General features: G+C 60.5%; 113 protein-coding genes, 2 tRNA genes, 1 pseudogene and 1 riboswitch. Of the genes and pseudogenes, 47 read left to right on the top strand and 69 right to left on the bottom strand.

Annotated elements, in window-relative coordinates; all coding sequences use genetic code 11:
- Positions 1–34: 34 nt before the first annotated feature.
- A riboswitch (cobalamin riboswitch) is annotated at positions 35–269 on the bottom strand.
- A gap of 47 nt (positions 270–316) precedes the next feature.
- The 3 genes from DA915_RS04430 to DA915_RS04420 form a co-directional block, all read right to left on the bottom strand.
- Entirely contained in the window at positions 317–1,237 is a 921-nt protein-coding gene (locus DA915_RS04430; RefSeq protein ID WP_107675251.1) for a cytochrome c, read from the bottom strand.
- A gap of 90 nt (positions 1,238–1,327) precedes the next feature.
- Positions 1,328–1,762 (bottom strand): cytochrome c, encoded by a 435-nt coding sequence (locus DA915_RS04425; RefSeq protein ID WP_003509310.1) that lies wholly within the window; start codon positions 1,760–1,762, stop codon positions 1,328–1,330.
- A 119-nt stretch (positions 1,763–1,881) separates the two neighbouring features.
- Complete coding sequence (locus DA915_RS04420) at positions 1,882–2,511, bottom strand: LysE family translocator (RefSeq protein ID WP_107675250.1); 630 nt, start codon at positions 2,509–2,511, stop codon at positions 1,882–1,884.
- Positions 2,512–2,643: 132 nt separating this feature from the next.
- Here DA915_RS04420 and DA915_RS04415 point away from each other — a divergent pair, with 132 nt between their 5' ends.
- Positions 2,644–3,363 carry a YafY family protein gene (locus DA915_RS04415; RefSeq protein WP_107675249.1) on the top strand — a complete coding sequence of 240 codons (720 nt, stop codon included), beginning with the start codon at positions 2,644–2,646 and terminating at the stop codon, positions 3,361–3,363.
- Positions 3,364–3,509: 146 nt separating this feature from the next.
- Here the strand turns inward: DA915_RS04415 and DA915_RS04410 are convergent, their stop codons facing one another.
- Together DA915_RS04410 and DA915_RS04405 are read right to left on the bottom strand one after the other, a co-directional pair.
- The gene (locus DA915_RS04410) at positions 3,510–4,379 is read right to left on the bottom strand and encodes a metallophosphoesterase (RefSeq protein WP_107675248.1); all 870 of its coding nucleotides are present in this window, start codon (positions 4,377–4,379) and stop codon (positions 3,510–3,512) included.
- 111 nt (positions 4,380–4,490) lie between these two features.
- Positions 4,491–5,093: a superoxide dismutase gene (locus tag DA915_RS04405; protein ID WP_003509319.1), complete on the bottom strand. Its 603-nt coding sequence runs from the start codon at positions 5,091–5,093 to the stop codon at positions 4,491–4,493.
- A gap of 220 nt (positions 5,094–5,313) precedes the next feature.
- Here DA915_RS04405 and DA915_RS04400 point away from each other — a divergent pair, with 220 nt between their 5' ends.
- Positions 5,314–5,670: a hypothetical protein gene (locus DA915_RS04400; RefSeq protein ID WP_020813072.1), complete on the top strand. Its 357-nt coding sequence runs from the start codon at positions 5,314–5,316 to the stop codon at positions 5,668–5,670.
- 126 nt (positions 5,671–5,796) lie between these two features.
- On the opposite strand, the gene DA915_RS04395 is transcribed toward DA915_RS04400, so the two are convergent.
- Entirely contained in the window at positions 5,797–6,339 is a 543-nt protein-coding gene (locus DA915_RS04395) for a GNAT family N-acetyltransferase (RefSeq protein ID WP_087743555.1), read from the bottom strand.
- Positions 6,340–6,434: 95 nt separating this feature from the next.
- Here DA915_RS04395 and DA915_RS04390 point away from each other — a divergent pair, with 95 nt between their 5' ends.
- Positions 6,435–7,322 carry a LysR family transcriptional regulator gene (locus tag DA915_RS04390; RefSeq protein WP_107675247.1) on the top strand — a complete coding sequence of 296 codons (888 nt, stop codon included), beginning with the start codon at positions 6,435–6,437 and terminating at the stop codon, positions 7,320–7,322.
- 213 nt (positions 7,323–7,535) lie between these two features.
- Here DA915_RS04390 and DA915_RS04385 read toward each other — a convergent pair whose 3' ends face one another.
- Both DA915_RS04385 and DA915_RS04380 read right to left on the bottom strand, forming a co-directional pair.
- Positions 7,536–9,896, bottom strand: coding sequence for a methyl-accepting chemotaxis protein (locus tag DA915_RS04385; protein WP_060723924.1), 2,361 nt, complete (start codon positions 9,894–9,896; stop codon positions 7,536–7,538).
- Between the two features lie 170 nt (positions 9,897–10,066).
- The gene (locus tag DA915_RS04380; RefSeq protein ID WP_003509326.1) at positions 10,067–10,948 is read right to left on the bottom strand and encodes a branched-chain amino acid aminotransferase; all 882 of its coding nucleotides are present in this window, start codon (positions 10,946–10,948) and stop codon (positions 10,067–10,069) included.
- A 337-nt stretch (positions 10,949–11,285) separates the two neighbouring features.
- Between DA915_RS04380 and tam the strand changes: the two genes are divergently transcribed.
- Entirely contained in the window at positions 11,286–12,056 is a 771-nt protein-coding gene (tam, locus tag DA915_RS04375; protein ID WP_107675246.1) for a trans-aconitate 2-methyltransferase, read from the top strand.
- A gap of 234 nt (positions 12,057–12,290) precedes the next feature.
- On the opposite strand, the gene DA915_RS04365 is transcribed toward tam, so the two are convergent.
- Both DA915_RS04365 and DA915_RS04360 read right to left on the bottom strand, forming a co-directional pair.
- Complete coding sequence (locus DA915_RS04365) at positions 12,291–12,659, bottom strand: VOC family protein (RefSeq protein WP_107675245.1); 369 nt, start codon at positions 12,657–12,659, stop codon at positions 12,291–12,293.
- A 48-nt stretch (positions 12,660–12,707) separates the two neighbouring features.
- Complete coding sequence (locus DA915_RS04360; protein ID WP_107675244.1) at positions 12,708–13,415, bottom strand: YafY family protein; 708 nt, start codon at positions 13,413–13,415, stop codon at positions 12,708–12,710.
- A gap of 187 nt (positions 13,416–13,602) precedes the next feature.
- Between DA915_RS04360 and DA915_RS04355 the strand changes: the two genes are divergently transcribed.
- A complete protein-coding gene (locus tag DA915_RS04355) occupies positions 13,603–14,529 on the top strand; it encodes a bestrophin family protein (RefSeq protein WP_107675243.1) in 927 nt (308 codons plus the stop codon).
- A gap of 110 nt (positions 14,530–14,639) precedes the next feature.
- On the top strand, positions 14,640–15,467 hold the full coding sequence (locus tag DA915_RS04350) for an aldo/keto reductase (protein ID WP_060723922.1): 828 nt from the start codon (positions 14,640–14,642) through the stop codon (positions 15,465–15,467).
- A gap of 25 nt (positions 15,468–15,492) precedes the next feature.
- On the opposite strand, the gene DA915_RS04345 is transcribed toward DA915_RS04350, so the two are convergent.
- The 3 genes from DA915_RS04345 to DA915_RS04335 form a co-directional block, all read right to left on the bottom strand.
- Complete coding sequence (locus tag DA915_RS04345; protein ID WP_107675242.1) at positions 15,493–16,104, bottom strand: LysE family translocator; 612 nt, start codon at positions 16,102–16,104, stop codon at positions 15,493–15,495.
- 180 nt (positions 16,105–16,284) lie between these two features.
- The gene (locus tag DA915_RS04340) at positions 16,285–17,091 is read right to left on the bottom strand and encodes an AraC family transcriptional regulator (RefSeq protein ID WP_107675241.1); all 807 of its coding nucleotides are present in this window, start codon (positions 17,089–17,091) and stop codon (positions 16,285–16,287) included.
- 70 nt (positions 17,092–17,161) lie between these two features.
- Positions 17,162–17,920 (bottom strand): SDR family oxidoreductase, encoded by a 759-nt coding sequence (locus DA915_RS04335; protein ID WP_003509336.1) that lies wholly within the window; start codon positions 17,918–17,920, stop codon positions 17,162–17,164.
- A gap of 103 nt (positions 17,921–18,023) precedes the next feature.
- On the opposite strand from DA915_RS04335, the gene DA915_RS04330 reads away from it, so the two are divergent.
- Positions 18,024–18,455: a helix-turn-helix domain-containing protein gene (locus tag DA915_RS04330; RefSeq protein WP_003509337.1), complete on the top strand. Its 432-nt coding sequence runs from the start codon at positions 18,024–18,026 to the stop codon at positions 18,453–18,455.
- Between the two features lie 7 nt (positions 18,456–18,462).
- Here the strand turns inward: DA915_RS04330 and DA915_RS04325 are convergent, their stop codons facing one another.
- Positions 18,463–18,855 carry a DUF937 domain-containing protein gene (locus DA915_RS04325; RefSeq protein ID WP_107675240.1) on the bottom strand — a complete coding sequence of 131 codons (393 nt, stop codon included), beginning with the start codon at positions 18,853–18,855 and terminating at the stop codon, positions 18,463–18,465.
- Between the two features lie 314 nt (positions 18,856–19,169).
- Between DA915_RS04325 and DA915_RS04315 the strand changes: the two genes are divergently transcribed.
- Complete coding sequence (locus tag DA915_RS04315; RefSeq protein WP_107675239.1) at positions 19,170–20,741, top strand: helicase HerA-like C-terminal domain-containing protein; 1,572 nt, start codon at positions 19,170–19,172, stop codon at positions 20,739–20,741.
- A 56-nt stretch (positions 20,742–20,797) separates the two neighbouring features.
- Here the strand turns inward: DA915_RS04315 and DA915_RS04310 are convergent, their stop codons facing one another.
- Genes DA915_RS04310 through DA915_RS04300 form a run of 3 tightly spaced genes read right to left on the bottom strand, consistent with a single transcriptional unit; the run spans position 20,798 to position 22,354 of the window.
- On the bottom strand, positions 20,798–21,148 hold the full coding sequence (locus DA915_RS04310) for an Atu4866 domain-containing protein (protein WP_003509341.1): 351 nt from the start codon (positions 21,146–21,148) through the stop codon (positions 20,798–20,800).
- A complete protein-coding gene (locus tag DA915_RS04305) occupies positions 21,145–21,621 on the bottom strand; it encodes a carboxymuconolactone decarboxylase family protein (protein WP_003509356.1) in 477 nt (158 codons plus the stop codon). Before DA915_RS04305 ends, DA915_RS04310 begins: the two co-directional genes overlap by 4 nt.
- A gap of 10 nt (positions 21,622–21,631) precedes the next feature.
- Positions 21,632–22,354 (bottom strand): SDR family oxidoreductase, encoded by a 723-nt coding sequence (locus DA915_RS04300; protein ID WP_003509357.1) that lies wholly within the window; start codon positions 22,352–22,354, stop codon positions 21,632–21,634.
- 122 nt (positions 22,355–22,476) lie between these two features.
- Here DA915_RS04300 and DA915_RS04295 point away from each other — a divergent pair, with 122 nt between their 5' ends.
- The gene (locus tag DA915_RS04295; RefSeq protein WP_107675238.1) at positions 22,477–23,373 is read left to right on the top strand and encodes a LysR family transcriptional regulator; all 897 of its coding nucleotides are present in this window, start codon (positions 22,477–22,479) and stop codon (positions 23,371–23,373) included.
- Positions 23,374–23,413: 40 nt separating this feature from the next.
- Here the strand turns inward: DA915_RS04295 and DA915_RS04290 are convergent, their stop codons facing one another.
- The 3 genes from DA915_RS04290 to DA915_RS04280 all read right to left on the bottom strand — a co-directional run bounded on the left by DA915_RS04290 (position 23,414) and on the right by DA915_RS04280 (position 25,540).
- Positions 23,414–24,193, bottom strand: a complete 780-nt coding sequence (locus DA915_RS04290; RefSeq protein ID WP_107675237.1) for a VOC family protein — start codon at positions 24,191–24,193, stop codon at positions 23,414–23,416.
- Positions 24,194–24,289: 96 nt separating this feature from the next.
- A complete protein-coding gene (locus DA915_RS04285; protein ID WP_020813088.1) occupies positions 24,290–24,784 on the bottom strand; it encodes a DUF1579 domain-containing protein in 495 nt (164 codons plus the stop codon).
- A 27-nt stretch (positions 24,785–24,811) separates the two neighbouring features.
- Positions 24,812–25,540, bottom strand: coding sequence for a thioredoxin family protein (locus tag DA915_RS04280; protein ID WP_003509366.1), 729 nt, complete (start codon positions 25,538–25,540; stop codon positions 24,812–24,814).
- A gap of 149 nt (positions 25,541–25,689) precedes the next feature.
- On the opposite strand from DA915_RS04280, the gene DA915_RS04275 reads away from it, so the two are divergent.
- The 3 genes from DA915_RS04275 to DA915_RS04265 all read left to right on the top strand — a co-directional run bounded on the left by DA915_RS04275 (position 25,690) and on the right by DA915_RS04265 (position 28,562).
- Positions 25,690–26,136 carry a MarR family winged helix-turn-helix transcriptional regulator gene (locus tag DA915_RS04275; RefSeq protein WP_107675236.1) on the top strand — a complete coding sequence of 149 codons (447 nt, stop codon included), beginning with the start codon at positions 25,690–25,692 and terminating at the stop codon, positions 26,134–26,136.
- Between the two features lie 101 nt (positions 26,137–26,237).
- Entirely contained in the window at positions 26,238–26,660 is a 423-nt protein-coding gene (locus DA915_RS04270) for a YciI family protein (RefSeq protein WP_107675235.1), read from the top strand.
- Positions 26,661–27,047: 387 nt separating this feature from the next.
- Positions 27,048–28,562, top strand: a complete 1,515-nt coding sequence (locus DA915_RS04265; RefSeq protein ID WP_107675234.1) for an ABC-F family ATP-binding cassette domain-containing protein — start codon at positions 27,048–27,050, stop codon at positions 28,560–28,562.
- A 42-nt stretch (positions 28,563–28,604) separates the two neighbouring features.
- Here the strand turns inward: DA915_RS04265 and DA915_RS04260 are convergent, their stop codons facing one another.
- The 3 genes from DA915_RS04260 to DA915_RS04250 all read right to left on the bottom strand — a co-directional run bounded on the left by DA915_RS04260 (position 28,605) and on the right by DA915_RS04250 (position 30,241).
- The gene (locus DA915_RS04260; protein WP_192886402.1) at positions 28,605–29,366 is read right to left on the bottom strand and encodes an RES family NAD+ phosphorylase; all 762 of its coding nucleotides are present in this window, start codon (positions 29,364–29,366) and stop codon (positions 28,605–28,607) included.
- On the bottom strand, positions 29,326–29,709 hold the full coding sequence (locus tag DA915_RS04255) for an MbcA/ParS/Xre antitoxin family protein (RefSeq protein WP_107675233.1): 384 nt from the start codon (positions 29,707–29,709) through the stop codon (positions 29,326–29,328). Before DA915_RS04255 ends, DA915_RS04260 begins: the two co-directional genes overlap by 41 nt.
- Before the next feature lie 109 nt (positions 29,710–29,818).
- Complete coding sequence (locus DA915_RS04250) at positions 29,819–30,241, bottom strand: organic hydroperoxide resistance protein (protein ID WP_003509379.1); 423 nt, start codon at positions 30,239–30,241, stop codon at positions 29,819–29,821.
- 191 nt (positions 30,242–30,432) lie between these two features.
- Between DA915_RS04250 and DA915_RS04245 the strand changes: the two genes are divergently transcribed.
- Positions 30,433–30,891 carry a MarR family winged helix-turn-helix transcriptional regulator gene (locus DA915_RS04245; RefSeq protein WP_003509380.1) on the top strand — a complete coding sequence of 153 codons (459 nt, stop codon included), beginning with the start codon at positions 30,433–30,435 and terminating at the stop codon, positions 30,889–30,891.
- A gap of 55 nt (positions 30,892–30,946) precedes the next feature.
- Here DA915_RS04245 and DA915_RS04240 read toward each other — a convergent pair whose 3' ends face one another.
- Both DA915_RS04240 and DA915_RS04235 read right to left on the bottom strand, forming a co-directional pair.
- Positions 30,947–31,672: a L,D-transpeptidase gene (locus DA915_RS04240; protein ID WP_003509381.1), complete on the bottom strand. Its 726-nt coding sequence runs from the start codon at positions 31,670–31,672 to the stop codon at positions 30,947–30,949.
- Between the two features lie 155 nt (positions 31,673–31,827).
- Complete coding sequence (locus DA915_RS04235) at positions 31,828–32,736, bottom strand: L,D-transpeptidase (RefSeq protein WP_107675232.1); 909 nt, start codon at positions 32,734–32,736, stop codon at positions 31,828–31,830.
- A gap of 166 nt (positions 32,737–32,902) precedes the next feature.
- Between DA915_RS04235 and DA915_RS04230 the strand changes: the two genes are divergently transcribed.
- Both DA915_RS04230 and DA915_RS04225 read left to right on the top strand, forming a co-directional pair.
- Positions 32,903–35,617, top strand: a complete 2,715-nt coding sequence (locus DA915_RS04230; RefSeq protein WP_107675231.1) for a heavy metal translocating P-type ATPase — start codon at positions 32,903–32,905, stop codon at positions 35,615–35,617.
- 154 nt (positions 35,618–35,771) lie between these two features.
- Positions 35,772–36,554, top strand: coding sequence for a glycosyltransferase family 32 protein (locus DA915_RS04225; RefSeq protein WP_162686151.1), 783 nt, complete (start codon positions 35,772–35,774; stop codon positions 36,552–36,554).
- A 38-nt stretch (positions 36,555–36,592) separates the two neighbouring features.
- Here the strand turns inward: DA915_RS04225 and DA915_RS04220 are convergent, their stop codons facing one another.
- The 3 genes from DA915_RS04220 to DA915_RS04210 form a co-directional block, all read right to left on the bottom strand.
- On the bottom strand, positions 36,593–37,558 hold the full coding sequence (locus DA915_RS04220) for a S9 family peptidase (RefSeq protein WP_107675229.1): 966 nt from the start codon (positions 37,556–37,558) through the stop codon (positions 36,593–36,595).
- A gap of 173 nt (positions 37,559–37,731) precedes the next feature.
- Entirely contained in the window at positions 37,732–39,357 is a 1,626-nt protein-coding gene (locus tag DA915_RS04215) for a cisplatin damage response ATP-dependent DNA ligase (protein ID WP_107675228.1), read from the bottom strand.
- Between the two features lies 1 nt (position 39,358).
- Positions 39,359–40,375, bottom strand: a complete 1,017-nt coding sequence (locus tag DA915_RS04210) for a ligase-associated DNA damage response exonuclease (RefSeq protein WP_162686152.1) — start codon at positions 40,373–40,375, stop codon at positions 39,359–39,361.
- Positions 40,376–40,605: 230 nt separating this feature from the next.
- On the opposite strand from DA915_RS04210, the gene DA915_RS04205 reads away from it, so the two are divergent.
- Together DA915_RS04205 and DA915_RS04200 are read left to right on the top strand one after the other, a co-directional pair.
- Positions 40,606–40,920 (top strand): type II toxin-antitoxin system RelE/ParE family toxin, encoded by a 315-nt coding sequence (locus DA915_RS04205; protein ID WP_080865974.1) that lies wholly within the window; start codon positions 40,606–40,608, stop codon positions 40,918–40,920.
- Positions 40,901–41,200, top strand: coding sequence for an addiction module antidote protein (locus DA915_RS04200; RefSeq protein ID WP_107675227.1), 300 nt, complete (start codon positions 40,901–40,903; stop codon positions 41,198–41,200). The genes DA915_RS04205 and DA915_RS04200 overlap by 20 nt, the downstream gene beginning before the upstream one ends.
- 35 nt (positions 41,201–41,235) lie before the next feature.
- On the opposite strand, the gene DA915_RS04195 is transcribed toward DA915_RS04200, so the two are convergent.
- Entirely contained in the window at positions 41,236–42,765 is a 1,530-nt protein-coding gene (locus tag DA915_RS04195) for an MDR family MFS transporter (RefSeq protein ID WP_031234516.1), read from the bottom strand.
- A 141-nt stretch (positions 42,766–42,906) separates the two neighbouring features.
- Here DA915_RS04195 and DA915_RS04190 point away from each other — a divergent pair, with 141 nt between their 5' ends.
- Both DA915_RS04190 and DA915_RS04185 read left to right on the top strand, forming a co-directional pair.
- Positions 42,907–43,422, top strand: coding sequence for a MarR family winged helix-turn-helix transcriptional regulator (locus DA915_RS04190; protein ID WP_099085580.1), 516 nt, complete (start codon positions 42,907–42,909; stop codon positions 43,420–43,422).
- Between the two features lie 82 nt (positions 43,423–43,504).
- Positions 43,505–44,164, top strand: coding sequence for a glutathione S-transferase family protein (locus DA915_RS04185; RefSeq protein ID WP_003508979.1), 660 nt, complete (start codon positions 43,505–43,507; stop codon positions 44,162–44,164).
- A gap of 93 nt (positions 44,165–44,257) precedes the next feature.
- Here the strand turns inward: DA915_RS04185 and DA915_RS04180 are convergent, their stop codons facing one another.
- Together DA915_RS04180 and DA915_RS04175 are read right to left on the bottom strand one after the other, a co-directional pair.
- The gene (locus DA915_RS04180; protein WP_078051121.1) at positions 44,258–44,878 is read right to left on the bottom strand and encodes a glutathione S-transferase family protein; all 621 of its coding nucleotides are present in this window, start codon (positions 44,876–44,878) and stop codon (positions 44,258–44,260) included.
- A 134-nt stretch (positions 44,879–45,012) separates the two neighbouring features.
- Positions 45,013–46,011, bottom strand: coding sequence for an asparaginase (locus DA915_RS04175; RefSeq protein WP_107675226.1), 999 nt, complete (start codon positions 46,009–46,011; stop codon positions 45,013–45,015).
- A gap of 73 nt (positions 46,012–46,084) precedes the next feature.
- Here DA915_RS04175 and DA915_RS04170 point away from each other — a divergent pair, with 73 nt between their 5' ends.
- From DA915_RS04170 to DA915_RS04160, 3 genes are all read left to right on the top strand, one after another.
- Positions 46,085–46,837, top strand: a complete 753-nt coding sequence (locus DA915_RS04170) for a DUF3750 domain-containing protein (RefSeq protein WP_192886401.1) — start codon at positions 46,085–46,087, stop codon at positions 46,835–46,837.
- Between the two features lie 98 nt (positions 46,838–46,935).
- Positions 46,936–47,208, top strand: coding sequence for a YlcI/YnfO family protein (locus DA915_RS04165; protein WP_107675224.1), 273 nt, complete (start codon positions 46,936–46,938; stop codon positions 47,206–47,208).
- Complete coding sequence (locus DA915_RS04160; protein ID WP_107675223.1) at positions 47,205–47,504, top strand: type II toxin-antitoxin system RelE/ParE family toxin; 300 nt, start codon at positions 47,205–47,207, stop codon at positions 47,502–47,504. The genes DA915_RS04165 and DA915_RS04160 overlap by 4 nt, the downstream gene beginning before the upstream one ends.
- Positions 47,505–47,507: 3 nt before the next feature.
- Here DA915_RS04160 and betA read toward each other — a convergent pair whose 3' ends face one another.
- The 3 genes from betA to betI form a co-directional block, all read right to left on the bottom strand.
- On the bottom strand, positions 47,508–49,157 hold the full coding sequence (gene betA / locus DA915_RS04155; RefSeq protein ID WP_107675222.1) for a choline dehydrogenase: 1,650 nt from the start codon (positions 49,155–49,157) through the stop codon (positions 47,508–47,510).
- A 315-nt stretch (positions 49,158–49,472) separates the two neighbouring features.
- Positions 49,473–50,954 (bottom strand): betaine-aldehyde dehydrogenase, encoded by a 1,482-nt coding sequence (gene betB, locus DA915_RS04150; RefSeq protein ID WP_107675221.1) that lies wholly within the window; start codon positions 50,952–50,954, stop codon positions 49,473–49,475.
- The gene (gene betI, locus DA915_RS04145; protein ID WP_107675220.1) at positions 50,951–51,586 is read right to left on the bottom strand and encodes a transcriptional regulator BetI; all 636 of its coding nucleotides are present in this window, start codon (positions 51,584–51,586) and stop codon (positions 50,951–50,953) included. The genes betB and betI overlap by 4 nt, the downstream gene beginning before the upstream one ends.
- 369 nt (positions 51,587–51,955) lie before the next feature.
- Here betI and DA915_RS04140 point away from each other — a divergent pair, with 369 nt between their 5' ends.
- The 3 genes from DA915_RS04140 (at position 51,956) to DA915_RS04130 (ending at position 55,296) form a co-directional block, all read left to right on the top strand.
- A complete protein-coding gene (locus DA915_RS04140) occupies positions 51,956–52,192 on the top strand; it encodes a type II toxin-antitoxin system ParD family antitoxin (protein ID WP_003508994.1) in 237 nt (78 codons plus the stop codon).
- Positions 52,193–52,391: 199 nt separating this feature from the next.
- On the top strand, positions 52,392–54,194 hold the full coding sequence (locus DA915_RS04135; RefSeq protein WP_107675219.1) for a GGDEF domain-containing protein: 1,803 nt from the start codon (positions 52,392–52,394) through the stop codon (positions 54,192–54,194).
- A gap of 88 nt (positions 54,195–54,282) precedes the next feature.
- Entirely contained in the window at positions 54,283–55,296 is a 1,014-nt protein-coding gene (locus tag DA915_RS04130) for an NAD(P)H-quinone oxidoreductase (protein WP_192886400.1), read from the top strand.
- A 517-nt stretch (positions 55,297–55,813) separates the two neighbouring features.
- Here the strand turns inward: DA915_RS04130 and DA915_RS04120 are convergent.
- The 5 genes from DA915_RS04120 to DA915_RS04100 form a co-directional block, all read right to left on the bottom strand.
- On the bottom strand, positions 55,814–56,854 hold the full coding sequence (locus tag DA915_RS04120; RefSeq protein ID WP_003508997.1) for a sulfate/molybdate ABC transporter ATP-binding protein: 1,041 nt from the start codon (positions 56,852–56,854) through the stop codon (positions 55,814–55,816).
- A gap of 11 nt (positions 56,855–56,865) precedes the next feature.
- On the bottom strand, positions 56,866–57,738 hold the full coding sequence (cysW, locus tag DA915_RS04115) for a sulfate ABC transporter permease subunit CysW (protein WP_020811680.1): 873 nt from the start codon (positions 57,736–57,738) through the stop codon (positions 56,866–56,868).
- Positions 57,731–58,588, bottom strand: a complete 858-nt coding sequence (gene cysT / locus DA915_RS04110; RefSeq protein ID WP_003509001.1) for a sulfate ABC transporter permease subunit CysT — start codon at positions 58,586–58,588, stop codon at positions 57,731–57,733. The genes cysW and cysT overlap by 8 nt, the downstream gene beginning before the upstream one ends.
- A gap of 198 nt (positions 58,589–58,786) precedes the next feature.
- Positions 58,787–59,812, bottom strand: a complete 1,026-nt coding sequence (locus tag DA915_RS04105) for a sulfate ABC transporter substrate-binding protein (protein ID WP_003509002.1) — start codon at positions 59,810–59,812, stop codon at positions 58,787–58,789.
- 498 nt (positions 59,813–60,310) lie between these two features.
- Complete coding sequence (locus DA915_RS04100) at positions 60,311–60,751, bottom strand: Rrf2 family transcriptional regulator (RefSeq protein ID WP_107675217.1); 441 nt, start codon at positions 60,749–60,751, stop codon at positions 60,311–60,313.
- Positions 60,752–60,955: 204 nt separating this feature from the next.
- Here DA915_RS04100 and DA915_RS04095 point away from each other — a divergent pair, with 204 nt between their 5' ends.
- The 3 genes from DA915_RS04095 to cysN are packed head-to-tail and all read left to right on the top strand — an operon-like array spanning position 60,956 to position 64,204.
- Entirely contained in the window at positions 60,956–61,738 is a 783-nt protein-coding gene (locus DA915_RS04095) for a phosphoadenylyl-sulfate reductase (RefSeq protein WP_162687214.1), read from the top strand.
- Positions 61,739–61,766: 28 nt separating this feature from the next.
- Positions 61,767–62,720: a sulfate adenylyltransferase subunit CysD gene (cysD, locus tag DA915_RS04090; RefSeq protein WP_107675216.1), complete on the top strand. Its 954-nt coding sequence runs from the start codon at positions 61,767–61,769 to the stop codon at positions 62,718–62,720.
- A complete protein-coding gene (gene cysN, locus DA915_RS04085) occupies positions 62,720–64,204 on the top strand; it encodes a sulfate adenylyltransferase subunit CysN (protein ID WP_020812869.1) in 1,485 nt (494 codons plus the stop codon). The genes cysD and cysN overlap by 1 nt, the downstream gene beginning before the upstream one ends.
- Before the next feature lie 823 nt (positions 64,205–65,027).
- On the opposite strand, the gene DA915_RS04075 is transcribed toward cysN, so the two are convergent.
- Positions 65,028–65,104: transfer RNA gene (locus DA915_RS04075), tRNA-Pro, on the bottom strand.
- A gap of 264 nt (positions 65,105–65,368) precedes the next feature.
- Between DA915_RS04075 and DA915_RS04070 the strand changes: the two genes are divergently transcribed.
- Both DA915_RS04070 and mqo read left to right on the top strand, forming a co-directional pair.
- On the top strand, positions 65,369–65,791 hold the full coding sequence (locus tag DA915_RS04070; RefSeq protein ID WP_003509022.1) for a hypothetical protein: 423 nt from the start codon (positions 65,369–65,371) through the stop codon (positions 65,789–65,791).
- Positions 65,792–66,178: 387 nt separating this feature from the next.
- Positions 66,179–67,894, top strand: a complete 1,716-nt coding sequence (gene mqo / locus DA915_RS04065) for a malate dehydrogenase (quinone) (RefSeq protein ID WP_162687110.1) — start codon at positions 66,179–66,181, stop codon at positions 67,892–67,894.
- Positions 67,895–68,006: 112 nt separating this feature from the next.
- Here mqo and DA915_RS04060 read toward each other — a convergent pair whose 3' ends face one another.
- Positions 68,007–68,204, bottom strand: coding sequence for a hypothetical protein (locus DA915_RS04060; RefSeq protein ID WP_107675214.1), 198 nt, complete (start codon positions 68,202–68,204; stop codon positions 68,007–68,009).
- A 145-nt stretch (positions 68,205–68,349) separates the two neighbouring features.
- Positions 68,350–68,424 (bottom strand) — tRNA-Gln (locus DA915_RS04055).
- A gap of 202 nt (positions 68,425–68,626) precedes the next feature.
- Between DA915_RS04055 and DA915_RS04050 the strand changes: the two genes are divergently transcribed.
- Complete coding sequence (locus DA915_RS04050) at positions 68,627–69,535, top strand: MBL fold metallo-hydrolase (RefSeq protein WP_107675213.1); 909 nt, start codon at positions 68,627–68,629, stop codon at positions 69,533–69,535.
- A gap of 135 nt (positions 69,536–69,670) precedes the next feature.
- Here DA915_RS04050 and DA915_RS04045 read toward each other — a convergent pair whose 3' ends face one another.
- Positions 69,671–70,591 (bottom strand): DUF1499 domain-containing protein, encoded by a 921-nt coding sequence (locus DA915_RS04045; RefSeq protein ID WP_107675212.1) that lies wholly within the window; start codon positions 70,589–70,591, stop codon positions 69,671–69,673.
- Positions 70,592–70,948: 357 nt separating this feature from the next.
- On the opposite strand from DA915_RS04045, the gene DA915_RS04040 reads away from it, so the two are divergent.
- The 3 genes from DA915_RS04040 (at position 70,949) to DA915_RS04030 (ending at position 73,330) form a co-directional block, all read left to right on the top strand.
- Positions 70,949–72,313 (top strand): dicarboxylate/amino acid:cation symporter, encoded by a 1,365-nt coding sequence (locus DA915_RS04040; protein WP_107675211.1) that lies wholly within the window; start codon positions 70,949–70,951, stop codon positions 72,311–72,313.
- A 161-nt stretch (positions 72,314–72,474) separates the two neighbouring features.
- Positions 72,475–72,873 (top strand): hypothetical protein, encoded by a 399-nt coding sequence (locus DA915_RS04035; RefSeq protein ID WP_003509073.1) that lies wholly within the window; start codon positions 72,475–72,477, stop codon positions 72,871–72,873.
- Between the two features lie 184 nt (positions 72,874–73,057).
- The gene (locus DA915_RS04030) at positions 73,058–73,330 is read left to right on the top strand and encodes a hypothetical protein (RefSeq protein WP_003509074.1); all 273 of its coding nucleotides are present in this window, start codon (positions 73,058–73,060) and stop codon (positions 73,328–73,330) included.
- On the opposite strand, the gene ppdK is transcribed toward DA915_RS04030, so the two are convergent.
- On the bottom strand, positions 73,308–76,034 hold the full coding sequence (gene ppdK / locus DA915_RS04025; RefSeq protein ID WP_107675210.1) for a pyruvate, phosphate dikinase: 2,727 nt from the start codon (positions 76,032–76,034) through the stop codon (positions 73,308–73,310). The two genes, DA915_RS04030 and ppdK, sit on opposite strands and share 23 nt — an antisense overlap.
- Before the next feature lie 228 nt (positions 76,035–76,262).
- Here ppdK and DA915_RS04020 point away from each other — a divergent pair, with 228 nt between their 5' ends.
- Complete coding sequence (locus DA915_RS04020; RefSeq protein WP_107675209.1) at positions 76,263–77,240, top strand: VOC family protein; 978 nt, start codon at positions 76,263–76,265, stop codon at positions 77,238–77,240.
- 487 nt (positions 77,241–77,727) lie between these two features.
- Here the strand turns inward: DA915_RS04020 and DA915_RS04015 are convergent, their stop codons facing one another.
- The 4 genes from DA915_RS04015 to DA915_RS04000 form a co-directional block, all read right to left on the bottom strand.
- Complete coding sequence (locus DA915_RS04015) at positions 77,728–81,195, bottom strand: chromosome segregation SMC family protein (RefSeq protein WP_107675208.1); 3,468 nt, start codon at positions 81,193–81,195, stop codon at positions 77,728–77,730.
- A gap of 84 nt (positions 81,196–81,279) precedes the next feature.
- On the bottom strand, positions 81,280–81,960 hold the full coding sequence (locus DA915_RS04010) for a DsbA family protein (protein ID WP_003509078.1): 681 nt from the start codon (positions 81,958–81,960) through the stop codon (positions 81,280–81,282).
- 128 nt (positions 81,961–82,088) lie between these two features.
- On the bottom strand, positions 82,089–82,610 hold the full coding sequence (locus tag DA915_RS04005; RefSeq protein WP_003509079.1) for a DUF721 domain-containing protein: 522 nt from the start codon (positions 82,608–82,610) through the stop codon (positions 82,089–82,091).
- Positions 82,611–82,637: 27 nt separating this feature from the next.
- Positions 82,638–83,102, bottom strand: a complete 465-nt coding sequence (locus DA915_RS04000) for a hypothetical protein (protein ID WP_020812858.1) — start codon at positions 83,100–83,102, stop codon at positions 82,638–82,640.
- A 128-nt stretch (positions 83,103–83,230) separates the two neighbouring features.
- On the opposite strand from DA915_RS04000, the gene mutY reads away from it, so the two are divergent.
- Complete coding sequence (gene mutY / locus DA915_RS03995) at positions 83,231–84,343, top strand: A/G-specific adenine glycosylase (RefSeq protein ID WP_107675207.1); 1,113 nt, start codon at positions 83,231–83,233, stop codon at positions 84,341–84,343.
- Positions 84,340–84,951, top strand: a complete 612-nt coding sequence (locus DA915_RS03990; RefSeq protein WP_107675206.1) for an HAD family phosphatase — start codon at positions 84,340–84,342, stop codon at positions 84,949–84,951. Before mutY ends, DA915_RS03990 begins: the two co-directional genes overlap by 4 nt.
- A gap of 41 nt (positions 84,952–84,992) precedes the next feature.
- Here the strand turns inward: DA915_RS03990 and DA915_RS03985 are convergent, their stop codons facing one another.
- The 4 genes from DA915_RS03985 to DA915_RS03965 all read right to left on the bottom strand — a co-directional run bounded on the left by DA915_RS03985 (position 84,993) and on the right by DA915_RS03965 (position 87,332).
- Positions 84,993–85,283, bottom strand: a complete 291-nt coding sequence (locus tag DA915_RS03985) for a type II toxin-antitoxin system RelE/ParE family toxin (RefSeq protein WP_026363704.1) — start codon at positions 85,281–85,283, stop codon at positions 84,993–84,995.
- A 2-nt stretch (positions 85,284–85,285) separates the two neighbouring features.
- Positions 85,286–85,537 carry a type II toxin-antitoxin system ParD family antitoxin gene (locus tag DA915_RS03980; protein ID WP_003509084.1) on the bottom strand — a complete coding sequence of 84 codons (252 nt, stop codon included), beginning with the start codon at positions 85,535–85,537 and terminating at the stop codon, positions 85,286–85,288.
- Positions 85,538–85,915: 378 nt separating this feature from the next.
- Complete coding sequence (locus tag DA915_RS03970; RefSeq protein WP_003509086.1) at positions 85,916–87,061, bottom strand: site-specific DNA-methyltransferase; 1,146 nt, start codon at positions 87,059–87,061, stop codon at positions 85,916–85,918.
- A 58-nt stretch (positions 87,062–87,119) separates the two neighbouring features.
- On the bottom strand, positions 87,120–87,332 hold the full coding sequence (locus DA915_RS03965) for a hypothetical protein (protein ID WP_107675205.1): 213 nt from the start codon (positions 87,330–87,332) through the stop codon (positions 87,120–87,122).
- Here DA915_RS03965 and DA915_RS03960 point away from each other — a divergent pair.
- The gene (locus tag DA915_RS03960) at positions 87,298–88,398 is read left to right on the top strand and encodes a hypothetical protein (protein ID WP_107675204.1); all 1,101 of its coding nucleotides are present in this window, start codon (positions 87,298–87,300) and stop codon (positions 88,396–88,398) included. The genes DA915_RS03965 and DA915_RS03960 overlap by 35 nt on opposite strands.
- Positions 88,399–88,573: 175 nt before the next feature.
- On the opposite strand, the gene DA915_RS03955 is transcribed toward DA915_RS03960, so the two are convergent.
- Positions 88,574–89,050 (bottom strand): DUF1284 domain-containing protein, encoded by a 477-nt coding sequence (locus tag DA915_RS03955; protein WP_107675263.1) that lies wholly within the window; start codon positions 89,048–89,050, stop codon positions 88,574–88,576.
- Between the two features lie 45 nt (positions 89,051–89,095).
- On the bottom strand, positions 89,096–89,776 hold the full coding sequence (locus DA915_RS03950) for a GntR family transcriptional regulator (protein ID WP_003509096.1): 681 nt from the start codon (positions 89,774–89,776) through the stop codon (positions 89,096–89,098).
- A 218-nt stretch (positions 89,777–89,994) separates the two neighbouring features.
- On the opposite strand from DA915_RS03950, the gene DA915_RS03945 reads away from it, so the two are divergent.
- From DA915_RS03945 to DA915_RS03935, 3 genes and pseudogenes are all read left to right on the top strand, one after another.
- Complete coding sequence (locus DA915_RS03945) at positions 89,995–90,684, top strand: HAD family hydrolase (protein WP_003509098.1); 690 nt, start codon at positions 89,995–89,997, stop codon at positions 90,682–90,684.
- Positions 90,685–90,755: 71 nt separating this feature from the next.
- A pseudogene (locus tag DA915_RS03940) lies at positions 90,756–91,039 on the top strand (BrnT family toxin).
- Positions 91,018–91,332 carry a BrnA antitoxin family protein gene (locus tag DA915_RS03935; RefSeq protein WP_107675203.1) on the top strand — a complete coding sequence of 105 codons (315 nt, stop codon included), beginning with the start codon at positions 91,018–91,020 and terminating at the stop codon, positions 91,330–91,332. Before DA915_RS03940 ends, DA915_RS03935 begins: the two are co-directional and overlap by 22 nt.
- Before the next feature lie 70 nt (positions 91,333–91,402).
- Here DA915_RS03935 and DA915_RS03930 read toward each other — a convergent pair whose 3' ends face one another.
- Complete coding sequence (locus tag DA915_RS03930; RefSeq protein ID WP_003509103.1) at positions 91,403–91,942, bottom strand: hypothetical protein; 540 nt, start codon at positions 91,940–91,942, stop codon at positions 91,403–91,405.
- Positions 91,943–92,205: 263 nt separating this feature from the next.
- Between DA915_RS03930 and thrC the strand changes: the two genes are divergently transcribed.
- The 4 genes from thrC (at position 92,206) to DA915_RS03910 (ending at position 98,528) form a co-directional block, all read left to right on the top strand.
- Positions 92,206–93,603 carry a threonine synthase gene (gene thrC, locus DA915_RS03925; protein WP_107675202.1) on the top strand — a complete coding sequence of 466 codons (1,398 nt, stop codon included), beginning with the start codon at positions 92,206–92,208 and terminating at the stop codon, positions 93,601–93,603.
- Between the two features lie 21 nt (positions 93,604–93,624).
- Positions 93,625–94,923, top strand: coding sequence for a pitrilysin family protein (locus DA915_RS03920; RefSeq protein WP_003509107.1), 1,299 nt, complete (start codon positions 93,625–93,627; stop codon positions 94,921–94,923).
- A 93-nt stretch (positions 94,924–95,016) separates the two neighbouring features.
- Positions 95,017–95,616, top strand: a complete 600-nt coding sequence (locus DA915_RS03915; RefSeq protein WP_003509108.1) for a GNAT family N-acetyltransferase — start codon at positions 95,017–95,019, stop codon at positions 95,614–95,616.
- On the top strand, positions 95,613–98,528 hold the full coding sequence (locus DA915_RS03910; protein ID WP_020010620.1) for an EAL domain-containing protein: 2,916 nt from the start codon (positions 95,613–95,615) through the stop codon (positions 98,526–98,528). Before DA915_RS03915 ends, DA915_RS03910 begins: the two co-directional genes overlap by 4 nt.
- A gap of 206 nt (positions 98,529–98,734) precedes the next feature.
- On the opposite strand, the gene DA915_RS03905 is transcribed toward DA915_RS03910, so the two are convergent.
- From DA915_RS03905 to DA915_RS03895, 3 genes are all read right to left on the bottom strand, one after another.
- Positions 98,735–99,841: a putative zinc-binding metallopeptidase gene (locus DA915_RS03905; RefSeq protein ID WP_107675201.1), complete on the bottom strand. Its 1,107-nt coding sequence runs from the start codon at positions 99,839–99,841 to the stop codon at positions 98,735–98,737.
- A gap of 168 nt (positions 99,842–100,009) precedes the next feature.
- On the bottom strand, positions 100,010–100,201 hold the full coding sequence (locus tag DA915_RS03900) for a CsbD family protein (RefSeq protein ID WP_080825714.1): 192 nt from the start codon (positions 100,199–100,201) through the stop codon (positions 100,010–100,012).
- A gap of 106 nt (positions 100,202–100,307) precedes the next feature.
- Positions 100,308–100,913 (bottom strand): YqgE/AlgH family protein, encoded by a 606-nt coding sequence (locus DA915_RS03895; RefSeq protein WP_004440387.1) that lies wholly within the window; start codon positions 100,911–100,913, stop codon positions 100,308–100,310.
- A gap of 161 nt (positions 100,914–101,074) precedes the next feature.
- Here DA915_RS03895 and DA915_RS03890 point away from each other — a divergent pair, with 161 nt between their 5' ends.
- Complete coding sequence (locus DA915_RS03890; RefSeq protein WP_003509118.1) at positions 101,075–101,923, top strand: protein-disulfide reductase DsbD domain-containing protein; 849 nt, start codon at positions 101,075–101,077, stop codon at positions 101,921–101,923.
- A gap of 98 nt (positions 101,924–102,021) precedes the next feature.
- On the top strand, positions 102,022–102,507 hold the full coding sequence (locus DA915_RS03885; RefSeq protein WP_003509120.1) for a peroxiredoxin: 486 nt from the start codon (positions 102,022–102,024) through the stop codon (positions 102,505–102,507).
- A gap of 227 nt (positions 102,508–102,734) precedes the next feature.
- On the opposite strand, the gene DA915_RS03880 is transcribed toward DA915_RS03885, so the two are convergent.
- From DA915_RS03880 to DA915_RS03825, 11 genes are all read right to left on the bottom strand, one after another.
- On the bottom strand, positions 102,735–103,043 hold the full coding sequence (locus DA915_RS03880) for a Dabb family protein (RefSeq protein ID WP_003494265.1): 309 nt from the start codon (positions 103,041–103,043) through the stop codon (positions 102,735–102,737).
- 145 nt (positions 103,044–103,188) lie between these two features.
- Entirely contained in the window at positions 103,189–103,629 is a 441-nt protein-coding gene (gene rnhA / locus DA915_RS03875) for a ribonuclease HI (RefSeq protein ID WP_003509122.1), read from the bottom strand.
- Complete coding sequence (locus DA915_RS03870) at positions 103,626–104,594, bottom strand: homoserine kinase (protein ID WP_060726395.1); 969 nt, start codon at positions 104,592–104,594, stop codon at positions 103,626–103,628. The genes rnhA and DA915_RS03870 overlap by 4 nt, the downstream gene beginning before the upstream one ends.
- Positions 104,595–104,683: 89 nt before the next feature.
- On the bottom strand, positions 104,684–105,730 hold the full coding sequence (gene ispH, locus DA915_RS03865; RefSeq protein ID WP_003509126.1) for a 4-hydroxy-3-methylbut-2-enyl diphosphate reductase: 1,047 nt from the start codon (positions 105,728–105,730) through the stop codon (positions 104,684–104,686).
- Between the two features lie 75 nt (positions 105,731–105,805).
- Positions 105,806–106,540, bottom strand: coding sequence for an SURF1 family protein (locus tag DA915_RS03860; protein WP_035213439.1), 735 nt, complete (start codon positions 106,538–106,540; stop codon positions 105,806–105,808).
- A 10-nt stretch (positions 106,541–106,550) separates the two neighbouring features.
- On the bottom strand, positions 106,551–106,937 hold the full coding sequence (locus tag DA915_RS03855; protein ID WP_003509129.1) for a DUF983 domain-containing protein: 387 nt from the start codon (positions 106,935–106,937) through the stop codon (positions 106,551–106,553).
- Between the two features lie 240 nt (positions 106,938–107,177).
- Positions 107,178–108,053, bottom strand: a complete 876-nt coding sequence (locus DA915_RS03850; protein WP_003509131.1) for a cytochrome c oxidase subunit 3 — start codon at positions 108,051–108,053, stop codon at positions 107,178–107,180.
- 61 nt (positions 108,054–108,114) lie between these two features.
- Positions 108,115–108,732, bottom strand: a complete 618-nt coding sequence (locus DA915_RS03845) for a cytochrome c oxidase assembly protein (RefSeq protein ID WP_003509133.1) — start codon at positions 108,730–108,732, stop codon at positions 108,115–108,117.
- Positions 108,733–108,761: 29 nt separating this feature from the next.
- Positions 108,762–108,893 carry a hypothetical protein gene (locus DA915_RS29375; RefSeq protein ID WP_003509137.1) on the bottom strand — a complete coding sequence of 44 codons (132 nt, stop codon included), beginning with the start codon at positions 108,891–108,893 and terminating at the stop codon, positions 108,762–108,764.
- The gene (gene cyoE / locus DA915_RS03835; RefSeq protein ID WP_003509139.1) at positions 108,893–109,846 is read right to left on the bottom strand and encodes a heme o synthase; all 954 of its coding nucleotides are present in this window, start codon (positions 109,844–109,846) and stop codon (positions 108,893–108,895) included. Before cyoE ends, DA915_RS29375 begins: the two co-directional genes overlap by 1 nt.
- Before the next feature lie 392 nt (positions 109,847–110,238).
- Positions 110,239–111,352, bottom strand: a 1,114-nt coding sequence (locus DA915_RS03825; protein WP_107675200.1) for a cbb3-type cytochrome c oxidase subunit I, incomplete at its 5' end; no start/stop codon positions are given.

The following is a 111,352-nucleotide window of genomic DNA, read 5'->3' as shown; positions in this document are numbered from 1 at the left end:
CCCTGAAATTCCGCTCTTCCGGACACCCCGCCGGCATGGACATTTCCGTGATGGCAGGTCTCCTGGCTTACGGGTCAAAACCTGAAACACCTTCCCGGCATCGCCCTCCCTGGAAACCTCGGTTCCCGGAAAATGGCTTGCCAGTGGCACTTCGTTTCAGGCTCTCCGCTCACAGTTGCGGGGGCAGCCACGAATGAGGATCGCTCCCTATCGTGTTCCCTTTTCACCTTCCGGAACGCCCGGAAGGAACCATCACGGGATTGTTATCCGATGGGTGGCGGCGGGAGTCAATGGGCGCGCATGCGCCCAGGGCACCCTACCGCGCCGGAATGGCCTTCAGATAGGCGGCGATCGCATCGCGGTCATCCGCCGTCAGATGCGCCATGTTCTGCTGCACCTTGACCATGGAACCGCCGACGCTGTCGAATTCCGGGGTGAAGCCGGTTTCCAGATAGCTGGCAATATCGGCCTTGGCCCAGCTTCCGATGCTTTGCGAGCCGGGGGTGATGTCAGGAATGCGGCCTTCGCCTTCCGGATTGGGGCCGCCGGCCAGCCACTTATCGGCAAGGAAGCCGCCGAGCGCATTGCGCGGCGTATGGCATTCGCCGCAATGGCCCGGCCCTTCCACCAGATATTGGCCGCGCAGCAATTCGGCATTGGCATCGGCAAGCTCGACGCGCGGCGGTGCGGAGGGGTCGAAATAAAGGAATTTCCAGCCGCCCAGCGCCATGCGCAGGTTGAAGGGGAACGGTAGCTCATGATCCGGCGCATCGTTCTGGCTGGCCGGCAGGGCTTTCAGATAACCGAAGAGATCGTTGATGTCCTTCTGCGTCATGCGGGCATAGGAGGCGTAGGGAAAGGACGGGTAAAGATGCTCACCGTTCCTGCCCACACCGCGCGTCATCGCATCGCCGAATTCCGCCAGCGTCCAGCCGCCGATACCATGCTGCGGATCGGAAGAAATATTGGGCACATGAAAGGTGCCGAAGGGGCTTTTCAGCGCCTGCCCGCCCGCAAGCGTCAACAGCGCCTCACCCTTCGCATCGGGTGCGGCATGACAGCTTGCACAGCCGCCCGCCCAGAACAGCGTTTCGCCATTGGCCAGATCCGGTTCGCCAAGGCTGACCCAATGGCTTGGCGCCTGACGTTCCGGCGCGGTGACCCAGGCGAATATGCCGTAGCCCGCAATCGCCGCGACCACAGCCCCGCCAGCGAGTTTCGTCCAGATGGAGGACATACCCCTCTCCCCATTCTCACCTGACCCGGTCAGATGCCTTTCGAGCGTGAGAAAACGCCGCCGGGAAGCGGCGTTTCCAGAATCATTCGATTATTTCTTCAGACGATAGGTCTGGTGGCAGGTGCCGCAATCGGCGCCGAGCGTCTTCATGGCGGTGGCAACACCCGCCTGATCGCCGGGGAGATTGGCGAGAACGATGTCCGCATCCGTGCCGAGCTTGGCGGCCTTGGCCTTGAAGTCCTCGAAATTTTCCCAGATGGCGGGAGCAGCCGCGCTGCCGGTTTCGGTGCCGGCGGGGAACTGCTCCGGGAAAGCCTTGGCATTGGTGCCGATGGTCGTCACGGCGGCCTTGACGGTATCAGCATCAAAGGGCTTTTCGCCCTTGGAGATGGCGGCGAGCGAACCCATGGCGCCGCCGATCTGCTTCATCATGCCTTCACGTTTTTCGACTTCGCCGGCAGCGTAGACCGCTCCGGCGCAAAGACAGCCGAAAAGCATGGCCGCCGTGATGGTTTTCAGTTTCATGCACACTCTCCTTGATTCCGGCTGGGACACCGGGCGCTAGATGGAACGGCGCGAGGATGCCCTTTCCGGATGGCGAAAAGAAGTCACATTGCGGTGAATTCCATCGTGAAAACAGAAGTCTAAGACAAGGCCTCCCAGAGCGTGAGAAGCGCTGCGGCAATCAGCATGAAACCGGCGGTGCGACCGATGAAGATCGTCGCGGCGGGCGAGGAAACAAGCCATGCCCGGCTTTTATCCGCCGTCAGCGCCAGCGCGCCATAGACGGTGAACTGCGTCACCGCCACCATCGCACCCATCACCAGCCCCTGCATCCAGATCGGGCCATAGGCCGGTTTGAGGAATTGCGGATAGATCGCCATCATGAACAGATAGGCCTTCGGATTGGAAAGGCAGGTCAGCACCGCTCGCCAGAAGGCTTTTCTGACCGAAGCGCTCGCCTGCGCCTCGTCGCCGTTCACGACAATCGCGCTGCGCATCAGGCCGATGCCGATCCAGATCATATAGGCGGCGCCAAAGACCAGAAGCGGCAGGAACAGCGACGGCATCCACGCGGCGAGCATGCCGACGCCCAACGCACCGTAAAGCGAATGCACGATGCCGCCGGCGCTCATGCCGCTTGCGGCGGAAAGGCCGGTTCTCTTGCCACCCGTCAGCGCACTTGCCAGCACAAACAGCATGTCCATGCCCGGCAGAATGATGATGCCGAACAGGACCAGAAAGAAAAGCCAGAGATTTTCGGCGTAACTCATGTCAGTATCTCCCAAAACGGTTCATGGCACATTCGGGAAAGCCGATGTTTCTCAATGTGTTTCTCCGTTTATAGGAAAGGCCAACTGACAGCGTTGTGTCAGTTGCGTCGTAATATCCCCGGGAAAACGGCAATGCGCAAGGCGTCGAGACTGTTCGAAATCATCCAGATCCTGCGGGTGGCGCGCAGGCCCGTCACCGCGCAGACCATTGCCGAGGCGCTGGAGGTGACGGTGCGCTCGGTCTATCGCGACATAGCCGCCCTTCAGACCATGCGCGTGCCGATCGAAGGGGAACGCGGCGTCGGTTATATCCTGCGTCCCGGCTTCAACCTGCCGCCGCTGATGTTTTCCATCGAAGAGACGGAAGCGATCGTGCTGGCGCTCGCCATGGTCGCCCGCACCGGCGATGCCGAATTGCGGCAGGCGGCCAGGCAGGTCAGCGACAAGATCGCCGCCTCCCTGCCCGAACCCCTGTCGAAAACCCTCTCCGCCAATGCCCTGCACGCCTGGGGCAGCATCGCGCCAGCACCAGCAGGCGTCGATCTTGCGACGGTCAGGCGGGCGGTGCGCGACGAGGAGAAACTGGAAATCACCTATCGCGATGAAGCCGGCGCGGAAACGCAACGACGAATTCGGCCGATTGCGGTGATCTATTATTCCGAAACGGTGAATATCGTCGCCTGGTGCGAACTACGGCAGGCGATCCGCAATTTCCGCTCGGACCGGGTGCTGAGTTGCGACACCACGGGCAGCTTCTTCAAGCTCGAAGGCGAGAAGCTGCGGCAATTGTGGATGAGCGGCTGGCAGAGCAACCAGCCGGGAAACAGAACTCCGGAACGCGCGACAGATTGAGCTGGCGTTGTGCGACGAGCACGAGATAGTGCAGCTCGCAGCCTTTGTTCTCTGTCGGAGCCGGAGCAGCCCCCTCCACCCTCATTCCTGTGCTCGTCACAGGAATCCAGTCGACGCGCGTTTGCGCGGCGGAGGGGAGTCTGGCCTCAAAGCACGGCGGCGTTTTGCAGCAAATACTCCAGCACCCGATCCTCCTCGCGCCCGAAACCGCGAATGGCGATTCGGTCGGCAAAGACATCGGCGATGGCAAAGGTGTTCTGGTCGAGCGTATCCACCATGCCCTTGAAATTCACGAAGTGGGTATGGCCCAGCACGCCGTAATTGCCCTCGTGATTATGGCCGTTGAACCACGCGACGACCGAAGGATGCGCGCCGAGAAGCTCGAGGATGCGCGGCGCGTCCCACATGTTGTGGGCGTTTTCCGGATAGACAGGGTAGTGGCAGAGAACGATCACTTTTTCGTCTGCTGCATCCGCCTTTTGCAGAACAATCTGCAGCCATTCGAACTGTTCATCGCTGAACGAGGCGTTCCAGTCCTGCGCATTGATTGCGCCCGCATCCGCCAGACGCTTCAGCCGCTCTGCAGCAAGCGCGCGACGCGGATCGCCGGGCGGCGGGGCGAAAAGGCTGACCTCGTTGCCGTCAAGCACGACGAAGCGGACGTCGCCGATGGAAAAATCATGCCAGGGGGCGGACATGCCGAGGCGGTTATGGATATCGGGCAAATGCTCAGCGGCGACGGCGAAATCGTGATTGCCCGGCAGCAGGACCGACCGGTGGCGAAGCTTGTCGTAAACGGCAAGGATCGCATCGAAATTTTCAAAGCCGCGGTCGATGATATCGCCCAGCGTCACCACGAAGGCCAGATCTTCGCGGTTGAAGGCGTCGATCGCGTCTGCGAGCTTTTTCGGGCTTTCAGCGTAATATCGGCCCATCTCGGGGCGCGGATCGGCATCGGCATATTGGGGATCGGCGACAATGCCGAAGGAGAAGAGAGGCGTGGTTTTTTCAGTCATGATGCGCCGCGATAAACCCGGCGGATGACAGGCTTGTGACAGCGGACGACATCCCAAAAGCAGAACACCCGGCGCGAGGGCCGGGTGTTCGAAAATTCCGTTCCGCAAGCCTTATTTGGCGGCGGCTTCGTAACGCTCGAGGACGTAGTCCCAGTTGATGAGGTTATCAACGAAGGCTTCGAGGTACTTCGGACGCAGGTTGCGGTAATCGATGTAGTAGGAGTGTTCCCATACGTCGACGCCGAGGATCGGCTCTGCGCCATGAACCAGCGGGTTTTCGCCGTTCGGGGTCTTGGAGATTTCGAGCTTGCCGTTCTTGACGGAAACCCATGCCCAGCCGGAGCCGAACTGCGTGGTGCCGGCAGCGATGAAATCAGCCTTGAACTTGTCGTAACCGCCGAGATCGGAGGCGAATGCCTGTTCCAGCTTGCCCGGCAGCTTGTTGCCGCCGCCGTCCTTCTTCAGCCACTTCCAGAAATGGACGTGGTTGTAATGCTGGGCAGCATTGTTGAAGAGACCGGCATTGGTGCCAAAGGACTTCTTCACGACTTCTTCGAGCGAAAGGTCGGAGAGACCGGCTTCTGCCGCCAGCTTGTTGCCGTTGTCGACATATGCCTTGTGGTGCTTGTCGTGATGGAACTCGAGCGTCTCGCGCGACATGTAAGGTGCAAGCGCGTCGTAGTCGTAGGGGAGTTCAGGAAGTTCAAAGGCCATGGTTTTTACTCCTTTTTGCAGCGGGTTACCGCTCCTAGAAACCGTGTGAGCGGACCATAGGAGCGAAGCTCCGTTTGGGCAACCTGTGAAATATCAAAATGTTCCGCCAAAAGAGAAAATTCGTCTCGCGCCGGCCACCACCACATTTGTTTCACAACCCTGGCGTACCGTTTTCCACCCTATCGGTTCGGTTTTGCCGAGATTGCAGGAAGGAAATTCCATGACCCGCCCCAACTCCCGCTCCTTGATCCGCTCCATCCTCCTCTTCACCGCCCTATCATCGCTGGCACTCCCCGCCGCCGCATCCTCGGACGATGCCTGGAAAGAATTCGTGGCGGATGTGCAGACGGCCTGCCTTGCCGGAGCCAAGGACATGATCGAGGACGCCAAGGCTGTGGTCGATCCCGTCGGCAGCGAAAATTACGGCCTCGCCATCCTGACCGGCAAGGCCAAGGGCGCGGATGCGACGGTCAGCCATATCTGCGTCTACGACAAGAAGACCAAGGCGGTGGAACTGGGCAGCGAGCTTGCCGGGGATACGCTGAAGGTGGAAATTCCCGGCTCCACCCAGCCCTAAATCATATAAAAACAGCGGGATGGCGAAAACCGCTCACAGTTTTCGCCATCCCGCTCAAACTTTTTGTTTTGTCGCATTTCCAGACGGAAAACCGGGCTCCAGATTTTCAGGAAATGCTCCAGCGGATCAAAAACGGGGCGTTGTGTCGCCCTCGCCCAGCGCGCGCTGCATCAGGACGGTATCCAGCCACTGGCCGTGTTTCCAGCCAATGGATTTGAACGTGCCGACATGCTCGAAACCGGCCGCACGGTGCAGGCCGATCGAGGCGGCGTTGCCGCTATCGCCGATGACGGCGAGCATCTGCCGGAAGCCGCGCGAGGTCGCATCCTCAATCAGCGCATCGAGTAGTTTGCGGCCAATCCCCATGCCCTTCATGGCCGGATCGACATAAACGGAATTCTCAACCGCCGCGCCATAGGCCGGGCGCGGACGATAGGCCCCGGCATAGGCATATCCGGCTATCTTTCCGTCGATTTCGGCGACGAGATAGGAATAATTGCCCTCCACCAACAGGCGACGGCGCTCAAGCATCATATCCACGCCCGGCGGATCGATCTCGAAGCTGGCGCGGCCGTTCAGCACGGCATCCCGGTAAATTTCGGTAATGGCTGGAATATCCGCTTCCTCGCAAGGGCGGATGGTGCAACTGGATACTGTGAGAAGGGTCATTATCTCGTCCTGTGGTCATTCACGGCCCCATTGTGCATTGCGGCGCAGCCAAAATAAAGATTATCTATCTTATACAAACGATAAGGTTTTCTTTGATGATGGACCTCGATCTGCGGCAGGTGCGCAGCTTCATGGATGTCGCCGATCTCGGCAGCTTTTCCGCCGCCGCCGACAAGGCGGGGATGACACAGCCGGCCATCAGCCTGCATATCAGGCTCTTGGAAAAGCAGCTCGGCGTGCGGCTGATCGAAAGGGTCGGCAGGCGCGCGCAGCCGACGGCGGCGGGGCGGGATTTTCTCATCCATGCAAGACGGATCGCGGAAGAAGTGGCGCATGCGATCGATACCGTAGCACCTCATCGCAGCGGGGCGACGGGACGCCTGCGCATCGGCACGGGCGCAACCGCCTGCATCTATCTGCTGCCGCCGGTGCTGGCCAAAATCCGCCAAGCCATGCCGGGTATCGAAATCGTCGTGCAGACCGGCAATACGCACGATATTTTGCGGCTTCTGGAGGCCAACACGATCGATGCGGCGGTGGTGGCCCTGCCCGCCAGTGGCCGCAGCCTCGATATCAGCGATATCCATCTCGATGAACTGGTTGCAGTTTTCCCGCATGGTGCCGTCACTGACAGAACGGTACTGAACGCCGAAACGCTTTCGACGCGGCCGCTGCTGCTTTACGAGGGCGGCAATACGCGCAGGCTGGTGGATCAATGGTTTTCGGCGAGCGGCCGCACCGTGCAGCCCGCCATGGAACTGGGCAGCGTCGAGGCCATCAAGAAGCTCGCGGGTGCGGGCCTTGGCCTTGCGATCGTGCCACGCATGGCGATGGAGCATGAAGGTGCGGTGTCAGAGCTTGAATGGCGCGCGCTCGAACCGCCGCTCGAACGGCGCATTGCCCTTGCTCTCAGACGCGACAAGCACATGACCGCGCCGCTGCGGGCGCTTGCCGCTGCGCTGCCGAGCTTGCAGAAACGATAAAGCCCGCGCCGGTTTCGGGCGCGGGCTCGGCTGTTAACGAAAAGGACCACACCTCTCCTCCGTCATGCCGGACTAGATCCGGCATCCAGCCACGGCGCGTCTGCGCCGTGAGAAGAGTCTTACGCGATCAAGGACTTGATCGCGCTGGACCCCGGATCAGGTCCGGGGTGACGGAACCCGGTAGCGCGGGTTTTGTCAAAGGCAATCTCTTCCTCAGAACTCCGTCCAGTCGTCGCCCTTCACGGCCAGCGCCGCATTGCCACGCGAGGCGGCAACCGGGCGGGCCCTTGAAGGCGCAGCGACGGGTGCGGCAGGCGCACGGGCGGGACTTGCGGCCCGCTGCATATGCCTTGCCGTCTCCCGCAATGCGGAGGTCTGCTGACCGAGCTGGAATTGCGCAAGCAGGGCGTGGAGGTTGGCGCATTCCTGCGCGAGACCCGCACCGGCCGCGTTCATTTCCTCGACCATGGCGGCGTTCTGCTGCGTGGCCTGATCCATGTGGTTGACGGCGGTGTTGACCTCGGAAAGGCCAGCCGACTGTTCCTGCGCCGCCGTTGCGATGGCATCCATATGGGTGTTGACGGAAAGCACCAGCTGCTCGATTTCGGAAAGCCCGACGCCGGTGTCGGCGACCAGCTTCACGCCCTCACCCACCGCAACGGCAGATGTGTTGATGAGCTGCTTGATTTCCTTGGCGGCATTGGCGGAGCGCTGCGCCAGTTCGCGCACTTCCTGTGCGACGACGGCAAAACCCTTGCCCGCATCGCCCGCCCGCGCCGCCTCGACGCCCGCATTCAGCGCCAGAAGGTTGGTCTGGAAGGCGATTTCGTCGATGACGCCGATGATCTGGCCGATCTGGCGCGAGGAATGTTCGATGCGCTCCATGGCGGAAACGGCATCGCGCACCACCTTGCCGGAAAGATCGGCCTTTGACCGTGCTTCACGCACCGTGTCGCGCGCCTCGCCTGCTCGCTTGGAGGTGGCGGAAACATTGGCGGTGATCTCTTCCAGCGCGGCGGCGGTCTCTTCCAGAGAAGCGGCCTGCTGCTCGGTGCGGCGGGAAAGATCGTCGGATGCCGATGACACCTCATGCGCGCCGCCGTTCACTGTCTGTACGGACTGGCCGACGCTTGTGAGCGCTTCGCGCAGCTGATGCACGGAGCTGTTGAAATCGTGGCGCAGCGCCTCGAATTGCGGAGCGAACGGCGTGGCGATCTCGCAGACCATGTCGCCGGAAGCAAGACGGCGAAGGCCGCCCGCTAGCGAACCCGTGGCCTGATTGAGCCGTTCTTCGGCCTCAGCCTCGGCACGCTGCTGCAGCTCGATACGGTCCCGCTCGGCCCGCTCGCGGTTGGCGACGGCTTCCGCCTCCAGCTGCTTGTTGCGGATTGCCGCCTCGCGGAAGATTTCCACGGCGCGGGCCATCTCGCCGATCTCGTCGGAACGCTTTGCACCGGCGACATCGATTGCAAGATTACCGCCCGAAAGCTCCATCATCGCGTTGGTCAGGCGGCTGATCGGCCGGGTGACGCGGCCGACGATGACAGCAAGCGAGAGAATACAGAGCGCCAGCGTGACGACGAAGACGGCGAGATAGATCATCGCATCGATAAAGGCACCCTGTTTTGCCTTTTCGGCATTGGCATCCAGAACATCCATGGCGGCGGACGCGATTTTCGCAATCGTGCCGAGATTTTCGGTGACGGTGGTGCGCCAGCTATCCATGGTGAAGGCAGGCGTGCGGCCGTTGTTCAGGTCGTCGATGAGCTTGGTGCGCTGGGTGCTGAAATCACCCTTGAAATAGGTCTTGTCCGCGGTGGCGTAGATGTCCTTGAGCGACTGCGGCGTCGATTCATGCGCGACCAGATCGCCGGTCGCTTTCCACGCGAAAGCCGCACCGGCATCGGCTGCGCCGAGCTGCTGCATTTCCTGCGCGGTGAGCGGCCGGTTCTGGGCGACGGCGCCGTTGAGAATGACGGTGGCGCTGCCGCCAAGTGCGCGGGCGGACCAGCCATAGGAGCGCAGCTGGATCAAACCGGTCTGACCCTGATCGAGGGAGCGGACAGTGCCTTCAAGTGCCGTCGAACCGGCTTCAAGCGAGGCGAGGAAATCGCCGCCGAGCGTCATGACCGTCTTGTCGAGCCCGCTTTCGCGCCGGTCGAGCGGCTGCGAAACATTGGCGTCAACCTTTTTTCTGAGCTCGACGAACTGCGCGTAAACATCTTTCACACGCTTGAGCGGCGCTTGCAGCTGCGTGTTTTCGAGCGATGAAGACTGTGTGAGGAATGCCGTCATGGCGGCATCCACCTTCTGGCGTGCCGCCTGCACGCTGGCGATGCTGCCGGCCGACTTTGACGGATCGAGTGTCAACGCCGTGGCGCTGTCGCCACGTTCACTGCGGAAATTCAAAAGCGCATTGAAAAGAAGCTTGTCGAGCGAGGCGAGTTGCGCGACCTCGGAAAAGGTGCCGGCGCGATTGACCGAGCGCCACAATTCGTTGCCGACCAAACCGGCCAGCGCAAGGCTGATGGTAAGGAAAAATCCCACAAGTATATTACGAATGCTGAAAGACATCTGGCGGCCCTCGTTAGCCGGAGGTGAAGATGCCGCAAACTACAGGTCGTTTGTCTAAAATTGGATTAAATTCCCCCCGTCTTTTTGGGGAAAATATTGCACCGCAGAAAAGCAATGGCCACGGCAGGCCGAATGCCTGCCGTGGCCTCTTTACGAGATGATTGCCGATCTCAGACGTCTGCGCCGAGACGCGCCCAGTCCATGTAAAGATCGAGCGCCTTGCGGGCGACCGGGCCTGCCTGCAACTCGCGATCATCCAGCTTCACGACAGGCGAAACCTTGGAATAATTGCCCGAGCAGAAGATTTCATCGGCCTCGCGGAAATCCTCGACCGACAGGGTCGCCTCACGGACATCGAAACCGGCCTGCCGCAGAAGGCCGATCACCCGCGAACGGGTGATGCCGGCCAGGAAGGTGCGGTTCGGAACCGGGGTGAAGACGACGCCGTCCTTGACCATGAAGATGTTGGCCGAAGCGGATTCGGCGACATTGCCGTTCATGTCGCGCATCAGGGCATTGTCGAAGCCGCGCGAGCGGGCTTCCAGAATGGCGCGGCCGCTATTGGGGTAAAGGCTGCCGGCCTTGGCGTCGGTCATCGCGGTTTCCGGCGAAGGACGGCGCAGCGGCGAGACGGTGAGCGTCAGCGGCTTGCCGGCATCCATCGGCGCTTCAAAAAGGCACAGCGCAAAACGGGTGGAACTGGCATCCGGCGCGACAACGCTGCCGGGCATGCCGTGTTCGGCCCAGTACATCGGTTTGATATAGATCGCCATCTTGCCGTCGAACCTGTTGACGCCTTCCAGCGCCAGCGCCTCGATCTCTTCCGCCGTCATCGTCGGCTTCATGCCCATATTAGCGGCAGAGCGGTTGACGCGCTGGCAGTGCAGATCGAGATCGGGAGCGACGCCATCAAACCAGCGCGCGCCGTCAAACACCGTCGACGCCAGCCACATGGCGTGCGAGGTCGGGCCGATGAGCGGCGGATTGCCGGGCAGCCATTGACCATCAACATAGGTCCAGGTGGTTGATCGGGGTGCGGTATCGACGCTCATGATGGTCTCCTGTCTCAAGCGTTTCCGTCAAACGAAAACGCTCCGTCTTTTTGTTCTGATGCATTTCCGGATGAGGAACGCTACGCGCGCTCAACTTGGGATGTGCTGGAAATCGGCCGGAGTGAATGCCTCTCCCCTGACGAGGTCAAGTTTTAATTGCCGCGATTTCTGATTTTGATGGAAAATAACAAAGCGACGGCCCGACAAAGATGTTTTATGAGGTGAAACAAAAGGTTGATGAATAGATTCATCACAATAATTCATCGATCCGATGATGGCGGGGCGATTTCACCCATGCGATGCTGACGATCTGACGGCAGTCCGCAGGAGGAAAACCATGGCATGGTCCGCCCACCAATATCTGAAATTCGAAGACGAACGGACACGCCCCGCCCGGGATCTCCTGGCCCATGTGCCGCTGGAGCGGGTGCTGAATGGCTATGACCTTGGCTGTGGCCCCGGCAATTCCACCGAGCTTCTGACTGACCGTTACGGCGTCAACGTCATTACCGGCATCGACAGTGACGACGACATGCTGGAAAAGGCGGCGGACCGACTGCCGACCACCCGCTTCGGCAAGGCCGACCTTGCAAAATGGAAGCCGGCGCAGAAGGCAGACCTGCTTTACGCCAATGCCGTTTTTCAGTGGGTGCCGGATCATCTCGTCGTTCTTTCGCAACTGATGGACCAGCTGGAAAGCGGCGGTGTTCTGGCCGTGCAGATGCCTGACAATCTGCAGGAGCCGACGCATCGCGCCATGGAGGAGACCGGCGCGAACGGTGCCTGGAAGGACAGCTTTGCAGATGGCAGGCTGCGCCGCAAACCCCTGCCCGCACCTTCTGACTATTTCGATGCGCTGACGCCGAAATCCGCGCGGGTGGATGTGTGGCACACCGTCTATAATCATCCCATGAAGGATGCGGAAAGCATCGTCGAATGGGTCAAGGGCACGGGCCTGCGCCCCTATCTCGCCGCCGCCGGCGATGAAAACCGCGAAGCCTTCCTCGCCGACTACACGCGGCGCATCAAGGAGGCCTATCCGCCGATGGCGGACGGCCGGTTGCTGCTGCGTTTTCCACGCCTCTTCGTGGTGGCGGTGAAGAAATAAGGCATAAAATGCGACGTGAGATTGTCGCACGTGGACGCATCCCCACCGCCCTCATTCCTGTGTTTGTCACAGGAATCCAGTCAGCCCAAGTCCTTGGGCTGACTGGACCCTTTCCGCCGCGCAGACGCGCGTCGGCTGGATCTCTGTGACAAGCACAGGGATGAGGAGAGCGCGGAATGCAGAAAGCGTGGACGGCCGCTGGCTTATCTTGCCAACCGGCCTAAACGCCAATGTTTAACCTGCAAAGGCATAGACCCGGAGGCGGTGGTTGTCGGGGTCGGCAGCGGTAAAGGTGTAGCCGAACTCCATTTTGGCGGGCTGCTGCAGCATGTCGACGCCTCTTGCCTTCCAGTTGGCGAAAGTCTCATCCACCTGTGCGTCGTTTTCGACACGGAAGGCGAGCTCGCCGCCGCCGCCCGCGACCGATGCCTTCGGCTCCACGGTATGCTGCGACCACAGGCCGAGCTTCATGCCGTTGGCAAGCACGAACAGCGAGAATGTCGGTGAGGATTCCACCGGTTCCGCACCCAGCAGGGCCTTGTAAAATTCGGTGCTGGCCGGCGGGTTATCGACGTAGAGGATGGTGAAGTCGGGGTGGGTCATGGCTGTTCTCCTGTGTTGCGGATGAACAGTTTCTAGACCCCGCTACTGTCAGTTTTTGTCAGCATGATGCCGCCGCCGCTGTTTTTCCCTTTCGCGCCATTCTTTCAACAGGGCCTGGCGGCGGCGCGGATAACGGCTGTCGAGGGGACGGAAATCTTCGATGCGGTCGGCCCGGAAACTGCGGTAGTCCTGCCGTGTCTCGCACCAGCCCAGCACCACCCGCACCAGATCGAAAAAAGCGAGTGCGAAGGGCCAGATCACCCGCTCCGTCACGTCTCCCTTTTCATCGCGATAGGTGATGACGACCTTGCTTTCCTTGCGGATCGTATCGCGAATGGCCGCCAGATCGACATGGATGGCGGCGAGGCCCTGCCCCGGCCCGACAAGCAGGGTGGAATTATCGAGTTCCTCGCGCAGGGCATCGGGAAGCACGGCGCCGATCTTGACGAGTGCGGCGCGGGCGGCCTCGGCCAAACCCGCATCGGCGCGGCCCGCCACCCAGCGGGAGCCGAGCACCAGCGCCTCGATCTCCTGCTGCGAAAACATCAGCGGCGGCAACAGGAAACCGGGTCGCAGCACATAACCCACCCCCGCTTCGCCCTCGATGTCAGCACCCTGCGCCTGAAGCGTTGCAATATCGCGGTAAAGCGTGCGCAGGCTGACGCCGGTCTGCGCGGCAAGAACCGTACCGCTGACCGGCATGCGGTGGGAGCGCAGGATCTGCAACAGATCAAGAAGCCGTTGTGAGCGCGACACGCGACATTTCCTTCCACCCGCATAGTTGGATCGTACCGTTGACGATCCCGGCGATAGACGCGTAACGCCGCCAGCCGCCTGGTGCAACCATGCAAAAAAGGGTGGACAAGGCCGCGCCGCCATCATGTAGATATGGTCAGGGATATTCACTCCCCCTCACCCGCCACAGGCATTTCGAGTTTCCGCCATGATCGTTCGTCCAAAACCGAACCTGCTGCAGCTTTTCCTCATCGTGCGCGGTTCCATCATCGTCCGCATCTTTCCGCAGGTGCTTGCGGTGTTCCTGCTGTCGACGCTGGTTGTCTGGGCGCACAAGGACCGGCCGGATCTGGTACAGGCGTTGAACGGCGCGCCCTTTTCGCTGCTCGGCATCGCGCTTTCGGTGTTCCTCGGCTTTCGCGCCAATGCCTGTTACGACCGCTGGTGGGAAGCCCGCAAGCAATGGGGCGCGCTGATCACCGTCGCCCGCACGCTTTCGCGCCAGACCACCATGCTGGAAAGCCGGCAGGATGTAGCCGATCCCGTAACCCGCAGGCGGATCACCGATCTTGTAATCGCCTTCTGCCACGCGCTGGTCTCGCACCTGCGCCCCGGGGATGCGACCGCCACTGCCGCCAACCTCATTCCGGATGACCTTTCGGAGATCTATGCCCGCAGCCGCAACAAACCGGACATGCTGCTGCGCGAAATATCCGGCGCTGTCGTCTCCGCTCATGGCAAGGGGCAGATCAGCGATATCCAGCTGCAGATGCTGGACGCCACCGTGCAGCAGATGGGGGCCTCGCAGGCTTCGTGCGAGCGCATCCGCCAGACGCCGGTTCCCTTCGGTTATTCGCTGCTGCTTCACCGCACCGCGCATCTCTTCTGCCTGTTGCTGCCGTTCGGTTTCACGGATCTGCTCGGCTGGGCCACGCCTTTTACCAGCACGCTGATCGCCTATACGTTTTTCGGTCTCGACGCGTTGTCCGACGAGCTGGAAGACCCATTCGGCACCGGCCTCAATGCCCTGCCGATCAATGCGCTTGCCACCACCATCGAGATCAATCTGCGCGAGGCGATGGGCGAGACCGATCTGCCGGCCGACCCGCGCCCGGTGGATTATGTACTGATGTGATATCGTCCCGCCGGGTTGAAACCGATCGCGCGGACACCAGTTAATGAAAGACGGCTTCCCCGCCCGGCATCTGCCGCCGACCATGTTTTCAGCAAACAGGAGAGACATCCATGTATCACGTCAACGCCAATGGCGCGAATATTCCCGCCCTCGGTTTCGGCACCTTCCGCATTCCGGAAGACGATGTCAGGCGCATTCTGCCGGAGGCGCTGAAACTCGGTTTCCGCCATGTCGATACCGCGCAGATCTACAAGAACGAGGGTGCCGTCGGCGAGGTCCTCGCTCAGTCAGGCATTTCCCGCCACGATATATTTCTCACCACCAAGGTCTGGGTGGATCGCTTTCGTCACGACGATTTTCTCGCCTCCGTCGATGAAAGCCTTGCAAAACTGAAGACTGACTATGTTGATCTGCTGCTGCTGCACTGGCCGAAGAGCGATGTGCCGCTTGCCGAGCGCATGGGCGCGCTGAACGCGGTGCGCAAGGCCGGAAAGGTGCGCAATATCGGCATTTCCAACTTCAACGTGGCGCTGACCGAAGAAGCAGTGAAACTTTCCGACACGCCGCTTGCCACCAACCAGATCGAATATCACCCCTATCTCGACCAGACGAAGGTGATTTCGGCCGCGCGCAAACACGGGATGTCGGTGACGGCCTATTATCTGATGGCCGATGGCAGGGTGCCGAACGATCCCCTGCTGCAGGACATCGGCGCAAAGCATGGCAAGACCGCCGCGCAGGTGACCCTGCGCTGGGCCGTGCAGCAGCCGGATATCGTGGCGCTTTCCAAGACGGCGACTGAAAGCCGCCTCAAGGAGAATTTCGACATTTTCGATTTCGCGCTGACGGAAGAGGAAATGCAGGCCATCCACGCGCTGGCCAAACCGAACGGCCGCATCGTCAGCCCCGGCCACCTCGCACCCGATTGGGACGACTAAGCCGGCGGGGCAGTCCGGTTCGGTTTCATCGCTCGGTCAGGGCCAGCTTCGCACCCAGCGCCACAAAGGCGGCGGCGAAGCTGCGCCGCAGCCAGGCGAGAACCGCCGGGCGTGACATCACCTGCCGCCGGACCGAGGCGGCAAAACAGCCGTAAAGCGCAAAGACCAGAAACGTCATGGCCATGAAGATCAGCCCGAGATCGATCATGCGCCATGTCGGCAAAGCCTCATCCGGCGCGATGAACTGCGGCAGGAAGGCGAAAAAGAAGATCGACAGTTTCGGGTTCAGGAGATTGATGAGGATCGCCTCGCCGATGACGCGGGCGGCCTTCTGCGGCTCCCCGGCATCATCGATCTTCAGCGCACCGTCTTCCCGCAGCGTATTCCACGCCATGTAGATGAGGTAGGCGACCCCCAGATATTTGACGATGCCGAAGGCCAGCGCGCTGGTGTGCAGAATGGCGGCAAGGCCGGTGATGGCGGCGAGCAGATGCGGCACGATGCCGAGCGTGCAGCCGAAGGCCGCAATCACGCTCGCCCTCGCCCCCTGCGAGAGACCGGCGGCCAGCGTGTAGACCACGCCGGTTCCCGGAGAAGCGGCGACGATGAAGGATGTGATGAGGAATTCGGGTGTCATGGTGCGGGTGTGTCCTGTGGGTGGAGGACAGGAGCATGATGGCGCGTGGGGTGGGTGTCTTGGACGAAATTGCAGAGCTGATGCTCGGAGGCTCGCGCGGTAATAGCAGGCTGAGGGGCTGGGCCAACCCACTCACCCTCATTCCTGTGCTTGTCACAGGAATGAGGGTGGAGAAAGCATCTACGAAAACGCCGCCCGATAAACCGCCGGCGTCACGCCGAATTGCCGCACAAAAAACCGGTTCAGATGGCTCTGGTCGGTAAAACCGGCGGCAAAGGCCGCCTCGGCAGGCGGCGTACCGCTGGCCAGCGCATGCCGGGCCAGATGCACGCGCCGCTGGAGAAGATAGCTGTGCGGCGTCAGGCCTGTCGCCTTGGCGAAAGCCCGCAGGAAACGGAACTGGCTCATGCCGGCCTCGCTCGCCAGATCGGCGAGGCGGAACGGCCGGGCGGGATCGTCATCGATGCTGCTTTTCGCCCGTTTTATGCTGTCGAGTGCGGTAGTTTCGCGCGGTTTGGCAGCCACCTCCATGGCACCCGCCAGAAGCATCAGCAGGGCCTCGTCGCCATGCAGGGTTTCGCCCGGCCGCTGCCTTGCGGTCATCGCAGAAAAGACAGCGCAGAACCGGGCTGCTAGCGGCCTTCCATCGACGGGATAGGCAAATTCGAAAGAACCTCGATCCTTCTCGCAGACATCGGCAATGGCGTCGCGGACGATATCGATGTCGAGATAAAGCATCCGCCAGGCGCGGCCGCCCTCTCCGAGCGGAATGCCGTCATGCACCTCGCCCGGATTGACGGTGATGACATGGCCGGCGCCGGCCTCCACCATGCCACGACCGGAGAGCGATTTCTGCGCGCCGCGTTCGATGAGGCCGATGCCGAACTGATCATGCATGTGGCGCGGGAAAGAACGATCGCTGTCCGCTACCACGGCGACGACGCCGGGCATGCTGGTTTTCGGCATCAGGAACTGGCCTTGGCCCATGAAAGCGCGCGCTCCGCAGAAAAGAGCGCGACGCTATCACAGGATGTCCCCATGCGACAGACGCTGCCGCTTACGGATGCATATGGTTGATCATCGCGAAGACCTGATCGAAATTGCCGTTCTGCGCGGCAAAACGCAGCGGCTTGCAGCGTTCCACCACCACTTCATTCTCATCCGGACGATTTTCAAGAATATCCATCACCTCGGAAATGAAGGCGTCGAGCGGCATCGCCCTTTCGTCGCTCGCCTGCCCCTCGCCCATCAGCGTCGTCTGCACATAGGGCGGTACGATTTCGATGACTTCCACCGGTGTCTCCTTCAGCTGCTCGCGCAGCGCAACCGAATAGGCATGGATGGCGGATTTGGTGGCGCTGTAGGTGGGGGTCAGCACCATGGGCACGAAGGCGAGGCCCGACGAGACAGTCAGCACCGTGGCGGCGGGCTGCTTTAGGAAATGCGGCAAAAGCGCAGCCGTCAGGCGGATGGGCGCGAGGAGATTGGTGGCGATGGTTTCTTCAGCCGTATCGAGATAATCCGGTGCGGCGGCAATGTCTTCCGGCCGCATGATGCCGGCATTGTTGATGACGGCGTTGAGGGTGGGATGGGCCTTCACCAGCGCGTCGGCAAATGCGCGAATGCCCGCGGCGTCCGCCGCATCCATCACCATCGAGGCCATGCCCGGGTTGGCGGCCGTCACCTCGTCGAGCACAGCCTGGCGGCGGCCGGAAATGATGACCCTGTTGCCTGCCTGATGAAACGCTTCCGCCAGCGCCCGGCCGATGCCCGAACCACCGCCGGTGATGAGAATGGTATTGCCCGTGATTTTCATTGGAACATCCTTTGCTTGTTGGCTGAAAGGAAGTTAGCTATGATACTCTCCAATCGAAAGTAGGCACCCAAAAGATTTATACTTACCCAATGGAGAGTGTTAGATGAAACGGCACGCGGCCGACCCGGCCATCGAGAACCGGCGCAAGGTTCCGCCGCCCACGGATACCGATCCGGCGATAGAGGCGCTGGTTCAGGACATCATTGCGAAAGTGGCCGACAAATGGACGATGCTCATTCTGGAAGTGCTGGAAGAGCACGGCACGCTGCGCTTCACGCAGATCGGCAGGCTGGTGGGCAACATCAGCCAGAAGATGTTGACGAAAACACTGCGGCAGATGGAAAGCGACGGGCTGGTGCGCCGCACCGTGCACCCCGTCATTCCGCCGCATGTGGATTATGCTCTGACGAACCTCGGCCGCACGCTGGGCAGCGCCTTTTGCGGCGTTTGGATATGGGCGGAAACGCACCATGCCGAAATAGAAGAGGCGCGCCGCCTGTTCAATGAACAGCCGCCGCGCCCCGCGATGGAGTAGCTTCGCCTCAGGCGAACTGGCTGAGACCCGGAACCGAGGCGATCACCTGATCGACAACCTCATCGCCCGCATGCTGGCGGGCAACGGAGATGGTTTCCTTGGCGAGCGTGGAAATCTCGCTCATGCCGAGGCCCTGACTCATCAGCTGCTGGCCGAGACCCATGATGCCGCCGCCGCCGATGGCGCTCATCAGGCCGCCGAGCAGACCGCCGCCGCCGGCACCCTCGCCATTATACTGCGCCACCAGATCGCTGGCGCCGGGAATGGCTTCGATCATCCGCGCGATCGGGCCGTCTGCGGCCTCGCGCTGCAGAAAACCGAGAATCATGCCAACGGCCTTTTCAGCCAGTTCAGGGTCGATCCCCGCCTTTACGGCGATCTGATCCACGACTTCGTTCATTCTTGCCTCCTGTTGAAAAACGACGCCAACATCGAATAACTGACGTTAACGTCAACGTAAAACAATCTCATGCTGCATTCAAGCGGCCACGAACAGGTGCGGCAACTTTCATCAAGCGGTTTTTCCTCATCGGCATCAAGCAGTTGTTGCGCCTTGAAACTGTCCTTATAAGATCATCACAACCAAACTATGAAAAGGCCGCTTTCGCGAGGAACGGTCACCGCATGCCAGCTACGCTTTTAATTCGGACATGACTTTTACAAAATCCGGCGCGATTTTAAGGGTCATGCATCAGCCGCAGGAGAAAATGGTCGATGTTGCAGGACGGACAGCTCTATATCGGGACCAGCCGCAATCCGGACGACAGCCTGAACAAGGGCGAATATCTGGAACTGAAATTCGGCAACCGCCACGGCCTGATCACCGGCGCGACGGGAACGGGCAAGACCGTGACGTTGCAGGTTCTTGCCGAAGGTTTCTCCAAGGCCGGCGTGCCGGTTTTCTGCGCCGATATCAAGGGCGACCTTTCCGGCATCGCGGCGGAAGGCGAAGCCAAGGACTGGGTGCAGAAACGCGTCGAGCAGATCGGCTTCACCGATTTTTCCTACGGTAAATCCTCCGTCATCTTCTGGGATCTCTACGGCGAAAAAGGCCATCGCGTGCGCGCCACCATCGCCGAAATGGGGCCGCTGCTGCTTGCCCGGCTGATGGATGCCTCGGAAGCGCAGGAAGGCGTGCTCAACATCGCCTTCAAGATCGCCGATCAGGGCGGGCTGCCGCTGCTCGATCTCAAAGACCTGCAATCGCTCCTGAACTATATGGGCGAAAACGCATCGGAGCTTTCCAATCAGTTCGGCCTGATTTCCAAGTCCTCGGTCGGTTCGCTGCAGCGCGGGCTGCTGGTTCTCGAACAGCAGGGCGCGGCCAATTTCTTTGGCGAACCGGCGCTGAAGATCGCCGACATCATGCGCGTGGGCACGGACGGGCGCGGCACCATTTCGGTTCTCGCCGCCGACCGGCTGATGATGAACCCGCGCCTTTACGCCACCTTCCTGCTCTGGATGCTCTCGGAACTCTTCGAAGAACTGCCTGAGGTGGGCGACCCGGAAAAGCCGCGCCTGGTGTTCTTCTTCGATGAGGCGCATCTGCTCTTCAACGATGCGCCACGGGTGCTGGTGGAACGCGTGGAACAGGTCGTGCGCCTTATCCGCTCCAAGGGCGTCGGCGTCTATTTCGTGACGCAGAACCCGCTCGACGTGCCGGAAACCGTTCTTGCCCAGCTCGGCAACCGCGTGCAGCATGCGCTTCGCGCCTATACGCCGCGCGAGCAGAAAGCGGTGCGCACCGCCGCCGACACCTTCCGCCAGAACCCGGCCTTCAACACCGCCGACACCATCACCACGCTCGGCACCGGTGAGGCGCTGATCTCGACCCTGCATGACAAGGGCGCACCCTCCATCGTCGAGCGCACCCTCGTGCGCCCGCCTTCCGGCCGTGTCGGACCGCTGACGGATGCTGAGCGCAGGTCGCTGATCGATGTTAGCCCCGTCGCCGGCCAATATGACAAGGATATCGACCGGGAATCGGCCTTCGAAATCCTCGCTGCCCGCGCCCAGAAGGCGGCGGACGCGGAAGCCGCCAAGCGCGCGGAGGAGGAAAACGCCTCCAGCCAGTCCGAAAGCGCTTCCGGCCGCTGGCGTCTGCCCGGCTTCGGCGATGAAGAACCCGCACCGGCATCCACCGGCTCGCGCAATGGCGGCGCCCGCCGCACGGGTTACCAGCGCGAAACGGTAATCGAAGCGGCGATGAAAAGTGCCGCCCGTTCGGTCGCCACATCCGTCGGCCGCGCCATCGTGCGCGGGATTTTGGGTAGTTTGAAGCGATAGAAACAAGCACGCCGCCCGCTCCCGATGGGGCGGGCGGCGCTTGATTGGCACAGCGGTTACTTCTGGCGATAGAAGATCATGCCGCCGTGATAGAGAATGTCGTCGACGAATTCGCCGTCGGCCGTAAAACCGGTATCGTCCCAATAGTCGATATGGTTTCCCCTCACCTCATATCGCCCCTGATAGGCGCTTTTGCGGTTGCCCCGCGCCTCGTCATAACGACCATCGGGCAAAAGCTCCTGACGAACATGGCCATCGCCGGTGACCCACATGCCGATATAAGGGTGGTTCTGGATTTGAGCCGTTTCGGTCATGTTCACGTCCATGGCGTTATTCGCTTTGCGGGAGCCCGTATCGGCGGAAGCCGTTGCAAGCAGAAGCGCAACCGATGTCGAAACAATGTTCATTGCCTTTGCCCTCCCGATGCGGCGTTGTCGCGGCGTTCCTCGAACAATTCAGCCAGCGTCCGGGATGCGGCGATGGCTTTGGGAAAACCTGCGGGAACCGTGATCAGATAGATCATTTCCTTCAGTTCCTCGTCGGTTGCGCCGACGTTGAGTGCATAACCGGCATGGACCTTCATCAGATCCCGCTCGCCAAGGGCCGCCATGACCGCAACGGCGGCCAGCTGGCGGGTCCGGTTGTCCAGTCCCGGCCGCGACCATACCTCCCCCAGAGCGTAACCTTCGGTCGCTTCGGCGAGGAAAGGAAACTCCTGCCGCAAACGCTCCAGATTGGCCTGGGGCCGACCATTGTTGAGGCTGCGGATGACGTCGTCACCACGCCGCAGCCTGTCATCCAGACGCTGCGGATTGGCGATGGCGGCGGCACTTCCCGCAAGCATGGTAATCGCAAGCACGGTTGGAAAAATCGCTTTCATGTCGGCCTCCTCAGGCAGCGATGGGTCGGATGACGATTTCATTGACGTCGACATCATCAGGCTGCTCGATGGCGTAGCGCACCGCGCGGCCGATGGCGTCGGGTTTCAAGGCGATGGCCCGATAGGTCTGCATCAGCTCCGCAGCGGCCGGATCGGTGATGGTGTGGGCAAGTTCGCTTTCCACCACGCCGGGGTGAATGCAGGTGACGCGCAGGTCGCGGTTTTCCTGCCGCAGCCCGTCCGAAATCGCCCGCACCGCAAATTTCGTCGCGCAATAAACGGCCGCCGTGGGTGAAACGGCGAGCGCACCGATGGAAGCGATGTTGATGATATGGCCGGATGCGCGGGCGGTCATCTCGGGCAGAACGGCGGCGACGCCATAAAGCACGCCCTTGATGTTGACGTCGATCATCCGGTCCCATTCATCGACCTTGAGCGACGACATCAGCGATAGCGGCATGATACCGGCATTGTTGACGATGACGTCGACCTGCCCGAAAGCCTTGCGTCCGGCCTCCGCAAAAGCCTCGACGCTCTGTCTGTCCGTAACATCAAGCGGATGGGCGACGACCTCGGCACCCTTCCCGCGCAATTCTTCGGCCAGCACCTGCAAGCGGTCCATGCGGCGCGCGCCCAGCACCAGCCTCGCCCCGGCGGCCGCCAGTTCCCTTGCGATACCCTCACCGATCCCGCTCGATGCACCTGTGATGAGAACGACTTTGTTCAATGTCATGGCTTTCTCCTTGGTGTTACGGCCCGCTTTTTCTGAAAGCGACCGTTGCGGACAAGATAAAGCTTGGGCATTGTCGTGATAACCGCCTCAATCATAACCTCAATGGATAGAATTTCTAACCAATGAACATCGATCTCAACGCGCTTTCCACATTCTGCATGGTTGCCGACGAGCGCAACTTCCGGGCTGTCGCGGACAGGCTCGGCATAACCCGGTCCGCCGTGAGCCAGACCATCCGCAAGCTTGAAGAGACAATGGGAATAGCGCTGGTACAGCGCACGACGCGCAGCGTCAGCCTGACGGAAGCGGGGCAGCAGCTTTATGCGGATGTGTCGCCATCCATCGGCAATCTCGTCCAGGCAGCCAATGCTGCATCTTCCCTGAGCGGCGCCGTGCGCGGGCAGTTGCGCCTTGCCGTTTCCTCGATTGCCGAGCGTTTTTTATCCGGGCCATTGCTTGCGGGCTTTGCGGACATGCACCCCGAGGTGCAGCTTGATATCGTCGTGACAGACGAGGAGTTCGATATCGTCGCCGAACATTACGATGCCGGCGTGCGTCTTGGAGAACTGATCGCGCAGGACATGATTGCCGTTCCGGTTTCCGCTCCGCAGCGGCAGCTCGCCGTCTGCTCCCCTGCCTATCGGGACCGCTTCGGCCTGCCAGTGCAGCCCCGCGAGTTGATCCAGCACAGGTGTATCGGCTGGCGCCCCCGTCCGGGTGTGGCGCCATACAGGTGGGAATTTGCCGAAAACGGCCGCGAATTTGCGGTGGCGGTGGAGCCTGATTTCACCACCAACGACATGCAGCTGATGATCAAGCTGGCCTGCGCCGGCGCGGGCATCACCTTCGGCATGGAAGAAACGTTCCGCCCCTATCTGGAGAGCGGGCAACTCGTTTCCATGCTGGAAGACCATTCCCCGACCTTTGCGGGATTTTATCTCTATTACCCCAGCCGCCGTAACCTTGCGCCGAAGCTGCGCGCCTTTATCGATCACGTCCGCCTGTCGAGAGAGCGGTAATCTGCCGGAGCGGGCTCCGGCAGATCGTCAGAAAACAGGACTATTTCTTCTGTGAAACCAGCGAGAAATAGGCGCCCTGCGGATCGACGCAATTGACGATCCAGCTTCCGCCGGGAACCTCCATCGGGCCGTTGACGACCTTGCCGCCGCCGGCGCTGACGCGGGTGATGGCTTCATCGATGCCATCCACATTGAAGTAATAACCCCAATGGCAGACGGGAACCTGCGGCATGCGTTTCATTATGCCGCCGACGGCTTTGCCCTTGTAGGCGAAGATGCGGTACGGGCCCATGTCGCCCATGTCGAAATCATGGTCCTTGGTCCAGCCGAACACGTCGCCGTAAAAGGCCATGGCCTCATCAACATTATCGGTGAAGAGTTCATGCCAGCCGACATGGCCCTGCTTTTCCTGCATATCCTCGGGGAAACCGCCGGTTTCCATCGGCAGCGGCGTCATGATACAGAGCACCGCACCAAAGGGATCGGCGACCACGGCAAAGCGGCCGATTTCGGGAATATCCTGCGGGGGGCGTCTGATCGCGCCGCCCTTTTCGGCGAATTGTTTCGCCGTGGCGTCCACATCGTCGACATCGACATAGGCGGTCCAGTTCGGGGGAATGCCCTGGCCCTTGTGCTCGTCGGTCAGTTCCATGACGCCGCCCATGCCTTTGCCATCGGCCTCCAGCACCAGATAGGGCATTTCCGGCGAGCCGAAATCCTTGGTCTGCCAGCCGACGACATGACCATAAAAGCGGGCTGCCGCTTCCATGTCGGGCGTCATCAGCTCGACCCAGATGAATTTTCCATGTGTATCGGACATTGTCGTCTCCTATGGAGGTTTTGGCGGGTGTGTGTCGGCCATTGCCCGCCGCAGGACGCGGCGGCGCTGGTGCTCAGGTGAAATTCCGGCAGGGCTTCAGGCCTTGCGTCGAAATTCCGATGTCATGAAGGTCTTGAATGTGCCGTCCGGCTGCTTGACGCTGCCGGAAAAGCTGCGGTGATTATCATCATGCAGCACCAGCACGTCATGATAGGTAGCGGTGCTGCCGGAACCGTCGAAGGCGGGGCCTTCCGCTTCCAGCGTCAGGGTCTTGCCGTCCTCTTCCAGCCAGCCCTTGTAGACCCAGAGATTGGTCATCATCGACCCCACCCAGGTGCCGACAAAATTGCCCTTGGCCGGATCAAAACCGACCGTGATCACGGCTGTCATATCCGTGCCGTCAGGCATCTTGCCGGTGCCGTTGCCGATGATCCACAAACCGCCGACGGAGCGGACGGTCTCGGTGAATTGCTGCGACGGGTCGTCGGCATTGTAGTCCTCATGACCGGAACTGGAGGTCATGACCCAGTCTCCGACGATCCTCTTCAGGAATTCATGTTCCTTCTGCGGCTTGGCGATTTCCATTTCCATTTTCGTTTCCTCCTCGTCCGTCAGTTTTCAGTGGCAGCAGGCTGCCGCCTTCGGTGCGTCCTCATACTGGTCGTGGCGGCGCACCCAATCCATTACCTCCTCTTCGTTACGGCCTTTTGGCACCAGATCGAGCAGCATCAGCGTGCCGAGCGTCTGTTCCGCGCCGCGGGCGTAAGTGGAATAGGTGTGGTAGATCTTGCCGTCATCGCCCTTGGCGAAAACGCTGATGCCGTGCAGGTCCTTCAGGTCGCCATAGGGCGCCATGTCACGGTAATTATAGGTGATTTCGCCTTTGGTCATATCCTCGTCGCGGAACGAGGCCTGATAATCATAGTTGAAATCGCTGCCTTCGGCTGAAACCCACGGGAATTTCCAGCCCATGCGGTTTCTGTAGCTTTCGATCTTTTCAAGCGGCGCGCGCGACACCGCGACGAAACCCGCATCGCCATGCTTGAGGTGGATCAGCGCGCCATCGACGTGATCGGCAAAGAAAGAGCAGCCGACACAGCCCTCCTCCCAGTCCGGCGCCAGCATGAAGTGGTAGACGATCAGCTGGCTGCAGGTGCCGAACAGTTCCTGTAGCGATTTGGGGCCGGAAGGCGCGTCGAAGATATAGTCCTTCGTCACCTCTTCCCAGGGCAGCGAGCGCCGGGCTTCGTTCAGCCTGTCACGGGCTCGGGTCAGTTCCTTTTCCTTCACCAGCAGATCGCGGCGGGCCGCAAGCCACTCCTCCTTCGAAACGACGGGATGAGACATGATCTTTCCTCCTTGGATCCGTCTTTCACCACGGCACCGCTCCGCTTTTATGGAGGGCACCGCCTATTTCTGTGCTGAAAGGCAATTAACAGTCTGCGGGGCATCAAGTTCCGCTTGACTAATTAGGTTGATATCAACATATTTATCCCATGTCAAACGCCAGCGTGATTCCTTTTTCGACAACTCTTTTCGTGCGGGACGCCTGTCTCTGCCTGCATGCGCAGCGTGCGGCGCGGGCTTTGGCGCGGCTTTTCGACAATGCGCTGAAGCCGGTCGGCATCACCAATGGGCAATTTTCGCTGCTGATGTCGCTCAACCGGCCGGAGCCGCCGCCGATGGGGCCGGTCGCCAATCTTCTGGCCATGGACCGCACGACGCTGACGGCGGCGCTGAAGCCTTTGGAACGGCGCGGGCTGGTCAGCATCGAGCAGGATCCGAAGGACAAGCGCGGCAAGCGGCTGCGGCTCACAGTTGATGGTATGGCCGTGCTCGCCGCCGCCTTCCCCATCTGGGAGCAGACCCATGCCGAAATCGAAGCCCGCATCGGCAGCGGCGATCCTGACCGGCTGCGCCGCGACCTTATCGATCTCGGCTGACGGGATGACGGCATAGCGCCACTTTTGTCGGCGAGAATGTCATCCGGCCGTCGTGCCGGGGAGCGAAACTACACGGACAACGCGATCAAGGAGGAAAGATCATGCGTGCAATCGTTTTTGTAAAAGCCACCAAGAGCAGCGAAGATGGCGTCATGCCCACGACCGAACTCATGGAGGCAATGGGAAAATTCAACGAGGAACTGGTCAATGCCGGCATCATGCAATCCGGCGACGGCCTGCACCCGTCGTCCAAGGGCAAGAGGGTCATTTTCGACGGCGACAGCCGCACTGTCGTCAACGGCCCCTTCCCGCATACCAACGAGCTGGTCGCCGGTTTCTGGATCTGGACGGTGAAGGACATGGACGAGGCCGTGGAATGGGTGAAACGCTGCCCGAACCCGATGCTGGAGCGCAGCGAGATCGAAATCCGCCCGATGTTCGAAATGGAAGATTTCGGCGATATCGTAACGCCTGAAATCGCCGCCCATGTCGAAGAGTTGCGTGCGCGTGTCGGAAAGCAGTAAAAACCGCTCAAGGTCGAGAGCCGGATTGAAACAGGAGGGTGCGGGCTCGCCGCATTCTCCCGCACGGCGTCCCCCTCCAAAAGCCATTGCCTCGAACAACCACCGCTGTTAATGGTGGAGCGGTTCAACACGTATCAAGAAAGGAGGCTTCGCATGGATATTTCCTGCTTCTGGCGCAATCGTCAGCTCTGCCACCTTTTTGCCCTGCAGACGCGTTTGCAGGGCTGACCGGAACACCAAAACTCTGGTTTGCCCAAAAGGCCGCGCAGAATGCAGCTTGTCTGCCGTTGCGCATGTTTTCACGACGGATCATCCCGAACCGAAACCCCGTACTGCATTGTCGCAGACCACGGTTCGTCACGGGTCCGTTTTGCCAGAGACGACTTCATGACCATCATCACGCTTCGAAACCTCGGAATCATTCTGGGAAAGCCGCTTTTTTCCAATCTCAGCCTCACCGTGAATGCGGGAGACCGCATCGGCATCGTCGCCGCCAATGGCCACGGCAAATCCACCCTGCTCAATTGCCTTGCCGGTGAGCTGGACGCCACCAGTGGCGATATCACCCGGCTGCGCGGGCTGACGCAGTCCATCGTCCACCAGCATCTCCCCTCCCCGCTGATGGAACAGACGATGCGGGACGCCGTGCTTTCCGCCCTTCCGGCGGACACGATCGACAGTGAAAGCTGGCGCGCCGACATTATTTTCGACGCGATGCTGGTGCCGGAGCCGTTCCGCGAGCGCCGCCTGAAAGAGCTGAGCGGTGGCTGGCAGAGGCTTGCCATGCTGGCGCGGGCATGGATCACCGAGCCGGATGTCCTCCTGCTCGATGAGCCGACCAACCATCTCGACCTCGAAAAAATCAACGTGCTGGAAAACTGGCTCGCTGAGCTGCCGCGCGATACTGCTGTTATCATCGTCAGCCATGATCGCGCCTTTCTCGACAATGTCACGAAAACCACGCTGTTCCTGCGGCCGGAAAATTCGGCACTGTTCCGGTTGCCCTACGGCCATGCGCGGATGGCACTGGAAGAGGAGGATGCCGCCGATGAGCGGCGTTTCCAGCGCGACATGAAAACCGCGCAGCAATTGCGCCGGCAGGCCGCCAAGCTCAACAATATCGGCATCAATTCCGGCAGCGATCTTCTGACCGTCAAGACCAAGCAATTGCGCCAGCGCGCCGAAAAGCTGGAGGAGAAGGCGCGGCCCGCCCATGCCGAGCGCTCCGCCGGCAAGATCCAGCTCGCCAATCGCGGCACCCATGCCAAGGTTCTGGTGACGCTGGAAGATGTGCCCGTCTCGACGCCGGACGGAACATTGCTGTTTCGCACCGGCCGGCAATTTGTCCGCCAGGGCGACCGCATTGTCATTCTCGGCCGCAACGGCGTCGGCAAGACGCGGCTGATGTCGCTTCTGCAGGCAGCGGTCTCGGGTGTGGGGCAGATACAGGAGGGCATCAAGGCCACGCCCTCGCTGGTGGCCGGATATGTCGATCAGTCACTTGCCGAAATCGACGACGACAGCACGCCGGCGGCGTTCATGACCCGTCGCTTCGATATTGGCGACCAGCGCATCCACGGCCTGCTCGCCGGCGCCGGGATCGACATGGAAATGCAGAAACGCCGCATCGCAACGCTTTCCGGCGGGCAGAAGGCGCGGCTTGCCATGCTGGCGCTGCGGCTGGCGGAGCCGAATTTCTACCTGCTGGACGAGCCCACCAACCATCTGGACATTGACGGGCAGGAAACACTGGAGGCGGAAATCATCAGCCGTGAGGCCAGCTGCGTGTTCGTCTCGCACGACAGAAGTTTCGTGCGGGCGGTCGGAACCCGTTTCTGGCTGATCGACAAGCGCAGGCTGGTGGAAGTCGACGATCCCGAAGCGTTTTTCGCTTCGGCATGACAACTCTCAAATAGACCGAGGGTAAAACCAGCAAAACGCCCGTCAGCCCAAAAGGCTGGCGAGGCGTGGATCACCAGCGAAATCCGCAACAGCAAACCCCGTTCTGCGCATAGGGAATTCGCACAGCGCCTGCACGCCCGTCTTCGACAGGCGGATGCGCCAGCTCATCCGTTCCACCGGCATTTTTTCAGCAAAGGCTTTGGGCGACAGGATCGCAATATTGAGGCCGCCAGCGGGATCGCGCACCGAGCGGTAAAGGATCGCCTCGATCTTCGCCAGACGCGCCTGCTCGGCCAGCGCCTGGCATGGCTCGTAATTTTGCAGATCGGTCCACTGCGCTTCGTCGCGGTTCAGTTCCGGTTTCGTCAAATCCAGCGCCGCATCGGTAGCGATACGGGCGGCAAAGGCGGAATAATCGGCGGGGTTGGCAGGCAGCGGCGTGCCGGGGGATTCCGCATAAAACAGCAGCCGGTAGAAGGCCATTTCGGCGAGTGCGGTTTCCACCTTCGCGGCGGCGTAATAAACGCCCTCGGTAAAGCCCGCCCGGCGGAACCGCGAGCCGTGCGGATAGGCGGCGCCATAACGGAAGGGCGTCGCAAGAAGATAATCGAAACCGGCGCATTCCGGCGGAAACGGCCGCTTGCTCGCCTCCAGAATATCTTCCAGCAGCGATTGCTCCTCCACCGTATCCACCAGTTTCATGGTGGAAACCTGATGCTGCGCTTCCACCAGCCGCCAGTATTTTCCCGATGCGGTGCGTTTTTCAGACAGGAGCGCGTCGGGCGTCCAGATAGGAGAGGACATCGATCAATCCGGTAATGGTGGTGAGCCTCTCGGCAGGCACGGCATCAAGCGCCGTATTATGATTGCGCAGCCAGTTTTTGGCCACCGCCTCATCGCCGCCGGTAATCGCATCCAGCGAGCGGAAAACCCGGATCAGCAGCACCGCAAGTTCAAAGGACTTGGCGCCCGGCTCCAGCAGGAAATCCAGCCGCTTCATGCGCGACACCGTCGGCGCGGAAACACCGAGAATATCCGCCGTGCGGGCGGCATTCAGGCCCAGCCGCTCGGCAGCGGTCATAACGGCCTTGGTGACGACCCTGCCCTGCGCTGCAGGATCCATGGCGGTCTTGGCGTGAATATTCATGGCGCATATCCTTTCCTTGGAAAGAGTATAGCATGTTTATTTCCACAAACAAGAAGGCCGGGATGAACCCGGCCTCATTGCTTACATGGAATAGCTTACGCGGATTGGATCAGGCCACCGAGACCGGCACTTCCGTGGAGGTGCGCATGGCGTGGCTGTAAGGGCAGACGATGTGAGCGGCAGCAACCAGCTTTTCAGCGACTTCGCGCTCGACGCCCGGAATATTTGCCTTCAGCGACACTTCGATGCCGAAACCGCCGCCATCTTCGCGCGGGCCGATACCGACGGTTGCCGTCACAGTCGTGTCTTCAGGAATCTTTACCTTTTCCTTGCCGGCGACAAACTTCAGCGCGCCCAGGAAGCAGGCGGAATAACCGGCTGCGAAAAGCTGTTCCGGATTGGTGCCACGGGCGCCATCGCCGCCCAGTTCCTTCGGAACGGTCAGCGTAACGTCGAGAACGCCGTCTTCCGACTTGGCGTTGCCGGCGCGGCCACCGGTGGCAGATGCTTTGGTCGTGTAGAGAATGGGCATGACATTTACTCCTTCGGGTTGGTGTTGAGTTCTTATAGCGAACAATTGAATTGTGCGCAATATAATTTTGCACATTGAATACGAAATCGTTTTTTGCGATAATTTTCACGAAATTTCGCCGCGCATCCATGCGGCAGGAACCGAAAGCGGGGGCTGATTGTTCCCTTCCCGGTTGATTTTGGAGCACGAAAATGGACGCAGAGGGCGACGAGAAGAAGATGGAAAGCCTGTTGAGGCTGGACCAGCAGATATGTTTTGCCCTTTATGGCGCGGCACACGCCTTCACACGCGCCTATAAGCCGCTGCTCGACCCGATCGGGCTGACCTATCCGCAATATCTGGTCATGATGGCGCTATGGGAAAAGGAGACGTCCACCGTCAAGGCGCTTGGCGAAATGCTGGGTCTTGATTCCGGCACGCTGTCGCCATTGCTGAAAAGGCTGGAACATGCCGGGCTGATCACCCGCAAACGCGGCACCGTGGACGAGCGGCAGGTGCTGGTGGCCCTGACGCCGAAGGGCGCGAACCTCAAAAAAGAGGGCGTGAAGATCATGGCGGCGATCGGCAGCGCCACCGGCTGCGGGCTGGAGGAACTGGTGCAGATTCGCGACCGGGTGAATGCGCTGAAGGACAGCCTCACCCGGCCCTAACCCAAAAAAGAAAAAGGCGGCACAGGGCCGCCTTTTTATTCGAAGCGTTTTCGGCTTATTGCCAGACCACCACACGCGCCTTCTGCGGCACGCGGTCGTAGAGGTCGATGACGTCCTGGTTCATCAGGCGCACGCAACCGGAAGAAACGGCCTTGCCGATGGAGTTCCATTCCGGCGAGCCGTGCAGACGGTAGAGCGTGTCCTTGCCGTTCTGGAAGATATAAAGGGCGCGCGCGCCAAGCGGGTTCTTCAGGCCCGGCGGCATGCCGCCATTCTTGGAAGAATATTTGACCAGTTCCGGCTGGCGGGCGACCATCTCATCCGGCGGGGTCCATTTCGGCCATTTCTGACGCCACTGGATGACGCCCTCGCCCGACCAGGCGAAACCATCGCGGCCGATGCCAACGCCGTAACGCATGGCGCTGCCGCCCTGCTCCACGACATAAAGGAAGCGCGAGCGTGTATCGACAACAACCGTGCCGGGGCGCTCGCCGGTCGGATCGACAACCCGCTGGCGGTAATAACGCCGGTCGATTTTCTGATAGGGTACGGCGGGAATGACGTAACCGCCATCTTCAACCGAGCCGTACATGACGGCCAGTTCCGCATCGCTGACGCCCGGCGAAAACATCTGCCGGAAATCGCTGCCGATGGCGCTCGCCTGCTGGCGGATGGCGTCTCCCGTGCCCGATGAGGCGCAGCCTGCGAGAAGCGAAGCGGAGGAAAGGCCGAGAAGGGAAAGGAAGGTGCGTCTGGAAAGATCTGTGTCGGTGCTTGTCATAAGGCCGGTTTGTCCCACATTTCGAACGGCTATATCGCCGTTGTACGTCATTTGTTCCGTGTCATGCGTATTGCGAAAATAGTTAACCGACCGCTAAAAGCCAGTCACAAGGTGCTGGCGGAATGGGTCCCATATCTCTTTCTTTTAGAACGTGTTCAGATAACCACAATCTGCGCCCCTTGCGGCACGCGCTCGTAAAGATCGATGACATCCTGATTGAGCATGCGCACGCAGCCGGAGGACGTTGCCTTGCCGACGGACTGCCAGTCCGGTGTACCGTGCACGCGGTAAAGCGTGTCCTTGCCGTCCTTGAAAATATAAAGCGCGCGCGCACCGAGCGGGTTGTTGAGACCGGGCGTCATGCCGCCATTGGCGGCGGAGATGGAGGCGAGTTCCGGCTGGCGCTTGACCATTTCATCGGGCGGCGTCCAGCGCGGCCATTTCGCCTTCCACTGGATCTTGCCGCGGCCCGACCAGGCATAACCGTCACGCCCGAGGCCAACACCGTAACGGATCGCCTTGCCGCCGGACTGCACGAGGTAAAGGAAATGCTGCCTGGTATCGACGACGATGGTGCCCGGCGCTTCCGCCGTCTGGTAACTGACTTCCTGCCGGAGATAACGCGAATCGATGCGACCATAGGGAATGGCGGGCAGCGAGCGGTCCTCGTCGCGGATAGGGCCATACATGACCCGATGCAGCGGATTGGAGACAGGCAGGCCATAGGCCATCGTCTGGCCCTGCGGCTGCTGCGCGTTAAAACCCTGCACCTGCGGCGCATTAAGCCCCTGCCCGCGCACCGGCGGGCCGTATTCCTGATGGAAGCGGGTTCTGAACAGATCCGGCGGGCGCGTCGAAAGCTGGCCCGGCTGCGGCGGCAGTTCCGGCTGGCGATTGGAACTGACGGAATTGAAGTTGAACACCGGCGCCGTTTCCCTGACGAAGACGTCAGGGCCCATCCGGGTCGTATCCGTCACGAAAAGGCAGCCGCTCATCAGAGGCAGCAGCGCAAGCCCGACCAGAGAGGCCGCCCGGCGACCATTTTTCAAAAGGAGTGCTATCATCTGAACCGCTTCATGGAATCCAATCTACCGTCATGATGAACCGTGCGGCTGGCGCGAAGCTGGCGTCGGCTTTTCAAAAAAAATCGAAAAACTGCATTTTTCCTCTTGAAGCTCTAGTTGCTAGAGGTGCCAGATTGACTGTCGACTGGAATTCAGGAGCGAAACCATGAATATTTCGACACGCGGCAGTTTGAACGGGGAATCGGAGGAACTGACCTTCACGGTCGGCGGGATGGATTGCGGCAGCTGTGCGGCGAAGATTGAAACCGCGCTTTCCCGCCTGCCCGGCGTTGGCGACGTCAAGGTGTCGGTTGCCCGCGAAAGGCTGAATCTCTCCGTGGCCGAACAGAAAACCTCGGTCGAAAAAATCGAGGATACGCTGCGCAAGCTTGGCTTCAAACCCGCTTTGCTGCCGCGCGAAAAGGCTCCCCAGGCAAAGGTCGAGGCCGATCATCACGACCATTCCTCCTGCGGCGGTCACCACCATGACGAGGCCGAAACGGCCGCTGAAAAGAACAATGCGCTGACTTTTTCGGTCGGCGGCATGGATTGCGGCAGCTGCGCCGCGAAGATCGAAACCGCACTTTCCCGCCTGCCCGGCGTTGGCGACGTCAAGGTGTCGGTTGCCCGCGAACGGCTGAGCCTTTCGCTGGCCGAGAACAAAACCCCGGTCGAAAAAATCGAGGACACGCTGCGCAAGCTCGGATTTAAACCGGCCCTGCTGCCGCAGGAAAAGACCGCGCGTGAAAAAGTGGCGGATCACGACCATGACCACGGGTCGTGCGGCGGGCATCACCACGACCACGACCATTCAGATCATGAACATTCGGGGCATGAACATTCCGGGCACGATCACGCGTCCTGCAGCGGCCATGATCATGACCATCGGGACCATGACCACTCCAAGCATGACCATTCTGGCCACGATCATGCGGGTCATTCGCATGGTTCCGCTCTGGCGGCTGCAGCGCAAAGCGCGGAAGTGGGGCATGCCCATGGCGCGGATGAAAAAGGTGTCTGGTGGCGCACAGCAAAGGCGCGCAACACCTTCACCGGCACCATTCTGGTCGCCATTGCCTATGCGGCGGAACTGACCTTCCCCGCATGGGGCGGTTATGCCTTCATCATTGCCACGCTGGTCACGCTTTTCCCAATCGCGAAGAACGCCTTCAATGCCGCCCGTTTCGGCGCGGTCTTCACCATCGAGATGCTGATGACCATTGCCGCCATTGGCGCGATCATCATCGGCGAGGCGGAAGAGGCGGCTATTGTCGTGCTGCTCTTCTCCGTCGGTGAGTTGCTGGAAGGCTTTGCCGCCGCCCGCGCACGTTCCGGCATCAAGGCGCTCGGTTCGCTCTTGCCGAAGACGGCGCTGGTGGAAGAAAACGGTGCGCTTCGGCAGGTTGCCGCCGATCAGGTGCGCATCGGTCAGGTGGTCGTGGCGCGTCCTGGCGACCGTATCGCCGCCGATGGCGTTGTCATGGAAGGCCAGTCCAGCGTCGACGAATCGCCGATGACCGGAGAGAGCATTCCCGTCGCCAAGGAAAAGGGCGCACGCGTCTTTGCCGGCTCGATCAACCATGACGGCTCGCTGCGCATCCGCGTCGACCGCGCGCCGGAAGACAATACCATTGCCCGCATCATCACGCTTGTCGAAGAAGCGCAGGATGCGCGTGCCCCGACCGAGCGCTTCATCCAGAGCTTCTCGCGTTATTACATGCCGCTGATCGTGGCGATCTCCGTGCTTACCATCATCGTGCCGCCGCTGGCCGGCCTCGGCGACTGGGATACGTGGATTTATCGCGGTCTCGCCCTGCTGCTGATCGGTTGCCCCTGCGCGCTGGTCATTTCGGTTCCCGCAGCAATAGCCTCCAGCCTTTCGGCTGCGGCACGTCACGGCATGCTGGTGAAGGGCGGCGCGGTCATCGAAATGCTGGCGCGCGCCGAAACCGTAGCCTTCGACAAGACCGGCACGCTGACGCTCGGCGAACCCGTCGTGACCGACGTGGTGGCGCTCGACGGCAACGAGGCCAGCCTGATTGCGCAAGCCGCAACCATCGAGCATGAATCGAGCCATCCGCTCGCCCGCGCCATCGTCAATCACGCCGAAAAGCTGGGCGTGAAGCCCCTGCCCGGTTCCAACATCAAGGCGATTTCCGGTCGCGGCATGCAGGGCAATGTCGGCGGAAAAGACCTGTTCATCGGGGCACCGCGCTTTGCAACGGAGGTCGGCACCCTTTCGAAGGACCTCGCCGATCGCATCTCCGCACTCGAAAGCGAAGGCAAGACGGTGGCCGTCGTCATGGCCGGCGGGGCGGCAAGCGGCCTCTTCGCCATGCGTGACGAGCCGCGCAAGGATGCTGCCGAAGGCGTGAAAGCGCTGAAGGAGATGGGCATTTCCTCGCTGATGCTGTCGGGTGACAATGCCCGCACGGCAAAGGCCATCGGCAACAAGCTGGGCCTTGAGGCGCGCGGCGAACTCCTGCCGCAGAACAAGGTCGAGGAAATCCGCAAGCTTGCCGAAAAGAAGACCGTGGTGATGGTGGGTGACGGCATCAACGATGCGCCTGCCCTTGCGGCGGCCAGCGTCGGTGTCGCCATCGGCTCGGGCACCGATGTGGCGATGGAAGCGGCGGATGCGGCGCTGATGCGCAACAATGTCGGCGATGCCGCCCGCCTCATCGGCCTGTCACGCGCCACCATGAGCAATATCCGCCAGAACGTGACGATCGCGCTCGGCCTGAAGGCGGTATTTCTGGTCACGACCGTCACCGGCCTTTCCGGCCTGTGGCTCGCCGTTTTCGCCGATACGGGTGCTACGGTTCTGGTCACCGCCAACGCCATGCGGCTGCTTGGATATTTCAACCGCAACAAAGCCTGATCACAGCCCTCTCCCAAACCGGCCGAGCCTCGTTAATCCGGGCTCGGCCGGTCTCATTTTCAGCGTATTGACAAACTAATTGCGTCCAATAAATACCGCGTACCGCCGTTTCCCACGCGCGTGACAAACGATTCCACGCGCAGGAGCGCTGAACTTGGCTAAGACTGGCTATAACCGCATTGCGTACCGCGCGATCAAGATCGGCGGCAACATCGTCAAGGTTATTTTCTCCATCGATCTCTTCATCCGGCCCGGCAGAAGAAAGACGCTTCCGGAGTATCAGCCTGCCAGACGCAGCCCGAAATCGGAAAAAGCCATTCCGCGCATCATCTGGCAGACGAATTACTCCAACCGGGTAACGACGCCGATCTATGCGAATTTCCTGTTCAACCGCTGGCTGACGCCGGAATTCGAATATCGCTACCATGATGACGAGGCGTGCCAGGCCTATATCGACCGGCATTTTCCCGGACGTTATGCCGACGCCTTCCGGCGATTGCAGGTTGGCGCCGCCAAGGCGGATTTCTGGCGTATTCTGGTTCTTCTGCAGGAAGGCGGCATCTATCTGGATATCGATTCCAATTTTGCGGCCCGCCCGGAAGATGTAATCGGCACGGATGAAGAAGCCGTTTTCATTGCCATGAAAAGCGGCGAAATCACAAATTACTTCATGGCTTCCAAACCCGGCCACCCGGCGCTGAGGCTGATAGCCGATCGTATTGCCCAGAATATTGAAGAGGGAACGCTCGTCAGCGTCTATGACATGACCGGCCCAACGGTGGTGCATGCCGTCGTCAAGGAACTCGGGCTGCCGGTTCGCAATTACCGCGAAATGTGCACCCAGGGGCAATTTACCAACAAGCGCGCGCAATATGCCGACAAAAAAGACGGCGCATGGTGGGCCGAGCAGGCCAAGACGTCCATCGTCAAGAACTAGGACGCCATGCGCCCGCGAGCAGCGGCGCAATATCGCGTTTAGACGAAACCGTTAAAAAAGCGGATGCTTTCTTCCACCGCGCCCGGAACCACGCCATTATGGTTGCCGGGCAGCAGTTTTTTGTCGACCTTGAACCCGGATGTCAGGGCGCGATCCACGAAAAGCTGGTGGTCGCCGTCGAAGGGCCGCTCCTCCGTGCCACGCAAAAGCAGGGCCGGGCATTTGAGGCTGGGGCCGAAACAGACGGAAGAACGCATGATGAATTCGCGTTCGTCGGTTTCGTCGAAACAGATCTCGTCGCTATAGCGGTTGAAATAACGCCATGAATTGACACCGGCGGATATGGGCGCGGCGGCGCGGAATTTGCGGCTCATGGCGGCAAGAAGCGTCAGCGTGCCGCCATTGGAATGGCCGGCGATGAAAAACCGCTTTCTGTCGATGCCGGGAAGATTTTCCAGATAGGCCGCCGCCGCCAGCGCATCCGCCGTTTCGTCGTAGAAGCCGGAATAATTGCCATTCTGGCCGTTTTCGCCGCGAAAGGACGGAAGCAGCACAACGAAGCCCGCTTCCCAATAGGGCTTCATCAGCGCCCAGTGGCCGTCACCGGTGGCGTTGCCGCCGTGGAGGAAAAGCACAGCGGGTTTCAGCGTTTTTGACGGCTGATAATGGGAGAGCCAGGCGACCAGTTCGATGGAACCATCCGGCCCGCCGGGATAGGTGACACGCTCCGCCCCGGGCGGCGTGCCAAGCACCGAGGATTTTTCCGGCGCGGCCATCTTGCGCAGCAGATGCGTGTGGAAACGTCGGCGGGCCTCCGCATAATCCTGCCTTTCCAGCGGCAGAACTTCGGGTGTGGGAATGCCCGCTTTCACGGCGGGCGGCAGGATAACCGCCGCTGACAGCCCCATGGCGCCGGCCAGCACTCTGCGCCGCGTCATGCCCGGCGAGATCGGGCCGCTCTCTTCCTGTCCGAAGGGTGAGGAAAGAAAGCGTTTGTCTGCCATATGTTCACCTGACGAGGATGGTTGTAACAGCAGTTCAACACTGCGGCGGGAGGCTGTCCAATCACGGATTCGCGAATGACAACAATGTATTCGCAGCCATCATGGCAATTTCTGGACAAAACACCTCCCTCATTCCTGTGCTTGTCACAGGAACGAGTGAGGTGGCGCGGCCCCTACCCCTCCACACCATCGATCATCGCCACCAGCGTCGAAAGCCTGTCCGCTTCCGCGGGCAGCTTGTCGGCGCGCAGCCGGGCAATGCGGGGGAAGCGCATGGCGACGCCGGATTTGTGGCGGGTGGAGCGGTTGATGCCTTCGAAGGCCACTTCAAGCACGAAACCGAAATCCGGCGTGGCGCGCACCGCCCGCACCGGGCCGAAGCGCTCGACGGTGTTGTCACGGACGAACTTGTCCAGCACCTCCAGCTCCGCATCGGTGAAGCCGAAATAGGCCTTGCCCACGGGCACGAGCTGTTCGCCATCCTCGCCTTCCGCCCAGACACCGAAGGTGAAATCGGAATAATAGCTCGACCTTTTGCCGTGGCCGCGCTGGGCATACATCATGACAGCGTCGATATTATAGGGATCGCGTTTCCACTTGAACCACGGCCCCTTGGCGCGGCCAGCCTGATAGGTGCTGTCGCGGCGCTTGATCATCACACCCTCGATGACAGGATCGGGCGGCGCGGCACGCAGCGTGTCGAGCTCCGTCCAGCTGGAAAAACCGATCAGCGGCGAAAGGTCGAAACGGTCATGCGGGGCATGCTCGATGATATCGGACAGCCTGCCGCGGCGCTCCAGATAGGTCTGCGCACGGATATCGCTCTCGCCATCGAACAGCAGATCATAGGCGCGGATGAAGGCGGGATAGTCGTCCAGCATCTTTGCCGTCACCGTCTTGCGGTTCAGCCGCTGCTGCAGGTCGGAAAAGGTGCGGGTGAGTTTGTTGGACCGCGCCGTGCCGCCGATCAGCAACTCGCCATCCATCACGCCTTCGAAATCGATCGCCTCGAGAACATCGGGAAAGGCGCCGGAAATATCGTCGCCGGAACGGGAATAGAGTTTTCGTGTCCCACCGGCGCGGGACAGCTGCACGCGAATGCCGTCCCATTTCCATTCCGCGGCATAGTCGGCCGGGTCCAGCCCATCGAGATCGCCATCGGCCACCGGCGTCGCCAGCATCACCGAGTGGAAGATGGCTGGTGTCGCCAGCACCGGCCGGTCCGACTTGCCCTCAAGCCACGCAAAAAGCGACGTATAGGGCGGCGTCAGACCGTGCCAGAGGGTCTCGATCTCGGTGATGTCCTTATCCGCAAAATCCGCCAGCGCCTGACGCGCCAGCCGCGCCGAAACGCCGATGCGCAGGCTGCCGGTTGCGAGTTTGAGGAAAGCGAAACGAGAGGACGTATCGAGCCGGTCGAGCAGATCGCGCACCGCGCCGCGCACCTCCGTGCGGCCGAGTGAATTCATCAGTGTGACGACTTCGCCGAGACGCGGGTCCTGAGCCTCGGCGTCATCCGCGCCGCCGATATTGCCCCAGACCAGCGATATGGTCTCGGCCAGATCGCCCACATAATCATAGGAATAGCGGAACAGCACTTCATCCATCCGCTCCAGCACCAGCTCACGCAGCAGGGCCGGTTTGACGCTTTTGAGGTCCAGCGTGCCGGCAATGGCCGCCAGTCCGTAACCCCGGTCGGGATCGGGCGTATCGCGGAAATAATCGGTCAACAGCTTCAGCTTGCCGTTGCGCGAGGGGGTGAGAACGAGGCGATCGAGAAGGGTGGCGAAGGCTTTCATCTCAATCCCCCTCATCCTCGTAACCGACAAGATGCAGCGGCTTGGCGGCAATGCCCTGCAATTCGCACCAGCGCACCAGCGCCTCCTCACGGCCATGGGTGACCCAGACGGCTTGCGGGGAAATTTCCTTGATCGTCTCTAGAAGTTCCGGCCAGTCGCAATGGTCTGATATGACCAGCGGCAGTTCCACACCGCCCTGCTTTGCCCTCTGCCGCACCATCATCCAGCCGGACGCAAAGGCAATCAGCGGCTCGTTGAAACGGCGCGCCCAGCGTTCCTGAAACGCCGAGGGCGGACCGACGACAATCGCGCCCTTGAAGGCGGAAGGATCGCTTTTTTCGAGCGTCGCGGGGCGCAGATCGCCGAGATCGATACCCTCAGAGACATAATAATCGCAAAGTCTGGCCAGCGCGCCGTGAATATAGATGGGATCGGAATAACCGTTGTCGCGGAGCAGCCGGATGACGCGCTGCGCCTTGCCCAGTGAATAGGCCCCGACCAGATGGGTGCGTTCGGGAAACTGTTTGATGGAGGTGAGCAGCTTGCCGATTTCCACCCGCGGCAGCGGATGATGGAACACCGGCAGGCCGAAGGTGGCCTCTGTGATGAAGACATCGCATGGCACCGTCTCGAAGGGCGCGCAGGTAGGGTCGATGCCGCGCTTGTAATCGCCCGAGGCGACGATGCGCAGGCCGTTCATTTCCACGGAGATCTGTGCGGAGCCGAGAACATGGCCCGCCGGATGGAAACCCACCGTCACGCCATTGACATCCACCGTTTCACCGAAAGCGACCGCCTGCTCGCTGCCGCAGAAATCCTCGCCATAACGGATGCGCATGATATCGAGCGTCTGGCGCGTGGCCAGCACCGCGCCATGGCCGGCGCGGGCGTGATCGGAATGGCCATGGGTGATAAGCGCCCGCGCCACCGGGCGGACGGGATCGATGTAAAAATCGCCCGCCGGGCAATAAAGACCCTTGGGCGTGGAGTTCAACAGCTGTTCCGGCTTCATATTCATTGAGATAGGGCCGCCCGCGCGAATGTAAAGTGCTGCGAGAATAACGCGAAACGGGCGTTAAATTTCCAGTGGCGGTGTTTTTGTTTTGCGTGCGTCATTTCGGCTTTGAGCCGGGCCTGTATGGAGTTTTGGTACGAAGTTCGCAGGCGCAATGCCAGCGCACAACCGGCTCACAGGGTAGCCATGGGATTTACGCTTGCAGAAATGTATCTAATCGGATACATGCTATCATGAACAGTTTCCAGAAATCGGCAGAGTTCGACGAATGGCTGAAGGTGTTGAAAGATCGTGCCGGAAAAGTGCGGATTCTTCATCGTCTCACGGCAGCCGAGCATGGGAACTTCGGCGATTGCGCGCCGGTGGGTGAAGGCGTTTCAGAAATGCGCATCCACTTCGGTCCCGGTTATCGGGTCTATTTCACTCGCGTTGGCAAGAGGGTTTATTTCCTTCTGGTCGGCGGGGATAAGTCTTCGCAGCGGCGGGACATAAAGCGCGCAATCGAGATGGCACAGACAATCGGAAGGGATGGCCGTGACGGAATTTAGCAAATTCGATGTGTCAGACTACCTGGATAGCGACGAAGCCATGATCGAATTTCTGGCAATCGCGATGGAAGACGAGAACCCCGACGTCTTCATTGGCGCCCTTGGCGCGGTCGCCAAGGCTCGCGGAATGTCGCACATTGCGGATGCTTCGGGTCTCGGCCGCGAAAGCCTCTATAAGGCGCTTAGGCCCGGTTCGAAGCTTCGCTATGAAACCGTGCAGAAGGTCCTGCATGCGCTGGGCTTTCGGCTGGCAGTTGAAAAGTCATTGAACGCCGCGTGAGGCGGCGTTCACGACCGTCGGTTAACTTCGCTATGCTACTCCGCCGCCTCTTCCGCCGGCTTTGCCTGCACCGCTGCTGGCAACCGCACCGGCTTCAACATCAGCGCCGCCGCAAGGCCGATGGCGGCGGTGGCGGCCGCGGCGAAAAAGAGTGGAGTGAAGGCATCCGAATAAAGCGAGGCGACTGCGGCCTGTGAGGCGGCGGGAAGTTCGGAGAGGATTTTCGGCGTCAGCTCCTCGATCTTGCCGACACCGGGAATATCGACGGCCACGCCCCTGAGGCTCGATGATACGATGGCGCCATAGACCGAGATGGCGATGGCCGCGCCGCCCATGCGGGTCAGCGTCACCGCGCCGCTCGCCGCGCCGATATCGGCCTTGGGCGCGGAATTCTGCACGCCGATGATCGGTGCCTGCTGGCCGAGGCCAACGGCGAAACCCTGCACCAGCATCAACGCGGCGATCAGGGGAAGCGGCGTTCCTGCATGCATCTGCGTGAAGAGCAGCATGGCGATGAGGTTGATGGTGAGACCCGCCACCGAGAAGGGCTTGTAGACGCCGGTGATCGAAATCAGCCGCCCGGCTGAAAGCGAACCCATGACGATGCCGCCGGTGACGGCGATGAAGAACAGGCCGGCATGGGAAGGCGAAAGGCCGGTCGTGGTCTGCAGGAACAGGGCATAATAATTGACCATGCCGATACCGATGCCGCCGCTGGTCAGCGAAACGATCATCAAGAGCGGAAAGGTGCTGTCCTTGAAGAGCCTGAGCGGCACGACGGGTTCCGGCGCGCGGCGTTCCACCTGCACCCAGAGGAAAGCGGCGATGACGGCGAAAGCGATGATGCCGAGGCTGGGGCCTGCGATCAGCGAGCCGAACAATTCGCTGCTGTCTGCCCAGAAGACCACGCTGGCAATGGTGGCCGCCAAGAGGACCGCGCCGAGATAATCGATCTTCGGCTGGCGGGCCGGACGGCGATAGGGCAGCATCAGCGCCAGACCTGCAATGACGATAATGCCGAGCGGCAGGTTGATGAGGAAGATCGACCGCCAGCCGAACAGGTCGCTCATCGTGCCGCCGAGGATCGGGCCGACACTGCCAGACGCCATGATGGTGAGGCTGGAATAGCTCTGGTAACGGGCGCGCTCGCGCGGTTCGAACAGATCCGCATTGACGGAAAAGATCGATACCATGATGCCGCCGCCGCCAAGCCCCTGCAGCACGCGGGCCGCGATCAGCGAATCCATCGACCAGGCCAGCCCGCAGGCCAGCGAGCCAAGCGTGAAGATGACGACCGCTGCGATCATCACATATTTGCGGCCGAACAGATCACCGAGCTTGCCATAAACCGGCATGACCGCGCTGGTCGCCAGAAGATAGGCCGAGCCGATCCAGCCGAAACGCTCCAGCGCGCCGAATTCACCGACGATGGTGGGCAGTGCTGTGGATACGATCTGGTTGTCGAGGGTCGCCATGAACATGGCCAGCATCAGAAACAGAAAGACGATGAGCCTGCGCCGATGATCCGACACAAGCGGCGCCACGGGGGCGGTGGACATATCCATGAAAAATCTCGTTGGCTTACGGCGGTTTTACTGCGGCAATTTGTGTGCTATCAGCATATATATGTCAATGGCAAGTTTTTGACATCTATGCTAATGCCGCTAAATGTGATCGGGAAATTGCATCGAAAGGGACGATGAAGCGTGGCGACTGAGGAAAACTGGAACGAGGATCTGCCTGAGGACATCAAGCGGATCGGCAATACGATGACGCGCATGCGCATCATGATCGGCCGCCGCATCATCGGCCGCATGGCGCTTGCCAAGCTCGCTCCGGGTCTGGAACTTTCCCATATCGACGTGCTCGACATTCTGCGCCGGGCGGAAGGCGACGTTACCGTGGGTGCGATTGCCGAGGGCATGCGCATCGATCCCTCGCGCGGCAGCCGTGTGGTGGCGGATATGGTGGGGCGCGGCCTGCTGAAACGCGGCGTTTCCCAGGAAGACGGCCGCCGCAGCATCGTCGAGATCACGCCGATCGGCACCAGTCTTTTGCAGGAAATGCGCCGGACCAAGATGAGCGTCATCGAGGACGTGATGGATGGCTGGCCGGCGGAGGATGTGGAGACTTTCGCCCGCCTGTTCGAGCGGTTCATCGACCGTTTCGAATGCCGGCTGTCGCCGGACACGGACCTCCTGACGGATCAGAAAAAATCATAGTTGACCCTGCGATCCGCAGCTTCACTTTAAAAGGGCTAGACCGTAACGTGCCGCCATCTGACAGGTTGAAGGGGTAATTTCGATGTTGACGATTTACGGTGTCTACCGTTCCCGCGCCACGCGCACGTTGTGGCTGGCAGGGGAACTTGGCATAGAATTCAAACATGTGCCGGTCATACAGGCCCGCCGTCTTGCCGATCCGCTGGCTGCGGATGCGCCGCTCAACACGCTGTCCCCGGATTTTCTGGCCGTCAACCCGATGGGCACCATTCCCTGCATCGAGGATGACGGCATGGTGCTTTACGAATCCATGGCCATCAACCTCTATCTCGCCCGCAAATATGGCGGACCACTTGCGCCGGTCGATTTGAAGGAAGATGCGGCGATGCTGCAATGGTCCTTCTTTGCCGCGACCGAAATCGAAACCAATTCGCTGAAGATTTCCTCCGCGATCGCCGAAGGCCTGTCGGAAAGCGATAGCGGCAAGGCGGTGATCGATGTCGCCGCCCGCCTGCTGAAGCGTCCCTTCCGGGTGCTGGAGCAGCACCTTTCCAGCCACGAATACCTGGTGGGCGACCGTTTCACCGTGGCCGATCTCAACGCCGCGGAAATCGTTCGTTACGCACAGGGCCACAAGCCACTGTTCGATGCCCATCCGGCGCTGAAAGCCTGGCTGGACCGCTGCCAGACCCGCACGGCGTTCAAGACGATGTGGGATACCCGCGCGGCCGAGGCGGCCTGAGCGGGAGAACACTCCGCCAGCGTGTCTCTCTGCCCTCATTCCTGTGCTTGTCACAGAAATGAGGGAGCAACCACAAGACCGAGCTGGGGCCTCTCAGCCCCTCTCCCCCGCAAGCGCCCGCTGCACCGCCGGGCGGTCGTTCATGCGGCGGAAGTGGTCATGCACCTTCGGGAAACGGGCAATATCCACGCCATCGCTTTCCAGCCAGCCGGACATGACGAAAAGATAGGGATCGGCAACCGAATAGGCCGTACCAAGAACCCATGGGCCGTGCAGCATGCCGTGCTCGATCAGTTCGAAGCACTCGCCCATGGTCTGCGGCACTTTCGCCTTCATATCGGCCAGCGAACTATCCTCATTCGCCCAGCGGCTGCCGCGCCGGCCATGCGCATGGGCGACATGCACGGTCGAGGAAATGAAGGCGTTGAAGGACTGCATCAACGCGAATTCGAAGGGATCGTCGAGCGGCGCGAGCTTCTTTTCAGGCGCCATCTGGGCGATGAACGCGAGGATGGCAGGCGTCTCCGTCAGCACGCCGCTTGCGGTGGCCAGCGCCGGCACGCGGCCCTTGGGATTGATCTTTAAAAATGCCTCGGAGCGTTGCTCGCCCTCCGCGAAATTGACGCGATGGGCCTTGTAAGGCAGACCGGATTCCTCAAGCACGATATGGCTGGCGCGGGAGCAGGAACCGGGGGAGAAGAACAGTGTGAACATGGATATGCGACCTCCAAAGCAATGAAGCGCCCGTTTCTTCCTCATGCGGACGCCGGCCCGCGGCGGCCATGGGATGGCCGTCACATACAGGGCACGTCATCATCGTGCCGGCAACCGGCCGCGTCAAAGGTTATTTAGAGCCCGACGACTCTGACATCGCCGACGTGGATGCCGTTCCAGTTGCGCATCTGCCGGTTCGCCATGCTGCTCAGCGCCTGCTGCTCGGCGCTGCCTTCATCGAAATAGCGGGCGAGCAGTGCGGATACCACGGCTTCGGCCGCGCGTGTCGTACCGTCTTCGCATTTCACCGCTATGGCGATACCCTTTTCCGGCAGGGCGGCGACGAAAACGCCCTCCGCGCCGGTCTTTGCGAAGATTTTTCCCGGCGCGATCTGCATCAGTTTCGTGCAGGCCCGGCCTGTGCCCGCCACATAAAAGGGTTCCGCCATGCAGGCCTCGATGAGACGGCGCGACGCTGTCGCACGACCCGCTTCCAGCCCCCTGCCCGTCGCCATCTTCGCAAAACCATGCGCCAGCCCTTTGAGCGGTACGGCATAGGTGGGGATGGAGCAGCCATCCACGCCGCAATTGTCCTGGCCGAGAGCAGCACCCGTCAGGCTTTCCATCGTGGCGCGGATTTCCCGCTGCAGCGGGTGATCGTAACCGACATAGCCCTTGGGATCGGTGCCGGTGTGGCAGCAGGCGCAGATGAAACCGGAATGTTTGCCGGAGCAATTATTATGCAGCGCTGTCGGCTTTTCCAGTGTGCGAGCCTGATGGATGATGGTTTTCTGGTCCGAAGACCAGTGTGCGCCACATTCCAGCGTATCCACATCCCTGCCCGCCTTCGCAAGCATCGAAGCGGCGAGTTCCACATGCGCGTCCTCGCCGGAATGGGACGAACAGGCGAATGCGAGTTCGCGGTTACCGAAACCATAGGCATCCGCAGCACCACTTTCCACCAGCGGCAGCGCCTGCATGGCCTTGCAGGCGGAACGCGGGAAGATGCCGCGCTCGATATCACCAGACGAAAACAGCACGCCGCCATCACCATCCACCACCACGACAAGACCCTGATGGCGGCTTTCGACGAGATTGCCCCTGGTGACTTCGACGGTAACGGAATTGTTCATTCTCTCAGCCTCAAAAAATTCTGATTTTATGTCGTTGATACCGCAATTGATTTTTCGATGCACGGGGCTGTCAGTGAAATTTGCAAAACGTCTGCTGCTGGCGATTGCCATTATCTATCTGCTGCCGGCACTGGCATCGGCGGGGCTATGGGCCATGAAGGACCATCCGCGCGGCTGGAACGCCGCAAGATGGTCGTCCTCCGGCATGCTGCCGGTGGCGTCGAGCGATGGAGAAGCCGCAGTCTACGTCTTTTCCGCCATGACCGGTGGCTTCAAGGGCTCCGTCGCCAGCCACGCCTGGGTCGTGCTGAAAAAGCCGCGTGCTACGAGCTATGACCGTTACGACAAAGTGGGCTGGGGCACGCCGATCCGCCATAATGGTTATGCGGCGGACGCCTACTGGTATTCCAACATGCCGCGCCAAGTAGTGGCCATTCACGGCGCGGAAGCGGAAAAGCTGATCCCGAAAATCGAAAAGGCGATTGCCGATTACCCCTATGGTCGGCCGGGCGGCTATCGCATCTATCCCGGCCCCAACTCCAACACCTTCGTCGCCCATGTGCTGCGCAGCGTGCCGGAACTGGGCGTCGTGCTGCCACCGGATGCGGTGGGGCGTGACTACCTGCCGGACGGCGCGTTTTACCACATAGCCGACGACTGGAAGGATGCGAGCGTTTCGCTGGGCGGGTTGTTCGGTATTTCGGCAGGTGCCCGCAGCGGTTTTGAGGTCAATTTTCTCGGCCTGGTCGCCGGCATCGATTTTGGCCGGCCCGGTGTGAAGATACCGGGGCTTGGTTATTTCGGCGTAGCGGGCGTGGGTGCGTGAGATAGCAAGTTTCAAGGAGTTTCCACCAATGGTAATTTGACTCCATATAGTAATTGACGCATTCTCTGCATCGCAATTGCGACGCAAGGAGGCAATCCATGAAAACGGCGACGATCCCTCCGCTGCGGGTGACGGCGGATTTTCGCGAGGCGGCGGAAAGCGTGCTGAAGGATGGCGAGACACTCTCTTCCTTCGTTGAAGATTCCGTACGACGGCAGGTGGAAATCCGTAAATCGCAGGCAGAGTTTATTGCGCGCGGATTGGCGGGGCTCGAAGAATCCAAACGAACGGGGATTTTTTATTCCGCCGAAGAAGTGCATGCGGAATTGCGGGCGATGCTTGCGGCCAAGAAAGCTGAGCGCAAAAAGTGACATTCAAGCTCCGCTACACGATAGAAGCCCGAGCAGACATAACACGATTATATAATTTTCTCTTGGAGAAGGATTTTTCGACGGCGGAGAAAGCCGTCGACAGGATCATTGCGACCATAGAGGGGCTGAGCGAGTTTCCATTCGTCGCCCGCAAAGCACAAGGTGAGAATGCGCTCCTGCGGGAACTTGTCATCCCATTCGGATCATCCGGCTACATAGCTCTTATTCAAATCGAGGATGCCGAGACGGTGTTCATCCTCGCAGTACGCCACCAGCGCGAGGACGACTACCATTGATCCTCACCGGTCGCTGACGGCCGCGCGCGGGTTCACCCATGGTTCCTGATTGGAACGCGGCAGCGGGGTCTTGCCGAGAATGTGGTCCGCCGCCTTTTCGCCGGTCATGATCGACGGGCCGTTCAGGTTGCCATAGGTCACATGCGGGAAGATCGAGCTGTCGGCAACCCTCAGGCCCTCCACTCCGATGACCCGGCATTCGGGATCGACGACGGCCATCGGGTCGTCCTTGTCGCCCATCCGGCAGGTGCCGCAGGGGTGATAGGCGCTTTCCAGATGCTCCCGCAAAAAGGCGTCAATTTCCTCATCCGTCCCGACATTTTCGCCCGGCTGGATTTCCGGCCCGCGAAAATCGTCAAAGGCTTTCTGGCTGAAGATTTCGCGCGTCAGGCGCACGCAATGGCGGAATTTTTCCCAGTCTTCCTGATGGCTCATATAGTTGAAGCGGATGACCGGGTCGTCATGCGGATCGGCAGAGCGCAGGGTGACGTCGCCGCGCGATTTCGACAGGTTGTAGCCGACATGCACCTGAAAACCATGGCTTTTTGCGGCGGCCTTGCCGTCATAGGAAATGGCCACGGGCAGGAAATGATACTGGATATCGGGCTGTTTCAGACCGGGCGCGGAGCGCAGGAAGGCGCAGGCCTCGAACTGGTTGGAGGCGCCAAGCCCGCCTTTTGACAGCAGCCATTGCGCGCCCGCAACGCCCTGCCAGAACCATGGAAGCCAGGAATAAAGCGAGACCGGCTTGGTGGAGACCTGCTGGAAATAAAACTCCATATGGTCCTGAAGATTTGCGCCGACGCCCGGACGATCCGCCTTCACCTCTATGCCCATGTCTTTCAGATGCGCAGCAGGGCCGATACCCGAAAGCATCAGCAGTTTCGGCGAGTTGAACGAGGAGGCAGAAAGGATGACCTCGCGATTGGCCGTGATGGTTTCCACCACGCCCTTGCGTTCGATCTCGACACCCACGGCGCGGCCGTTCTCGATGACGATCTTGCGGGCGAAACCATTGACCAGCGTGACGTTGCCGCGCTTCAGCGCCGGCTTCAGATAGGCATTGGCGGCGGACCAGCGGCGGCCATTGTGGATGGTCTGCTCCATCAGGCCGAAACCCTCCTGCTTGGAGCCGTTATAATCGTCCGTCAGTTCAAAGCCCGCCTGCGCGCCCGCCTGAATGAAGGCGTGGAACAGCGGATTGCTGACGGGGCCACGCTGCACATGCAGCGGCCCATCCGTGCCGCGCCAGCCTTCCTCGCCGCCATGGCTGTGCTCCATGCGCTTGAAGTAAGGCAGCACATCCGCATAGGCCCAGCCATGCGCGCCAAGCTCTTCCCAGCGGTTGAAATCCTCCGCGTGGCCGCGCACGTAAACGAGGCCGTTGATGGAGGACGAGCCGCCGATTACCTTGCCGCGCGGGGCGGTGATACGACGGTTGTCGAGATTGGGTTCGGGCTCGGAGAGATAACCCCAATTGTAGCGCTTCATGCTCATCGGCCACGCGAGTGCGGCGGGCATCTGGATAAAGGGGCCGAAATCGGAACCGCCTGCCTCGATGACGATGACAGAATAACGACCGTCTTCCGACAGGCGATAGGCGATGGCGGAGCCTGCGGAGCCCGAACCGACGATGACGTAATCTGCCTGCATGATTTGTGCTCTCTCTCAATGGCTCATGTGCGGGTGGGGTTACCCCCCTCTGTCCTGCCGGACATCTCCCCCTCAAGGGGGGAGATCGATCTGAGGCCAGGTTTCGCCCTTCTCAAATTTCGAGGGTGAAGTGATACGGCTCGTCCTGCCGGACATCTCCCCCCTTGAGGGGGAGATGTCCGGCAGGACGAGCCGTATCACTTCACCCTCGAAATTTGAGAAGGGCGAAACCTGGCCTCAGATCGATCTCCCCCCTTGAGGGGGAGATGTCCGGCAGGACAGAGGGGGGGGTAAGCCCCAATCCGCAACGCTGCCTTAATAAGGCGCGTCCACCTTCCCCGTGCTCACATAAACCGTCTTCAGCTCGCTATAATGCTCCAGCGCCGCCGCCGAATTCTCCCGCCCGAACCCGGACTGCTTGGAGCCGCCGAAGGGCATTTCCACCGGGCAGAGATTATAGGTATTGATCCACAGCGTGCCCGCCTCCAGCTGATCCACCACACGGTGGGCGCGGGCGAGATCGGCGGTGAAGACGCCGCCGGCCAGCCCGAATTCGGTTGCGTTGGCGCGGGCGATAACCTCGTCCTCATCGTCGAAATCCAGCACGCACATGACCGGCCCGAAGATTTCCTCGCGGGCGATGGTCATATCGTCGGTCACATCGGCGAACACGGTCGGTTGCACATAAGCGCCCTCGCCCGAGACATTGTTGGGAATGCCGCCGCCGGTGATGAGCGTCGCTCCTTCCGCCTTGCCCTTTTCAATATAGGAAAGAACCTTCTCCTGCTGGGCCTTGGAGACCAGCGGGCCGAGATGGGTGGCGTAATCGAGGGGATCGCCGAGGATCATCGCCTCAGTGCGGCTTTTCAGGTTGTCGAGGAAACGCTCCTTCGCCTTTTTCTGCACGAAAACGCGCGTGCCGTTCGAGCAGACCTGGCCGGAGGAATAGAAGTTGCCGAGCATCGCGCCGCCGACGGCGCTTTCGATATCGGCATCATCGAAGACAATCATCGGCGACTTGCCGCCGAGTTCCATGGTCACATGCTTCAGATGCCCGGCGGCGGCGGCGGCCACCTTGCGGCCGGTCGGCACGGAGCCGGTGAGCGAGACCTTGGCCACTTCGGGGTGGTTGACCAGAAGCGGGCCGGTGTCGCGGTCGCCCTGGATGACGTTGAACAGGCCCTTTGGCAAGCCGGCTTCGATGAGGATTTCGGCAATCTTCAACGCGCCGAGCGGCGTGTTTTCCGAGGGCTTGAAGACCATGGCATTGCCGGCGACCAGCGCGGGCGCGGCCTTCCAGCAGGCGATCTGCTGCGGATAGTTCCAGGCGCCGATGCCGACGCAGACGCCGAGCGGCACACGCTTGGTATAGGCGAAATCACCGCCGAGCGGGATGTAATCGCCATTCAGGGCAGACGGCGCGATGCCGCCGAAGAATTCGAAAGCATCGGCGCCGGAGGTTGGGTCGGCGACGATGGTTTCCTGAATGGGCTTGCCCGTATCCAGCGTTTCCAGCGTGGAAAGCGCATCGTTGCGTTCGCGCATGATATCGGCGGCGCGTTTGAGGATGCGGCCGCGCGCCGTGGGGCTCATCGCTGCCCATTCCTTCTGCGCGCGTTTGGCCGAGGCGATGGCGCGCTCGACGATGGCAGGTGTTGCCGCATGCAGCCTTGCTATCACTTCGCCGGTGGCCGGAAAGATGCTCTCGAACGGCGTACCGGTATTATCCTCGACATAGTCCCCGTCGATGAAATGCGAGGCTTTCGGCTGCGCCTTGAGCGGCGTCGCGATGGTCATGTCGAAGTCTCCTTGAGAACGCGGATGGACGGCTTCGGGCGCTGTCCATCGGGAAAAGATTTGAGCTGCATGTCGAAATAATCCTCGACCAGCGCCGGCGCGGAGGCGATGCCAAGCGGGGCGGAACGCAGGCTGTGCCTGATATAAAGCCCGTCGATCAGGGCCGCCGCCCCTTCCGCAATGCGCGCGGCATCGTCGGGCGGACAAAGCCGGTTGAGGCTGGCCATGAGATTGGAGCGCAGGCGGCGGGAATAAAGCACCAGCAGGCGGCGCGTTTCCTCCGAACGCTGCGCCTCGACATAAAAGGCGAGCCATGCCGCCACGGTTTCGGGCGTGAACTGGTCGCTCTGAAAGGAGACATGCACGATGGCGCTCAGCCTTTCGCGCGGGCCGGAAGCGCGTGTCAGCGCCGCAACGGCATCGCGCCTGAGGTCGCGCAGCAGGCTGCGGATGGTTTCCAGAAGAAGCTGCTGCTTGCTGCCGAAATAATGATGCGCGAGCGCTGCCGACACGCCCGCTTCCCGGGCGATATCAGACATTGTCACATTCAGCGAACCATGGTGGCCTATGGTGCGAAGCGCCGCATCCACAAGCGCCTTGCGGCGCAAAGGCTCCATTCCGATCTTGGGCATAGGGGTCTCCTTGACGGATGGCAAATTATTCTTGATTGACCAATCAATCAATAAAAAACGCGCCATTTTATGTCGCTGATTTGCGATGGATCATATTTTCCTTGGCCGGACAGTGATAGTTTCGCAGGCATCGGCCGGTGTGGCGAACCCCATGCTGCCGCCCGGTTCACGGGGGAAAAACTAAACCGTGATATACTGCGAATTGGGAATGGAACGCGTTTCGTGCTAATATCGCTGATGATACAAATTTCGCTGGAAGCGGCGCCAGACGAAAGACGATAAAAACGCCCGCCTAGACCACGACGGCACCCGATCCGCAAACCGGACATCGAAGGACCGCTCGCAGCGTTTAAAGAAGGGAGTGATATCATGCCAATGGTAACAGTATCGATTTCCCCGGAACAGGCAGCAAGAATGCGCGAGGCCGTGAATTGCGGCGCTTACGCATCCGGCAGCGAGGTCGTCAGGGCAGCGCTGAGACTATGGGCGGCCTCCGCCGAACATGGCGTCGGCACCGAGTCCGCAGAGTCTGTCGAGGCAGACCGGGAGCGTATGAACGTCGCGGATCTCTACGCCGCTCACACCGGGCACGTCCGCCGTGCATGAGGCCCGGCGCAACGACCCCACATGCTCATGGGCCCACATGCTTATGGGCCCACATGCTTATGGGGTTGTAACAAAACGTTCATCAAAGCTTCACAGTCGTGAAAGCTTTTGTTGACCTGTAATCTGCGATTGTTCGCCGCAAAAGAGACAGGCTCCCCTTACGTTAGCCACATGGGGACCGGCAACAGCGGAGAATAAAATGCAGGCCGTCACGCTGGAGAACGATGTCATCAGGCGTTTTGCCTCCGGGCACATGTTTCCCATGGCCAAGCTAGTGCTCGAAACGGCGTTCCAGCCGATTGTCGAGGCGACGACGGGCACGATCTTCGGTTATGAATCGCTGATGCGCGGCCATGATCGGCTCGGTTTTTCCAATCCGCTGGCGCTTCTCGACCAGGCTGCTGCAGATGGCGAGCTGAAGGCCTTCGAGCAGATGCTGGCAAGCCGGGCGCTCGCAAAATTCTCTACCCTGCCCGATTTTTCCTCCGCCACCCTCTTCCTCAATCTCGATGTACGGCTGATCCCGCATGGCGACGCCATTCTGGACAAGCTCGTCGGCCATCTGGCGCGGGCGGGCATTCCGGCCTCCTCCATCTGCTTTGAACTTTCCGAACGCTTCGATAATACCAGCGTGCCGGAGTTCACGGCGCTGATCGCCCGTATGCGCAAGGAAGGTTTCAAGCTGGCAATCGACGATTTCGGTGCCGGTCACGGCGAGATGAAGCTGCTCTGCGACTTCCCGCTGGATTACCTGAAGATCGACCGGCATTTCATCACCGGCGTCGACCAATTGCCGCGCAAGCAGCACCTTGTGCGCAACATCGTCAACATCGCCCATGTTCTCGGCGTCAGGGTCATTGCGGAAGGCATCGAGACCGAAGCGGAATTTCTGACCTGCCGCGAATTCGGCGTCGATCTGGTGCAGGGCTGGCTGATCGCCAGGCCAACGGTCTTCACCAGCGAATTGCCTGAAAGTTTTCCCCACATCAACCGCATCGGCGTGGCGCGACGCAGCAGCCAGACGCTGGATGAAATTCTCATCCGCCGGGAAATAGAGCGCCTTCCCACCGTCTTCGAGCATGACAGCGTCGACAGCGTCTTCGAACTGTTCCGCAGAAATCCGCAACAGGCCTTCTTCCCGGTTCTCAACGCCAATGGCGAACCGCGCGGCGTCATCAACGAATATCACCTCAAGGAATATATCTATCGGCCCTTTGGCCGCGACCTGCTCAAGAACAAGATCTATGAGCGCACCATTTCCCATTTCGTCGATCCCGCGCCGATCGTCGGCCTCGATGCGGATGCCGACCAGCTGATGAACATGTTCGCCAGCATGGGCGGCAGCGCCTGCATCATCCTCACCGAAAACATGCGTTACGCCGGCATCGTCTCCGCCGCCTCACTCATCAAGGTCATCAACGAAAAACAGCTGAAGATGGCGCAGGACCAGAACCCGCTGACGGCGCTGCCCGGCAACCGCGCGATTGGCGGCTTCATTGCCGACCGCTGCAGCGACGGCGACGAGGCGCGCTTCTTCTGCTATTGCGACTTCGATAATTTCAAACCCTTCAACGACAAATACGGCTTCAACGCCGGCGACCACGCCATCACCCTGTTTTCGGCTCTGATGCGCCGCTACTTTTTTGCCGGCGATTGTTTCCTCGGCCATATCGGCGGCGACGACTTCTTCATCGGCGTGCGTGACTGGTCGGTAGGAGAACTGACGGAAATCCTAGAGCGGCTGCTCAGCGATTTTCACGACGATGTCGCCGAACTCTATTCGGACGAAGACCGCGCCGCCGGCTGCATGAAAGGCCAGGACCGCCACGGCAACGAGCGGGACTTCGCGCTGCTGCGCTGCTCGATCGGTGTCCTCACCCTGCCGAAGGGGCTGATCATCGCCAATCCCGAGCGTATCGGCAGCGAGATCGCGGGTGTGAAGGCCGCTGCGAAGGAAAATGAAAGCGGCTTCGTCGTCCGGGTGTTCGGCGAGACAAATTGACATCAGCGGCAAAGAGCCACCTTCCCTCAACGGCGCATCTGACCTACATCTTCAGGCGACGCCGACAAGTGAGGAGTTGCCCCTGGCCATGCCCGACACTATGATCCTGCCCGAAAAAATGCGCTTCATCGACCTTCCCTCCCATGGCGGCCCGGAGGTGATGCGCCTTTCGCAAGCGCCTTTGCCGAGACCCGCAAAAGGCGAAATTCTGGTGAAGGTCGACGCGGCGGGCGTCAACCGCCCCGATGTCGCGCAGCGCCAGGGCACCTATCCGCCGCCGAAGGATGCAAGCCCGATCCTCGGCCTCGAAATCGCCGGCGAGGTGGTCGCGCTCGGTGAAGGCGTCGATGAATTCGCGCTGGGCGACAAGGTCTGCGCGCTCGCCAATGGCGGCGCTTATGCCGAATATTGCACCGTGCCCGCCGGGCAGGCCCTGCCCTTCCCCAAAGGTTACGACGCCGTCAAAGCGGCCGCATTGCCGGAAACCTTCTTCACTGTCTGGGCCAATCTCTTCCAGATGGCAGGCCTTACCGAAGGGGAAAGCGTGCTCATCCACGGCGGCACCAGCGGTATCGGCACGACTGCCATCCAGCTTGCGAAAGCCTTTGGCGCCGAAGTCTATGCCACGGCGGGCTCGGCGGAAAAATGCGAGGCCTGCGTGAAGCTCGGCGCCAAGCGCGCGATCAATTACCGCGAGGAGGATTTCGCCGAGATCGTTAAATCCGAAACCGGCGGCAAGGGCGTCGATGTCGTTCTCGACATGATCGGCGCAGCCTATTTCGAAAAGAACCTTGCGGCACTCGCCAAGGATGGCTGCCTGTCGATCATCGCCTTTCTGGGTGGTGCCATGGCCGAGAAGGTCAATCTAACCCCGATCATGGTCAAACGCCTCACCGTCACCGGCTCCACCATGCGTCCCCGCACGGCGGACGAAAAACGCGCCATCCGCGACGACCTCATCGGAGAGGTCTGGCCGCTCATCGAGCGCGGTCAGGTCGCGCCTGTTATCAACCGGGTCTTCACGCTGGACGAGGTTGTGGAAGCGCACCGGCTGATGGAGAGCAGCAATCATATCGGCAAGATCGTGATGCGGGTGTCGTAACGCCCGGGCGCCCGTTATAAGTAACCCCTCTTGCATTACTGACGAATCGTACTACCTTCTAGTTATGTTCAACGTATCGGAAGGAGGTGATCCAATGTCTAATGAGATTTCGGTCTCTGGTGCAGGCAATGGAAAGGGTGTGTTTTCGACGGGGCAGCCCTCGGCGTAAGACATCTTGCCTTCGGAACGTTGAGAAACAGTCCCGGGTCTGTAAACAGGACCAAGCTCATGGAAGGGTCGCTTCGGCGGCCCTTTTCCGTTTCTGGATTGAGACGGGTCAGCATGGAAATCCGGGCGTGAACTAACGCGGCAAAAGCGGCATTTGATGGCGTTCGCGGTAGCCTCACTCTCCCCGTCATTCCGGCCTTGAGCCGGAATCCAGTCGACGCGCGTCTGCGCGGCGGGGAAGAGCCATTTCAGCCCAAGGACTTGGGCTGGCTGGATACCGGCTCAAGGCCGGTATGACGGAGGAACTGCAGGTCGCAACAAACCGTCAACTGCCTCCGCGATACCTCCCCTACTTCTTCCCGAACACCTTCCACCGCGTCGGACGGAAGCGCAGTTCCGCGCCCACGGCCACGGCGGCGTTGAGCGGCACCTCGATTTCGAGGTGATAGGGCTCGTGGCCGTTATTGGCGATGTCGATTTCGGCGATGCGGGTGCCGGCGAGGCGGCGACAGGTGGTGACCTTGCCGTAAAGCGCGTCCTTCTCCTGCGTCAGCACCACATCTTCCGGACGGAAGAAAAGCTCACCCTCGCCCGTGCCGCTCTCATCGATGCCGATGCTCTCTCCCTGAAACAGTACATGGCCGTCGCGGATCGTAATCGGCAGGCTGGAGGATTCGCCGATGAAGGAGAAGACGAAGGGGGAATTGGGCGTGTCATAAACATCGTCCGCCGTGCCGACCTGTTCGATCTTGCCCTGGCTCATGACGACGACGCGGTCGGCCAGTTCCAGCGCCTCTTCCTGATCGTGGGTCACGAAAACGGTGGTGTGGCCGGTGCGGTCGTGGAATTCACGCAGCCAGCGGCGCAGCTCCTTGCGGACCTTGGCATCGAGCGCGCCGAAAGGTTCATCGAGAAGCAGGACCTTCGGCTCGATGGCGACAGCGCGGGCAAGCGCCACGCGCTGGCGCTGACCGCCGGAAAGCTGGGTGGGGTAACGTTTTTCGAGGCCGGAGAGATGCACCATGTCGAGAAGCTCGGACACGCGCCTGCGGATTTCCGCCTTCGGCGGGCGCTTGGCGGAAGGACGCACCTTCAGGCCGAAGGCGATGTTCTCCGCCACCGTCATATGGCGGAACAGCGCATAATGCTGAAAGACGAAACCGACATTGCGCTCCTGCACCGTGCGGTGCGAGGCGTCCTCGTCACCGAAGAAGATGTGGCCTTTGGTCGGCTGTTCCAGGCCGGCGATGAGACGCAGCAGCGTCGTCTTGCCGGAACCGGAGGGACCGAGCAGAGCGATCAGCTCGCCGGAACGAATATCGAGCGACACGTCGTTCAGTGCGGGAAAGCGATCGAACTGCTTGGTGATGCCGGAAACTTTCACTTCCATGAATATGCCTTTCAATGCTTGCCGGCTGCGTTGCCCGCGCCAAAGCGTATTTCGAGAATGGTTTTGAGAACGAGCGTCACGAGCGCCAGACCAGCCAGCAGCGTCGCCACCGCAAAGGCCGCACCCATATTGTACTCATTATAGAGTATCTCGACATGCAGCGGCATGGTGTTGGTCTCGCCGCGAATATGGCCTGATACCACCGAGACGGCGCCGAACTCGCCCATGGCGCGGGCGTTGCAGAGCAGCACCCCGTAGAGCAGGCCCCATTTCATGTTCGGCAGCGTGACATACCAGAAGGTCTGCCAGCCGGTTGCGCCGAGCGAAATCGCCGCCTCCTCGTCGCCATTGCCCTGCTCCTGCATCAGCGGGATCAATTCGCGCGCGACGAAAGGAAAGGTGACGAAGATGGTGGCCAGCACGATGCCCGGCACCGCAAAGAGGATTTCGATGCCGTAACTCTTCAGCCATGGCCCCAGCACGCTGTGCGAGGAAAACAGGATGACATAGACAAGGCCCGATATGACCGGCGAGATCGAAAACGGCAGGTCGATGAGCGTGATCAGGAACGCCTTGCCTTTGAATTCGAATTTCGCAATCGCCCAGGCGGCGGCAACCCCGAAGATCAGGTTGAGCGGCACCGAAATGGCGGCGACGAGCAGTGTCAGGCGGATGGCGGAGAGCGCATCCGGTTCGACGATCGCCTCCCAGAAGCTTTCCGCACCCTTGCGGAAGGCTTCGAAGAAAACCGATATCAGCGGCAGGACCAGAAATGCAGCGAGGAACACAAAGGCTATCGCGATCAATGCCAGCCGGGCGGGAAAACTCTCGCTGGCGGGGTCGCGGAACGGCCGGGGGGACGTGCGGGGAGCGGTCTCAGACATAACCGTACCTCTTGCGGCTCCAGGCCTGAATGAGATTGATGAGGAACAGCATGGCAAACGAGATGATCAGCATGATGGTGGCGATGCCGGTCGCGGCCGCATAATTGAACTCCTCCAGCCGGATGACGATGAGGAGCGGCGCGATTTCCGACACGTAAGGAATATTGCCGGCGATGAAGATGACCGAACCATATTCCCCGACACCGCGCGCGAAGGCGAGCGCAAAACCCGTAAGGATCGCCGGCGTGAGGCTCGGCAGCAGAACGCGGGTAATGGTCTGGAAACGGTTGGCGCCAAGCGTGGCCGCCACTTCCTCCACCTGACGGTCGATCTCTTCCATGACCGGCTGCACGGTGCGGACCACGAAAGGCAGGCCGATGAAGATCAGCGCAATGACGATGCCGGTCGGCGTAAAGGCGATCTTGATGCCGAAGGGTTCGAACAGCGAACCGACCCAGCCGCGATTGGCATAAAGCGTGGTGAGCGCGATACCGGCCACTGCCGTCGGCAGGGCAAAGGGCAGATCGACGATGGCATCGACAAATCGGCGGCCGGGAAAACGGTAACGGGTCAGGACCCAGGCGACGATGACGCCGAAAACCGCGTTGACCAGTGCCGCCAGAAACGCCGTACCGAAGCTGACGCGCAGTGCATTCAGCGTGCGGCTATCGGTGGCAATCGCAATGAAATCTGAAAAACCCAGTTTCGCCGTGGACCAGATAAGGCCGCCCAGCGGAATAAGAATGATGAGAAACAGATAGGTCACTGTGTAACCAAGCGTCAGGCCGAAGCCCGGTATGACGCTCGACTGCCGCCATTTCCACCTGTTTCCGGATGTATTATTGCTCATCAAGGCTCCGGATAATCTTTGTTTTGGCGCACTTCCGGAGAGAAAACCGGGGTCCACTTTTCCTGGAAATGCTCTCTGGGAGCCGGTGTTCCCCGGCGTTTATTATAAAGGATCGACCGGCACGGTGTCCGGTCGATCCAGCTGCTGTTTTTCAACGTCCCTTGCGGGCGGGCTGTTTCTCGTCAGCCCATCATCCGCTTACTTTGCGGGCTTGTAAATCTGGTCGAAGATGCCGCCGTCACCGAAATGTTCCGGCTGCGCCTTGGCCCAACCGCCAAACTGCGGGTCGTCAATGGTGACGAGCTTGATGTCGGGCAGCTGCTTCAGCAGATCCTTGGAGACCACGGCGGGGTTGGACGGACGGTAGAAGTGTTTCGCCGCAATATTCTGGCCCTCGTCGGAATAGAGATATTGCAGATAGGCTTCCGCTGCCTTGCGTGTTCCCTTGGCGTCGACATTGGCGTCAACCACGGCGACCGGCGGTTCGGCAAGGATCGAGATCGGCGGCACGACGATATCGAAGGCGTCAGCACCGAATTCCTGGCCGGCGAGATAGGCTTCGTTTTCCCAGGCCAGCAGCACGTCACCGATCTGGCGCTGTGCGAAGGTCACCGTGGAGCCGCGGGCGCCGGTATCGAGAACGGGAGCGCGCTTGTAGAGCTCGCCGACATAGGCCTTTATCTTGTCCTTGTCGCCCTTGAATTCCTCATTGGCCCAGGCCCAGGCCGCAAGATAATTCCAGCGCGCGCCGCCCGAGGTCTTCGGGTTCGGCGTGACGATCTGGATGTCGCCCTTCACCAGATCGCCCCAGTTATGAATGCCTTTGGGGTTTCCCTTGCGCACCAGGAACACGATGGTCGAGGTATAAGGCGAGGAATTATGCGGCAGGCGGGTGCGCCAGTCCTTGTTGATCTTGCCGGAGTTCTGGACGATGGCGTCGATATCGCTCTGCAGCGCCAACGTCACCACGTCGGCCTCAAGGCCGTCGATAACCGAGCGCGCCTGCTTGCCGGAACCACCATGCGACTGCTGGATGGTGACGTCCTCACCCGTATCCGCTTTCCACTTCTTGGCGAAGGCTTCGTTGAAATCCTTGTAGAGTTCACGGGTCGGGTCGTAGGACACGTTGAGCAGCTTGGTCTGCGCGGCGGCCGAGCCAGCGCCGCCAAGTGCCAGTGAAAGGCTAAGCGCAACAACGCTCAAACCGGACAGAAGCTTGGACATCGGTATTCCCTCCTGATTGCGATGGCTTAACTCTACCGGTTGAGTAGAGTTGGTCAATGAGGCCGAATACGATCGAAAAAGTGTTTCCCGAGAGCGTTTCCCCGGGCAACAAATACAGCGCAGCATAAGCGAAAGGCGCAACAAGCGTCGTGTAAAACTTTTCTGAATGCAAAAGCATTTCACATTTTTGACGATTTTTTGCCGCGATAGCGAAAAATATTATGGGGTTTTAGACGATTTTTTCGTCTGAGCGGTATGAGGGGATTGGGGGACATGCGGCGTCCACCAGTCCATCGGCATGGCAGGCTCAAGCTCCCGGCGATCGCGACGCACTCCCTCCCTCCCCTCATTCCTGTGCTTGTCACAGGAATCCAGCCAGCCCAAGCCCTTGGGCTGAGAAGAGTCTTTTCGCCGCGCAGACGCGCATCGACTGGTTTCCTGTGACAAGCACAGGAATGAGGGTGGAGGGACCGTACTGCACACCTATTGCGCCGATGGCTAAGCCGTCAAAAGCTCGGGCACTTCAACACCGGCCACGGCATCGGCGACAGTGGTGTTGAACAGGATGTTGCGGGTGGCATCGGCCACGCGGGCAAAGACGTGGCGGATTTCGCACCGCTTCTCGCCATCGCAATCCTCGCAGCGGCGATAGGCGGTCTGCGACAGGCAGGGCAAGGGGGCAAGCGGCCCGTCGATCAGGCGCAGCACCTCGCCGAAGGTGATGTCCGAGGCCGGGCGCGCCAGCAGATAACCGCCCTGCTTGCCACGCCTGCTTTCGACAATGCGTTCCTTCTTCATTTCGAGAAGGATCTGTTCCAGAAACTTTTTCGGAATGGCCTGTTCACGAGCAATATCGGAAATCTGCACAGGACAGCCGCCGTCGGCCTTGGCCAGCGAAAGGAGCGCCCTCAGCGCATATTTTGCCTTCTGCGAAATCATCGTAAAACCAGTAGACCACAAGCCCGGGAACCCGGCAATTCCGGCTTAGCGCAGAAGTTGTCACAATTCAAATCCAAGCTGCAAAGAAGGTGAACGGGCATCTTTTGCTCATACTCTGTGCGCGTGAGGCATTTTTGCTCTCAAGTGCAGCGCACAAAGACTGTCATTTCTGTTCCGGAGGCCGGATTTCAACAATAATCGGCCATGGAAATCCCGGACGTGACAATGACGATCAATTCAGCAAATGCCTCTGCCGATACCGCATCCCTCGACGCCACGCTTGCCGGGCTCGATCTTGCGGGACGACTTTCCTTCATCGCCGGTCTCGGCGGCCGTGCGGTCTTTACCACCAGCCTCGGCATCGAAGATCAGGTCATCACCGCCGCCATCGGTACGCACCGGTTGCCAATCGATGTCGTGACGCTGGAAACCGGCCGTCTGTTCAAGGAAACCGTCGATCTCATCGATGAAACCGAAGAACGTTTCGGCATAAACATCCGTCGCTTCCGGCCCGAGCAGGACGACATCGACGCCTATGCCGCAAAATACGGTCTCAACGGCTTTTACGAAAGCATCGAGGCGCGTCACGCCTGCTGTCATGTCAGAAAGCTGATCCCGCTTGGCAAGGCGCTTGATGGCGCTGCCTTCTGGATTACCGGCCTCAGGCGCGGCCAGTCGGGCAATCGCGCCACGACGCCTTTCGCCGAGTTCGACGCCGAGCGCAATCTCATCAAGATCAATGCTCTGGCGGACTGGGACATCGACCAGATCCAGGCCTATGTCGCGTCTGAAAACATTCCCGTCAATCCGTTGCATGCGCGTGGTTACCCCTCCATCGGCTGCGAGCCGTGTACACGCGCCATCAAGCCCGGTGAGCCTGAGCGCGCCGGACGATGGTGGTGGGAAAACGACGAGAAGCGCGAATGCGGTCTTCACGTCGCCGGTGCGGAGCAGACATCCGCCGTTTCCGCCATCCCGCAACGATAATCATTCAGTACATTTTCCGGAGTTCACAATGTCCAACGCAGTCCACGAGACGGACAGCAAGAATACTGTCGCATCCAAGCCGCCGCTCGATCCCCATCTGAAGGCGCTTGAAAACGAAGCCATTCACATCTTCCGCGAAGTTGCCGCCGAATTCGACAATCCCGTGATGCTGTATTCCATCGGCAAGGATAGTTCCGTGCTGCTGCACCTGGCGCGTAAGGCCTTCTTCCCCGGCCGCATCCCCTTCCCGCTGCTGCACGTCAATACGGGCTGGAAGTTCAAGGAAATGATCGAATTCCGCGACAATATCGTCAAGGAATACGATCTAGACCTGATCTCCTATACCAACCCGCGCGGCGAGACGGAAAATGTGACGCCTTTCTCCCACGGATCGGCGCTCTACACCGACATCATGAAGACCGAAGCGCTGCGCCAGGCGCTCGATGCCGGCCAGTTCGATGCGGCCTTCGGTGGCGCACGTCGCGACGAGGAAGCAAGCCGCGCCAAGGAGCGCATCTACTCCTTCCGCACGCCCGACCACAAATGGGACCCGCGCAACCAGCGCCCGGAACTGTGGAACATCTATAACGGTATGGTCCGCAAGGGCGAAAGCGTGCGCGCCTTCCCGCTCTCCAACTGGACCGAAGTCGATATCTGGCGTTACATCGAGGCGGAAAACATTCCGCTGGTGCCGCTCTATTACGCTGCCGAGCGTCCTTACATCGAGCGCGACGGCATGATGATTCTTGCCGAAGACGAGCGTCTGGAACTGCTGCCCGGCGAAGAGATCCAGCACGGCTCGATCCGCTTCCGCACGCTCGGCTGCTTCCCGCTGACCGGCGCGATCCGTTCCGAAGCGGCGACGCTTCAGGAGGTTATCGCCGAGCTGGAAATCGCCACGGTTTCCGAACGGCAGGGCCGGGCGATCGACCGCGACCAGTCCGGTTCCATGGAGAAGAAGAAGCGCGAGGGGTATTTCTGATGAGCGCCGCAGCCGCCAACACCCCCTCCTCTTCCGCCACCATCCTGCCCTTTGCCGAGCATTCGAAGGCGGCGCGCGATACGCGCCCTCTGCGGCTCATCACCTGCGGCAGCGTGGATGACGGCAAGTCGACCCTGATCGGCCGTCTTCTCTGGGACACCAAGGCCGTCAAGGAAGATCAGGCCGCCACCCTGCACCGCGACAGCGGCAAGCAGAACGATCTCGGCCTGCCCGATTTCGCGCTGCTGCTGGACGGTCTTCAGGCGGAGCGCGAACAGGGCATCACCATCGATGTCGCCTATCGTTATTTCGCCACCGACCGGCGCGCCTTCATCGTGGCCGATACGCCCGGCCACGAGCAATATACCCGTAACATGGCGACCGGCGCTTCCACAGCCGATCTCGCCGTGCTGCTCGTTGATGCCCGCACCGGCATTCTGGAACAGACACGCCGCCACGCCACCATTGCGGCGCTGATGGGCATCCGGCAGTTCGTGCTGGCCGTCAACAAGATCGACCTGACACATTACGACAAGGCCGGTTTCGAGCTGATCGCCCACGAATTCCGCGAGTTCGCCTCCAACCTCGGCATCAAGCAGATCACGGCAATACCGATGTCAGCGCTGAAGGGCGAAAATGTCGTTCTGTCAGGCAAGGCCGCCATGCCCTGGTATGAAGGCCCGACGCTGGTGGAAACGCTGGAACTTGCAACCGTTCGCTCCGCGCAGTCGGGCGGCTTCCGTCTGCCCGTACAGCGCGTGTCGCGCCCCGGCGAGAGCTTCCGCGGTTATCAGGGCACGGTTGCCGGCGGCTCGGTGAAGCCGGGCGACAGCGTCGTCATCCTGCCGTCAGGCATGGTCGCGAACGTCAAGCAGATCGTGACTTTCGATCTGGTGCGCAATGCGGCCGTCGCGGGTGACGCCGTCACCCTCGTGCTCGACCGTCAGGTGGACGTGTCGCGCGGCGACATGATCGTCTCCATCGAGGCGCAGCCGCAGACGGGTCTTGCCTTCGACGCGCAGATCGTGGCGTTGCAGCCGGGCGGCATCGAAGCGGGCAAGCGCTACTGGCTGAAAAGCGGTAGCCGCCGCCAGCGTGTCAGCGTCCAGCCCGTCAGCCAGCTCAACCTCAAGGAAGGCGAATGGCAGGCGCATGAGACCTCGCTGCCGATGAACGCCATCGGCAAGGTGCGGCTTTCCTTCGACGAGACGGCTATCTTCGATGCCTACGAACAGAACCGCTCAACCGGCTCGTTCATCCTGATCGACCCCGACACCAACAACACGGTGGCGGGCGGCATGATTGCCGGCAAGCGGAGCGTCGGCGCGACGGAAGAACAGGGTGACCGCGTGATTCTCTCGCTGCCCGCCGATCTCGCGGAAAAGCTGCTGGCGAGCGAACTCCTGGCAAGACACCGCGACGAAATCGACATCCGCCGCACGGATGCTGCCACAGCCTCGCGGCTGATCGGCGACCTCAGCTGACAGGCACGGGCATGGACAAACAAAAAGGCGACCGTCAGAACGGTCGCCTTTTTAGTTTGAGAGGTTCTTCCGTGTAAAAGACTTGGGATCAGCTTAAAACACGAACATATAAAGCAGAATAATCACCACGACCGGAACGCCCATAGCCCACAGTGCAATACCCTTCAGCATGTTATCCTCCATTGTTGTATGGTTAGATAACGGCTGAGGCGGCTTTCCGATCCATGTTGCTATCCTGATTTTTACGGGTTGTTTCTCGGCCACGCAGAAAGCCGTTTGTTCATTCGACGTTCATGCGCAAAAGGCGAATTTGCATGCGGTCGCTCCGCCAAGCGGCCCAACAGAGGCTCGTTGTTTGAAAAAACAGCGGGCCTCTTTTTTGATCGCGATAAGTTGATCATGTCGATGGCCCCGAAATTCAGGGCTCGTGACTGTCATGGATAACTTCTTGGATTGTGGACGAGAATTGACGCTTCTAAGACGGTCCGTGTCGCGCGTCCCCTGAAACAAGGCCGCGACATTGAGGCCTGGCGCTTGGCGGAGCGACGGGCCTCTTTTGTTCGGGCGCGCGGCTGAGGCGACGGTGCGGTTTCACATCTGCGAGCAGGAAACGCTCTCCGCCCCCTAAAGCAGACACCAATTGAAGAACGGGAGTTTGAAGGCGCCTATCCGCATCTGTGCCCTGATTTTCAGGCAAGAGCGACGGATGCATTCCAACCGGTTCTGATTTAACAGCGACGGTTTCGGTGCAAGGCTTTGACCTTGAGATTTTCAGGAAGTATCGGGATCAGTTGCAAGCCGCTGTATCTATTGGGCTCCAAGCTGGTCGGAGTGAGAGGATTCGAACCTCCGACCCCGTCGTCCCGAACGACGTGCGCTACCAGACTGCGCTACACTCCGTGACCAGCGGCGCTTCTATAGACCAGCCTCCGGCATTCGACAAGCGGCTTATTGCATTTTTTATGACAAGTTTTTCCCATCCGTTGAAACAGCCCTGCCAAGCGCCTGCGATGCCGGGGGGAAGCCCTCAAAACGTTACAAAAAAGCAATTGTGGCAGGAAATTTTCGTCAAGCCGCCCACCTCCCCTGCCCCCCGTCGCCAAATCTGCTAGGGGAACGGAATGACCGGCGGGAAGCCGGACACGGCACAAAGGACATTTCACCATGCTATCTCGCAGCGTAACGCTCGCAGCGTTTGCCATTGCGCTCTCGGCCTGCACCACTTCCACGGGCGGCTCCACTCCTTCTTTCACCCAGAAGAGCCCCGTTGAGACCCGCTGGGTCGGCCAGTCCGCAGGTATTTTCTTCGCAAAATTCGGCCCGCCGCTGAGCGACACGGAAACCGGCAGCTCCACCGTCTATAACTGGCGCGGCGGCTACAAGAAGGCCACCATTCCGGCCAGGTTCGAAGAAGGCAAGGATGGCAAGAAGGGTCGCCAGATCTCGCCGGCCCGCACCGCGTCGCTCTCCTGCACCGTGCAGCTCGTCGTTTCCAGCGACTACAAGATCACCGCCGTGCGCACCGTCTCCGACCGCCCCGGCGTCAACGGCCCGAGCTATTGCGCGGAATTCCTCGCCGCAAACTGATCTTCGGTCACAAACCGAACGCGCCAAGGCCCGCCCGAACCGGCGGGCCTTTTCACTTTTCGGGATTTTTGTCATTTTTCTGAAAAAAAATCGGCCCGCAGCGGCATTGCGCCAGCCGTGATGGCCGGCAAGGTGTAGCCGGGCGGGCTTTTTGCGATATCGGGCGCAGAGAACCCTTTCAACCGTTTGAAAGCATCGCCTAATCTTCACCGCCCTAAAAATGACGATCCGCAAATGTGCAAAATTCGCCGGCGCGACCATATGTCCCGGCCAGATCCCTGCAAAAACGCTTGAACTGGAGTGAATGAGTCCGGGTTGTGCCGATTTGCGCTTTGCTGTAACGGGGCGATCGGGAGGAATGTTTTTAACACAAAACAAGAATCAGGTATGGCCGTGACTCCCATCGATCAAGACAAATCCCAGCTCACTGATCTCTCCAATACATTTCCGCTGAACCGCCGACAGGTTCTGGGCGGTGCGCTCGCCGGAATTGCCGCAGCGGCGCTGCCCTCTTCTCCGCTTCTCGCCAATACGGCCGCCAAGAAGGTCGATGTGCTTTTGATCGGCGGCGGCATCATGAGCGCGACGCTCGGTGTTTGGCTGCGCGAACTGGAGCCCACCTGGTCGATGCAGATGCTGGAACGGCTGGACGGCGTGGCGCTTGAAAGCTCGAACGGCTGGAACAATGCCGGCACCGGCCACTCCGCGCTTGCCGAGCTCAACTACACGCCGGAAGACGACAACGGCAACATCAAGATCACCCAGGCCGTCAACATCAACGAATCCTTCCAGATTTCCCGGCAGTTCTGGGCCTGGCAGGTGCGCAACGGCGTCTTGAAGAACCCGCGCTCCTTCATCAACCACACGCCGCATATGAGCTTCGTCTGGGGTGACGAGAACGTCGCCTATCTGGAAAAGCGTTATCAGGCGCTCAAGGCCAGCCCGCTTTTCGCCGGCATGGAATTTTCCACCGATCCCGAGCAGATCAAGAAGTGGGTGCCGCTGATGATGGAAGGCCGCGATCCTTCCCAGAAGATCGGCGCGACCTGGTCGCCGCTCGGCACCGACATGGAATTCGGCGAAATCACCCGCCAGTTCGTATCGCATCTGCAGAGCGACCAGAATTTCGACCTTCAGGTCAATAGCGAGGTTTCCGACATTCAGCGCAATGCCGATGGCAGCTGGCGCGTGACCTACACCAACACCAAGACCGATGCCGAACAGGTGGTGGACGCGAAATTCGTATTCATCGGCGCCGGCGGCGGCGCGCTGCATCTGTTGCAGATGTCCGGCATTCCCGAAGCGGACGATTATGCCGGTTTCCCGGTGGGCGGCTCGTTCCTCATCAACGAAAACCCTGACGTGACGATGCAGCATCTGGCCAAGGCCTATGGCAAGGCTTCGGTCGGCTCGCCGCCCATGTCGGTGCCGCATCTCGATACCCGTGTGCTGGGTGGCAAGCGCGTTATCCTGTTCGGACCTTTCGCCACCTTCTCCACCAAGTTCCTGAAGGAAGGCTCCTATTTCGACCTCGTCTCCTCGGTCACCACAAGCAATGCCTGGCCGATGGTGCGGGTGGGCATCGACGAATATCCGCTGGTGGAGTATCTCGCCGGCCAGCTGATGATGTCGGATGACGACCGTTTTGCCGCGCTGAAGGAATATTTCCCGAATGCCAAGCAGGGCGAATGGCGCCTGTGGCAAGCCGGCCAGCGCGTGCAGATCATCAAGCGCGACGAAGAAAAGGGCGGCGTGCTGCGGCTCGGCACCGAAGTCGTCGCCGCAGGGGATGGCAGCATCGCCGGCCTGCTCGGCGCTTCGCCGGGCGCTTCCACCGCAGCACCGATCATGCTCAGCGTTCTCGAAAAGGTCTTCAAGGACAAGGTGGCAACGCCGGAATGGCAGACGAAGCTTCGCCAGATCGTGCCGAGCTACGGCACCAAGCTCAATGACGACCCGGAAAAGGTGCAGCAGGAATGGGCCTACACCGCCGAACACCTGCAGCTGCCGACCCCGCCGCAGATCGATCTTGAGGCGCTGAAGGGCGCCGGTGCAGCACCTGCGGGTGCGCCGGTGAAGAAGGTGCCGGATATCGCGCTTTAAGGCTTAGCTGCGATTTTTAAGACTGGACGCCGCGTATCTCCGGATGCGCGGCGTTTCCACGATTATCTATAGGCAAAACTCGGCGCTTAGATCACCCTCACTTGGTATGAGGCTATTTCCGCTTAATAAAATTGAAATAGGCAAAAAGCATCACAGCAATTCCCCCTCCGATGACAAACGCCCATTTCAACTCACCGAGATATGCGATTACAGCAAACGCGACGATGGGAAACACCCAGAAAATCCATTCGAAATCGGGCTTCTTTGGGAGTTCGTTGTGTGATGGGCTGGGTTCTGATGTCTGGGTCACTGCTATCCGCTCCTGATGTCTGAATTCAGACAATCACAAAAGTGTTGCGGAATCAGCAATAGACAATCTAAAATTGTTACTACTTCTATATTCACGTTAAAAGCGTAAAAATCCGAAACTGTATATGATAAAAACAGGGCAGGAATGGCTGGGGCGCCAGGATTCGAACCTGGGAATGCCGGTACCAAAAACCGGTGCCTTACCGCTTGGCGACGCCCCAACAGGGCAGTGAAGCGAAACGCCGCTGCCCGAACCGGGCCTGATTATCAAAGCCTGCCCGGCCCGGCAATGACCCGGCGACCAATTTTTTCACAAAACCCAAGCTTTTTGGGTGCCGTGGCGAAGTTCGCATGTTAGGGCTTGGGCGGTGGCGCGGTTGAGGCCGTGGCTCAAGCTGGCATGGCATTTTTCAGGAGGTCTCGATGGCGGACCCGGCATTCGATCTCGATTTCAGGCCGGCCTATGGCGAGGCGGTTCCTGTCGCCCCGCTCATCCAGCGCATCACCGTTAACAATCCTTCCGCCTTCACCTTTCACGGCACCAACAGCTACATCGTCGGCGACCGCTCTGTTGCCGTCATCGATCCCGGCCCGGAGGATGAGGCACATTTTCAGGCGCTGTTGGCGGCGCTTGATGGCCGCGAGGTCACCCATATCTTCGTCAGCCACACCCATCGTGATCACTCGCCGCTCGCCCGGCGGCTGAAGGCGGCGACCGGCGCGCTGACGGTGGCGGAAGGTCCGCATCGCGCCGCCCGGCCGCTGCATGTGGGCGAGACCAATCCCTTTGCCGAAAGTTCCGATACGGCTTTTGTGCCCGATATCGCGCTTGGCGATGGGCAGAGCCTTTCCGGCGACGGATGGACGCTGACCGCGCTGCATACACCGGGGCACACGGCCAACCACACCGCCTTCGCGCTTGAGGGCAGTGGCATCGTCTTTTCCGCTGATCATGTGATGGCCTGGGCTACCACCATCGTCGCACCTCCTGACGGGGCGATGAGCGATTACATGGCCTCGCTGGAGAGGCTGCTCACCCGCGACGACCGGCTGTTCCTGCCCGGCCACGGCGGCCCGGTCACCGATCCCTCGGCCTTCATGCGCGGGCTACGCGCTCATCGACGTATGCGGGAAAAGGCGGTTCTGAAGCGCATCCGCGAAGGCGACCGGCTGATCGCCGATATGGTGAAGGTGATCTATGCCAGCACCGACAAGCGCCTGCACGGCGCGGCCGCCCTTTCCGTGCTGGCGCATATCGAGGACCTGATCGAAAAGGGCGAAGTGCGGACAGATGGTGCGCCTTCGCTGCTGGGCGAATATTTTCCGGCGTGATGAGGTTTTGACGCGCGAATTTTCAAGATGCTTTCGTCGATCGCTGCCCCGTTGGGGAACGAGCAGGTGCCACCAGTTTCTTCTCCCCGACGGGGAGAAGAAACACGCGGCAGCGCCACAACAAGACAAATAGCCTCAGTTGTCGTTCAGCCCCTGCATTTCCGCATCCAGCGCATCGAGATAGGCTTCCGCAATCGCCGCCCCCATGCCGAGATCGTGCGGGCCGTAGCGGGAAGCGACGCGGACATCGACGATGGTGGTTTCCGCCTCTTCTTTCAGGCGGATGAGGATATCGAAACGCAGGCCCCAGATGCGGGTGCGGGTTTCACCCTGCATCAGCACAACACCGCTGCCATTAAAGAAGGTGGGCTGCGGCGCGTCAGTCGGGCGGGCCATGGGCACCGGCACGATGGAGGGCAGGTCTTCCACTGGCCCCTCTTCCGCGGGCTGCGTCCTGTCCTGCTCGGGAATGCCGGCAGAGGGCGCATCTTCCGCCCCGATCACCCCCTTCGTGTGGGTGATGCGAATAGTCTGGGCGGCGGCCATTTTCTTGGCGGCGGCATAGATGCGGTCGATCGCGCCTTCATAACGGCGGCCGGCGAGGCTGGCATAGGCCTCCATCTGCGCATCGCGGTCGGCCTTGGTGATGACAGCGGGCCGCACCAGCCATTGCTGATTGGCCGTGGGCGTCACCAGCCATTCCGGCACATCGCTCAGGTCGGTGGAAATGTCGTAAATCTTCGGCTGCTGCCAATAAAGATAGGCGCCATAACCAACCACGCCGAGCGGCAGCGCCGAAAGAAGCAACGCCGCCAGCGCCGAAAGGCCGCCGCGCGCACCCTTGGTCCACAGCCGCTCTAGGCCGATCAGCGCCAGAAGCACGGCCGCGAGAGCGATGCCGGCGGCAATGATGAGCAGACCGACGAGGTCAGGCGTCGTCAGCGGCCCGAAACGATGGATGCCGGCGGCGATGAGAAACAGCACAAGCGCCGCAAGACCCAGATACCGGGAAAGATAGGCTGCAACCGAAAAAGGCCGGACGAAACGCACAGTCATGAAAGCGGATATCCGTTAGATCGCATTGGCTAAAAAGCGTTGCACCCGAATTCTGGCAGGGAATCACCTGCATATGATGTCATAGACCGGATTTACGGCGAGGAAAACAAAGGACGGGTTTGATCCGCAAGCCAAAATGCGAAAACCTCACGTCAGGGGCCGGGAACGGAAGCGCGATGGGGCGAAACATTTTTCTGAGAATTCGCCATTTGCGAGAATAATTCCCCGACAACGCAACAAATACGCACGTTCATCCCTTAATTGCTGAGGAAATCGGCGTATCCTCGGCGACCTCCCTCGAGAATGCGTGTAAAAAGTGCAACATTCTCGTTTTCTTGCACAATAAAGAGACATGTCATGTCACAGGCAACGACGTCCGCCGGCCCCTCCGGGCCTAAACCCTTTTATCGCAATTTCGGCTTTCAGGTTCTGATCGCCATGGTCATCGGCCTGCTGCTCGGGCTCGTCGCGCGCAACATCGGTCCCGATGCCGCCGGCAGTCCGAACTGGCTTTCGGTGACGCTGCAGACCATCGGCAGCATTTTCGTACAGCTTTTGCGCGCTCTGGTTCCGCCGCTGATCTTCACGGCCATCGTCGCCTCCATCGCCAATCTCAAGAACCTCTCCAACGCGGCAAAGCTCGTCTGGCAGACGCTTTTGTGGTTTGCCATCACCGCGCTGATCGCGGTGGTTATCGGTATCGTGCTCGGCCTCGTCATCCAGCCGGGCGTCAACACCGCCATTGCCAACACGGCAGCGGCGGCACCCTCCTCCACCGGCTCCTGGCTCGACTTCCTGAAGGGCCTCGTCCCGGCCAACGTCTTCGGCCTCGAAGCCTCGACCAAAATCAACAACGGCGCCGGCAGCACCTCGCTGAACTTCAACGTGCTGCAGCTTCTCGTGGTGTCGATCGCCTTCGGCGTTGCCGCGCTGAAAGCGGGCAAGGCGGCGGAGCCGTTCCTCGCCTTCAACCAGTCGCTGCTTGCCATCGTGCGCAAAATCCTGTGGTGGGTCATCCGCCTCACCCCCATTGGCACCATCGGCCTGCTTGGCCGCGCGGTCGACCAATATGGCTGGACGACGCTTTCGCAGCTCGGCTGGTATGCGGCGGCCGTCTATATCGGTCTGGCGCTGGTGCTGTTCGTGGTCTATCCGACCCTGCTGATCGCCCATGGCCTGAGGCCGTCTCGCTTCTTTGCTGGCGCATGGCCGGCCATCCAGCTCGCCTTCGTTTCGCGCTCCTCCATCGGCACGCTTCCCGTCACCGAAACCGTGACGGAAAAGAGCCTCGGCGTGCCGCGCGAATATGCCGCCTTCTCCGTGCCGCTCGGCGCCACCACCAAGATGGACGGCTGCGCTGCGATCTATCCGGCGATTTCGGCGATATTCATTGCGCAGTTCTTCCAGGTGCCGCTCGGTATCCAGGAATATGTGCTGATCGTCTTCGTCTCGGTGCTCGGTTCTGCCGCAACGGCGGGTCTGACAGGTGCTGTGGTGATGCTGACGCTGACACTCTCCACCCTCGGCCTGCCGCTGGAAGGTGTGGGGCTGCTGCTCGCCATCGACCCTATCCTCGACATGGGCCGCACGGCCGTCAACGTCGCCGGTCAGGCGCTGGTGCCCACCATCGTCGCCAAGCGCGAGGGCATCCTCAACGAGGCCGTCTATAATAACGCCAAGGACATCGATGCACTCGATGACCGGGAAGTCGTGGCGGCCTGACGCGGCCTGTCCGCGATCATCATGGGGCGTTTCCGGTAAAACGGAGACGCCCCAACGAGGGCCATGTCCGTTGCTCCATGAGAGTTTGGGGTTGACGGAGATGGTTCGATCGATAGCGATAACGGCACAGACAACAACGCATCTTTCGGCGGAACCTGTGCATGGTGAAACGTAACTGGATCTATGTCGGCCTGCTCGCCTTCATATCCCTCGGGCTTCTCATCGACGCGGCCGTCTGGCCTGCCGGACCTCCAAGTTCCTTTACCGCAAATGATCTGGTGCAGATGGTCGGCATCATCACGCTGTTTGCCTGGTGGCAGATAGAGGATGCCGAAAAGCGGGACCTTCGGCGCAGTTCTGCCGCCAAACTCGCGACCATTCTGCTCGCACCCATCGGGCTTGCGATTTACCTCTATCAAACCCGCCGGTGGACGCACGCCACGCTCGGCCTCTTCGCATTTATCGGTGGTATTGTCCTCATCGCCATCCTCACGGCTCTGCTCGGTGACTGGCTTATTCAACAGGGTTTGTTCCCGCCGTCTTTCTTGCGCGTTTCCTGAACAGGTTTTGCAACGTCGCGCTGCCCTGTCTGAACCGATCCGGCTATCGCCGCTTGCGGGGCCTTTCCCCATGGCGGATTGATGCAACTTTCCACCCCAACGCGGCTTTTCCCCATATCAAAACAGGCGTATCAATCGCGGCAATAAAAGTGCCGTACGGCTGTCATGTTAAGGGAGAAACAAAATGCGCGTTTCCATCGTCTTCGGTGCGCTTGCCACTATGCTGGTGCTCACCGCTTGCCAGACGCTGACGCCGGAAGAGCGCCGGGCGCGGGATGAGGCGACATGCCGGGGGTATGGGTTCCGCCCCGGCACGGACCCGATGGCAGGCTGCCTTCTCGATCTGGAAATGGACCGCCGCGCCGACAACCGCGCCTGGCAGGCGCAGATGAACCGCGACATGTTCTACCGGCCGGTGGTGGTGGAGCGGCGCATCATCGTCCAACAGAACCCCTGACGGGAATGAAGGCGACATTGCTTGGGGTTTCCCCCTGCTTCGACCTTGCGGCCAGCGTCGCCTGCGCCGCCGCAAGGCGCGCGATGGGCACGCGGAAAGGCGAGCAGGAGACGTAGTCAAGATCCGCATCCTCGCAGAAATGGATCGAGGCCGGGTCGCCGCCATGTTCGCCGCAAATGCCGAGCTTCAGTTCCGGCCGCGTCTGGCGGCCGCGTTCGGCGGCAATGCGGATCAGTTCGCCCACACCGTCGAAATCGAGCGAGATGAACGGGTCTCGTTCGATGATGCCCTTACGTTGATAGGTATTGATGAAACGCGCCGCGTCATCACGGGAAATGCCGAAGGTCGTCTGCGTCAGGTCGTTGGTACCGAAGGAGAAGAACTCCGCGGCTTCCGCAATGACATGGGCGCGCAGAGCCGCACGCGGCAGTTCGATCATCGTGCCGGTCAGGTATTCGAGCGTCATGCCGGTCTCTTCCGCCACCTCGGCGGCCACAGTGTCGATGACGGCCTTGACATAATCAAGCTCCGACCGGAGGCCGACCAGCGGCACCATGATCTCAGGCACGACCGGCGCACCTGTCATGCGCGCTGCGGCAACCGCCGCTTCAAAAATGGCGCGCGCCTGCATTTCGGCGATTTCGGGATAGGAAATCGCCAACCGGCAGCCGCGATGGCCCAGCATGGGGTTGAATTCGTGCAGCGCATCCAGCCGTTGGCGGAACACCGTTTGCGGCATACCCATGGCGGCGGCGACCTCGACGATCTCGCCATCGGTCTTCGGCAGGAATTCGTGCAGTGGCGGATCGAGCAGGCGGATCGTCACCGGCAGACCGTGCATGATCTGGAACAGTTCAGTGAAATCCGAACGCTGCATCGGCAAAAGCTGGTCGAGCGCTGCCCGCCTGCCCTTTTCGCTTTCGGCGAGGATCATCTCGCGCATCACATGAATGCGGTCACCCTCGAAGAACATATGTTCGGTTCGGCAAAGGCCGATACCCTCGGCACCGAAGGCGCGGGCGGCGCGGGCGTCAGCCGGCGTATCGGCATTGGTGCGCACGGTCATGCGGCGCAGGCCATCGGCCCATTGCATCAGCTTGCCGAAATCACCTGAGAGTTCCGGCTGCGTCATCGGCACCTCGCCCTTCAGCACCCGGCCTGACGAACCGTCGATGGTGATGACATCGCCGCGTTTCAGCATGCAGCCGACGCCTATCAGCACCTTGTTGCGCATGTCGACACGCATGGAACCCGCGCCGGTGACGCAGGGAATGCCCATGCCGCGCGCCACCACGGCGGCGTGGCTGGTCATGCCGCCGCGCGTCGTCAGAATGCCTTCGGCGGCGTGCATGCCGTGAATATCTTCCGGGCTGGTTTCGATGCGCACCAGAATGACGCGGCGACCTTCGGCTTCCGCCGCAACCGCCTCTTCCGCGGTGAAGACGATCTCACCCGTCGCCGCCCCCGGCGAGGCCGGCAGGCCGGAGCCAATGATGGGGCGGGACGTGCCGGGATCGATGGTGGGGTGAAGCAGCTGGTCGAGCGATGAGGGCTCGATGCGGCAGACGGCTTCCTCCTGCGAGATCGACCCTTCTTCGACCATATCGACGGCGATCTTCATGGCGGCACGGGTGGTACGCTTGCCGGAACGGGTCTGCAGCATCCAGAGCTTGCCGCGCTCGATGGTGAATTCCAGATCCTGCATGTCGCGATAGTGGTTTTCCAGCCGCTTGCAGATCGCCAGGAATTCGCCGAAAGCCTCCGGCATCAGCTTTTCCATCGAAGGCTTGTCGGAGCCGGAGGCAAGACGTGCGGCTTCGGTGATGGATTGCGGCGTGCGGATGCCCGCCACCACGTCCTCCCCTTGAGCATTGACGAGGAATTCGCCGTAAAGCTCCGCCTCGCCCGTCGAAGGGTTGCGGGTGAAGGCGACGCCCGTTGCCGAGGACGAGCCGAGATTGCCGAAGACCATGGCCTGAACGTTGACGGCCGTGCCCCAGTCGCCCGGAATATTGTGCAGGTGCCGGTAGGTCACGGCGCGGTGGTTGGTCCAGCTGGCGAAAACCGCGCCGATCGCGCCCCATAGCTGGACGTGACAGTCCTGCGGGAAGGCTTCGCCCAGCTCATCCTCGATCAGCTTTTTGTAGAGCGAAACGACGTGCTGCCATTCGACCGCCGACATGTCGGTATCATATTCATGGCCGAGGCGGCCTTTTTCGTCTTCGAGAATTTCCTCGAACATTTCATGGTCGAGGCCCATGACGACATCGCCATACATCTGGATGAAGCGGCGGTAGCTATCCCAGGCAAAACGGGCGTCGCCCGCATCGTGGCCCAGCGCCTCGACGGTGCGGTCGTTGAGACCGAGATTGAGAACAGTATCCATCATGCCGGGCATGGAAGCGCGCGCGCCGGAACGGACGGAGATGAGCAGCGGCGACTGGCTGCCGCCGAAGGTCTTGCCGGTCACGGTTTCCATGCCGTGCAGGCCGGCCATGACCTGCAGCTTCAGGTCCTCGGGAAGATCGTGGCCATTCTTGTGATAGAGGGCGCAGGCATCGGTTATGATGGTGAGGCCGGGGGGCACGGGAAGGCCGAGACTTGCCATTTCGGCAAGGTTCGCGCCCTTGCCGCCCAATATCGCAACGTCACCTGCCCGGCCTTCGGCAGCACCGTTGCCGAAGGTATAAACCCATTTTTTCATTCCACGCTCTCCACCCAGAAGCGTTGTCATTTTTCTATCATCTACAGCATTGCCGGCATGTTGGGAACGCCGCAACGTGCAGTTTACATCGCAGTGCAGCATAATTGCGGCAAATTGCGCGCCAGAATTGCCGCAAAGGCCGAATAACGCCATGATTGACGCATTCGTGTAGTGCGCTGAAACGGAGTGTTGCCTAAGCCATTCAAATCGCCGACAAAGAGATTATTCATGCAATTTACCCGCCGCCATACGCTTAAATTTGCCGGAATTTCCTGCGCCGCCAGCGCGCTTGCCGGGGCGCTCAGAGCCGAAGGCGCAGTACCCGTCGCAGGGGCCGCCTCTGCCCTTCCCTTTGCGCTGACGACGCCGATGCATATCGGCCAGGCCGCAATTCGGGTGCGCGAACTCGATCCGATGATCGATTATTACCGTTCGGTTCTCGGCATGAACGAGGTGGAACGCACGGCCAGAGGCGTGACGCTCGGCGTTGGCACTGTTCCGCTGCTCGATCTCGTCCACAAGCCGGCCGCGGATTTCGAAAGCCCCACCTCCGCCGGCCTGTTCCACATCGCCTATCTGATGCCCTCCCGCAAGGATCTGGCGCGCTGGCTGGTGCATGCGGCGCTGAAGCAGGTGCCGCTGTCAGGTTTTGCCGATCACAATGTCAGCGAGGCGATCTATCTCAACGATCCCGAGGGCAACGGCATCGAGGTTTACAGCGACCGGCCAAAGGACACCTGGGTGTGGAGCGGCAGCGTGGTGAAAATGGGCACCGAACAACTCGATATCGATGATCTCGTGAAGCTGACCGACACCAAAAGAAGCGACTATGAGGCCGCCCCGCCGGGGATGCGCATCGGGCACGTTCACCTGCGGGTCGGCGAAATCGCCACCGCCCGCGCCTTTTATGAACAGGCCATCGGCCTGCGACCGACGCAGGATGCGCGCTCGGACGCGTCTTTCCTCTCTTCCGGCGGCTATCACCATCATCTGGCGGTGAATACATGGAACAGCCGTGGCGCGAAGGAACGCAACGCCATGGAAACCGGCCTCGACTGGTTTTCTCTCACCATTCGCAATCCCGCCGATCTCGAGGCGCAAAAAACGCGGCTGCGGGCGGCCGGTTACGTGCTGGTGGAGATGGAGAACAATGTCGTGGAAGCGATCGACCCCTGGGGCACGCGGCTGCGGCTGGTGCCGGGGTGAGTGATGGTAGGCCTCCATGCATCATGCGTGGAGAAATTCGCAAACTGCGCCATTGGCAGTTGCAGCAGGCCAAGTGTTTACAGGGATTCGCTGCGTCTCCTCCTTCCGTCATTCCGGCCCTGAGCCGGAATCCAGCCGACATGCGTCTGCGCAACGGTAAGAGTCTTTTCAGCCCAAGGACTTGGGCTGGTTGGATACCGGCTCAAGGCCGGTATGACGGAGGAGGTTTGCACCCCGGAAACGACTACCAGCCATACAGCCATCTCACTCTATGAACCCGGAAAAGAAAGCCTTGCGAGGCCACGGCAGCGGCCTCGCAAGGCATTCCATCCGGTACAGGAAACCGGATGGTGGGGTCTGGAGAGAACCTTTGGCTCTTGCGGAAAACATAGCAAAATGCCGCGTGATGTCGCTCACCCGAATGGGTGATACGGCAAGATAAATTCACATTGAGCAAAAGTCGGGACTGGCTCCCGGAAAAGCCGCCTCAGACGGCTTCGCGCAGCTGTTCGGCGGTCTGCAAATCAACAGACACCAGTTGCGACACGCCCTGTTCGGCCATGGTGACGCCGAACAGGCGGTTCATGCGCGCCATGGTGATGGGATTGTGGGTGATGATGACGAAGCGGGTTTCCGTGGAAGCCACCATCTCGTCCATCAGGTTGCAGTAACGCTCGACATTGTGGTCGTCGAGCGGCGCATCCACTTCGTCCAGCACGCAGATCGGCGCGGGATTGGTGAGGAAAACCGCGAAGATCAGCGCCATCGCCGTCAGCGCCTGTTCGCCGCCTGACAATAGCGTCATGGTCTGCGGTTTCTTGCCGGGCGGACGGGCGAGGATTTCCAGCCCTGCCTCCAGCGGATCATCGGATTCGATCAGCTGCAATTCCGCCGTGCCGCCGCCGAAAAGATGGGTGAACAGCCGCTGGAACTGCGAATTGACCACATCGAAGGCGGCAATCAGCCGTTCGCGGCCTTCGCGGTTGAGGTTCTGGATGCCGGCGCGCAGCTTGCGAACGGCATCGATGATGTCGTCCCGTTCCTTGATCAGCGCCGCGAGCTTGGCCGAGAGCTCGGCCTGCTCTTCCTCGGCGCGCAGGTTGACGGCGCCAAGCCGCTCCCGCTCGATCTTCAGCCGGTCGAGATCGCGTTCGACATCACGAATGTCAGGCTTCGGCTGGTCAGGACCAAGGCCCGTCAGGCGAAACGCCATATGCGGCTCGGTATTCAGCGTTTCACGGATGCGGTGTTCGGTTTCCTGCCGCTTCTCGCGGGCGGAGACCAGCCGCTCCTCGGCACGGCCACGCTTTTCGCGGGCTTCGGCCAGTTCCGAAAGCGCCGTTGCAGCCACCCGGTCGGCGGCGCGCTGCAGGTTTTCCGCCTCGGCCAGCCGGTCGGCGGCTTCCCGGCGGGCGTCTTCGGTCTTCTGCAATTCATTGAGGAGGTTGCGGCGTTTCTCGTCGAATTCCTCGGGCGCTATGTCCAGCTCGGCGATTTCCTCGCGCGCCTCTTCCTCGCGCTCGCGCAGCGTGGCGATATGGTCGGCGGCGCTTGCCGCGCGCGACTGCCAGGTGGAACGCTCCTGCCCTATCGCCTGAATTCTGCGCTGACGGCTTTCCGCCTCGCGGCTCACGCCTTCGTGGCGGGCACGGGCTTCCGCCAGAAGGCCGCGGTCGGTCGCGACTTCCAGCTGGCTTTCGCGCAGGCGGAGATCGAGCACGGAAAGATCAGGCGCGTCCTCCATTTCGATGCGGGCGTTTTCTTCCTGAACGGCGATCTCGTCGATCTGCGCGCCGATCTGGTTCAGCGCTTCCGAGACGATATCCCGGCGGCGCAGAAGATCGCCGGAAGCCCTTTCGGCTGATGTCAGCGCCTCGCGCGCCTCGGCAAGCTGGCGGGTCGCAAGCCGGCTTCCGTCACGCACTTCCGAAAGCCGCAACTCGCTGCTTCTTATGTCCTCGGTTCTGGCGGCAAGCTGGTCTTCGGCCTCTTCCAGAATGGAGCGGGCCTCATCCAGTTCAGCTTCGATTTCCGCGAGACGGTTCTTCTGCGACAGGCGAAGTGCTGCAGCACCCGGCGCATCGGCGCTGGCGATATGGCCGTCCCAGCGGAACAGCGCGCCTTCGCGCGTCACCAGCCGCTGGCCGACCTTGAGTGATGGCAGTAGTCTCTGGGCTTCCGCCGTGCCGGAGACGACGCCGATCTGTGCAAGCGCGCGCCGGAGAGCCGCTGGCGCCTGGGCGTAATCGAGCAGCGGCGTCACGCCCTGCGGCAAGGCGGGATCACCTGCCCCGTCGCCATTGCCGGCCCAATAGGCGGGGGCGGCGGCATCAAGCGGGCTTTCGAGATCGTCGCCGAGGGCGGCACCCAACGCCGCTTCAAAGCCACGCTCCACCGTCATTTCTTCCGCCACCGGCGTGAAGCTGCCATTGGCGGCGGCGCTGGAGGCAAGAATTTTGGTGATGGTGCGTGCTTCCGTATCGAGCGCGTTCAGCCGGTTTTTCGCCGTTTCCAGAGGCCCGCGCGCCAGCGCTTCGGCGGAACGCGCCTCGGCGACAGCGGCCTCGGCTTCGTCAGCGACGATCAGGGCATCCTCGACCGCAATCTCTGCCGCCTCGACAGCTTCCCGCCGTTCCGAAGGATCGGGAAGGCCGGAGAGTTTTTCATCGATGGCCTCGATCTCGGCGGAGGCCTCCTGCGACTGCCGGTCCAGCCTCAGCTTACGATCGGAAAGATCGCGGATCGTCCGCTCCAATTGCTGACGCGCGGCGGACGCTTCGGCTCGCTCGGCGGTGATTGCGGTAAAGACGGCTTCGCTTTCCGCCAGTTTGATAGCGGCGGTTTCGAAAGCTTCGCGCATCTCCTCGGCATGGCGGCCGGAATCGGAGAGGATTTCGAGGAGTTCGGTTTCTTCCTCATCGAGCCGTGCAAGGATTTGCGCATTGTCCGAAACAAGACGTTCCTCGCGGACGATATCCTCGCCAAGCTGCGAGAGACGGCGCGCCAGCTCGTCGCGGCGGCGCAGCAGGCGGTTTGCCTCATCATCCAGCTGGGTGCGAGCAATCTGCAGGCGTTGCAGGGCGGCGGCCACCCGCGCTTCATCCTCGCGCAGTTCCGGCAGCTTCAGGCTGGCGATGCCCTGCTGCTTGGCCGCTTCCATCTGGCCTTGAGCCTTTTCGGCGACGATGTTGGTGGCCTGATTGAGCGCGCTTTCCGCCTCGCCCTCGGCTTCCTTCGCCTCTACCCAGCGAATATGCAGAAGAGTGGCCTCACGGGCGCGGATATCGGCTGACAGCATCTTGAAGCGGTTGGCCTGCCGCGCCTGCCGTTTCAGGCTTTCGATCTGGCTTTCCAGCTGGGCGGTCACATCCTCCAGCCGCTCCAGATTGGTCTCGGCGGCGCGCAGGCGAAGCTCGGCCTCGTGGCGGCGCGAATGCAGGCCGGAGATGCCGGCCGCCTCTTCCAGAAGCTGGCGGCGGGCCTGCGGTTTGGCGTTGATGAGCTCGCCGATACGCCCCTGCCCCACCATGGAGGGCGAGCGCGCGCCGGTGGAGGCATCAGCAAACAAAAGCTGCACGTCCTTGGCGCGCGCCTCCTTGCCATTGATGCGGTAGACCGAGCCGTTTTCGCGCTCGATGCGGCGTGTCACCTGAATTTCATCGGCATCGTTGAAGGCGGCAGGCGCGGTACGGTCGGAATTGTCGAGATAGAGGCCGACTTCGGCGGTGTTGCGGGCCGGGCGGTTGCCGGAACCGGAGAAAATGACATCATCCATGCCGGATGCGCGCATGTTCTTGTAGGAGTTTTCGCCCATCACCCAGCGCAGCGCTTCGACCAGATTGGACTTGCCGCAGCCGTTCGGGCCGACAACGCCGGTCAGGCCCGGCTCGATGATGAATTCGGAGGGTTCGACGAAGGACTTGAAACCGACGACGCGGAGCTTGTTAAACTTCATGCCGCCATGCTCCAGACAGAAAAACGGCAATAAAAAACGGGCGAACGGAAATATCCGCCGCCCGTTCCTTTAAGGCTTCGGCGATCAGAGCAGCTTGTCGATGACAGCCGACATGGATTCAACCGACATGTCTCCTGCGTATTTCTTGCCGTTGATGATGAAAGTCGGCGTGGAGTTGACGCCGAATTCCGTCGCACCGCGTTGCATCGTTGCGTTCACATCATCCAGAAGTTTCTGGTTCGTCAAGCAGGCCTCGAAAGACTCCTGTGAGAAACCGGCCATTTTCGACATTTGCAGCAGGGCGGCGCGTGCATCCTGCGCGACAGCCCAGCTCTGCTGCTGCTTGAACAGCATGGAAACGAAGGGGAAATACTGTCCTTCCGGTGCGCAGCGCGCCAGCATGAAGGCGGCAGCGGCGCGCGGATCGAACGGGAATTCGCGCAGCACGAAATAAACCTTGCCGGTATCGATGTACTTCTTCTTGATCTCTTCGAAGGTCTTGTTGTGGAAGTTGGCGCAGTGCGGGCAGGTCATCGACATATATTCGACGATCTTGACGGGTGCGTTGGCATCGCCGAGTGCGGCTTCCGGCAGCGGGCCGGGCTTCATCACCGCAGCCATATCCACGTCACCGGTGGATTCAGGCAATTCCTGCGCCTCGGCGATACCGGGCATGAAGGCAAACGGCAGGGCCGTGGCAACGGCAGCAAGGGCAACGCCGCCGAGAAGGCTGCGACGGGAAATGGTCAGTTCGGGAAAATGCATGAAAGCACCTGTTGGTAATAGACTCTATTGTCCGTTGATTCCGATATAGCGACGGCCCGTTCATCACAAGCGGGGTTTTGGACTCTTCTTGTCAAAGAATTGTGACCAGTCAAGGACAACCGGACCGATCAAATCGCCCGGCCCCTCGGCTTCTTCTGCAAGACCGCCGTGCCGAGCCTCTCCACCGCCTTGCGAAGCGCCTCGCTCTCGATACCCTCCATCATGTCGTCGAGACGTTTTGCCGCATCGCCACGCAGGGGCTGCGGTTTGCCCCGACGGTGAATGGTTTGGGAGACCGGTTTCTGTACGATCCTGATCTGGCGCACCGCCGGAAAGCCGAAAAAGCCGTTGATGCGGGCAATAAGTTCGCCCTGCGCATGGGTGAGGAACAAAGCGCGCGCCCCTTCGCAGGCGATGGTCAGCACGCCCGGCTGATAACCGCCGCGATCAGGGCCCTCGTCGCGGCGCGGCCAGGTGATCTTTTCCGGCCGCGTGCAATCGGCAAAATCCTCACCGGCGATCTCGTCCCAGGAACCGAGCAGCGCGGTGTTGATGCCCGCCCGTTTCGACAGCACGGGGTCCATGATACCATTGGCGACTTCGGCGATCTGCACGACGCCTTTGCGGAATGAATCTGCGGGTTTCTTCATACTCTCCTCGACAGAGGCCAAGCGACCTCAAGCGGTCGCGCCATCGTCATCTTCTTCTCCGCGCAACAATGCGCGGAATCGTCGCCAGTCCCGGCAGGCGCCCAAGCGTATCACTCCCGCCACCAAACATCCAAAGAGGAAATAAGCCCCAGCCAAAAACTTCAGATGTGGTACTCCCGGCTTATCCGAGATAACGGCAATCACCAACATGCAGGTCAGGACGACGGAGAGGTATATCCACAGGCCATGGCAGAAAATTGCCCAGAAACCGGATTCGATAATTCGAAAGCGGCGCGAGGGCTTGCCTCTCATCTTCTCCAGTTCACGGACTTCGCCGATGAGGCGGGAAACCACAAACGCCACGCTGTTCTGCCGCCCGAAACACAGCCGGCCAATATGATTCAGCAGGCTTCCAATCAGGCACAGGGCCAACAGAACGCCGATAACATAAAGCAGCGGTTGGGGTATATTATCCAGCAGCGCATTCGGCATGGGGCTGTTCCTCCAAAATCGGATCATGGGTTTCGATGTCGGGCGTTCGTCACCCGGACACGGTTTTCCACGTCACAGCAACGGGTCTCCTGTTGCAGATTGCCGTACCGTGTCTATGTTCAGCGGCGATGAACACACATACGCGGCAACAAATATCACGTCCGACAGCGGAACAACTTCTCGCATGGTATGACCGGCACCATCGCGAGCTCCCCTGGCGCACGTCTCCCGCCAAGGCGAGACAGGGAAACCGCGCCGATCCCTATCATGTCTGGCTGTCCGAGGTCATGCTGCAGCAGACGACGGTGCAGGCGGTAAAACCCTATTTCCTGAAATTCCTCGCCGTCTGGCCAAGCGTCAGCGATCTGGCGGCGGCACCGGTCGAGGATGTCATGGCGGCCTGGGCCGGGCTCGGTTATTATGCCCGCGCCCGCAACCTTAAAAAATGCGCGGAAGCCGTGGCGAATGAACATGGCGGCGTCTTTCCGGATACGGAAGAAGGCCTGAAGAAGCTTCCCGGCATCGGCGATTATACCTCCGCGGCTGTCGCTGCCATCGCGTTTAACCGGCAGGCGGCTGTCATGGACGGCAATGTCGAGCGCGTCATCTCCCGCCTTTTCGCCATCGATGCTCCCCTGCCCGGCTCCAAACCGGCGATGAAAGCGAAGGTCGCCGAGCTTACGCCCCCTGATCGGCCCGGCGATTTTGCCCAGGCGATGATGGACCTTGGCGCGACGATCTGCACGCCGAAACGGCCGGCCTGCGCGCTCTGTCCGTTCAACGGCCACTGTCTTGCGCTTGCCCATGACGAGCCGGAACGGTTTCCGGTCAAGGCCGCAAAGAAGGCAAAGCCGGTGCGGCTCGGGGCCGCCTTCGTCGCGGTGAATGCGAGCGGCGAAATCCTGCTCCGGCGGCGCATCGAAAGCGGGCTTCTCGGCGGCATGACCGAGGTGCCGACAACGGCGTGGACTGCGCGCATGGATGGCGGCACGGAGGCGAGCCATGCGCCCTTTGCCGCCGGCTGGCAGGCGGCGGGCGTCATCGTGCATGTCTTCACCCATTTCGAACTGCGGCTCACCGTCTATCGCGCGCAGGCGCCGGACGGCCTTCAAACCCGCCCGGATGACGGATGGTGGGAGCCGGTTACAAATCTTGACGCGCAGGCGCTGCCAACGGTGATGAAAAAAGTCATCGCCCAAGCTATTCCATCCGCATTCGATGAACGCAGGAAATTTCGATGACCAAGATTGAGCATATCGTATTCGACATCGGCAAGGTGCTGATCCATTACGATCCGCATATTCCCTATAGCCGTCTCATTCCTGATGCCGACGAGCGCCAATGGTTCTTCGAGAATGTCTGCACCCATGACTGGAACCTCGAACAGGATCGCGGCCGCCGCTGGGAGGATGCCGAGGCGCTGCTGATGGAACGCTTCCCCGAGCGGGAAGAACACATTCGCGCCTTCCGCAAGTTCTGGCACGAAATGGTCTCGCATTCCTACGATGACAGCGTCGCGATCATGGTTGCCCTGATCGACAGCGGCCACGACGTGACGATGCTGACCAACTTCGCCTCCGACACCTTCCGCGAGGCGCAGAAAATGTTCCCCTTCCTCACCCTGCCGCGCGGCGTCACCGTTTCCGGTGATGTGAAGCTGTTGAAGCCTGATGTGGCAATCTACGATCTGCACGCCAAAGAATTCGGCCTCAACCCCGCCGCAAGCATCTTCATCGACGATACACTCGCCAATGTCGAAGGCGCGAAAGCAGCCGGCTGGCAGGCCGTGCACTTCACCGGTGCGGAAAAGCTGAGGCAGGATTTGCGGGCCTATGGGGTGGAAGCGTAAGCGAGCTGCCGTGCAAAATGGTGACGTGCGTGCCCCGCCTGCTACGACTCGTTGACCCAGTCCTCATGTGCGTGACGGACGCGGACGATCAAGACATCATCGTCCGCTCCCACGCCATAAACAACCAGGTGTGCCCTGAACCGATGGATACGCAGCGGCGGTAACAACTCGTGCCGCTCGCGTGCCATGCGTGGGTTGAGAGATATCAGCTCAAATATCTCATAGAGTTCCCGGTGATATTTTTGCGCCTGCGCCAGCCCGAATATCGCGATGCCTTCTTCGGCTATGCGAATGACGTCTTCTTCCGCGAGCAGAGACAGGCGAAAGCCCACGATCAACCGATCTTGCGTTTCATGGAACGAGCTTCAGCCTCGGCGAACAAGGCCTGTTGCGAGCGATGCCCGGCACCGCTCTGCAATCCCTCATCCACAAAATGCTGCATCGCCGCGATTTTTTCGCCTCGCTCCTGATCCTTGCGGATCAGGTCTCGCACGTAGTCGCTCGCATTCGAATAACGGCCTGTCCTGGATTGGGCCTCAACCCATTCTTTCATGGGTGCAGGCAGCGATATGTTCATGGTCGCCATATTCATCTCCCTTTGATGGGAGAGTGAAGAATTTGGCAAAGTTTGTCAAAACATATCGGGAAAAGAAATTGGCGCAGGCGGAAATGGCGGTCTCCGGCCTGCGCCAGTCCTGCCGCAAGCGGCATCGGACGCAATGTTTTTTGTGATTTGTCCTGACTGGATTTTCACAACCACTGCTCTGATTTGAGACAGTATTGCTCGTCTCTTGCGCGAAACTTGTCTGGCTAAAATAAGATACTCGAAAATACCAACGCCCGACACCGAAGTGCCGGGCGTTGGTCGTTCTCCATCCGGGACTGAAGGTACTAAACCGGACAGAGACGTATTCTGACAAGGGCGGGCGGTGGATCGTCCGTCTTCGGCTTTTTGGGCTTTCGACTATTCGGCCTTTGCCATTTCACTGCGGATGATCGTCCGGAGATCGTCGATCGGCTTCAGCGCGTCGCCGTCCTCGAAATGCCAGAACGTCCATCCGTTGCATGCGTCGAGACCCTGCACCTTCGCGCCGAGGCGGTGAATGGAGCCGGCCGTCCCGCCGGATGCAATCGTACCATCGGCACGAATAATGGCGCTATAACGGCGCTTTGCATCGGTCAGCACCTGGCCGGGACGGACGAGACCGCTTTCCACCAGCGTGTTGAAGGCAACGCGCGGCTCGGCCTTCTTGCCGGTCATGACGGTCAGTTCCGCCTTGCCGAGCGGCTCAACGGCGGCGATGCGGGCCGATGCCGCGTCGATGTAATCCTGTTCGCGCTCAATGCCGACGAAGTGACGGCCGAGGCGTTTTGCAACTGCACCCGTGGTGCCGGAGCCGAAGAACGGGTCGAGCACGATATCGCCCGGCTTGGTGGAGGCCATGATGATGCGGGCCAGCAGAGCTTCCGGCTTCTGGGTCGGATGCACCTTCTTGCCGTCGTCGCCCTTCAGGCGCTCATGGCCGCTGCAGATCGGGAACAGCCAGTCGGAGCGCATCTGCACGTCGTCATTGGAGGCCTTCAGCGCATCGTAGTTGAAGGTGTAGTTCTTGGCTTTCGGATCGCGGCTGGCCCAGATCATGGTCTCATGGGCGTTCTGGAACCGGCGGCCCTTGAAATTGGGCATGGGGTTGGTCTTGCGCCAGACGATATCGTTGAGGATCCAGAAATCGAGGTTCTGGAGCATGGAGCCGACGCGGAAGATGTTGTGGTAGGAGCCGATGACCCAGATGGTGCCGTTCGGTTTCAGCACGCGGCGGCAGGCGAGCAGCCAGGCGCGGGTGAAGGCGTCATAGGCCTCGAAGGAGGCGAACTGGTCCCACTCGTCATCGACGGCATCGACCAGCGACTGATCGGGACGATGCAGCGTGCCGCCAAGCTGGAGGTTATAGGGCGGGTCAGCGAAAATCGCATCCACCGACTGGCTCGGGAGGGCATCCAAGGCAGCGACACAATCACCTTTGATGATGCTGTCTTTCCAGGCGTCACTCTCGCCCGCACGATCAAAACCGGCACGCCGAAAATCGGCCAGCGGAAAAACTGCTGCCATTGGTACTCGCTCCATACGCTTACTCTCTACTGATGCTTATGGTTACCGAAGATGGTTATCAAAGCCTGAACAAGTCACGGAAAATGCGAAATAAATGGCTGTTGCGGCGCGCAGGCGCGATTTGCGGCGGACGGCGGGGAACCCGAAGTCCGGCAAAAACGTTGTGCACAACGGGTTCTCCTGTCGCCGCATATGGGCGCAGCAGGAAGAGCCATTCTGGCAGGGGGTAATCCGCAATGGGGTCCGTGATGAAAATGGCTTCTTTTTCCATGAATGTCGTTTGCGCCGCGCTTTTCGCAACGGCGCTGCCGGCGCCGTCGCAGGCGCAGCAACCGGCCCCGCAATATAACGTCATCACCGACGCGGTTTTGTTCGATGGCGGCCCCTCGCTCGGCAACAGCGACCGGGTGCGGTGGGATTTCTACAAGGCCGACCGCGCCGGCGGGCGCACCGACGACAATGCCGGCGGCTCCTATGACGCCACCTTCGAGGCGAAGCTGCCGGCGGGCAAATATGTCGGCGTGGCGGCGCTGGGCAATGTGACCCGCGAAGTGCCCTTCGAGGTAAAGGATGGAAACGTTGCGAGGCCGAAGGTGAGTTTCGATGCGGCGGAATTGACGATCGTACCGAAACGCAGCCCCGGCGGCGATGTGGAAACACAGGCGAAAACCGAAATCACCAGGGATGATTTCAAGGATAGCGTCTACGGCCAGAACACTGTCTTCGTGCCCGCGGGCGAAGTCCTCCTCACCGGCCGCATCGGCCCGGCGCGGGCTGAGGAGAAACTGGCCATCAAGGCAGGCGAGAAGATCAGCCACGAGCTGGTCATTCCGAGCGGCGTGGTGATCGCCAAGGCAGTCTATGCGGAAGGCGGCAGGGCGGTGGAAACGGATGATATCCGTTTCGAAGCCATGTCAGCCAAGGAAACGCTGGATGGCACGCGTGAGACCATCAACGGCATTTACGGCACCGGCAAGATGATGGAAATGCCCGCCGGTGATTTCGTCATGCGCGCCCGTCTCGGCAAAGTGACGGTGGAACAGCCATTCACCGTGACTGCCGGAAAACGAACCGAAATCACAATCGATCTCGATGCGGGTGTTCTCGCAATCAAGGCCCCCGGTGCCGAACGGATCGATATCGTCGAAACGACCAGGGATCTTCAGGGCACGCAGAAGGAAATTTCCGGCCGTTACGGCACGCAGCATCAGGAAACCCTGCATCCCGGCGACTATTCGGTGAAGGTGAGCTACGACAAGAAATCCGGCCGCGAGCCAAAGGAGATCAAGGCGACGGTCAAGGCCGCCGAGAGAACCGAGACGAGTGTGCCAGAGTAATCGGCACGGCGCGGCCCCTCTCCTCATTCCGCTTGCCTCTCTCCCTCATCCCTGTGCTTGTCACAGGGATCCAGCCGACGCGCGTCTGCGCGACGGGAAGAGTTCTTTCAGCCCAAAGACTTGGGCTGGCTGGATTCCTGTGACAAGCACAGGAATGAGGATGGAGAAAACGTCATCAGTGTTTCCGGCCAGACGACCCATATTTGGGCCTGAGCATCGGATGCTTCGAAAAACGCGCCGCATCCTTCGCCACGGTTGGTAACGGCTCGCCGATTTTCACACCCGCAAAGCCTGACGCCGCGATGCGGTCGCACAGCCTTATCCACTGGCAGCCGCGACAGGCCTGCCTGATCTCGCCGGCGGCAAAAGCCAGACGCATCTTTACAAGAAAGTCCGGTGTCGCCTGCAGCCGCTTGCCGGCGGTCAGCGTCTCACCCAAAAGCGCCGAGACCGAAAGGCGGGCCATCTCATCCCGCTGCACCACGCCTTCGTTGAAACAGTGGGCATGGCTTTCACAGAGCAGGCCCTCGCAAATATCGTCCGGGCCATCCACCAGCTCGATATCTTCCTCGCCCGCATTCAGCCGGGTGGCGACGCGGTCGTAATTTTCAACGAAGCCTGATGTATAGCCCTTGCCCACATAGGTGAGCATGCAGAGAAGGTGGTGGGGCCGGAGACGGACGGTCAAGGGCCCACCCTATCCGACGATGGCGAAGGCGTCGCGCACCGAGCCGGACGAGGTGCGGATCGCCTTGCGGCCGATCCATTGCACATGTCCGTCCAGAATACGCACCGCCTCCTCGGCGCGGCCGCCGCGCAGCGCATCGATGATCGCCCGGTGGTCGGTATCGGTGCGGCGCTCCCAGCCGGCCCGCCAGGCGGAAAACAGGAAGCGCGCGCTTGCTGCATGCAGGCCGTCGATCGCCTCCATCAGGCGCGGCATGTTGCAAGGCGCGGTGATGAGGCGATGGAAGCGGCGATTGGCCTCCTCCCAATGCTGCACATCAACGGCGCTATCGCCTTCGAGCGTTGCGGCCTCCGCCTGATCGAGAATGGCAGGCGTCATGTTTGGAATGGCGTGGCGCAGCGCCAGAACTTCAAGAGCGGCGCGCATTTCCGCCACTTCGCGCACATCGTCAAGGCCGAAATCCGCCACCCGGACACCCCGGCGCGGGATGCTGGCCGCCAGCCCCTGCGCCTCCAGCCGGCGGAATGCCTCGCGCACCGGCACATGCGACGCACCGAATTCGGCTGCGATGTGATCCTGCCTCAGACGTTCGCCCGGCGACAGCTCCCCGCGAACGATACGGTCGGCAAGCGTGCGGCTGATGCGTGCTGCAATGGTGTCTTCGGGGGCGTTTTTCACTGTCTTGGGCATAACATCCCATAACGCATATGGCGCGGCCGTGTGTAGCGGTTTTTGCGCCATCACATGGAGCAACGCCGAATATTCGAAACCCGCTCACTTGCCGCATCCCTGCCAGCCATGAGCCTGATGGGACCGACCCTTGCGGGTGAACCGGTTGAGCTTGGCGCAGACATGGTCTAAAAGCCCGGCATCATTTTCTTCCAGCAAATCCGATACAGGGAGCGCCCATGAGCGGCTTCGACCTCATTATTTTCGACTGCGACGGCGTTCTGGTCGATTCCGAAATCATCGCGGCGCAGGTGGAATCCCGCCTTTTGACCGAGGCCGGTTATCCGATCTCCGTCGAGGAAATGGGCGAGCGTTTCGCCGGCATGACCTGGAAGAACATTCTTCTACAGGTGGAAAGCGAAGCCAGCATTCCGCTCTCCGCCTCGCTGCTCGACAAGTCCGAAAAGCTGCTCGACATGCGTCTGGAACGCGACGTGAAGATCATCGAGGGCGTGAAATTCGCGCTGTCCCGCCTGACCACGCCGCGCTGCATCTGCTCGAACTCCTCAAGCCACCGCCTCGACATGATGCTGACGAAGGTGGGCCTCAAGCCCTATTTCGCGCCGCATATCTATTCCGCCAAGGACCTCGGGGCCGACCGCGTGAAGCCGAAACCGGATATCTTCCTGCATGGCGCGGCCCAGTTCGGCGTTTCCCCTGACCGCGTGGTCGTGGTCGAGGATTCCGTGCACGGCATCCATGGCGCAAGAGCGGCCGGCATGCGAGTCGTGGGCTTCACCGGCGCATCCCACACCTATCCGAGCCACGCCGACCGGCTGACGGATGCGGGTGCCGAAACGGTGATTTCGCGCATGCAGGACCTGCCGGCCGTGATTGCGGCAATGGCGGAGTGGGAAGGCGCTTTTTAAGTTGTGATGGGACTTCTTTCGTGATCTGAGTGGCAGCATTGATATTTTAATTAATGTAGCTACATTAATTCATGAAAATCATATGGGACGAGCCCAAGCGGCTCGCCAATATCGAGAAGCACGGCTTCGACTTCGCGGATATTGATGGCTTCGACTGGGAGAACGCCATCATCGAGAAAAGCCTGACCTGACCGGACCGGGAAATTCGCGCTTCAAAGCGATCGGATATTTTCGGGACGGAACGATGGCTATCGTTTTTGCGACTGTCGGAACAGAAGCGATATCCATTATCAGTTTCCGAAGGGCGAGTTCCAAGGAAAGAAGGAGGTTGCCATGGCCAAAGCTGCAAAACTAAAAAAATTCAAACCCGGACGCGGCTACACCGAAGCGGACTGGAACGCCGTTGATTTCCCGGAAATGACGGATCAAGAACTCGAAAATGCGCGCCCCGTCCGAGACGTTTTGCCACCTGCTTTTTTCGAAGCAATTGATGAATACAGAAAGACGCGTGGCCGCCCACCGGTAGATAAGCCTAAGAAACAGGTAACGTTGCGCCTTGATGAGGATGTCGTGGAACGTTTCCGCGAGGGTGGCAAAGGGTGGCAGAGCCGCATCAATGATGCTTTGCGGAAGGCCGCAGGCATTTGAACTCGTTGCCATGCAACAAGAAACCGGAGACCGCAGAGCAGCCTCCGGCTTTACATTCAACCGGGCGAAATCACCGGCGCTTGGTCTTGGCCTTCGCGCCCTGCTCGGCAAAGCCGATGTAAACGCTGACAGACCGCGGCGCGCCGCCCGGTCCGTTGGGGATGGCGACATGGTCGTTGTTGAAGATGAACTGGGTGCCGGCCCCGCCTGCGGGCAGATCGATGGCGAAGTTGGTCGTTTCGCCGAAAATCTCGCCGTCGCCGTCCTTCACCGTCACGCGGATCGGCACGGTGACGCGACCGGGCTTGGCCATCGGGCCGGGAACCAGGCGGCCCTGGGCCAGCACGTTCACCGTCAGCGTCGACTCATTGGCGGTGCAGGAGCGCGTCGTGTCTGACAGCGAGACCTGATAGGCGAGTTTCTGCGGATCATCCTTGGCGCCGCCGGCATAGACGCGGTGCACGGCGTTGGCGTCTAGAACCGTGACCGTCGGGCAGTTGGCCTGCACCACCGGGGTGACCGCATTGGCCTGCGCGGCCGGCGGGTTGACGGCAAGCGAGTCCGACGGGTTGGAGGAATTGCATCCTGCAACAACGGCGAGAAGCGACATCGCGGCGGACAAACGCAAGAAATTCCCTGACACTCTTCTAATTCCCTCTCCATTGTCCCGGAACAGAACCGGAGACGCTGTTTATTGACCTTTCACGCAGGTTGGCGATGGTCTATAGCAGCGACGCCGGAAAAAATCGATTGGCATGTTCGGTTTTGCTTGAATTTTCAAAAAAGCCCTTCATTAGCTGCCCAACCGCCTCATTCCGGTAAGACGCTGCGGAAAAGATGCCGATCAATCGGTAACGGATAAGGGACTATCTCGTGGAATATGTATCGACCAGGGGTGCGGCCCCTTCGCTTGGTTTTTGCGACGCGCTTCTGGCGGGTCTTGGCCGTGACGGCGGGCTTTATGTTCCGCGCAAATGGCCTTCCATGTCGAAGAAGGAAATCCGCAGCCTGCGCGGCAAGTCCTATCAGGATGTCGCCTTCGAGGTTCTCTACCGTTTCACCGGCGGCGAAATTCCGGCCGACAAGTTCAAGGCGATGATCGACGACGCCTATGCGACCTTCCGCCATCCGGCCGTCGTGCCGCTGACGCAGACCGGCCCGAACACCTTCGTGCTGGAGCTTTTCCACGGCACCACGCTCGCCTTCAAGGATGTGGCGATGCAGCTTCTCGCCCGCCTGATGGATTACACGCTTTCCGAACGCGGCGAGCGCGCCACCATTGTCGGCGCCACATCCGGCGACACGGGCGGTGCGGCAATCGACGCCTTTGCCGGGCGTGAGCGCACCGACATTTTCATCCTTTTCCCGAACGGCAAGGTCTCCCCGGTGCAGCAGCGCCAGATGACGACCTCCACCGCGTCCAACGTGCATGCGCTGGCGATCAATGGCAATTTCGACGATTGCCAGACGCTGGTCAAAGAAATGTTCAACGACGTGAAGTTCCGTGACGGCGTGAAGCTTTCCGGCGTCAATTCCATCAACTGGGCGCGCATCATGGCGCAGGTGGTTTATTACTTCACCGCGTCGCTTTCGCTCGGCGGTCCCGACAGGAAGGTTTCCTTCACCGTCCCAACAGGCAATTTCGGTGATATTTTCGCGGGTTACGTCGCCAAGAAGATGGGTCTGCCGATCGACAAGCTTGTCATCGCCACCAATGACAACGACATTCTGGCGCGCACGCTGAAGACCGGCCGTTACGAGATGCGCGGCGTCAAGCCCACCACCTCGCCTTCGATGGACATCCAGATTTCCTCGAATTTCGAGCGGCTGCTGTTTGAAGCCTATGGCCGTGATTCCGCCGCGGTGAAGGCATCGATGGACGGGCTCAAACAGTCCGGCGCATTTGAAATTCCGCCGCATGCGCTGAAATTCATCAAGAAGGATTTCCGCGCCGGCCGCGCCACCGAAAAGCAGGTGGCGGCAACGATCCGCGACACGCTTGAGAAAACCGGCTACCTCATCGATCCGCATACGGCGACCGGTGTTTTCGTGGCGGAAAAGCACGAAAAAGCGGGAAGCCCGATGGTTGTCCTGTCGACCGCTCACCCGGCTAAATTCCCGGCCGCTGTAAAATCCGCTTGCGCAATCGAGCCTGCGCTTCCAGTATGGTTAGCTGACATTATGAACCGGGAGGAGCGTTTCGACATTCTGGATGCAGAGCTGAAAGCCGTGGAAACCTTCATCGGCAGCCATGCACGCGCCGGCAAATAGAGACGCGGAAAGACGTTGAGTATGAGAGTTAATGTGACCCGGCTTTCGTCCGGGTTGACCGTTGTCACGGAAAAAATGCCGCATCTCGAAAGCGTTGCTCTTGGGGTGTGGATCAAATCCGGATCCCGCAACGAGACGACTGCCGAACACGGCATCGCCCATCTTCTCGAACATATGGCTTTCAAGGGTACGGCACGCCGCACCGCCCGCCAGATCGCCGAAGAGATCGAAAATGTCGGCGGTGAAGTCAACGCCGCGACATCGACGGAAACAACCTCCTACTACGCCCGCGTCCTGAAAGACCACGTCCCCCTCGCCGTCGATATCCTTGCCGACATCCTGACGGAATCGCTGTTCGACGAAGAAGAGCTGGAGCGGGAGAAAAACGTCATCCTGCAGGAGATCGGTGCAGCCACCGATACGCCCGACGACGTGATCTTCGACAATTTCTCCGGTGTCGCCTATCGCGACCAGACCATCGGCCGCCCGATCCTCGGCACGCCGGAAACCGTTCAATCCTTCACGACAGGCCAGATCAGGCATTATCTCGCCCGCAACTACACGACGGATCGCATTTTTGTCGTGGCGGCCGGTGCTGTCGACCACGAAAGCTTCGTGAAGCAGGTGGAAGAACGTTTCGCCTCACTGCCGCAGCTGCCGGTGGCAACACCGGTCATGGAAAAGGCAATCTATACCGGCGGCGAAATCCGCGAGACCCGCGACCTCATGGACGCGCAGGTGCTTCTCGGCTTCGAGGGCAAGGCCTATCACGCCCGCGACTTCTATTGCTCGCAGATCCTCGCCAATATCCTGGGCGGCGGCATGTCTTCCCGCCTGTTCCAGGAAGTGCGCGAATATCGCGGCCTGTGCTATTCGGTCTACGCCTTTCACTGGGGTTTTTCCGATACCGGCATCTTCGGCGTGCATGCGGCCACTGGCGGCAACGACCTGCCGGAACTGGTGCCCGTCATTGTCGAGGAGCTGCGCAAGTCCTCGCAGGTCATCCATCAGGAGGAAATCGACCGTGCTCGCGCGCAGATCCGCGCCCAATTGCTGATGGGCCAGGAAAGCCCGGCCGCCCGCGCCGGACAGATCGCCCGGCAGATGATGCTTTACGGCCGGCCCATCCCCAATGAGGAGATGATGGAACGGCTGGGCGATATCACCCGCGCGCGCCTGACCGATCTTGCAGGACGGCTGTTTTTCGATACAGTTCCGACATTGTCTGCGATTGGCCCGCTCGAACATCTGCCGCCTCTTTCCGACATCACTGCCGCGCTTTCCGCGCAGCAGCCCGCAAGGATAAAGGCGAACGGATAAACCGATATGAGGGCGGGATTTAAAGGCGAAGTCCGCTCACCTTTTTCGCCATCCCGCTTGCGGATGGCGATGTCTGCCGCACAGGGATCGTGAATGCTGCGTTTTCTTTCCCGACATAGCGACACGCCCGAACTGCGCAGCGCCAATCACCTTCTCAGACTGCCGCGCTACGGCGATTTCAAGCAATGGCATGTGCTGCGTTCGGAAAGCCGACAGTTTCTTCAGCCCTGGGAGCCGACCTGGCGCCCGGACGAACTGACGGAGGGCGCCTTCCGCATGCGCGTGGTGCGCAATGGCCAGGAGTTTTCCTCCGGCACCGCCGTCTCCTTCCTGCTGTTTGAAAAAGAGACGCTGCTGGTGGGCGGTATCACCATCGGATACATCCGCCGGGGTGCGGCGCAAAGCTGCATGATCGGATACTGGATCGGCGAGCGCCACGCCGCGCAAGGCCATATGTCTGCCGCATTAAAATTGGTAATACCATACATCTTTAACGGACTTCAGTTGCACCGTATCGAGGCAGCCTGTATTCCGGAAAACTTCAAAAGCATCCGGCTTCTCGAAAACGCCGGGTTCCAGCGGGAAGGTCTCTTGCGGGAATATCTGAAAATCAATGGCCAATGGCGGGATCATATGATGTTTTCCCTTCTTGCCGACAAGCAAAGCTCCGGCGGAACGAAGTACGATACATGACCTACAATCACTCTGCGCCGTGCCTTGCGAAACGTCTGGCGGCAATCGCGCTGGCTGCGCCGTTTTTCCTGCTGTTCCTGCTTTTTGCTTCCCATTCCTTTGCTTTTGAGCCGGTAAAGATTTCCCGTGACGACACGGCGCTCGACCTGACGGCCACCACCGATATCTACGCCAATCAGGGCGAAGCCTTTCAGGTCTCGACCGCGCCGGGCCCCGACGGCATCCGCCGCCGTATCGAGGTGCGCGCCAGTTCCACCGATCATCAGGGCGACTGGGCGGTCTTTGCGCTCGCCAATGTCTCCGAAGAGCAGCTGGAGCGCGTGATCGTCGCGCCGCATTTCCGCCTCGTCAATTCCAAGCTGTTCTGGCCCGATCTCGGCTCGCAGCGCATCATGGCGATTACGCCGAGTGAAGGCTTCGCGCTTGACCGGCAGCCGAGCCCGGATGCCGACGTCTTCCGCATCACGCTCAACCCCGGCTCCGTCATCACCTTCGTCGCCGAGCTTTCCACGCCGCAGCTGCCGCAGCTTTATCTGTGGGAGCCGGAGGCCTACAAGGACACGATCAACGCGTTTACGCTCTATCGCGGCATCGTGCTCGGCATTGCCGGCCTGCTGGCCGTGCTTCTGACCATTCTCTTCGTGGTCAAGGGAACCTCCGTCCTGCCGGCCTCGGCCGCACTCGCCTGGGCGGTGCTTGCCTATATCTGCGTCGATTTCGGCTTCCTTGAAAAGCTCATAACCGTCACCTCAAGCGATCAGCGAATATGGAGGGCGGGCGCGGAAGTGGCGCTCGCCTCCAGCTTCGTGGTCTTCCTGTTCACCTATCTCAATCTCAATCGCTGGCATGCGCATCTGGGTTATGCGACCTTTGCCTGGGTGGTAGGTCTGGCGCTGCTGTTCGGCGTGGCGATCTATGATCCGTCGGTCGCATCAGGCATCGCGCGCGTGTCCTTCGCGCTCACCGCAACGGCCGGCATCGCGCTCATCATCTATCTCGGTTTCAACCGTTACGACCGGGCGATCCTGCTCGTTCCCTCCTGGGCGCTCATCCTCGTCTGGCTGTTCGGCAGCTGGCTGACGGTGACGGGGCAGCTGGACAACGACATCGTGCAGCCCGCACTCGGCGGCGGGCTGGTGCTGATCGTGCTTCTGATCGGCTTTACCGTCATCCAGCACGCCTTCGCCGGCAGCGCCTATCAGCAGGGCCTGTTCTCCGACCTCGAGCGTCAATCGCTGGCGCTGACGGGCAGCGGTGACACGGTCTGGGATTGGGATGTAACGCGCGACCGCATCGTCACCACGCCCGATATTTCCAACCGGCTGGGGCTGGAACCCGGCGCCATGCATGGCGCTGCGCGCAACTGGCTGCCGCGCCTGCATCCTGACGATCGCGACCGGTTCAAGGCGACGCTCGACGTGCTGCTCGACCATCGCAAGGGCCGCCTCAACCACGAATTCCGCATTCGCGCCGAAGACGGGCATTTCCACTGGCTGCAAATTCGCGCCCGTCCGGTTCTCGGCTCCAACGGCGAAATCATCCGCTGCGTCGGCACCATCACCGATATTACCGAGCAGAAGAATTCGGTGGAACGGTTGCTGCAGGATGCGATGAACGACAATCTGACCGGGCTTCCGAACCGGCAGGTTTTCCTCGACCGCCTGCAATCGATCCTCAACCTGTCGCCCGACAGCGAGGGCGTGCGCCCGACCGTGATGGCGATCGATATCGACCGTTACAAGCTGGTCAACGATACGCTCGGCATTGCCGCGGGTGATAATATCCTCATCGCACTGACACGGCGTCTGCGCCGCCTCTTGAAACCGCAGGATACCCTGGCGCGTCTCGGTGGTGATGAATTCGGCCTGATCCTCACCTCCGAGCGCGATCCGCAACGTGTGGCAGATTTCGCCGATGCGGTGAACAAGGCGATCATGGTGCCGATCAATTTCGCCAATCGCGAAATCATCCTCACCGCCTCGATCGGCCTCGTTTCGTGGATCGACCAGCAGGAAAGTGCGGCCGGACTGCTCAGCGATGCGGAACTCGCCATGTATCGCGCCAAGCGGGCTGGCGGCAACCGCGTCGAGCCGTTCCGCCCCGCCTTCCGCACCTCGGGCACCGACCGCCTGCAGATGGAAAGCGATCTTCGCCGCGCCATCGAGCGCAAGGAGCTGTCGCTGGCCTACCAGCCGATCGTCAAGCTTGACGATGGCGAGCTGGCCGGTTTTGAGGCGCTGATGCGATGGGAGCACCCCAAGCGCGGCAATATCCCTCCGAGCGAATTCATTCCGATTGCGGAGGCCTCCGGCCTGATCGAGCCTCTCGGCATGTTCGCCCTGGAACGGGCTGCGACCGATCTGATGGACTGGCAGCACGCCATCGAGAAGATGCCGATCTTCATCTCCGTCAATATTTCCAGCGCGCAATTGCTGAACAACGAATTGTACAACGACGTGCGCGGCATGCTGACCCGCACGCGCTGCAATCCGCAGCAGCTGAAGCTGGAGCTGACGGAATCGGTCGTCATGGAAAACCCGGAACAGGCGCGGCTGGTGCTTTCCAAGCTCAAGGAAACCGGCCTCAGCCTCGCCATGGATGATTTCGGCACCGGCTATTCGTCCCTCGCCTATCTCACCCGCTTCCCCTTCGACACGATCAAGCTCGACAAGGCGCTGGTGGCCAATACCAGCGACAAGCGCAACGTTCTGCTGCGCTCCGTCATCGCCATGGCGCGCGCACTCGACATGCAGGTGGTGGCGGAAGGCATCGAAACGCCTGAAGATGCGGCCGAACTGGCCCGCATGAACTGCCATTTCGGCCAGAGCTTCCTGTTCGGCACACCGGTCTCCGGCGATGCGGCGCTGAAGCTTCTGCGGGAGCGGTTCCAGCCGACGAAGCGGGCTTCGTAAGGGATATTGGAGCGTAGGGAATGGAGACATCGCCCTACCACTTCCGTCATTCCGGCCTTGAGCCGGAATCCAGCCGGCACGCGTCTGTGTGGCGGAAAGACCCTTTCAGCCCAAGGACTTGGGCTGACTGGATACCGGATCAAGTCGGCATGACGGGAGGAGGAAACGGCGCGTTTTCTGACTGTTACTCCTCACTTGTCGAGCATTCACTGAACCATCGCACCCTGCTGCACCGGCGTTGGCGCATCCGCGGCCACCCTCCCATGTAGGAGGTCGTGAATGAACTCCATCTTCGCCACCACCGGCGGCGTCAGCACGAAGGGATAAAGGTCCGCCTCCCCCATGCTGCGCTGGATGGAATTGATGGCGACGCTGAGCGGTATCCAGGCTTTCACCAGCTGCGCGGCGCTGCGGGCCTTGTAGGGATCGAACGTCACCTCCGCCGCCATTTCCTCATGCCCGTCAGGATCGATCGCCACGCCGAAGGCACGGGCCGTCTCCAGTGTATCGACGATATGCAGATAATGGGCGAAGCATTCGGCGAAATCCTCCCAGGGGTGGACCGAGGCATAGGAGCTGATGAAATTTTCCTGCCAGTCGGGGCGCGGCCCGCCATCGTAATTGCGTTGCAGGGCGGTGCCATAATCCCCGCGCTCGTCACCGAAGACGGCGCGGCAGGCCTCCAGCCGGTTCTCGTCCCGCACCAGCTTGTTCCAGATGAAGTGCCCGACCTCGTGGCGGAAATGGCCAAGCATGGTGCGGTATGGCTCATTCATATTGGCGCGCACCTGTTCGCGAGTCGCATCGTCGGCCTCGGCCGCGCGGATGGCGATCAGGCCCTCATCGTGACCTGTCATCGCGGGGATGATGGAACCGTCAGGGGCCACCTCATCCACCAGAAAGTCGAAGACAAGACCGCCGGCGGGGTCAGCGTCACGATTGGGATGCGGCAGGCCAAGCCGCAGGATCGAATAAAACAGATGCCGCTGCGCCTGGCTGATGCGGTGCCATTGTTCAATCCCCTGCTCTGTCGCCATATCAGGCACCAGGCGATTGTGGCTGCAGGCCGGGCAAAAGGCATTGGCGCTTTCCGCCGGCACAGACCAGTTGCAGATATCATTCACCTCATTGGCGCAAAACCGCACCTGCTTTTCCGGCTCGGCCACGATCTGCCAGTTCGGTTCACCCGCAGGCGCCAGCGCTTCCATGGAAAGCCGTTCCGGCACGAAAGCCAGGCGATGGCCGCAGGAGACGCAGAAGCGATTGTCGAAATGGACAGGCTGGCCGCAGGATGCGCAGGAAAAAAGCTTCATGGATGAAACCCTTGCGATGGGACGGGTGAAAGAAAAGCAGAGATAAAATGTGAAGGCGCAGGCGTAACAGCCGGGTCGTCATGGCCCTCACATGACAAGAGCGCATGTGCGATAACACATGCGCTCCATGCGCCGTATCGTGGAAGAGGCGCAATGTTTCATGCAGGATTACATGCGGTCTACAGCGCCCTTGACGGCATCCTTCGCCTTGCCGACGGAGGTCTGAACCTTGCCCTTGGTTTCCTGGGCCGCACCCTTGGCGCGCAATTCATTATTGCCCGTCGCTTCGCCGACGTTCTTCTTCACCTTGCCAGCAACTTCGTTGGCTTTACCGGCGATCTTGTCAGATGTGCTACCCATATTACTGCTCCCTAGTTGAGCCGTACTGTCTGTCCGGCTTTCCGGGTAGGTAACGTCAGGGGTCAGGATTTGGTTCCAGCCGAAAGGGGCAGGAATTGTGTTGAGATCAGGCGTGCCCGGCATCCGTGGAGAGCATGCGCGCATCGACGCCCATCAGGGCCAGCGCCCGCTCGTATTTATTGTCCAGCCCACGGTCGAAGATCAGCTCTTCTGCAGCGGGGCAATTCAGCCAGCCATTATTGGCGATCTCGTTTTCCAGCTGGCCCGGACCCCAGCCGGCATAACCGAGCATCATGGTCGCCCTTTGCGGGCCGCGGCCGTTGGAAATGGCGCGGACGATATCGAGCGTTGCAGTGAGCGAAATGTCATCGCTGACCGGAATGCTGGATTCGCTTAAATAGTCATCCGAATGCAGCACGAAACCGCGGCCGGATTCCACCGGGCCGCCGCACTGGATCGGAAATTCGCGGGTCCGGTTGGGCAGCATGATGGCGTCGTTGCTGTCCACCAGCTTCAGATGCAGCAGAATATCCGTAAACGTGATCTGCTGCGGCCGGTTGATGATGAAGCCCATGGCCCCGGCATCCGAATGGGCGCAGATATAGATCACCGCACGGGCAAAATTGCCGTCGTCCAGCCCCGGCATCGCGATGAGGAACTGGCCATCGAGAAAGCCACGTTCGCGTTTGTCCATCAGGGTTGAAAAGCTCACCGGCGCCTCCAGCAGACCGAATTCCGTCGCTCAACGGAAAACGGCGTTCGCACTTCGACAGAGGACAGGATGCGGCATCGCGCCCGATCAATCAACCGAAAATGATGAACCGCACGAATTCGTAACTGGTCCGTCGGGCGATGTTGGGTTAGACGGGAAGCATGAGCGTCAGGATATTCTTTCGATTTTCACATCTTCGTCTCGCGGCCGCATTTGCCGCCCTCCTCGGCGGCATGCAAGCCGCCCAGGCCGAAATTACCGACTGGGCCAGAAGCGAGGGCGGCCTGATGCGCGTGGCAAGCCTTGCCATGGATGCGGACGGCGTGGTGCGCGGCGTGTTGCAGATCGAGCCGAAGGACGGCTGGATCACCTATTGGCGCGAACCGGGCGAAGCAGGCATACCGCCGCAGATAACGCCCGATCCGGCAAGCGGCGTGGCGCTTACCACCATGGCCTATCCGGTTCCGAAGCTGATCGAAAACGGCGACATCACCGATATCGGCTATGACCACGCCGTCAGCCTTCCGTTTCAGCTGAAAGCCGCCGACCCGGCAGCAAGCGGGAAGATAGACCTCACCGCCTTTATCGGCGTGTGCCAGAATATCTGCATTCCCTTCGAAGCGAAGTTTTCCATCGACCGCGGCAATGCGGGTGATGATGACAGCGAGGAACGCCGTCTTCTCGAAGAGGCGCGCGAAACGCTGCCCGAGGCGGCCTCCGACGATTTCAAGGTGATCGATTTCCACATCACGCCTGACAAGACCATGCTCGGCGTGCAGCTGCAGCTTCCGGAAAACGCACCCAAGGAGACCGAAATATTCATCGCGGGTCCCTCCGGTTTTGCCTATTACGAGCCGCAGAACCTGGTGCGCGACAAGCGCAAGCTCTCCTTCTACATGAACATCAAGGGCCTGCCGAAAACCTATCAGGTGCAGGGCAACAGCTGGCCCATTCTGGTCAAGTCAGGCGACCGGGCCATGGAGACCATGCTGAATTTCCCGAAGCCGTGAGCGGCGTTTTGCGGCGGAATTTATCTCGAAAACCGCATGACAGCTTTCATTTCCGTGCTCTATAGTCGCGCGAACCGAACGACTACAGGAGCACGGACATGACCATCAAGATCGGCGAAAAACTGCCTTCCGCAACCTTCAAGGAAAAGACGGCCGACGGCCCGGTGGAAACCACCACGGACGCACTTTTCGGCGGCAAGAAGGTGGTTCTCTTTGCCGTTCCCGGCGCTTTCACCCCCACCTGCTCGCTGAACCACCTGCCGGGTTATCTCGAAAACCGTGACGCCATTCTTTCCAAGGGCGTGGACGATATCGCCGTCGTCGCCGTCAATGACTGGCACGTCATGGGCGCATGGGCGCAATCGTCAGGCGGTCAGGGCAAGATTCATTTCCTCGCCGACTGGGATGCGTCCTTCACCAAGGCGCTCGGCCTCGATGCCGATCTGTCCGGCGGCGGCCTTGGCGTGCGCTCCAAGCGTTATTCGATGCTGGTGGAAGACGGCGTGGTGAAGTCGCTCAACGTTGAAGAGAACCCCGGTCAGGCAACGGTCTCTGCCGCTGCGGCGATGATCGAGCAGCTTTGAGGGCGAGCTTGGTCTCTCCTTGTAAATGTAAAGGCTCCAACTTTCCGTCATGCCGGACTTGATCCGGCATCCGGCCACGGCGCGTCTGCGCCGTGAGAGGAGTCTTTCGCGATCAAGGACTTGATCGCACTGGACCCCGGATCAAGTCCGGGGTGACGGCACACTTAGTGATACGATCTCACGACAGGCATTCGCATTGAAGAATAAAGGGCGGCTCCGCCGCCCTCTCAAACATTCATATCGAACACCAGAAGCCCGGCGAGACCGCCATCGGTGAGCGACACGAGACGCTCCCCCACTTCCATGTGCTGCGGATGGGCGAGATAGTCGTCGCGGGCTTCGGGGCTTTCCAGCGTCACGATGAAACCGTCGACAAAACCGCCATTCAGCCCCTCAGGCGAGACATTCTGGCCGTATTTCACATCAATGATGCCGGGGATGACATCCTTCAGGGCAGCGATCGCCTCGAATATTGCCTGTTTTTCAGAAGACGCCGTTGCGGCCTTGAAGCGTAAAAATACACAATGCAGGATCATCCGGATTTCTCTCCTCCGTTGGGCGCCACTGGAGCACCCCCTTGACGACAAGATAGGTCGGGTTTCGGTTTTCACAACCCCGGATAATGGGGCCCGAGATCAAGTCGGCTCTATTTTCGCCGACCCAAGATAGAGCAGGCTTCCATTACCGCCGTTTGAAGGGCTCCATGCCCTTTCGCGCCAGTTCGTCGGCGCGCTCGTTTTCAGGATGACCGGCATGGCCCTTGACCCAGTGCAGGGTGACCTTGTGGCGTTCCTGCGCCGCTTCCAGCGCCTGCCACAGCTCGACATTCTTGACTGGCTTGTTATCGGCCGTCTTCCAGCCCTTCTTTTTCCAGCCGAAAATCCACTTGGTGATGCCGTCCTTGACATAGGCGCTGTCGGTATAAAGATCGACCTCGCAGGGGCTCTTCAGCGCATTGAGCGCCGAAATCGCCCCCATCAATTCCATGCGGTTATTGGTGGTCTCGGCCTCGCCGCCGGAGAGTTCCTTCTCCACCTCGCCATAGCGCAGCACTGCGCCCCAGCCGCCCGGACCGGGATTGCCGGAGCAGGCGCCATCGGTGAAAATATCGACATGTTTCATTCGCCAGCCAGCCCGTATTCGGCGACATTGGCGATGGAACGGTGGAACCGCAGTTTGCGCAGATATTCCAGCGGGTCCTTCTTCACCACCAGCGCGCCCTCGGGCGTCGTCAGCCAGTCGTAAAGGCGCGTCAGGAAGAAACGCAGCGCCGAACCGCGCGCCAGAAGCGGCAGCGCTTCCAGCTCCGCTTCGCTCAGCGGACGCACCGACTGGTAGCCTTCCAGCAGCGCCTTGCCCTTGGTGACGTTGTAAGCGCCGTCCTTTTCGAAGCACCAGGCATTGAGGCAGATCGACACGTCATAAGCGAGCAGGTCATTGCAGGCGAAATAAAAGTCGATCAGGCCGGAAAGTTCGTCGCCGAGGAAAAACACATTGTCCTGAAACAGATCGGCATGGATGACGCCGGCCGGCAGATCTTTCGGCCAATGGGCGGCGAGATAATCGATCTCAGGGCGAATCTCGTCTTTCAGGCCCTTCTCCACCTCATCAGCGCGCGCTTCGGACTTGTCCCAAAGCACCTTCCAGCCTTCGACGGAGAGCGCATTCGGCCGCTTGATCTCGAAGCCTTCACCGGCCAGATGCATGGCGGCGAGCGCCTTGCCGACTTCCCGGCAATGTTTCGCCTCCGGCTTTCTCAGCCACATGCCTTCGAGGAAGGAAATCAGCGCCGCCGGCCGGCCAGACAGTTCTCCCAGCAATTCGCCATCCTTGCGCGGCAGCGGCAAGGGGCAGGACAGGCCCTTGGCTGCCAGATGCTGCATGAGGCCGAGGAAGAAGGGCAGATCGTTTTTCTCCACGCGCTTTTCATAAAGCGTCAGGATCAGCGGGTCCTTGGTGGTATGCAGCAGGAAATTGGAGTTTTCGACGCCCTCGGCAATGCCCTTGTAAGAGGTGAGGCTGCCGACGTCGTACTGCGTGAGGAAATTCCTCAGATCATCTTCGGTGATATCAGTATAAACTGCCAATTTCAAATCTCTTGATGAAGGACGGAGTGGAAATCTCGATGGATGACGCCTGTGAGACGGAAACCGCTCACAGGCAGCATCATCCAGCTTTAAATGCCGGCGGCGGTTTTCGGCGGCAGCGCATTGCTGGCATTGCCGTTGACGAAGGCCATATCATCCGTCGTCAGCTCGATGCTGCGCAGCTCGCGATTGACGAGGAAATGTTCCGTTTCCTCAACCGTTACGGCAAGATCGAGCGTGGTGTCGAAACGCGCCTTGAAGGCCTCGATGATCTCGTCGACGATAACCTCAGGTGCGGAAGCACCGGCCGAGAGGCCGACGGTGCTGATATCGCCGATTTCATCCCAGTCGATTTCCGAGGCCCGCTGCACCAGCACGGAGCGCTTGGCGCCGGCGCGCAGCGCCACTTCCACCAGCCGCTTGGAATTGGAGGAATTGGGCGCACCGACAACGATGAACAGGTCACAGCCGGGGGCTGCCTGCTTCACCGCATCCTGACGATTGGTGGTTGCGTAACAGATGCTGTCGGCTGCGGGCGCCTGAATGGCCGGGAAACGTTCCTGCAGCCTGGCGATAACGCCGGCGGTGTCATCAACCGACAATGTCGTCTGAGTGACGAAGCCGAGATTTTCACGGTCCAGCGGTTCGTAACGGCCGGCATCCTCCACCGTCTCGATCAGCGAGACGGTACCTTCGGGAAGCTGGCCCATGGTGCCGATGACCTCGGGATGGCCGGCATGGCCGATCAGCACCACATGGCGGCCAAGCCGCTGGTGGCGCATGGCCTGCTTGTGGACCTTGGAGACCAGCGGGCAAGTGGCATCGAGATAAAACAGGTTACGAGCCTGCGCATCCTCAGGTACTGATTTCGGCACGCCATGGGCGGAAAAAACCACCGGCTGCTCACGATGCTCGGTGGGGATTTCGTGCAGCTCCTCGACGAAGACCGCACCCTTGGCTTCCAGCCCCTCCACCACATAGCGGTTATGAACGATTTCGTGGCGGACATAGACAGGCGCGCCATAGGCTTTCAGCGCCAGCACAACGATCTGGATCGCCCGGTCCACGCCCGCGCAAAAGCCGCGCGGTCCGCACAGCCTTATCGTCAAAGGGGGTTTGGAAACGGCGATGTTCATTCCAGCTCCTTGGCCAGCTCCTTGGCCAGCACCGTGGTCTTGCCCGATAAACTGCCCTACCGGACGCGGCGCGCTTTATTCACCCTGCGCCTTGCCGTTCCGGAAATAGGCAAAACCGGCGACGATGACAAGGGCCGCCGCCAAGCCATACCACGTTATCGCATATTGCAGGTGATTGTTGGGCAAATCTATCAGCGTCACGCCGCCTTCAGGCCAGCCACCCGGATTGGGCGTGGCATCGGCATCCACGAAGAGATTGACCAACCGCTCGGACGGAATTTCGGCGCTGGAAGCCATGACCGCCAGATCTTTCCAGTAGAAGATATTCTTGGCGATATCATTGTCAGGCAGCAGCGATGATGGCTTTGCCACGAGCGGCGCGCGCGCCAGCCCTGTTATTTTCACCTCGCCGGTTACCTGCCCGTCGGGCCGTTTGGCGGGCTCTTTCATCTCGAAAGGCACGAAGCCGCGATTGACGAAGAGAATGCGGCCGTCCGCAAGCGTCAGCGGCGTATAGATGTAATAACCGGTCCGGCCCTGATGGGTGGCGAAGAAATGTCGCTCATGGGCATGATCGAAGGTGCCGGAAAGGCTGACCCTGCGATATTCGATATCGCCGCCGCTTTTTGCGATCGCCTCGATATCGGCAAGCGTCACCGGATTTGCACTACGCCGCTCCTCGATATCGGCCATCAACGCCTCTTTCCAGTAGAGTCGCTTCACCTGCCAGGTGCCAAGCCCGAGAAGGATGGCAAGCGCCAGCAGCACCAGCGGCGCGGCGAACCAGACGCGCCTTTCCGCGGCCTTCATGTGGGAAACGTCATTCACGATCAAGCCTGCCTTCGCTTGCATTGTTCTTGTATTGCAGCGCAATCATGATCCCCTTCAGCTTGCGCAGCAGCACCAGGGAGACAATTACCGTAAACGGCAACCACAGCATGACATGCACCCAGACGGGCGGCGCAAAACGCTGATCGACCCAGAGCGCCAGCCCGACGACCAGAAAACCGACGATCAGCATGACAAAGACGGCCGGGCCATCGCCCGCATCGGCAAAACCGTAATCCAGCCCGCAGGCGCTGCAGGCGGGCTTTATGGTCAGAAAACCATCAAACAGCCTGCCGTTGCCGCAACGCGGGCAGCAGCCTTTGAGCCCGACCTTGATGGGATCTACCGGCGCGAAATTGCCGTTTCCGGGTTCTGACATATGACCTCCCGCTTCCGCCTGCAAACCACCCCTCTGGAGAGGGTTCAGGCACGAGGGCAGCAACCGCTGCCCGTGAAGTGTCGACGGAGGCTCCCTCCTCCGTCATCCCCGGGCGTGACCCGAGGATTTGCACAGCACAAATCTGGATTCTCGGGTCGAACCCGAGAATGGCGCCGGGCGTGCGGGAAGCTCGCCCTGGACATCAGGGCGGCGATTGCCGCCCCTCCATTATCGGTGCGATCAGCCGTGCACCGGCGCGCCCCAGCCACCCCAGATATAGATGGCGAAGAACAGGAACAGCCAGACGACGTCAACGAAATGCCAGTACCAGGCGGCCGCTTCGAAACCGAAATGCTGCTTGGGCGTGAAACCGCCGGCAATGGCGCGGAACAGGCAGACAAGCAGGAAGACCGTGCCGACGAAGACGTGGAAACCGTGGAATCCGGTGGCCATGAAGAAGGTCGCGCCATAGATCGAATTCTTGAAGTCGAACGGCGCGTGCATGTATTCGTAAACCTGCACGGTGGAGAACAGGATGCCGAGCGCGACGGTGAGCACCAGACCGGTGATCAGGCCCTTGCGGTCATTGTGCAGCAGGGAATGGTGGGCCCAGGTGACGCAGGTGCCCGACAGAAGCAGGATGACGGTGTTGTAGAGCGGCAGATGCCAGGGATCGATGACCTCGATGCCCTTTGGCGGCCATTGCCCGCCGGTATATTCGAGGCGGGACGCCTGAATGGCCTCGTGCGGGAAGAGGCTGGCATCGAAATAGGCCCAGAACCACGCGACGAAGAACATCACTTCTGAGGCGATGAACATGATCATGCCGTAACGCAGGTGCAGCGAAACGACACGGGTGTGGCTGCCCTCATTGGCTTCTTTGATCGTATCCGCCCACCACGCATACATGGTGTAGAGCACGATAACGAGACCGATATAGAACAGCCAGGGATTGGCGAGTTCCGCACCGAACAGCTTGAAGGAGCCGCCCGACAGGTAACGCATGTAGCAGACGCCGCCAAATGTCAGGATGAAGGCGCCGATTGAGGCCAGAAGCGGCCAGGGGCTTGGATCGATGATGTGGTAATCGTGGTTCTTCTGATGCGTATCTGCCATTGCGACAATCCCCTGGTATCTCTTCCCTGATCCGGCCTTAAGCAAAAGGCCAGATCTCCTCTCACAATTTGCTTTCGCCAGACTCATTCTTTACCGGCAATGACGCAACCGGTTTTTCGGTTTTGGCCGGATAAAACGTGTAGGACAGCGTTAAAGTATGAATGCTCTTGGTCTCGCGCGCCGTGGCGATGTCAGGATCGACAAAAAATACCACCGGCATTTCCAGCGTTTCACCCGGCTGCAGCGTCGTTTCGGTGAAGCAGAAACATTCCACCTTGTTGAAATAGGCCCCTGCTTCCATCGGCGTGACGTTGAAGACCGCCGTGCCCGTGGTCGCCACGGGTGAACGGTTCGTCGCCTTGAAAGTCACCTGCACCGTTTCGCCGATCTTCGGCGTGACCTTCCTGTCGACCGGCTGGAAATCCCAGTTGAGGCCGTTCGACGTATTCGCGTCGAAGGTGACGTTGATGGTCTTGTCGAGAATGACGTCGGAATATTGCTCGACGCGCTGGGTCGTGCCGTTATAGCCGGTGACGCGGCAGAACAGGGTGTAGAGCGGTACGGCGGCATAGGCCATGCCGATCATGGCGCAGAAAAACACCAGACAGAGCACGAGAATGGAGCGATTGCTCACCTTCTGCCTGCCGGTCGCTGCCGTCTGCGTTTCCATATTTGCCATCTCCTCCTCCTCTCCCCTCAATCAGCCCGTCAGTGCGAGCCGATCTTGATGATGGTGATGACGTAGAACAGCACCACCAGGCCGGCGAGCAAAACGCCGAGCGCAATGTTGCGCCCGCGTCTCGATTTTTTCTGAGCCGCGCTCAGTTCCACCGTTTCCATCACAGGACTCCCGACATGACGGCCTTGAGGGCCGGCGCGAAATGATCGGCCAGAAGGCCGGAGAAGATGGCGAAGAGATAAAGCACCGAATAGGCGAACATCTTCTTGGCCGGCAGCATTTTCTCGTCGCCCTCAGGCATGCGCCGGACATCGAACGAACAGTAGACGAAGATTGCGCTCAGCACGGCTGCGAAAATGCCGTAACCGGCGCTCGCCAGACCCGTGAAATAAGGCGCAACAGCCGCAGCCGCGGTCAGCACCGCATAAACGATCATCTGGTTCTTGGTAGAGCGTTCGCCCGCCACATTCGGCATCATCGGAATGCCGACGGCACCGTAATCACGCATCTTGAAGAGCGCCAGCGCCCAGAAATGCGCCGGTGTCCACAGGAAGATGATGAGGAACAGGATGATGCTATCAAGCGAAACGCCGCCGGTGACGCAGGCCCAGCCGAGCATGGGCGGGAAAGCGCCGGCGGCACCGCCGATGACGATGTTCTGCGGCGTCGAGCGCTTCAGCCACATCGTATAGACGACGGCGTAAAAGAAGATGGTGAAGGCAAGCAGGCCGGCCGAGAACCAGTTGACCGCAAGACCGAGAATGACCACCGAAAAGGCCGACAGCGTCAAACCGAAGGCCAAGGCCTCGCGCGGCGCGATACGGCCCGACGGGATCGGCCGCTTTGCGGTGCGGCTCATCACGGCGTCGATATCGGCATCATACCACATGTTGAGCGCGCCGGACGCGCCGGCGCCGACAGCGATGCAGAGAATGGCGATGATGCCGAGCACCGGGTTGATTTCGCCCGGCGCCAGCACGAGGCCCGCAAAGGCCGTGAAGACGACGAGCGACATGACGCGCGGCTTCAGCAACTCGAAATAATCGCGCGCGCCGGCTTCCGAAAGTTCGGAGCCCTTCACGCCCAGCATGTCGCGATTGTCGATAATGCTCATTTCCTGTCCTGTTTTCCTTCAGGCGCCGCCTGTCGCGACATCCCCTGCACCGGCCCGAAAAACGAATGTGATTTCCGGCATGCGCGATGCGTCAATTCATTGGTCCGAACGTTCCGGCATGGGCGGCATCCGGAAGAACCGATACCATTTGCCCGGCCCTGTGACCGCGCCCATCCCGCCATTCGTCTGCGCTGCTCATTCATAAAGGCCAGACTTGGCATTTATCACGTCCGGGGCATGTATCATGTCGGACGATATGCTTCGCTTGGACAAAATGTCACGCAGTAACGGGCATTCCCGCCTCAAGGAAACGGCGCTGGCCAAGGCCGCACCGTCCCTTGTTTTTGAGCGTCCGGAATTCGCGAGCCCTGCCCGCGCCTTCCGGCCGCGCATCAGCGAATGCGCGGCAGCTGTTCCCACTGGTGGTAAGGCGGCGGCGAAGACAGCTGCCATTCGAGCGTGGTCGCACCCTCACCCCAGGGATTGTTGCCGGCGATCCGCTTCTTGGCGAAGGCTTCCCAGACGCCGAAGAGGAAGATACCCACGGCAACGGCCGAGATATAGGAACCGTAAGAAGACACCAGGTTCCAGCCGGCATAGGCATCGGGATAATCGATGTAGCGGCGCGGCATGCCAGCGAGACCAAGGAAGTGCTGCGGGAAGAAGATCAGGTTCACGCCGACGAACATGACCCAGAAATGCAGCTTGCCGATGAACTCGCTGTACATGTAGCCGGTGATCTTCGGGAACCAGTAATACCAGCCGGCGAAAATCGCGAAGACCGCACCGAGCGACAGCACGTAGTGGAAGTGGGCGACGACGTAATAGGTGTCGTGCAGCGAACGGTCGAGACCGGCATTGGCGAGCTGCACGCCGGTGACGCCACCGACGGTGAACAGGAAGATGAAGCCGATCGCCCAGACCATCGGGGTCGAGAAGGTCAGCGAACCGCCCCACATGGTCGCGATCCACGAGAAGATCTTGATACCCGTCGGCACCGCGATGACCATGGTGGCGAAAACGAAGTAACGCTGCGCTTCGAGCGAAAGGCCGACCGTATACATGTGGTGGGCCCAGACGATGAAGCCGACGGCGCCGATGGCGACCATGGCGTAAGCCATGCCGAGATAACCGAAGACCGGCTTCTTGGAGAAGGTGGACACGATGTGGCTGATGATGCCGAAGCCGGGCAGGATCAGGATGTACACTTCCGGGTGACCGAAGAACCAGAACAGGTGCTGGTAGAGGATCGGATCACCGCCGCCTTCCGGCGAGAAGAATGCCGTGCCGAAGTTGCGATCGGTCAGAAGCATGGTGATGCCACCCGCCAGAACCGGCAGGGAAAGCAGCAGCAGGAATGCGGTGACCAGAACCGACCAGGCAAACAGCGGCATCTTGTGCAGCGTCATGCCCGGAGCGCGCATGTTCAGGATGGTGGTGATGAAGTTGATCGCGCCGAGGATCGAGGATGCGCCGGCAACGTGCAGCGAGAAGATCGCAAGATCC

This window comes from Agrobacterium sp. LAD9 (genome assembly GCF_003031125.1).
Classification (GTDB): Bacteria; Pseudomonadota; Alphaproteobacteria; order Rhizobiales; family Rhizobiaceae; genus Agrobacterium; species Agrobacterium radiobacter.
This window is presented reverse-complemented; position numbering and strand designations above follow the sequence as displayed.

Bases quoted from the DNA above. Each gene is read 5' to 3' on its own strand.
- DA915_RS04430 (WP_107675251.1), bottom strand. From the start codon at position 1,237: ATGTCCTCCATCTGGACGAAACTCGCTGGCGGGGCTGTGGTCGCGGCG.
- DA915_RS04425 (WP_003509310.1), bottom strand. From the start codon at position 1,762: ATGAAACTGAAAACCATCACGGCGGCCATGCTTTTCGGCTGTCTTTGC.
- DA915_RS04420 (WP_107675250.1), bottom strand. From the start codon at position 2,511: ATGAGTTACGCCGAAAATCTCTGGCTTTTCTTTCTGGTCCTGTTCGGC.
- DA915_RS04415 (WP_107675249.1), top strand. From the start codon at position 2,644: ATGCGCAAGGCGTCGAGACTGTTCGAAATCATCCAGATCCTGCGGGTG.
- DA915_RS04410 (WP_107675248.1), bottom strand. From the start codon at position 4,379: ATGACTGAAAAAACCACGCCTCTCTTCTCCTTCGGCATTGTCGCCGAT.
- DA915_RS04405 (WP_003509319.1), bottom strand. From the start codon at position 5,093: ATGGCCTTTGAACTTCCTGAACTCCCCTACGACTACGACGCGCTTGCA.
- DA915_RS04400 (WP_020813072.1), top strand. From the start codon at position 5,314: ATGACCCGCCCCAACTCCCGCTCCTTGATCCGCTCCATCCTCCTCTTC.
- DA915_RS04395 (WP_087743555.1), bottom strand. From the start codon at position 6,339: ATGACCCTTCTCACAGTATCCAGTTGCACCATCCGCCCTTGCGAGGAA.
- DA915_RS04390 (WP_107675247.1), top strand. From the start codon at position 6,435: ATGATGGACCTCGATCTGCGGCAGGTGCGCAGCTTCATGGATGTCGCC.
- DA915_RS04385 (WP_060723924.1), bottom strand. From the start codon at position 9,896: ATGTCTTTCAGCATTCGTAATATACTTGTGGGATTTTTCCTTACCATC.
- DA915_RS04380 (WP_003509326.1), bottom strand. From the start codon at position 10,948: ATGAGCGTCGATACCGCACCCCGATCAACCACCTGGACCTATGTTGAT.
- tam (WP_107675246.1), top strand. From the start codon at position 11,286: ATGGCATGGTCCGCCCACCAATATCTGAAATTCGAAGACGAACGGACA.
- DA915_RS04365 (WP_107675245.1), bottom strand. From the start codon at position 12,659: ATGACCCACCCCGACTTCACCATCCTCTACGTCGATAACCCGCCGGCC.
- DA915_RS04355 (WP_107675243.1), top strand. From the start codon at position 13,603: ATGATCGTTCGTCCAAAACCGAACCTGCTGCAGCTTTTCCTCATCGTG.
- DA915_RS04350 (WP_060723922.1), top strand. From the start codon at position 14,640: ATGTATCACGTCAACGCCAATGGCGCGAATATTCCCGCCCTCGGTTTC.
- DA915_RS04345 (WP_107675242.1), bottom strand. From the start codon at position 16,104: ATGACACCCGAATTCCTCATCACATCCTTCATCGTCGCCGCTTCTCCG.
- DA915_RS04340 (WP_107675241.1), bottom strand. From the start codon at position 17,091: ATGGGCCAAGGCCAGTTCCTGATGCCGAAAACCAGCATGCCCGGCGTC.
- DA915_RS04335 (WP_003509336.1), bottom strand. From the start codon at position 17,920: ATGAAAATCACGGGCAATACCATTCTCATCACCGGCGGTGGTTCGGGC.
- DA915_RS04330 (WP_003509337.1), top strand. From the start codon at position 18,024: ATGAAACGGCACGCGGCCGACCCGGCCATCGAGAACCGGCGCAAGGTT.
- DA915_RS04325 (WP_107675240.1), bottom strand. From the start codon at position 18,855: ATGAACGAAGTCGTGGATCAGATCGCCGTAAAGGCGGGGATCGACCCT.
- DA915_RS04315 (WP_107675239.1), top strand. From the start codon at position 19,170: ATGTTGCAGGACGGACAGCTCTATATCGGGACCAGCCGCAATCCGGAC.
- DA915_RS04310 (WP_003509341.1), bottom strand. From the start codon at position 21,148: ATGAACATTGTTTCGACATCGGTTGCGCTTCTGCTTGCAACGGCTTCC.
- DA915_RS04305 (WP_003509356.1), bottom strand. From the start codon at position 21,621: ATGAAAGCGATTTTTCCAACCGTGCTTGCGATTACCATGCTTGCGGGA.
- DA915_RS04300 (WP_003509357.1), bottom strand. From the start codon at position 22,354: ATGACATTGAACAAAGTCGTTCTCATCACAGGTGCATCGAGCGGGATC.
- DA915_RS04295 (WP_107675238.1), top strand. From the start codon at position 22,477: ATGAACATCGATCTCAACGCGCTTTCCACATTCTGCATGGTTGCCGAC.
- DA915_RS04290 (WP_107675237.1), bottom strand. From the start codon at position 24,193: ATGTCCGATACACATGGAAAATTCATCTGGGTCGAGCTGATGACGCCC.
- DA915_RS04285 (WP_020813088.1), bottom strand. From the start codon at position 24,784: ATGGAAATGGAAATCGCCAAGCCGCAGAAGGAACATGAATTCCTGAAG.
- DA915_RS04280 (WP_003509366.1), bottom strand. From the start codon at position 25,540: ATGTCTCATCCCGTCGTTTCGAAGGAGGAGTGGCTTGCGGCCCGCCGC.
- DA915_RS04275 (WP_107675236.1), top strand. From the start codon at position 25,690: ATGTCAAACGCCAGCGTGATTCCTTTTTCGACAACTCTTTTCGTGCGG.
- DA915_RS04270 (WP_107675235.1), top strand. From the start codon at position 26,238: ATGCGTGCAATCGTTTTTGTAAAAGCCACCAAGAGCAGCGAAGATGGC.
- DA915_RS04265 (WP_107675234.1), top strand. From the start codon at position 27,048: ATGACCATCATCACGCTTCGAAACCTCGGAATCATTCTGGGAAAGCCG.
- DA915_RS04260 (WP_192886402.1), bottom strand. From the start codon at position 29,366: ATGTCCTCTCCTATCTGGACGCCCGACGCGCTCCTGTCTGAAAAACGC.
- DA915_RS04255 (WP_107675233.1), bottom strand. From the start codon at position 29,709: ATGAATATTCACGCCAAGACCGCCATGGATCCTGCAGCGCAGGGCAGG.
- DA915_RS04250 (WP_003509379.1), bottom strand. From the start codon at position 30,241: ATGCCCATTCTCTACACGACCAAAGCATCTGCCACCGGTGGCCGCGCC.
- DA915_RS04245 (WP_003509380.1), top strand. From the start codon at position 30,433: ATGGACGCAGAGGGCGACGAGAAGAAGATGGAAAGCCTGTTGAGGCTG.
- DA915_RS04240 (WP_003509381.1), bottom strand. From the start codon at position 31,672: ATGACAAGCACCGACACAGATCTTTCCAGACGCACCTTCCTTTCCCTT.
- DA915_RS04235 (WP_107675232.1), bottom strand. From the start codon at position 32,736: ATGATAGCACTCCTTTTGAAAAATGGTCGCCGGGCGGCCTCTCTGGTC.
- DA915_RS04230 (WP_107675231.1), top strand. From the start codon at position 32,903: ATGAATATTTCGACACGCGGCAGTTTGAACGGGGAATCGGAGGAACTG.
- DA915_RS04220 (WP_107675229.1), bottom strand. From the start codon at position 37,558: ATGGCAGACAAACGCTTTCTTTCCTCACCCTTCGGACAGGAAGAGAGC.
- DA915_RS04215 (WP_107675228.1), bottom strand. From the start codon at position 39,357: ATGAAAGCCTTCGCCACCCTTCTCGATCGCCTCGTTCTCACCCCCTCG.
- DA915_RS04210 (WP_162686152.1), bottom strand. From the start codon at position 40,375: ATGAATATGAAGCCGGAACAGCTGTTGAACTCCACGCCCAAGGGTCTT.
- DA915_RS04205 (WP_080865974.1), top strand. From the start codon at position 40,606: ATGAACAGTTTCCAGAAATCGGCAGAGTTCGACGAATGGCTGAAGGTG.
- DA915_RS04200 (WP_107675227.1), top strand. From the start codon at position 40,901: ATGGCCGTGACGGAATTTAGCAAATTCGATGTGTCAGACTACCTGGAT.
- DA915_RS04195 (WP_031234516.1), bottom strand. From the start codon at position 42,765: ATGGATATGTCCACCGCCCCCGTGGCGCCGCTTGTGTCGGATCATCGG.
- DA915_RS04185 (WP_003508979.1), top strand. From the start codon at position 43,505: ATGTTGACGATTTACGGTGTCTACCGTTCCCGCGCCACGCGCACGTTG.
- DA915_RS04180 (WP_078051121.1), bottom strand. From the start codon at position 44,878: ATGTTCACACTGTTCTTCTCCCCCGGTTCCTGCTCCCGCGCCAGCCAT.
- DA915_RS04175 (WP_107675226.1), bottom strand. From the start codon at position 46,011: ATGAACAATTCCGTTACCGTCGAAGTCACCAGGGGCAATCTCGTCGAA.
- DA915_RS04165 (WP_107675224.1), top strand. From the start codon at position 46,936: ATGAAAACGGCGACGATCCCTCCGCTGCGGGTGACGGCGGATTTTCGC.
- betA (WP_107675222.1), bottom strand. From the start codon at position 49,157: ATGCAGGCAGATTACGTCATCGTCGGTTCGGGCTCCGCAGGCTCCGCC.
- betB (WP_107675221.1), bottom strand. From the start codon at position 50,954: ATGACCATCGCGACGCCGCTCAAGGCGCAGCCGAAAGCCTCGCATTTC.
- betI (WP_107675220.1), bottom strand. From the start codon at position 51,586: ATGCCCAAGATCGGAATGGAGCCTTTGCGCCGCAAGGCGCTTGTGGAT.
- DA915_RS04140 (WP_003508994.1), top strand. From the start codon at position 51,956: ATGCCAATGGTAACAGTATCGATTTCCCCGGAACAGGCAGCAAGAATG.
- DA915_RS04135 (WP_107675219.1), top strand. From the start codon at position 52,392: ATGCAGGCCGTCACGCTGGAGAACGATGTCATCAGGCGTTTTGCCTCC.
- DA915_RS04130 (WP_192886400.1), top strand. From the start codon at position 54,283: ATGCCCGACACTATGATCCTGCCCGAAAAAATGCGCTTCATCGACCTT.
- DA915_RS04120 (WP_003508997.1), bottom strand. From the start codon at position 56,854: ATGGAAGTGAAAGTTTCCGGCATCACCAAGCAGTTCGATCGCTTTCCC.
- cysW (WP_020811680.1), bottom strand. From the start codon at position 57,738: ATGTCTGAGACCGCTCCCCGCACGTCCCCCCGGCCGTTCCGCGACCCC.
- cysT (WP_003509001.1), bottom strand. From the start codon at position 58,588: ATGAGCAATAATACATCCGGAAACAGGTGGAAATGGCGGCAGTCGAGC.
- DA915_RS04105 (WP_003509002.1), bottom strand. From the start codon at position 59,812: ATGTCCAAGCTTCTGTCCGGTTTGAGCGTTGTTGCGCTTAGCCTTTCA.
- DA915_RS04100 (WP_107675217.1), bottom strand. From the start codon at position 60,751: ATGATTTCGCAGAAGGCAAAATATGCGCTGAGGGCGCTCCTTTCGCTG.
- DA915_RS04095 (WP_162687214.1), top strand. From the start codon at position 60,956: ATGGAAATCCCGGACGTGACAATGACGATCAATTCAGCAAATGCCTCT.
- cysD (WP_107675216.1), top strand. From the start codon at position 61,767: ATGTCCAACGCAGTCCACGAGACGGACAGCAAGAATACTGTCGCATCC.
- cysN (WP_020812869.1), top strand. From the start codon at position 62,720: ATGAGCGCCGCAGCCGCCAACACCCCCTCCTCTTCCGCCACCATCCTG.
- DA915_RS04070 (WP_003509022.1), top strand. From the start codon at position 65,369: ATGCTATCTCGCAGCGTAACGCTCGCAGCGTTTGCCATTGCGCTCTCG.
- mqo (WP_162687110.1), top strand. From the start codon at position 66,179: ATGGCCGTGACTCCCATCGATCAAGACAAATCCCAGCTCACTGATCTC.
- DA915_RS04050 (WP_107675213.1), top strand. From the start codon at position 68,627: ATGGCGGACCCGGCATTCGATCTCGATTTCAGGCCGGCCTATGGCGAG.
- DA915_RS04045 (WP_107675212.1), bottom strand. From the start codon at position 70,591: ATGACTGTGCGTTTCGTCCGGCCTTTTTCGGTTGCAGCCTATCTTTCC.
- DA915_RS04040 (WP_107675211.1), top strand. From the start codon at position 70,949: ATGTCACAGGCAACGACGTCCGCCGGCCCCTCCGGGCCTAAACCCTTT.
- DA915_RS04035 (WP_003509073.1), top strand. From the start codon at position 72,475: ATGGTGAAACGTAACTGGATCTATGTCGGCCTGCTCGCCTTCATATCC.
- DA915_RS04030 (WP_003509074.1), top strand. From the start codon at position 73,058: ATGCGCGTTTCCATCGTCTTCGGTGCGCTTGCCACTATGCTGGTGCTC.
- ppdK (WP_107675210.1), bottom strand. From the start codon at position 76,034: ATGAAAAAATGGGTTTATACCTTCGGCAACGGTGCTGCCGAAGGCCGG.
- DA915_RS04020 (WP_107675209.1), top strand. From the start codon at position 76,263: ATGCAATTTACCCGCCGCCATACGCTTAAATTTGCCGGAATTTCCTGC.
- DA915_RS04015 (WP_107675208.1), bottom strand. From the start codon at position 81,195: ATGAAGTTTAACAAGCTCCGCGTCGTCGGTTTCAAGTCCTTCGTCGAA.
- DA915_RS04010 (WP_003509078.1), bottom strand. From the start codon at position 81,960: ATGCATTTTCCCGAACTGACCATTTCCCGTCGCAGCCTTCTCGGCGGC.
- DA915_RS04005 (WP_003509079.1), bottom strand. From the start codon at position 82,610: ATGAAGAAACCCGCAGATTCATTCCGCAAAGGCGTCGTGCAGATCGCC.
- DA915_RS04000 (WP_020812858.1), bottom strand. From the start codon at position 83,102: ATGCCGAATGCGCTGCTGGATAATATACCCCAACCGCTGCTTTATGTT.
- mutY (WP_107675207.1), top strand. From the start codon at position 83,231: ATGAACACACATACGCGGCAACAAATATCACGTCCGACAGCGGAACAA.
- DA915_RS03990 (WP_107675206.1), top strand. From the start codon at position 84,340: ATGACCAAGATTGAGCATATCGTATTCGACATCGGCAAGGTGCTGATC.
- DA915_RS03980 (WP_003509084.1), bottom strand. From the start codon at position 85,537: ATGGCGACCATGAACATATCGCTGCCTGCACCCATGAAAGAATGGGTT.
- DA915_RS03970 (WP_003509086.1), bottom strand. From the start codon at position 87,061: ATGGCAGCAGTTTTTCCGCTGGCCGATTTTCGGCGTGCCGGTTTTGAT.
- DA915_RS03960 (WP_107675204.1), top strand. From the start codon at position 87,298: ATGGGGTCCGTGATGAAAATGGCTTCTTTTTCCATGAATGTCGTTTGC.
- DA915_RS03965 (WP_107675205.1), bottom strand. From the start codon at position 87,332: ATGGAAAAAGAAGCCATTTTCATCACGGACCCCATTGCGGATTACCCC.
- DA915_RS03955 (WP_107675263.1), bottom strand. From the start codon at position 89,050: ATGCTCACCTATGTGGGCAAGGGCTATACATCAGGCTTCGTTGAAAAT.
- DA915_RS03950 (WP_003509096.1), bottom strand. From the start codon at position 89,776: ATGCCCAAGACAGTGAAAAACGCCCCCGAAGACACCATTGCAGCACGC.
- DA915_RS03945 (WP_003509098.1), top strand. From the start codon at position 89,995: ATGAGCGGCTTCGACCTCATTATTTTCGACTGCGACGGCGTTCTGGTC.
- DA915_RS03935 (WP_107675203.1), top strand. From the start codon at position 91,018: ATGGCCAAAGCTGCAAAACTAAAAAAATTCAAACCCGGACGCGGCTAC.
- DA915_RS03930 (WP_003509103.1), bottom strand. From the start codon at position 91,942: ATGTCGCTTCTCGCCGTTGTTGCAGGATGCAATTCCTCCAACCCGTCG.
- DA915_RS03920 (WP_003509107.1), top strand. From the start codon at position 93,625: ATGAGAGTTAATGTGACCCGGCTTTCGTCCGGGTTGACCGTTGTCACG.
- DA915_RS03915 (WP_003509108.1), top strand. From the start codon at position 95,017: ATGCTGCGTTTTCTTTCCCGACATAGCGACACGCCCGAACTGCGCAGC.
- DA915_RS03910 (WP_020010620.1), top strand. From the start codon at position 95,613: ATGACCTACAATCACTCTGCGCCGTGCCTTGCGAAACGTCTGGCGGCA.
- DA915_RS03905 (WP_107675201.1), bottom strand. From the start codon at position 99,841: ATGAAGCTTTTTTCCTGCGCATCCTGCGGCCAGCCTGTCCATTTCGAC.
- DA915_RS03900 (WP_080825714.1), bottom strand. From the start codon at position 100,201: ATGGGTAGCACATCTGACAAGATCGCCGGTAAAGCCAACGAAGTTGCT.
- DA915_RS03890 (WP_003509118.1), top strand. From the start codon at position 101,075: ATGAGCGTCAGGATATTCTTTCGATTTTCACATCTTCGTCTCGCGGCC.
- DA915_RS03885 (WP_003509120.1), top strand. From the start codon at position 102,022: ATGACCATCAAGATCGGCGAAAAACTGCCTTCCGCAACCTTCAAGGAA.
- DA915_RS03880 (WP_003494265.1), bottom strand. From the start codon at position 103,043: ATGATCCTGCATTGTGTATTTTTACGCTTCAAGGCCGCAACGGCGTCT.
- rnhA (WP_003509122.1), bottom strand. From the start codon at position 103,629: ATGAAACATGTCGATATTTTCACCGATGGCGCCTGCTCCGGCAATCCC.
- ispH (WP_003509126.1), bottom strand. From the start codon at position 105,730: ATGAACATCGCCGTTTCCAAACCCCCTTTGACGATAAGGCTGTGCGGA.
- DA915_RS03860 (WP_035213439.1), bottom strand. From the start codon at position 106,540: ATGAAGGCCGCGGAAAGGCGCGTCTGGTTCGCCGCGCCGCTGGTGCTG.
- DA915_RS03855 (WP_003509129.1), bottom strand. From the start codon at position 106,937: ATGTCAGAACCCGGAAACGGCAATTTCGCGCCGGTAGATCCCATCAAG.
- DA915_RS03850 (WP_003509131.1), bottom strand. From the start codon at position 108,053: ATGGCAGATACGCATCAGAAGAACCACGATTACCACATCATCGATCCA.
- DA915_RS03845 (WP_003509133.1), bottom strand. From the start codon at position 108,732: ATGGCAAATATGGAAACGCAGACGGCAGCGACCGGCAGGCAGAAGGTG.
- DA915_RS29375 (WP_003509137.1), bottom strand. From the start codon at position 108,893: ATGGAAACGGTGGAACTGAGCGCGGCTCAGAAAAAATCGAGACGCGGG.
- cyoE (WP_003509139.1), bottom strand. From the start codon at position 109,846: ATGAGCATTATCGACAATCGCGACATGCTGGGCGTGAAGGGCTCCGAA.